General features: G+C 67.4%; 103 protein-coding genes, 4 tRNA genes and 1 pseudogene (2 of these 108 running past the window's edge). 69 read left to right on the top strand and 39 right to left on the bottom strand.

Features of this window, described 5'->3' with window-relative positions; all coding sequences use genetic code 11:
• From VMT65_RS22430 to VMT65_RS22365, 14 genes are all read left to right on the top strand, one after another.
• Positions 1 to 291: the final stretch of a hypothetical protein gene (locus tag VMT65_RS22430; protein ID WP_326310261.1), read on the top strand. Its footprint begins 1,440 nt before the window's first position; only the last 291 of its 1,731 coding nucleotides appear in the window; its start codon lies beyond the left edge, outside the window; it ends in the stop codon at positions 289 to 291.
• A 28-nt stretch (positions 292 to 319) separates the two neighbouring features.
• The gene (locus VMT65_RS22425) at positions 320 to 709 is read left to right on the top strand and encodes a hypothetical protein (RefSeq protein ID WP_326310260.1); all 390 of its coding nucleotides are present in this window, start codon (positions 320 to 322) and stop codon (positions 707 to 709) included.
• Between the two features lie 56 nt (positions 710 to 765).
• Positions 766 to 1,662, top strand: coding sequence for a phage tail protein (locus VMT65_RS22420; protein ID WP_326310259.1), 897 nt, complete (start codon positions 766 to 768; stop codon positions 1,660 to 1,662).
• Positions 1,659 to 3,347, top strand: a complete 1,689-nt coding sequence (locus tag VMT65_RS22415; RefSeq protein WP_326310258.1) for a Gp37-like protein — start codon at positions 1,659 to 1,661, stop codon at positions 3,345 to 3,347. The genes VMT65_RS22420 and VMT65_RS22415 overlap by 4 nt, the downstream gene beginning before the upstream one ends.
• Before the next feature lie 21 nt (positions 3,348 to 3,368).
• Positions 3,369 to 3,812: a phage gene 29 protein family protein gene (locus tag VMT65_RS22410; RefSeq protein WP_326310257.1), complete on the top strand. Its 444-nt coding sequence runs from the start codon at positions 3,369 to 3,371 to the stop codon at positions 3,810 to 3,812.
• Positions 3,813 to 3,946: 134 nt separating this feature from the next.
• Positions 3,947 to 5,068, top strand: a complete 1,122-nt coding sequence (locus VMT65_RS22405; RefSeq protein ID WP_326310256.1) for a hypothetical protein — start codon at positions 3,947 to 3,949, stop codon at positions 5,066 to 5,068.
• On the top strand, positions 5,068 to 5,664 hold the full coding sequence (locus tag VMT65_RS22400; protein ID WP_326310255.1) for a hypothetical protein: 597 nt from the start codon (positions 5,068 to 5,070) through the stop codon (positions 5,662 to 5,664). Before VMT65_RS22405 ends, VMT65_RS22400 begins: the two co-directional genes overlap by 1 nt.
• Before the next feature lie 14 nt (positions 5,665 to 5,678).
• Positions 5,679 to 5,951, top strand: a complete 273-nt coding sequence (locus tag VMT65_RS22395) for a hypothetical protein (RefSeq protein ID WP_326310254.1) — start codon at positions 5,679 to 5,681, stop codon at positions 5,949 to 5,951.
• Positions 5,948 to 6,781, top strand: coding sequence for a glycoside hydrolase family 25 protein (locus tag VMT65_RS22390; RefSeq protein WP_326310253.1), 834 nt, complete (start codon positions 5,948 to 5,950; stop codon positions 6,779 to 6,781). Before VMT65_RS22395 ends, VMT65_RS22390 begins: the two co-directional genes overlap by 4 nt.
• Entirely contained in the window at positions 6,778 to 7,056 is a 279-nt protein-coding gene (locus VMT65_RS22385; protein WP_326310252.1) for a hypothetical protein, read from the top strand. The genes VMT65_RS22390 and VMT65_RS22385 overlap by 4 nt, the downstream gene beginning before the upstream one ends.
• Positions 7,056 to 7,445 carry a hypothetical protein gene (locus tag VMT65_RS22380; protein WP_326310251.1) on the top strand — a complete coding sequence of 130 codons (390 nt, stop codon included), beginning with the start codon at positions 7,056 to 7,058 and terminating at the stop codon, positions 7,443 to 7,445. Before VMT65_RS22385 ends, VMT65_RS22380 begins: the two co-directional genes overlap by 1 nt.
• A gap of 6 nt (positions 7,446 to 7,451) precedes the next feature.
• A complete protein-coding gene (locus VMT65_RS22375) occupies positions 7,452 to 7,787 on the top strand; it encodes an LtfC-like domain-containing protein (protein ID WP_326310250.1) in 336 nt (111 codons plus the stop codon).
• Positions 7,788 to 7,840: 53 nt separating this feature from the next.
• Complete coding sequence (locus VMT65_RS22370) at positions 7,841 to 8,203, top strand: phage tail fiber protein (protein WP_326310249.1); 363 nt, start codon at positions 7,841 to 7,843, stop codon at positions 8,201 to 8,203.
• A 49-nt stretch (positions 8,204 to 8,252) separates the two neighbouring features.
• On the top strand, positions 8,253 to 9,269 hold the full coding sequence (locus VMT65_RS22365) for a hypothetical protein (protein WP_326310248.1): 1,017 nt from the start codon (positions 8,253 to 8,255) through the stop codon (positions 9,267 to 9,269).
• Between the two features lie 53 nt (positions 9,270 to 9,322).
• Here the strand turns inward: VMT65_RS22365 and VMT65_RS22360 are convergent, their stop codons facing one another.
• Positions 9,323 to 10,048: a helix-turn-helix domain-containing protein gene (locus VMT65_RS22360; RefSeq protein ID WP_326310247.1), complete on the bottom strand. Its 726-nt coding sequence runs from the start codon at positions 10,046 to 10,048 to the stop codon at positions 9,323 to 9,325.
• Positions 10,049 to 10,192: 144 nt separating this feature from the next.
• On the opposite strand from VMT65_RS22360, the gene VMT65_RS22355 reads away from it, so the two are divergent.
• On the top strand, positions 10,193 to 10,507 hold the full coding sequence (locus VMT65_RS22355) for a helix-turn-helix domain-containing protein (protein ID WP_326310246.1): 315 nt from the start codon (positions 10,193 to 10,195) through the stop codon (positions 10,505 to 10,507).
• Positions 10,508 to 10,575: 68 nt separating this feature from the next.
• Here the strand turns inward: VMT65_RS22355 and VMT65_RS22350 are convergent, their stop codons facing one another.
• Complete coding sequence (locus VMT65_RS22350; protein WP_326310245.1) at positions 10,576 to 11,076, bottom strand: MarR family winged helix-turn-helix transcriptional regulator; 501 nt, start codon at positions 11,074 to 11,076, stop codon at positions 10,576 to 10,578.
• Positions 11,077 to 11,179: 103 nt separating this feature from the next.
• On the opposite strand from VMT65_RS22350, the gene VMT65_RS22345 reads away from it, so the two are divergent.
• Positions 11,180 to 12,112: an EamA family transporter gene (locus tag VMT65_RS22345; protein WP_326310244.1), complete on the top strand. Its 933-nt coding sequence runs from the start codon at positions 11,180 to 11,182 to the stop codon at positions 12,110 to 12,112.
• 29 nt (positions 12,113 to 12,141) lie between these two features.
• Positions 12,142 to 12,780, top strand: coding sequence for an NAD(P)-dependent oxidoreductase (locus tag VMT65_RS22340; RefSeq protein WP_326310243.1), 639 nt, complete (start codon positions 12,142 to 12,144; stop codon positions 12,778 to 12,780).
• Between the two features lie 68 nt (positions 12,781 to 12,848).
• Here VMT65_RS22340 and VMT65_RS22335 read toward each other — a convergent pair whose 3' ends face one another.
• A complete protein-coding gene (locus VMT65_RS22335) occupies positions 12,849 to 13,580 on the bottom strand; it encodes a S1 family peptidase (protein ID WP_326310242.1) in 732 nt (243 codons plus the stop codon).
• Positions 13,581 to 13,907: 327 nt separating this feature from the next.
• Here VMT65_RS22335 and VMT65_RS22330 point away from each other — a divergent pair, with 327 nt between their 5' ends.
• On the top strand, positions 13,908 to 14,663 hold the full coding sequence (locus tag VMT65_RS22330; RefSeq protein WP_326310241.1) for a MerR family transcriptional regulator: 756 nt from the start codon (positions 13,908 to 13,910) through the stop codon (positions 14,661 to 14,663).
• 75 nt (positions 14,664 to 14,738) lie between these two features.
• Here the strand turns inward: VMT65_RS22330 and VMT65_RS22325 are convergent, their stop codons facing one another.
• Positions 14,739 to 15,965: a hypothetical protein gene (locus VMT65_RS22325; RefSeq protein ID WP_326310240.1), complete on the bottom strand. Its 1,227-nt coding sequence runs from the start codon at positions 15,963 to 15,965 to the stop codon at positions 14,739 to 14,741.
• A gap of 315 nt (positions 15,966 to 16,280) precedes the next feature.
• On the opposite strand from VMT65_RS22325, the gene glf reads away from it, so the two are divergent.
• The 20 genes and pseudogenes from glf (at position 16,281) to VMT65_RS22225 (ending at position 46,068) form a co-directional block, all read left to right on the top strand.
• Positions 16,281 to 17,477: a UDP-galactopyranose mutase gene (gene glf, locus VMT65_RS22320; protein WP_326310239.1), complete on the top strand. Its 1,197-nt coding sequence runs from the start codon at positions 16,281 to 16,283 to the stop codon at positions 17,475 to 17,477.
• A 23-nt stretch (positions 17,478 to 17,500) separates the two neighbouring features.
• Positions 17,501 to 19,420 (top strand): glycosyltransferase, encoded by a 1,920-nt coding sequence (locus tag VMT65_RS22315; RefSeq protein ID WP_442790282.1) that lies wholly within the window; start codon positions 17,501 to 17,503, stop codon positions 19,418 to 19,420.
• Positions 19,417 to 20,001, top strand: coding sequence for a phosphatase PAP2 family protein (locus tag VMT65_RS22310; protein ID WP_326310237.1), 585 nt, complete (start codon positions 19,417 to 19,419; stop codon positions 19,999 to 20,001). The genes VMT65_RS22315 and VMT65_RS22310 overlap by 4 nt, the downstream gene beginning before the upstream one ends.
• A 26-nt stretch (positions 20,002 to 20,027) precedes the next feature.
• Positions 20,028 to 20,975, top strand: coding sequence for a decaprenyl-phosphate phosphoribosyltransferase (locus VMT65_RS22305; protein WP_326310236.1), 948 nt, complete (start codon positions 20,028 to 20,030; stop codon positions 20,973 to 20,975).
• Between the two features lies 1 nt (position 20,976).
• Positions 20,977 to 22,965: a flagellar motor control protein ZomB gene (zomB, locus tag VMT65_RS22300; RefSeq protein WP_442790281.1), complete on the top strand. Its 1,989-nt coding sequence runs from the start codon at positions 20,977 to 20,979 to the stop codon at positions 22,963 to 22,965.
• A gap of 258 nt (positions 22,966 to 23,223) precedes the next feature.
• Positions 23,224 to 24,267, top strand: coding sequence for an alpha/beta hydrolase (locus VMT65_RS22295; protein WP_442790280.1), 1,044 nt, complete (start codon positions 23,224 to 23,226; stop codon positions 24,265 to 24,267).
• A 234-nt stretch (positions 24,268 to 24,501) separates the two neighbouring features.
• Positions 24,502 to 25,590, top strand: a complete 1,089-nt coding sequence (locus tag VMT65_RS22290) for an alpha/beta hydrolase (protein ID WP_326310235.1) — start codon at positions 24,502 to 24,504, stop codon at positions 25,588 to 25,590.
• 189 nt (positions 25,591 to 25,779) lie between these two features.
• Complete coding sequence (locus VMT65_RS22285; RefSeq protein WP_326310234.1) at positions 25,780 to 26,829, top strand: alpha/beta hydrolase; 1,050 nt, start codon at positions 25,780 to 25,782, stop codon at positions 26,827 to 26,829.
• Positions 26,830 to 27,103: 274 nt separating this feature from the next.
• Complete coding sequence (locus VMT65_RS22280; protein WP_326310233.1) at positions 27,104 to 28,084, top strand: alpha/beta hydrolase; 981 nt, start codon at positions 27,104 to 27,106, stop codon at positions 28,082 to 28,084.
• A 345-nt stretch (positions 28,085 to 28,429) separates the two neighbouring features.
• A complete protein-coding gene (locus VMT65_RS22275) occupies positions 28,430 to 29,470 on the top strand; it encodes an alpha/beta hydrolase (RefSeq protein WP_326310232.1) in 1,041 nt (346 codons plus the stop codon).
• A 117-nt stretch (positions 29,471 to 29,587) separates the two neighbouring features.
• Positions 29,588 to 30,922: pseudogene (locus VMT65_RS22270) on the top strand (alpha/beta hydrolase-fold protein); the annotation flags it as partial.
• A gap of 145 nt (positions 30,923 to 31,067) precedes the next feature.
• Positions 31,068 to 32,096 (top strand): alpha/beta hydrolase, encoded by a 1,029-nt coding sequence (locus tag VMT65_RS22265; RefSeq protein WP_326310231.1) that lies wholly within the window; start codon positions 31,068 to 31,070, stop codon positions 32,094 to 32,096.
• Between the two features lie 125 nt (positions 32,097 to 32,221).
• Positions 32,222 to 34,306: an alpha/beta hydrolase-fold protein gene (locus VMT65_RS22260; RefSeq protein WP_326310230.1), complete on the top strand. Its 2,085-nt coding sequence runs from the start codon at positions 32,222 to 32,224 to the stop codon at positions 34,304 to 34,306.
• A gap of 164 nt (positions 34,307 to 34,470) precedes the next feature.
• Complete coding sequence (locus VMT65_RS22255; RefSeq protein ID WP_326310229.1) at positions 34,471 to 34,983, top strand: DUF732 domain-containing protein; 513 nt, start codon at positions 34,471 to 34,473, stop codon at positions 34,981 to 34,983.
• On the top strand, positions 34,980 to 35,963 hold the full coding sequence (locus tag VMT65_RS22250) for a cutinase family protein (protein ID WP_442790279.1): 984 nt from the start codon (positions 34,980 to 34,982) through the stop codon (positions 35,961 to 35,963). Before VMT65_RS22255 ends, VMT65_RS22250 begins: the two co-directional genes overlap by 4 nt.
• 473 nt (positions 35,964 to 36,436) lie before the next feature.
• Positions 36,437 to 38,359 (top strand): long-chain-fatty-acid--AMP ligase FadD32, encoded by a 1,923-nt coding sequence (fadD32, locus tag VMT65_RS22245; RefSeq protein ID WP_326310228.1) that lies wholly within the window; start codon positions 36,437 to 36,439, stop codon positions 38,357 to 38,359.
• Between the two features lie 116 nt (positions 38,360 to 38,475).
• Positions 38,476 to 43,665, top strand: a complete 5,190-nt coding sequence (gene pks13, locus VMT65_RS22240; RefSeq protein ID WP_326310227.1) for a polyketide synthase Pks13 — start codon at positions 38,476 to 38,478, stop codon at positions 43,663 to 43,665.
• A gap of 52 nt (positions 43,666 to 43,717) precedes the next feature.
• The gene (locus VMT65_RS22235) at positions 43,718 to 45,262 is read left to right on the top strand and encodes an acyl-CoA carboxylase subunit beta (protein WP_326310226.1); all 1,545 of its coding nucleotides are present in this window, start codon (positions 43,718 to 43,720) and stop codon (positions 45,260 to 45,262) included.
• Positions 45,263 to 45,316: 54 nt separating this feature from the next.
• Positions 45,317 to 45,787, top strand: coding sequence for a hypothetical protein (locus VMT65_RS22230; protein ID WP_326310225.1), 471 nt, complete (start codon positions 45,317 to 45,319; stop codon positions 45,785 to 45,787).
• Between the two features lie 74 nt (positions 45,788 to 45,861).
• Positions 45,862 to 46,068 carry a DUF5988 family protein gene (locus VMT65_RS22225; protein ID WP_326310224.1) on the top strand — a complete coding sequence of 69 codons (207 nt, stop codon included), beginning with the start codon at positions 45,862 to 45,864 and terminating at the stop codon, positions 46,066 to 46,068.
• Positions 46,069 to 46,157: 89 nt separating this feature from the next.
• Here the strand turns inward: VMT65_RS22225 and VMT65_RS22220 are convergent, their stop codons facing one another.
• Together VMT65_RS22220 and VMT65_RS22215 are read right to left on the bottom strand one after the other, a co-directional pair.
• Entirely contained in the window at positions 46,158 to 49,511 is a 3,354-nt protein-coding gene (locus VMT65_RS22220) for an arabinosyltransferase domain-containing protein (RefSeq protein WP_442790278.1), read from the bottom strand.
• Positions 49,512 to 49,636: 125 nt separating this feature from the next.
• Positions 49,637 to 52,888, bottom strand: coding sequence for an arabinosyltransferase domain-containing protein (locus VMT65_RS22215; protein WP_326310223.1), 3,252 nt, complete (start codon positions 52,886 to 52,888; stop codon positions 49,637 to 49,639).
• Between the two features lie 130 nt (positions 52,889 to 53,018).
• Here VMT65_RS22215 and VMT65_RS22210 point away from each other — a divergent pair, with 130 nt between their 5' ends.
• Together VMT65_RS22210 and VMT65_RS22205 are read left to right on the top strand one after the other, a co-directional pair.
• Positions 53,019 to 54,899, top strand: coding sequence for a serine/threonine-protein kinase (locus tag VMT65_RS22210; protein WP_326310222.1), 1,881 nt, complete (start codon positions 53,019 to 53,021; stop codon positions 54,897 to 54,899).
• Between the two features lie 14 nt (positions 54,900 to 54,913).
• Positions 54,914 to 56,455 carry a serine/threonine-protein kinase gene (locus VMT65_RS22205; RefSeq protein WP_326310221.1) on the top strand — a complete coding sequence of 514 codons (1,542 nt, stop codon included), beginning with the start codon at positions 54,914 to 54,916 and terminating at the stop codon, positions 56,453 to 56,455.
• A 10-nt stretch (positions 56,456 to 56,465) separates the two neighbouring features.
• Here VMT65_RS22205 and VMT65_RS22200 read toward each other — a convergent pair whose 3' ends face one another.
• Complete coding sequence (locus VMT65_RS22200; RefSeq protein WP_442790291.1) at positions 56,466 to 58,238, bottom strand: glycosyl transferase; 1,773 nt, start codon at positions 58,236 to 58,238, stop codon at positions 56,466 to 56,468.
• A gap of 249 nt (positions 58,239 to 58,487) precedes the next feature.
• Complete coding sequence (locus VMT65_RS22195; RefSeq protein WP_326310219.1) at positions 58,488 to 60,413, bottom strand: galactan 5-O-arabinofuranosyltransferase; 1,926 nt, start codon at positions 60,411 to 60,413, stop codon at positions 58,488 to 58,490.
• A 247-nt stretch (positions 60,414 to 60,660) separates the two neighbouring features.
• Between VMT65_RS22195 and VMT65_RS22190 the strand changes: the two genes are divergently transcribed.
• Positions 60,661 to 61,557: an NAD-dependent epimerase/dehydratase family protein gene (locus VMT65_RS22190; RefSeq protein ID WP_326310218.1), complete on the top strand. Its 897-nt coding sequence runs from the start codon at positions 60,661 to 60,663 to the stop codon at positions 61,555 to 61,557.
• 95 nt (positions 61,558 to 61,652) lie between these two features.
• Here the strand turns inward: VMT65_RS22190 and VMT65_RS22185 are convergent, their stop codons facing one another.
• Positions 61,653 to 62,414: a decaprenylphospho-beta-D-erythro-pentofuranosid-2-ulose 2-reductase gene (locus VMT65_RS22185; protein WP_326310217.1), complete on the bottom strand. Its 762-nt coding sequence runs from the start codon at positions 62,412 to 62,414 to the stop codon at positions 61,653 to 61,655.
• A complete protein-coding gene (locus VMT65_RS22180) occupies positions 62,411 to 63,910 on the bottom strand; it encodes an FAD-binding protein (RefSeq protein ID WP_442790277.1) in 1,500 nt (499 codons plus the stop codon). Before VMT65_RS22180 ends, VMT65_RS22185 begins: the two co-directional genes overlap by 4 nt.
• Positions 63,911 to 63,981: 71 nt before the next feature.
• Here VMT65_RS22180 and VMT65_RS22175 point away from each other — a divergent pair, with 71 nt between their 5' ends.
• Entirely contained in the window at positions 63,982 to 64,437 is a 456-nt protein-coding gene (locus tag VMT65_RS22175) for a GtrA family protein (RefSeq protein ID WP_326310215.1), read from the top strand.
• Positions 64,438 to 64,459: 22 nt separating this feature from the next.
• Here the strand turns inward: VMT65_RS22175 and VMT65_RS22170 are convergent, their stop codons facing one another.
• From VMT65_RS22170 to VMT65_RS22160, 3 genes are all read right to left on the bottom strand, one after another.
• Positions 64,460 to 65,077, bottom strand: a complete 618-nt coding sequence (locus VMT65_RS22170) for a pyridoxamine 5'-phosphate oxidase family protein (protein WP_326310214.1) — start codon at positions 65,075 to 65,077, stop codon at positions 64,460 to 64,462.
• Positions 65,078 to 65,474: 397 nt separating this feature from the next.
• The gene (locus VMT65_RS22165) at positions 65,475 to 67,688 is read right to left on the bottom strand and encodes a molybdopterin-dependent oxidoreductase (RefSeq protein ID WP_326310213.1); all 2,214 of its coding nucleotides are present in this window, start codon (positions 67,686 to 67,688) and stop codon (positions 65,475 to 65,477) included.
• A gap of 180 nt (positions 67,689 to 67,868) precedes the next feature.
• Entirely contained in the window at positions 67,869 to 68,345 is a 477-nt protein-coding gene (locus tag VMT65_RS22160; RefSeq protein ID WP_442790276.1) for a hypothetical protein, read from the bottom strand.
• A gap of 337 nt (positions 68,346 to 68,682) precedes the next feature.
• Between VMT65_RS22160 and VMT65_RS22155 the strand changes: the two genes are divergently transcribed.
• Positions 68,683 to 69,267, top strand: a complete 585-nt coding sequence (locus tag VMT65_RS22155; protein WP_326310211.1) for a DUF4282 domain-containing protein — start codon at positions 68,683 to 68,685, stop codon at positions 69,265 to 69,267.
• Positions 69,268 to 69,373: 106 nt separating this feature from the next.
• Positions 69,374 to 70,246: a helix-turn-helix domain-containing protein gene (locus VMT65_RS22150; RefSeq protein WP_326310210.1), complete on the top strand. Its 873-nt coding sequence runs from the start codon at positions 69,374 to 69,376 to the stop codon at positions 70,244 to 70,246.
• Between the two features lie 22 nt (positions 70,247 to 70,268).
• Here VMT65_RS22150 and VMT65_RS22145 read toward each other — a convergent pair whose 3' ends face one another.
• Positions 70,269 to 70,694, bottom strand: a complete 426-nt coding sequence (locus VMT65_RS22145) for a MarR family transcriptional regulator (protein ID WP_326310209.1) — start codon at positions 70,692 to 70,694, stop codon at positions 70,269 to 70,271.
• A 162-nt stretch (positions 70,695 to 70,856) separates the two neighbouring features.
• Between VMT65_RS22145 and VMT65_RS22140 the strand changes: the two genes are divergently transcribed.
• Positions 70,857 to 72,248 carry an MFS transporter gene (locus VMT65_RS22140; protein WP_442790290.1) on the top strand — a complete coding sequence of 464 codons (1,392 nt, stop codon included), beginning with the start codon at positions 70,857 to 70,859 and terminating at the stop codon, positions 72,246 to 72,248.
• A gap of 97 nt (positions 72,249 to 72,345) precedes the next feature.
• Here VMT65_RS22140 and VMT65_RS22135 read toward each other — a convergent pair whose 3' ends face one another.
• Together VMT65_RS22135 and rfbA are read right to left on the bottom strand one after the other, a co-directional pair.
• Complete coding sequence (locus tag VMT65_RS22135) at positions 72,346 to 72,912, bottom strand: dTDP-4-dehydrorhamnose 3,5-epimerase family protein (RefSeq protein WP_326310207.1); 567 nt, start codon at positions 72,910 to 72,912, stop codon at positions 72,346 to 72,348.
• Positions 72,913 to 72,915: 3 nt separating this feature from the next.
• On the bottom strand, positions 72,916 to 73,791 hold the full coding sequence (gene rfbA, locus VMT65_RS22130) for a glucose-1-phosphate thymidylyltransferase RfbA (RefSeq protein WP_326310206.1): 876 nt from the start codon (positions 73,789 to 73,791) through the stop codon (positions 72,916 to 72,918).
• A 245-nt stretch (positions 73,792 to 74,036) separates the two neighbouring features.
• Between rfbA and VMT65_RS22125 the strand changes: the two genes are divergently transcribed.
• Complete coding sequence (locus VMT65_RS22125; protein WP_326310205.1) at positions 74,037 to 75,014, top strand: alpha/beta hydrolase; 978 nt, start codon at positions 74,037 to 74,039, stop codon at positions 75,012 to 75,014.
• A 156-nt stretch (positions 75,015 to 75,170) separates the two neighbouring features.
• Here VMT65_RS22125 and VMT65_RS22120 read toward each other — a convergent pair whose 3' ends face one another.
• A complete protein-coding gene (locus VMT65_RS22120; RefSeq protein WP_326310204.1) occupies positions 75,171 to 75,893 on the bottom strand; it encodes a hypothetical protein in 723 nt (240 codons plus the stop codon).
• A 435-nt stretch (positions 75,894 to 76,328) separates the two neighbouring features.
• On the opposite strand from VMT65_RS22120, the gene rfbB reads away from it, so the two are divergent.
• Positions 76,329 to 77,333, top strand: a complete 1,005-nt coding sequence (gene rfbB, locus VMT65_RS22115) for a dTDP-glucose 4,6-dehydratase (RefSeq protein WP_326310203.1) — start codon at positions 76,329 to 76,331, stop codon at positions 77,331 to 77,333.
• On the opposite strand, the gene VMT65_RS22110 is transcribed toward rfbB, so the two are convergent.
• Genes VMT65_RS22110 through VMT65_RS22100 form a run of 3 tightly spaced genes read right to left on the bottom strand, consistent with a single transcriptional unit; the run spans position 77,330 to position 80,970 of the window.
• On the bottom strand, positions 77,330 to 78,355 hold the full coding sequence (locus VMT65_RS22110; protein ID WP_326310202.1) for a hypothetical protein: 1,026 nt from the start codon (positions 78,353 to 78,355) through the stop codon (positions 77,330 to 77,332). The genes rfbB and VMT65_RS22110 overlap by 4 nt on opposite strands.
• A gap of 42 nt (positions 78,356 to 78,397) precedes the next feature.
• A complete protein-coding gene (locus VMT65_RS22105; protein ID WP_326310201.1) occupies positions 78,398 to 79,960 on the bottom strand; it encodes a DUF2142 domain-containing protein in 1,563 nt (520 codons plus the stop codon).
• A gap of 50 nt (positions 79,961 to 80,010) precedes the next feature.
• The gene (locus VMT65_RS22100; RefSeq protein ID WP_326310200.1) at positions 80,011 to 80,970 is read right to left on the bottom strand and encodes a glycosyltransferase; all 960 of its coding nucleotides are present in this window, start codon (positions 80,968 to 80,970) and stop codon (positions 80,011 to 80,013) included.
• Between the two features lie 97 nt (positions 80,971 to 81,067).
• Between VMT65_RS22100 and VMT65_RS22095 the strand changes: the two genes are divergently transcribed.
• Positions 81,068 to 81,565, top strand: a complete 498-nt coding sequence (locus VMT65_RS22095; protein ID WP_326310199.1) for a GtrA family protein — start codon at positions 81,068 to 81,070, stop codon at positions 81,563 to 81,565.
• A gap of 123 nt (positions 81,566 to 81,688) precedes the next feature.
• Positions 81,689 to 83,581 (top strand): glycosyltransferase, encoded by a 1,893-nt coding sequence (locus VMT65_RS22090; protein WP_326310198.1) that lies wholly within the window; start codon positions 81,689 to 81,691, stop codon positions 83,579 to 83,581.
• Positions 83,582 to 83,653: 72 nt separating this feature from the next.
• On the opposite strand, the gene VMT65_RS22085 is transcribed toward VMT65_RS22090, so the two are convergent.
• Positions 83,654 to 84,502 carry an SDR family oxidoreductase gene (locus tag VMT65_RS22085; RefSeq protein ID WP_326310197.1) on the bottom strand — a complete coding sequence of 283 codons (849 nt, stop codon included), beginning with the start codon at positions 84,500 to 84,502 and terminating at the stop codon, positions 83,654 to 83,656.
• 263 nt (positions 84,503 to 84,765) lie between these two features.
• Here VMT65_RS22085 and VMT65_RS22080 point away from each other — a divergent pair, with 263 nt between their 5' ends.
• Together VMT65_RS22080 and VMT65_RS22075 are read left to right on the top strand one after the other, a co-directional pair.
• Entirely contained in the window at positions 84,766 to 85,941 is a 1,176-nt protein-coding gene (locus VMT65_RS22080; RefSeq protein WP_326310196.1) for a serine hydrolase domain-containing protein, read from the top strand.
• Positions 85,938 to 87,479 carry an alpha/beta hydrolase gene (locus VMT65_RS22075; RefSeq protein WP_326310195.1) on the top strand — a complete coding sequence of 514 codons (1,542 nt, stop codon included), beginning with the start codon at positions 85,938 to 85,940 and terminating at the stop codon, positions 87,477 to 87,479. Before VMT65_RS22080 ends, VMT65_RS22075 begins: the two co-directional genes overlap by 4 nt.
• On the opposite strand, the gene VMT65_RS22070 is transcribed toward VMT65_RS22075, so the two are convergent.
• From VMT65_RS22070 to VMT65_RS22040, 7 genes are all read right to left on the bottom strand, one after another.
• Positions 87,480 to 88,127, bottom strand: a complete 648-nt coding sequence (locus tag VMT65_RS22070; protein ID WP_326310337.1) for a response regulator transcription factor — start codon at positions 88,125 to 88,127, stop codon at positions 87,480 to 87,482.
• Between the two features lie 16 nt (positions 88,128 to 88,143).
• Complete coding sequence (locus VMT65_RS22065) at positions 88,144 to 89,424, bottom strand: sensor histidine kinase (protein ID WP_326310194.1); 1,281 nt, start codon at positions 89,422 to 89,424, stop codon at positions 88,144 to 88,146.
• Positions 89,425 to 89,501: 77 nt separating this feature from the next.
• Positions 89,502 to 90,608, bottom strand: a complete 1,107-nt coding sequence (rsgA, locus tag VMT65_RS22060; RefSeq protein ID WP_326310193.1) for a ribosome small subunit-dependent GTPase A — start codon at positions 90,606 to 90,608, stop codon at positions 89,502 to 89,504.
• Positions 90,609 to 90,859: 251 nt separating this feature from the next.
• Positions 90,860 to 91,783: a galactofuranosyltransferase GlfT1 gene (gene glfT1, locus VMT65_RS22055; protein WP_326310192.1), complete on the bottom strand. Its 924-nt coding sequence runs from the start codon at positions 91,781 to 91,783 to the stop codon at positions 90,860 to 90,862.
• Positions 91,780 to 92,601: a galactan export ABC transporter ATP-binding subunit Wzt/RfbE gene (wzt, locus tag VMT65_RS22050; protein WP_326310191.1), complete on the bottom strand. Its 822-nt coding sequence runs from the start codon at positions 92,599 to 92,601 to the stop codon at positions 91,780 to 91,782. The genes glfT1 and wzt overlap by 4 nt, the downstream gene beginning before the upstream one ends.
• A gap of 7 nt (positions 92,602 to 92,608) precedes the next feature.
• Positions 92,609 to 93,442: a galactan export ABC transporter permease subunit Wzm/RfbD gene (wzm, locus tag VMT65_RS22045; RefSeq protein WP_326310190.1), complete on the bottom strand. Its 834-nt coding sequence runs from the start codon at positions 93,440 to 93,442 to the stop codon at positions 92,609 to 92,611.
• Positions 93,443 to 93,594: 152 nt separating this feature from the next.
• Positions 93,595 to 94,191 (bottom strand): bacterial proteasome activator family protein, encoded by a 597-nt coding sequence (locus tag VMT65_RS22040; protein ID WP_326310189.1) that lies wholly within the window; start codon positions 94,189 to 94,191, stop codon positions 93,595 to 93,597.
• A gap of 225 nt (positions 94,192 to 94,416) precedes the next feature.
• Between VMT65_RS22040 and VMT65_RS22035 the strand changes: the two genes are divergently transcribed.
• Positions 94,417 to 95,622: a cysteine desulfurase-like protein gene (locus VMT65_RS22035; protein ID WP_326310188.1), complete on the top strand. Its 1,206-nt coding sequence runs from the start codon at positions 94,417 to 94,419 to the stop codon at positions 95,620 to 95,622.
• A gap of 13 nt (positions 95,623 to 95,635) precedes the next feature.
• Here VMT65_RS22035 and VMT65_RS22030 read toward each other — a convergent pair whose 3' ends face one another.
• Positions 95,636 to 96,622, bottom strand: coding sequence for an NAD(P)H-quinone oxidoreductase (locus VMT65_RS22030; protein WP_326310187.1), 987 nt, complete (start codon positions 96,620 to 96,622; stop codon positions 95,636 to 95,638).
• 322 nt (positions 96,623 to 96,944) lie between these two features.
• Between VMT65_RS22030 and VMT65_RS22025 the strand changes: the two genes are divergently transcribed.
• The 5 genes from VMT65_RS22025 to VMT65_RS22005 all read left to right on the top strand — a co-directional run bounded on the left by VMT65_RS22025 (position 96,945) and on the right by VMT65_RS22005 (position 101,044).
• Positions 96,945 to 98,123 (top strand): lactate 2-monooxygenase, encoded by a 1,179-nt coding sequence (locus tag VMT65_RS22025; protein ID WP_326310186.1) that lies wholly within the window; start codon positions 96,945 to 96,947, stop codon positions 98,121 to 98,123.
• Positions 98,124 to 98,333: 210 nt separating this feature from the next.
• Positions 98,334 to 98,747: a MarR family winged helix-turn-helix transcriptional regulator gene (locus tag VMT65_RS22020; protein ID WP_326310336.1), complete on the top strand. Its 414-nt coding sequence runs from the start codon at positions 98,334 to 98,336 to the stop codon at positions 98,745 to 98,747.
• A gap of 34 nt (positions 98,748 to 98,781) precedes the next feature.
• Positions 98,782 to 98,869: transfer RNA gene (locus VMT65_RS22015), tRNA-Ser, on the top strand.
• A gap of 45 nt (positions 98,870 to 98,914) precedes the next feature.
• A complete protein-coding gene (locus VMT65_RS22010; RefSeq protein ID WP_326310335.1) occupies positions 98,915 to 99,946 on the top strand; it encodes a HoxN/HupN/NixA family nickel/cobalt transporter in 1,032 nt (343 codons plus the stop codon).
• A 51-nt stretch (positions 99,947 to 99,997) separates the two neighbouring features.
• A complete protein-coding gene (locus VMT65_RS22005; RefSeq protein ID WP_326310185.1) occupies positions 99,998 to 101,044 on the top strand; it encodes an alpha/beta hydrolase in 1,047 nt (348 codons plus the stop codon).
• Between the two features lie 28 nt (positions 101,045 to 101,072).
• On the opposite strand, the gene hisC is transcribed toward VMT65_RS22005, so the two are convergent.
• Complete coding sequence (hisC, locus tag VMT65_RS22000) at positions 101,073 to 102,152, bottom strand: histidinol-phosphate transaminase (RefSeq protein ID WP_326310184.1); 1,080 nt, start codon at positions 102,150 to 102,152, stop codon at positions 101,073 to 101,075.
• Between the two features lie 176 nt (positions 102,153 to 102,328).
• Here hisC and VMT65_RS21995 point away from each other — a divergent pair, with 176 nt between their 5' ends.
• From VMT65_RS21995 to VMT65_RS21985, 3 genes are all read left to right on the top strand, one after another.
• Positions 102,329 to 103,021, top strand: a complete 693-nt coding sequence (locus VMT65_RS21995; protein ID WP_326310183.1) for a dienelactone hydrolase family protein — start codon at positions 102,329 to 102,331, stop codon at positions 103,019 to 103,021.
• Between the two features lie 88 nt (positions 103,022 to 103,109).
• Positions 103,110 to 103,199 (top strand) — tRNA-Ser (locus VMT65_RS21990).
• A 36-nt stretch (positions 103,200 to 103,235) separates the two neighbouring features.
• A tRNA-Arg gene (locus VMT65_RS21985) sits at positions 103,236 to 103,308 on the top strand.
• Positions 103,309 to 103,590: 282 nt separating this feature from the next.
• Here the strand turns inward: VMT65_RS21985 and VMT65_RS21980 are convergent.
• The 3 genes from VMT65_RS21980 to VMT65_RS21970 all read right to left on the bottom strand — a co-directional run bounded on the left by VMT65_RS21980 (position 103,591) and on the right by VMT65_RS21970 (position 104,749).
• Positions 103,591 to 103,678: transfer RNA gene (locus VMT65_RS21980), tRNA-Ser, on the bottom strand.
• 55 nt (positions 103,679 to 103,733) lie between these two features.
• The gene (locus VMT65_RS21975; protein WP_326310334.1) at positions 103,734 to 104,171 is read right to left on the bottom strand and encodes a nucleoside deaminase; all 438 of its coding nucleotides are present in this window, start codon (positions 104,169 to 104,171) and stop codon (positions 103,734 to 103,736) included.
• Between the two features lie 38 nt (positions 104,172 to 104,209).
• Positions 104,210 to 104,749 (bottom strand): tRNA adenosine deaminase-associated protein, encoded by a 540-nt coding sequence (locus VMT65_RS21970; protein WP_326310182.1) that lies wholly within the window; start codon positions 104,747 to 104,749, stop codon positions 104,210 to 104,212.
• Between the two features lie 58 nt (positions 104,750 to 104,807).
• On the opposite strand from VMT65_RS21970, the gene VMT65_RS21965 reads away from it, so the two are divergent.
• Positions 104,808 to 105,758: a prephenate dehydrogenase gene (locus VMT65_RS21965; protein WP_326310181.1), complete on the top strand. Its 951-nt coding sequence runs from the start codon at positions 104,808 to 104,810 to the stop codon at positions 105,756 to 105,758.
• Here the strand turns inward: VMT65_RS21965 and VMT65_RS21960 are convergent.
• Positions 105,755 to 106,357 (bottom strand): putative glycolipid-binding domain-containing protein, encoded by a 603-nt coding sequence (locus VMT65_RS21960; protein WP_326310180.1) that lies wholly within the window; start codon positions 106,355 to 106,357, stop codon positions 105,755 to 105,757. The two genes, VMT65_RS21965 and VMT65_RS21960, sit on opposite strands and share 4 nt — an antisense overlap.
• Before the next feature lie 275 nt (positions 106,358 to 106,632).
• Here VMT65_RS21960 and VMT65_RS21955 point away from each other — a divergent pair, with 275 nt between their 5' ends.
• The 4 genes from VMT65_RS21955 to VMT65_RS21940 all read left to right on the top strand — a co-directional run bounded on the left by VMT65_RS21955 (position 106,633) and on the right by VMT65_RS21940 (position 109,860).
• The gene (locus VMT65_RS21955; protein ID WP_326310333.1) at positions 106,633 to 107,775 is read left to right on the top strand and encodes a DNA cytosine methyltransferase; all 1,143 of its coding nucleotides are present in this window, start codon (positions 106,633 to 106,635) and stop codon (positions 107,773 to 107,775) included.
• Between the two features lie 37 nt (positions 107,776 to 107,812).
• Positions 107,813 to 108,235 (top strand): very short patch repair endonuclease, encoded by a 423-nt coding sequence (locus VMT65_RS21950; RefSeq protein WP_326310179.1) that lies wholly within the window; start codon positions 107,813 to 107,815, stop codon positions 108,233 to 108,235.
• Positions 108,236 to 108,456: 221 nt separating this feature from the next.
• Positions 108,457 to 109,116, top strand: coding sequence for a DUF998 domain-containing protein (locus VMT65_RS21945; protein ID WP_326310178.1), 660 nt, complete (start codon positions 108,457 to 108,459; stop codon positions 109,114 to 109,116).
• A 27-nt stretch (positions 109,117 to 109,143) separates the two neighbouring features.
• Entirely contained in the window at positions 109,144 to 109,860 is a 717-nt protein-coding gene (locus tag VMT65_RS21940) for a maleylpyruvate isomerase family mycothiol-dependent enzyme (protein WP_326310177.1), read from the top strand.
• A 466-nt stretch (positions 109,861 to 110,326) separates the two neighbouring features.
• On the opposite strand, the gene VMT65_RS21935 is transcribed toward VMT65_RS21940, so the two are convergent.
• Positions 110,327 to 110,668 carry a hypothetical protein gene (locus VMT65_RS21935; RefSeq protein ID WP_326310176.1) on the bottom strand — a complete coding sequence of 114 codons (342 nt, stop codon included), beginning with the start codon at positions 110,666 to 110,668 and terminating at the stop codon, positions 110,327 to 110,329.
• 170 nt (positions 110,669 to 110,838) lie between these two features.
• Here VMT65_RS21935 and VMT65_RS21930 point away from each other — a divergent pair, with 170 nt between their 5' ends.
• Together VMT65_RS21930 and VMT65_RS21925 are read left to right on the top strand one after the other, a co-directional pair.
• The gene (locus VMT65_RS21930; protein WP_326310175.1) at positions 110,839 to 111,600 is read left to right on the top strand and encodes an XRE family transcriptional regulator; all 762 of its coding nucleotides are present in this window, start codon (positions 110,839 to 110,841) and stop codon (positions 111,598 to 111,600) included.
• Positions 111,584 to 112,057, top strand: a complete 474-nt coding sequence (locus VMT65_RS21925) for an NUDIX domain-containing protein (RefSeq protein WP_326310174.1) — start codon at positions 111,584 to 111,586, stop codon at positions 112,055 to 112,057. Before VMT65_RS21930 ends, VMT65_RS21925 begins: the two co-directional genes overlap by 17 nt.
• Before the next feature lie 41 nt (positions 112,058 to 112,098).
• Here the strand turns inward: VMT65_RS21925 and VMT65_RS21920 are convergent, their stop codons facing one another.
• Entirely contained in the window at positions 112,099 to 112,296 is a 198-nt protein-coding gene (locus VMT65_RS21920) for a hypothetical protein (RefSeq protein WP_326310173.1), read from the bottom strand.
• Between the two features lie 168 nt (positions 112,297 to 112,464).
• Here VMT65_RS21920 and VMT65_RS21915 point away from each other — a divergent pair, with 168 nt between their 5' ends.
• Positions 112,465 to 112,761 (top strand): hypothetical protein, encoded by a 297-nt coding sequence (locus VMT65_RS21915; RefSeq protein ID WP_326310172.1) that lies wholly within the window; start codon positions 112,465 to 112,467, stop codon positions 112,759 to 112,761.
• A 57-nt stretch (positions 112,762 to 112,818) separates the two neighbouring features.
• On the opposite strand, the gene VMT65_RS21910 is transcribed toward VMT65_RS21915, so the two are convergent.
• Positions 112,819 to 113,115: a hypothetical protein gene (locus VMT65_RS21910; RefSeq protein ID WP_326310171.1), complete on the bottom strand. Its 297-nt coding sequence runs from the start codon at positions 113,113 to 113,115 to the stop codon at positions 112,819 to 112,821.
• 47 nt (positions 113,116 to 113,162) lie between these two features.
• Entirely contained in the window at positions 113,163 to 113,720 is a 558-nt protein-coding gene (locus VMT65_RS21905) for a TetR/AcrR family transcriptional regulator (RefSeq protein WP_326310170.1), read from the bottom strand.
• Between the two features lie 95 nt (positions 113,721 to 113,815).
• On the opposite strand from VMT65_RS21905, the gene VMT65_RS21900 reads away from it, so the two are divergent.
• The gene (locus tag VMT65_RS21900) at positions 113,816 to 114,925 is read left to right on the top strand and encodes an FAD-dependent monooxygenase (RefSeq protein ID WP_326310169.1); all 1,110 of its coding nucleotides are present in this window, start codon (positions 113,816 to 113,818) and stop codon (positions 114,923 to 114,925) included.
• A gap of 59 nt (positions 114,926 to 114,984) precedes the next feature.
• Here the strand turns inward: VMT65_RS21900 and VMT65_RS21895 are convergent, their stop codons facing one another.
• On the bottom strand, positions 114,985 to 115,343 hold the end of the coding sequence (locus tag VMT65_RS21895) for an MMPL family transporter (RefSeq protein WP_326310168.1). Its footprint extends 1,975 nt past the window's final position; 359 of the gene's 2,334 nt are visible here — the last part of the coding sequence; its start codon lies off the right edge, out of view — the gene reads right to left on this strand; its stop codon occupies positions 114,985 to 114,987.

Here is a 115,343-nt window from a genome sequence, read left to right as displayed (position 1 = left end):
ATGGCGTCCAACGGCGAGTTCGTGGTGAATGCCGCGGCGACGGCGCGGCATTCGGCGCTGTTGGAGGCGATCAACAATGACACGCTCCAGATCAGCGGCCGCGACCTGCAGGTGATGGCGGTGCGCAGCGGCTCCTTCGCGGTGCCCTCGGCGGCCCTGCCCGTGGCCGCCAACAACCATCACTTCGATCATTCCACCACGATCAACCTCACCACCCATCACCTCGGTGACGCCCACGCTCGCGCGCAAACCCTTGCCGCACAGCGTGAAGTAGCGGCGTCCCTGCAATGAGGATTCACAACGAGAACGGCGTACTCGCATGATCTATTCGGCAACACTGCCCGCGCAGACCGCCGGCGGCGCCGCCGCGGTGGCCGTCGCGGGTGTATACAAACCCGCTTTCTACAGCGGTGACACCGTCACGGACGTGAGTGTCGTGGCCCCGGCGGGATTTTCGACGGTGACCGGTGCGGCCACCAACAATGTGACGCTCTCGGTTCGCCAGCTGCGCGGTGGCGTGGTGCAGCAGACCTTCGCGTCCCTCACCCTCGCGGCGGGCACGAACCTCGTCGCCGAAAGTCCACTGGACCTGCAGATTTCGGCGCAGCCGGTGCTGTTGGCCGGTGACGTGATCGATGTCCAGATGGTCCAGAACGGCACGGGCATCGCCGTCGGCGCGGGTCTGCTGGTGTCGGTGTACGTCAGCTGAATGAGCTGCCGACCAATACGTAATTGCTTGCAACACAACAGAATTGAGGTGAGACGGTGGCACCGAGTCCAGCGCTGATTACGATCTCCGGCGTCGACGGTTCGACGTGGACGATCAGCGGACAGGGTCGGGGGCGGGAAGGCGTCGAGCTCGGGACCGCTCCGAGCGGGCTCTACGACGCGCCGGTCACGACCATCTGGAACGCGACGGCGTTCCAGAACGGGTCGACCTACGGCGGATACAGCACCAACAAACGCGACGTCGTCTTCGGCGTCAATATCTTTCAGGTACCCGGACGCAGCTGGGAACAGGTGGACAGCGCCTGGCGCAAGGCTTGGGCGTACGACACCGATTCGGTCATGACGGTGACGACGGACTACGGCTCCCGGTCCCTCGCGCTCCGACTGACCGAGCAGCCGGACTTCAAGCCGGTGAAGGATCCGCATCTGAATGCTCTGGGGCAGGTCACCATGACCTGTTCGGCGGGTGTCCCGTGGTGGGTCGAGAACAATGTGACCAGCACCTGGACGTCGCCGACGGATACGACCAACGGCAGCTCCCAGTCCGGCACGGTGACGATCTCGAATCCGACCGACCAGCCGATGTATCTGCAGTGGGTGTGTTCCGCGCCGGGACAGTGGACACTGCCCGATTTCTCCTGGGGCAACAACTATTACGGTCGTGCGGTCGCGGATGCCAACCGGAAGATCACCATGCCGGTGACCCGGGCCGGACAGGATCTGGTGGTCGACACCGATCCGTCGCAGGAAATGGTGGTCGCGGCCGACGGCTCCCAGATATGGGCGCTGATGGGTGGGGTGAGCTTCGAATACGTTGTGCCGCCCTACACCCCGTCGACGGTTCTGCCGGTCAAGGTGACCGGTGCGCCGACCGGCGCTTCGGTCATGGTTGTCCAGCCTCGTAACTGGTCACGGCCCTGGGGGCTGCAGTGACGACGGTGAACGACCTGCCCGGCATTTACACGAACGCCCAGTCGACCAAGGCCGCGCGCAAGGCCAAGCGCGCGATGCCCCCGCTCATCCGCCTGTGGGACGGCAACTGGCAGCTGCGCGGCATCTGCGCCGCGGAGATCAGCGGCTCCTTCACCTGGCTGCTCAACGAGACCGGAACCGGTGTACTTGTCCTGCCGTTCGAGCACTACCTCGCGAAATGGGCGGTCTCGCAGTCCAGGACGACGCAGAACATCCACATCACCGTCGACAAGGACGGCGCGCGGTGGGACGGCCGGATGTCGCAGGCGGTCGTCAAGCAGGACGAGCACGGCGTCACCACGGTCGAGATGACCTTCCTGCACTCCTACGAGGAACTCAAGCACATCTGCATCTGGTCGAATCCGCTGCTGCCGGCGGCGATTCAGATCCCGCAGAACTTCGTGCTCGCGGGCCCGTCGATCTCGATGCTGAAGCTGGCGCTGTTCCTCAACGTGCTGCGCCTGGAGATGTCGCTGTGGGCGCTGCCGGATGATCCGCTCGACCTGGGCCAGTGGTTCAACCTGGATCAGTCGAACTGGTCGATTGTCGTTGCGCCGCAAGATGTCCTGTCGGATTCCTCGATCTGGACCGTGCTGGATTCCCGGTTCAAGATGTTCCACGACCTGGCCAAGGACACCCTCGCCACCGCACAGCTGATGGTCACTACCCGGCGCTGGCTGGTCGGCGACCCGCCACCGTGGCCGGGTGCGAATCTGCGCAATGGCGCGCTCGTGGTCGACATCGTCGACAAGAGCGGCTTCAGCACCGGCACCAGCCAGGGCGGCAGCGTCCTCGACGGTCTGATCTACACGGCCGAGGTCTACGCCAACGACATGCTCGAGCAGACCCCGAACCGGCTTCCGGACCCGAATGACCCTGCCGAGTACAAGAATCCGGGCTGGCTTGGCACCCTGCCCCATGCGCCCTGGGTGATCTATCGACCCGAACTGCACACCGGCGTGCAGACTTCGGCATTCACCATCACGCCCTTCACCGATGTACAGATCCTGACCGGTGGGCATTCCCCGGATGTGGTCAATCAGGGGGTCGAAGCCGCCTGCGAGGCGGTCGGCGCCTTCCTCGGCGGCGTCGCCGAAGCGATCGCCTTCGGTCTCGGAATCGCGCTGGTCGACCCCGTTGCCATGGGTTCTCAAATGGCCAGGGACTTCGTCTATCCGGGGTTCAAGGACACGCTGCTGGCGTGGGTGTCCTACAAGGACGCCTTCCGCGCCGCCGGGGCCGGGTGGTCGCATTACTACGAGCGTTTCCAGGACGGCGCCGACGAGGCATACAGCCTGAGTTCGCTCACCGCCCTGAGCGCGGCTCTGTGGGCGACGCGATCATTCACCACCCACGAGTTGACCGTCGCGGACGGCCAACCCTTCTACATCGGCGATCAGGGTCAGGGGCATTTCTTCCTCGGTGACCGGGTCGGCAGCACCGTCATGGGTATGCCGCCGGGCGAGATCTTCGTCGATCAGGTGACCCAGCTGGAACTCGCGTGGCAGCGCGGCACCACCCCGGCCTGGCAGATCACCATCGGAACCAACCAGGAAGTGGAAGAGCCGCTGGTCAAGGCCATGCGAAAGATCGACGACATCAAGTCGACGATCCACGACCTGAATACGAACATCACCTTCAGCTAAGTCGATCGGAGATGGAATCGGATGTCCATTCCACAACAGCACGAATGTGATCCCACCAAGCCGGACGAGGCGTTCACCTGGGCTCTGGTGGGATTGCCCGGCCCGAAACACGCACCGATGATCGTGCACCCAATGGTTTTGCGCCAGTGGTCACAGCACCTGTGGGACTTGGGCTTTCGGCACGACCCGGAACAACAGACCAAGGAATACCATCCGCCGGTCCGCGGCCATCACCACTGGCTGAACGGATCCGGCCAGTGGATGCCCAAGGGCACGCCGCGCCCGGCTCGGATCACCGCACCGGATGTGACGGTCCTGACCCCGCACGAGCGGGCCGAACTCGTCCAACAGCTGCACCACCACGGTGACCTCGATCATCTGGTACGCCGCAAGGAGATCGAGACGGCAGCGGAGGGGGCGTCGGTTGAACCGGAGCAGACGCCGGACGAGGCGTCGCCGCGATGACCTCACCCGATAAAGCCCATCCCAGTGGATCTTTCGGCACGGGTGGCCTATCGGGACTCACCGACGGCCGCGCCGCCGCTTTCAGTAATGACCCGAACACGGTTCAGAACTACACAAATCAGACGTTCCAGTCGATGACCACCGGCGTCCTCAACAACCTGGGGAAGCGATCCAGCTTCAATCTCTCCAACTATGTCGGCACGGCCATCGACGAAATGCTGGCCGGGCTATGTCGCGCACTGGCGGGCGTCGATGTACTCGGCGTCCATCCGCTGGAATTCATGAATCAGTGGGCGGACAACCTCGACGCTCAGGCACGGGCGGCGGTGGCGGGCGTCGGCGCGATCTCCTCGGGCATCACGGGACCCATCACCGGAACCGCGTCCTCGAATCCCTCCGATGTCCTCCCCGCAATGACCTCGTTGCAAACGCGGTTTCAGCAGATCCTGCTGCAGGGCAACGCGATCGCATTCACGAATTCCCAGAACTACACACCTTCCAAGGGTGTCCTCTCCATCGATGTCATTCTCATCGGTGGAGGTGCTGGTGGTGCCGGCGGCGTGTGGAACATTGTGGCGGGCAGTCGAAGTGCGGGTGGTGGCGGCGGTGGCGGCGGCGAGGTGCACACCACCATCCCCGCATCGCTGCTGCCTCAGGACGGCAACGGGAACTTCCAGCCGATCGCCATCACGATCGGTGCGGGCGGCGCGGCGGGTGGTGCCGGTGGGCAGTGGGGCTTCCCCGGCGGGGCGACATCCTTCGGTCCCTGGTTGGTCGCGGGTGGTGGCCAAGGCGGTCAAACCAGCCTGGGCACCTGTGGGCCGGGTGGTGCGGGCGGCGCCGGGATGATTCTCGGCGGCGCGGGCGGCCACGGCGGGCCCGCGGGTATCGGCGACGTCTACCCGACCGCGGCCAATGGCGGGAATTCGATCTCGTCCTACTCGCTCAACGGTGGTGGCGGCGGTGGCGGCGGTGGTGCCGGATTCACCGGCGGCAATGGCGGAAACGGTGGTCAGGGCGGCGTTTCGCCCGGTGGGGCGGCAGGCTCGCCATTTGGTCAGGCCGGCACTTCGCCCGCGTCCATCATCGCCACCGGCGGTGGCGGTGGCGGTGGCGCCCTGACCGGTTACGACGGCGGCGGCAATGGCGCGTTCCCGGCCGGTGGCGGTGGTGGCGGCGGTGCCAATGCCACCGCGGCCGCTCCCGGCGGATACGGCGCCGCCGGAATCGCTTACGTCATCGAACGGACCAGCTGATGTTCGCGACCAACCTCGTGGTGTTCACGACCTCGGGCATTTGGTCGCCGCCACCGAAGCTGTTCGCCATCGATCTGATTCTGCGGGGTGCCGGTGGCGCAGGCGGCACCGATGGCGGAGGCGGAGGCGGACAAGCCGTCGTATCCAGCCGGCGAATCCCCGCGGCGATGCTGACCGGACCTGTTCAGGTGACCGTCGGTCAGCCGGGTTCCGGCGGAAATGACGGTGGTGCAACGAGTTTCGGGAAGTTGCTGACCGCCGTGGGTGGTTCGGGCGCGAACAACGGCGGTTTCGGCGGCGGCGTCGCCTTTCAACGCGGCGGGCGGGGCGGAACGAAAGGCAATCCGGGGGAATCGGTGTCCGGTGATGTGATCGCCCTCCTGGCCGGCGGTGGTGGCGGCGGCGGGTCGGGCGCGAGCGGGGGGCTATCCGGCCTGGTTTCCGCAGACGCCGGCAATCCCTCCTTTTGGCAAGTCCTGCAATCCGGTGGCGGCGGGAGCTCGGGTAATCCGGGTGGCTTTCCCGCGGGCGGTGGCGGCGCGGGCGCGGCGGGTGCCGCGGGCGTCGCCACGGTTATCCACTATCTGTTCACGTAGAAGAGGCCAAACACATGAAAACCGCTACACAGACATCTCTTTCGGTCGGTGGCTTCGCCGGTCCGGCACAGCATTTCGCCTTGTCCGAACCGCTGTGCGGCAATAGCCACGTGATCGTGTGGACGCAGGACGCGTTCGGTCAGCAGGCGGCCGAGGCGGTCATCGTCGCGGCGCGGCCGGACGGGTCCGCCATCACCATGACCCGGTTGCCCGGCTCCTACGTGCATCCGGACCCCAGCGTGGACGCGGCGCTCGAATTGGCCGGCTATCAGGTGGTTCGAGAATGACGCTGTTCGGCATCGATATCTCGAACAACAACGGGCCGGATATCGATCTGACCGAGGTTGCGCGCGAAGGCTTCTCGTTCGTATTCGCGAAGGTGTCCGAGGGCGACTACTTCATCGATGCGACCTGGCCCGCCTATCGCGACGCCGCGCACGCGAACGGGCTGCTGGTCGCGGGCTACCACTACCTGCGCGGCGACTGCGATGCGGCCGCCCAGGCGGAGCTGTTCGTCGAGCACCTCGGCGACGCCGCCGCGATGATCGACTTCGAAGCCAATTCCGGTGGCATCACCACATTTTGGGCATTCGTGAGCGAGGTGAACAAGCGCGGCAAGCGTATCGACCTCTCCTACATCCCGCGCTGGTACTGGCAGCAGATCGGTTGCCCGGACGTATCGCAGGTGCCGGGATTGATCCAGTCCAGCTACGTCGGCGGCTCCGGGTTCGCCACCGATCTGTATCCGGGTGACGCCTCGCCGTACTGGAACGGTTTCGGCGGCAAAGCCGTCGATCTGCTCCAGTTCACCGATGCCGCCCAGGTCGCCGGACACACCGTCGACGCCAACGCGTTTCGCGGCAGCGTCGATGATCTGCGTCGCCTGCTCGGGCTGACGCCACCTACTACTCAGGGAGTTCTCATGGCGCTGACCGACGCGCAGCAAGCGGACCTGTATCAGAAGGTCCAGGACATCTGGGGGCAGTTGCTCGGCCCGGATGGACACGGTTGGCCCCAGCTGGGTCTGAACGCGGCGGGACAGAACCTGACGCTGGTCGACGCGGTAGCCAAGACCGGTGGCGAGATCCTCGCGGCGCTACCGAAAGCGGCTTCGTGAGTGCCGGCGACGTGGTCGCCCGCAATGCCAAGACGGTGGTGTCCGCCATCGGCGGCGTGATCACCGTGCTCACGGTCGCGGCCATGCTGTTCCAGTACGCACCGACCTCCGTGGCCGGGTACGGGGCGGCGGTGCTGGCGGCCATCGAGATCCTGCGCAGCGTCAATGTCTGGATCGTCAGGAACGAGCCCGTGCTCGCCGCGGCCGCGGATGCGGGCAGTGATCTGGTCACCGCCATCGAGCACCCCGGGTCGGCGGGAGCCGGAGCCGCCTGATGCCACTCGTCGAGACCACGGTGCTCAGCGCCGCGACCTTCCTCGGCGGCACCGGTGCGTCCGCGTTCTTCGCCTGGTTGCGGGCCCGCTTGCGAGCACCCGCGGAGAACCTGCGCACCGAAGTATCGGTGGCCAAGGACGTCAACGACATCGCGCTGGCCACGCTCGCCCGGGTGTCGGAAGAACTGCGGATCGTCACCCATCGCCTGGATGCGGTCGAATCCGCGCAAGAGGCCTCCATCCGCGAATTGGACAGGGTCACAGTGCTTTTCCGGGAGGCGCTGGTGGTGTTGCGCGGCGTGATAGAGGCCGCCCGCGCCGGACGCGTCCCCGCCCTGCACCTGTCACCGGAGCTGATGGACGAGGTCCAACACCATCAAGAAAGGTAAGCGGACATGACCGCACCCGTCGATCCCGGATTTCTGGGATATCAACCGACGATCGAACCCCTCAAACTGACCACCGGCGCGAGCTTCGTGCAGACGATCCAGCCCTCCGGCACGGCCACCTTCCCCGCGAACACCACGGTGAAGATCGTGCTCACCGCCCCCGGCGGCGCGGTTCTGGACACATGGAACGCCACCGTCACCAGCACCGCGGCCACCTGGTCCGTGTCGAACGTGGCGGCCGACGCCATTCCGGCGAACTCGCGTTACACCATGCTGGTCACCTATCCCACCACACCGGCAGTCACCTACGCCTGGTACGAGGGCACCGTACTGCGTACCTAGCGGTCCGCGAAAAACCCTCTGTCGCAACACATTCCCCTCGAAAAGGAGTCGTCATGACCATCTCCGTCAATGCCACCAAGAACGTTCTGGCCAACGCCTACGCCGGAATCGCCGGCAGCAATGTCGTCTACGTCTCGGTCCACGTCAACGATCCCGGCTCGACCGGCATCAACGAGGCCAGCGGCGGTTCGCCCGCCTACGCCCGTAAGCCCAGCACCTGGGGAGCCGTGGTCAACGGCCAGGTCACCGGCTCCCAGGTCGCGATCGACCTGCCCGCGAACACCTACAACTACGCCGGCCTGTGGAAGACGGCCACCGGCGGCCAGGCCGATTTCATCGACAAGGTCGCCATCGCACCCACCACCCTGGGCGCCCAGGGACAGCTGCTGATCACCCCGACCTTCACCGTCAGCTGACCGGCACACGCCCGGAATTCGCTCAACCGCAACAGAATCGGAGGGCGCCGTGACAGCACCAGGACAGGTGATCACCGCGACACCACCCGCCGCGCCGACAGTGGTATCCGCTGTCCCGGCGCCGCCGACCATGACGGTTCCGCCGCCGACGGCATCGCTCACGGTCATCGACGGAAGACTCGTACCGGTCATCCCGCCGTATCTGATCGCCGCCTTCAGCGGCACGACGGTGCTGACCGCGCCGTTCAATGCCACGTCGGTATTGCCCGGTAGCGGTACCGGCCTGGGCGCGCTGTCGGCCGTGGTCGGGGTCTGGCAGCCCGTTATCGGCAATTTCGGCGGCACCGGTTCGGCCGCCGCGTCCGTTGTTGTCGGCGGCGGCAGCAAGGCGGTCGTCTCGGCATCATTCGCCACCGAGGGCCTGCTCCGGGTCCGCGATGCGTCTTTCGGCGCGGTGGGAGGGCTCTCGGCCGCGATCGTGCCGAAGCTCACCGCCGCGGCGTCGTTCTACGGCGTCGGATCGGCCATCGGTGTCCAACCCGCCTTCGCCACAGCCACATTCGCCACCACCGGCGCTGCGGCGGCCGTTACCGGACAGCTCGCGCAATGGTCCGGTAGTGGGGCGCTGAGTTGTGCCGTCGTCATCGGAATGCGGCCCGCCGGAATGACGAAGAGCGGGGCGGCGTGGTCCACGACCATCAATGCGCAGTACGCGCAGATCACCGGATGGACCGCGGATACCACCAACTATCCCGGATCGTCGGTTTCCAGTGACGGCCTGGTCGCGTCGAGTTCCAAATCGAACGCGAATCTCGCGGCGTCGATCGTGTTCACCGGAGGCTCGTTCTCCGATATGAACGTGACCTTGAAGCTGGCGGTGAATGGCACCCCCGTGATCACCGGCGCCGCGAAGTCGGTGCCCGCGGGCTCCACCACTACCGTCACCGTCACCGGCAATGCCACGCTCAATGCGAACGACAAGGTGTCGGTCCTGGCGGTCACGGATTCGTCCCTGCAGGCCGTCACCGCGAATGCGAACTCCGCCTCCTGGGTACGGATCAGCTGACGTCGAATACGGGTGGCCACTGACCGGCCCGCGGCGGTGGTTACCGTCGTGGGTCAGTCGGCGCAGCCACGGGTGAGTCGGCACAGCCACCATGCCCGGCTCGGGTATTCCGGGGCATAGATCCGAACGCCCATGGTCTGGACGTGGTGGGTCGTCATATCGCGAATCGCTATGTGCCGCAGGCTCTCGCCGGTTGGTGGCCTGCTGTGCCAGAGCTCGTCCCATTCGGGGGCGTTCTGGCATTTCCGCACCAGCTCCGCGGTACCCGGGTCGGTCGCCGGGTTCGGGGAGAGCATGCGAAGACTGTGCACAAGGTTGCGGGCCGCGGTGCGCCATTCGACCATGACCTCGCGGGCGGCCGGGTGACGGAACATCCATTCGACGAAACTGATGCCGGGCGGCAGGCCGGGGAAGGTGCGTCGATGGGCCGCATTGGCCGCGAGGATCGTGAACGTCGGCAGGGCGTAGAGACTGGCTGGGCCGGTGAGGGTTTCGAGGTCGGCCAGGTCGTCCGGACCGGGTGCGGACGCACTCCGGCGCGGGTCCGTGCCGAACAGGTCGGGCAGGCTGACGGCCAGGATGTGACGTCGGTACATCGGAGCCACATCCAGGTGATCGAACAGGATCTGCAGGGAGTGCAGGGTCGGGGGTCGGGTGCCCAGTTCGATCTTTTCGATGAGCGAGACGGACAGGTTTGCCTTCTTGGCGAGTTCGGTGCGGGTCAGCCAGGCGTCTTCGCGACGTTGCCGGATGTAATCACCGAATAGGTTGTCAGCCAAGAGGGTTCGCCTTTCCCGCAGATATTTGTATTGCGCTCTGTATTGCGGGTTCTCCCACGGATTGTGCGGATGGAGTTCGTTGAACTCTCATCTCGTTACTCCGGATAATAGAACACATGTTCGAACGATAGCTCAAATGCTGCCATGAGCTGCGAAGGCGCAGCCGGTGGTGGCGTGGGCGAAGGGGTGGAAGGCGGTCTTGTGGACTGGATGGACAGGTGTGTCGGGAACCGGGTCGGGCGGGCGATCGCGAAGGCGGGGGTGAATGAGATGGAGCTGATGGGGCGCCTTGGTCTGTCGGACTCGGTGCTCGCCCTCCGGCTGGCCGCGCCCGGGTCGTTCCGGGTGGACGAGCTCATCCTCGTCGCTGCGGCGCTCGACCGGGGCATCCAGGATCTGCTCCCCGATGCCGCCTGCTTGCCCGGCGGTGGCTGTGCGGTCTGTTCGTCCGAAAAGTAAATGTGGGCAGACTGTTTCGATACGCGAAAGGCGGCGTTCCCTCATGGGAGCGCCGCCTTTTTCGCGTTTCAATCCAGGGAGAGGTCGCCGAGGGATTCGGAGAACTTGCGGAGGATGGGGATGAGGGTTTGGCGGTCGGTGGGGGTTAGGGCGGACAGGAGGCGTTCCTCGTTGGATACGTGGAGGGGGAGGAGGCGGTCTACGAGGGTGCGGCCGGAGTCGGTGAGGACGACCTTGATGGCTCGGCGGTCGTTGGGGTCGGGGACGCGGTCGACCCAGCCCTTGGCTGTCAGGCGGTCTATGCGGTTGGTGATGGCGCCGGAGGTGATCATGGCGGCCTTGTTGAGAGCGCCTGCGCTGAGGCCGGATTCGTTGCCGGAGCGGCGGAGGGTGGCCAGAACGTCGAACTCCCAGCGTTCGAGGCCGTGACCTCGGAAGAAGTCGGTGAGTTCGCGGTCGACGAGGCGGCCCAGGCGGGAGAGACGGCCGAAGATCTCCATGGGGGAGGTGTCGACGTCGGGGCGTTGCGCACGCCAGGCGGCGGTGATCTGGTCGACGGCGTCGGGCACGGGGCTCCTCCTGCTCGTAATAATCTCAACGTTGAGATACTTGACGGTGAGGTACTTAAGATGGTGTTATCTCAACGTTGAGATTATCAATGAGGAGCTACCGATGACCACCTCACGCGCTGGAGCCGCCGGACTCGCCGGGACGCTCGCCCTCACCGGGCTCGCGCCGCTGGTGTGGGGGTCGACCTACGCAGTAACCACTACTTTCCTGCCGCCCGAACGGCCCATGTTCACCGCGGTCATGCGCGTGCTGCCCGCCGGACTGCTGTTGCTGGCCCTGACGCGGAAACTGCCGTACGGCCAATGGATTTCGCGAGCGCTCGTCCTGGGCGTGCTGAACATCGGAATCTTCACGGCCCTGCTGTTCGTCGCCGCCTACCGGCTGCCGGGCGGGGTGGCGGCCGTACTCACCTCGGCCGCACCGCTTTTCGCGGTGGGGTTCGCGGCGCTCGCCGGAATCGAACGACTCACCGGCCGCAAGATCGTGGCGGGCCTGATCGGCATGGCCGGGGTCGCGCTCGTGGTCCTCAAGGCGACCGCGGCCCTGGACACCCTCGGGGTGCTCGCCGGAATCGTCGCGGCCGTCGCCATGGGCAGCGGCACCGTGCTCACCAAGCGCTGGGGACGCCCCGAGGGCGTCACGCCGCTGGCCATGACCGGCTGGCAGCTGACCGCGGGCGGACTCATGCTGCTGCCGATCGCCGCGCTCGTGGAGGGCGCGCCGCCCGCGCTGGACGCCCGCAATATCGGCGGCTACCTCTACCTCGGGCTCATCGGCACCGCCGTCGCCTACGCCCTGTGGTTCCGCGGCATCGCCAGGGCCAGCGCCACCTCGGTGCAGTTCCTCGGCCTGCTCAGCCCGCTCTCGGCCACCGTCATCGGCTGGGCCGCGCTCGGCCAGTCGCTGACCGTCCTGCAGATCCTGGGCATGGCCATCGTGCTGGGCGGCACCCTGCTCGGCCAAACCTCGGGCGCGCCCCGCGCGGTGGAATCCACGCCCGCGGCCGAAAACGCCAAGACCCGTCTCGCGGCCTGACCGCGATCTCTTCAAGGAGCTGAAAGACCATGCAGATCACCGTCTTCGGAGCCAGCGGCGATGCCGGGAGCCGAGTCGTCGCCGAGGCCCTGAGCCGGGGCCACCGGGTACGGGCCGTCGCCCGGCACGAGGACCGGCTGCGCCACCTGCCCGACCAGGTCGAGGTGTGGATCGGCGATGCCGCCGACCCCCGCGATGTCGAGAAGGCCGCCGCCGGAAGCGATGTCGTGGTCGGCGCGACCCGGCCGCGGCCGGGCTCCGAGCACGAACACCCCGAAGTCGCCGCGGCCCTGCTACAGGGCTTGGCGGACAGCGGAATTCGCCTCGTCGTCATCGGCGGAGCGGGCAGCCTCACCGTCGCCGGGACCGGCAAGCTCGTCACCGAGCAGCCCGACTTCCCCGCCGAACTGCTCCCCATCGCCGAGGGCGGCAACCGTCAGCTCGAGGTGTTCCGCAGCGCCGGACACACGGTGGACTGGACCTACATCAGTCCGGCCGCCCTGTTCGAACCCGGCGAGCGGACCGGCGTCTTCCGGATCGGCCGCGACGAGCTGCTCGTCGACGAGAACGGCGACTCCGCGATTTCCATGGAGGACATGGCGATCGCGGTGCTCGACGAGATCGAACAGCCCCGCCACCGCCGCACCCGCTTCACCGTCGGTTACTGAAAAGCGCTGCCGCACAAGCAAACGGGGCGTGACCGAATCCGGTCACGCCCCGTTCGTCGTCTCTCGCGTCAGGCGATGTGGAAGCCCGCGCCCGCCCCGCCGTGGCGGTCGATATCGGCCAGCACCGCGGTGATATTGGTCGACAGCTCCGGCTCGTGGATCAGATTCCCGCCACCCTCGCACAGCGGCAGCTCGACATCGATCGGCCCGGCCTTGAAGTCGGTGCCCGCCACGACCATTCCGACCAGCTGATCCCCGCGCAGCACCGGCGCACCCGAGTCACCGTGGTTGGCACACACCTGGCTACGGAAGGTCAGGGCCTTGGTCTCCCAGACCGGACCGCAGGTGAAGCCGGTGGTGCGGCCGTTCTTGCAGACGCTCTCCCCGATCTGCGGCGGCGTGCCGACCGAGTTGATCACCGACTGCGCGACCTGACGGGTCGCGGTCACCTTCTCCGGATTGAACACGATGACGGCCCAATCCATTTGGTCGCTCCGCTCGGCGATGACGCCGATGCCACCGCTGCGGGTGTACTCGGCGGCGACGCGCGCGCCGACCTCACCGCAGTGGCCCGCGGTCAGACCGACGAGCTGGTTCTTGTTGTCGTAGCCGACGGCCGTCAGCGTGCAGTCGCTGACCGTATCGGTGGAGGTGAAATCCTCCACGTAGACCCCGGATCCACCGCCGAGCACCACCGGTGCGGCCGCGTCCGCGGGCCCGGCGAACAGGAGGGTGGAGCTGACAGCGGTGGCGGCGATGGCCGCCCAACGCAGAACTCGGGCGCGGCCCGCAGAAGACATTGGGTTTTCCTCATCCCCCGAAAATCGAATCGTGCGCGCGCGGAAATCGGGAGTCCGGCAGCGCGCACGCGGAGCATGTCACGCCCTCCTCCCGGAAGCAAGTCACCGGGCGACCGACCGATACGACGACCTATTCCGAAGACATTGCCCGCCAGCCGGTTCCGCGTGACCGAAACGGGCTCGGCCCTGTCGGTGTCCCGCGATAGAACTCCGGGCCGCTGCCACCGAGTGCACCGACGGCGCGTAAATTAATCCTTGACCTTGACGCTGCGTCAACTTGCATCCTGAATTCGTCGAGGAGAACGCGAGGATAGGAAAGGCCGGAACGTGACTGCCGAATGGTCGATCCAGGAATTGGCGAAGGTGGCCCGCACCACCAGCCGCACGCTGCGGCATTACGGTGACCTCGGGTTACTGCCGCCCACCCGGATCGGATCCAATGGCTATCGCTATTACGACCAGGAATCCCTCGTGCGGTTGCAGCGCATCCTTTTGCTTCGAGAACTCGGCCTCGGCCTCCCGGCCATCGCCGAAGTCCTCGCCGGGCAAAAGGACACCGCCGCCGCCTTGCGCACGCATCTGGAATTGCTGAAAAACGAGCAGGACCGGATCGCGCGCCAAATCGCCTCGGTGCAAACCACATTGCGCAAGACGGAAGCAGGTGAACAACTGATGGCAGATGAAGTATTCGACGGATTCGACCACACGCGGTACCAGGACGAGGTCATCGAACGCTGGGGCAAGGACGCCTGGCAGAGCAGCAACGACTGGTGGAACTCCCAGTCGGACGCCGAGAAGCGGGCCTTCCAGCAGGCCCACCTCGACATCGCCGCCGACTACGGCCGCGCCCACGCGGCGGGTCTCCCGGTCGACGGTGACGAGGTGCAGGCCATCGTCCAACGCCACTACGACTGGCTCGGCGCCGCCCCCACCGGTGGCCCGATCAGCGCCCAGTACTTCAACAACCTGGGCGAGATGTACGTGGCCGACCCGCGTTTCGCGAAGAACTACGACGTCCACGGCGCAGGCACCGCCGAGTACGTCCGCGACGCGATCCGCGCGTACAGCGCGGCCAAGCTGTAGTCGAAAAGCGAACCACCGCAGCCCCTTCCGGTCATACCGGAAGGGGCTGCGGTCGTAAGGTCGGTCAGTGACCGATCAAGCGGCGCACATCGACTGCATGACACCGCGCAGGATCGGCGCGCCGTAGGTGGCGGGCGCGAACGCGATGGTTTGCGCGATGCCCAGGGGAGTGGTGATCGTGGAGGCCACGCCGGTGAAGCCCGCGATGGTGTTGCCGATGGTGAGCAGCAGGCTGGTGGTGTCCAGCGCGAAGGTGATGAGGGCGAAGATGTTCTCCACCTTCACATCCGCCAGCGCCACCGTATTGAGCGCCCGGCCCTCGTAAATGTCGAAGCCGAGGTTGGCCAGGAAGGTCAGCGGGCCGTAGTCGAGCGCGTCGACGATCGGGCCGAGCTGCTCGGTGCGCCGCAGCATCATGACATCGGCGACCCGGTTGTCACGCAGGAACGCCTGCAGCGCATCGGCATTGGCGTTGACCGCGTTCGGGTCGACCGGCAGCGACGCGGTGGTCAGGAAGTTGCGGGTGCGCTCGACCAGGTCGGCGGTCTTCAGCTCGGCGATCGGGGTGCACGCGCCGTCGGCCTTCATCACCTGGTTGGCCAGATCGATGAGCGGCTGCGGGATGTCGACGTGCTCGTCGGGCAGATCCAGCTGCAGCTTCTGGTAGACGCCGTTCGCGCCGCAGCCCACCGACAGCTGCGACTGCACCGCGCGCGCCAGCGATTTCACGCCATTGAACAGCGCGCCCACGATGGGCTTGAGCACGAACCCGACGGTCGGCACCAGGCTGGCGGCGAACTGCGCCGGGATCTTCACGATGCGGGTGGCCAGGATGAACACCTCGACCGCATCGCGCACCTTCAACTGCGAGACCGCGATGGTCCGATCGACCTGCCCGGTGCGAATGGCATCGAGGTTGTTGACGAGGTAGGTGACGATCGGATCGTCGAGGAACTCGGTGCGGTCGTTCACCTCGTCCGGGCTCAGCGGCAGGAAGCCCTGCCGGTGCACGTGGACCGAGGCGATGTTCTGCCGGAAGTCATTGACGGATTGGTCGTAGGCGGCCTGCTGCTCGACCGGGACGACCGTGCGAATGGCGCTGGCGGCCGCGGTGATGATGTCGTCGAAGGTGGCCTGCCCGGGCTTGCCGCAGACCTCGCCCGCGTCGGCGATCTCGGCGGCGGCCAGGGTGTCGCCCGCGTCGGCGCGGGCGGTCGCCGCGCCGGGCACCAGGGCGGCCGTGCCGAGCACGGCGGTGATCGAGAGCGCGCCCACCAAGGGGGCGAAGCGTGTGAAGCGCATTGGGTGAGGGTCTTCCGGGTCGAGCGGGTGGCACGGCCGCGGTTAACCCACGGCAAAAACTGGTCGTACGTTCAGTTCGAGTGGATATGTAATACAGCTCTCATGACGGAGCTGTCTGCGATTTCGTGAACTTTGCGCAAAAAACTTGCGACCAATCCCGTTCAGTGAGATGACGCGGGTCACTACGCGGCCTATCCTCGCGGAGTTGGGCAGGGCTCCGGGCAAAGTCGCCGCACCACCCCGCCGCGAACCCTGCCAACCCACCCCGACGGAGCCCACGCGCGCTCGACGGTGGTGCCGGTAGTCTGGGCTCCCGTGACCGTCGCATCCCCCTTCGATCTCATTGTTGTCGGCTCCGGATTCTTCGGGCTGACCGTCGCAGAACGCACCGCCAACCTGCTGGGCAAGCGGGTGTTGGTGGTCGAACGTCGCTATCACCTGGGCGGCAACGCCTACTCGGAGGCGGATCCGGAAACCGGCATCGAAATCCACAAGTACGGTGCCCACCTGTTCCACACCTCGAACAAGCGCGTGTGGGACTACGTCAACGAATTCACCGAGTTCACGAACTATCAGCATCGCGTCTTCGCCATGCACAAGGGCCAGGCCTACCAGTTCCCCATGGGCCTGGGTCTGCTGTCCCAGTTCTTCGGCCGCTACTTCACCCCGGACGAGGCGCGCAAGCTGATCGCCGAGCAGGCCTCGGAGATCGACAGCAAGGACGTGACCAACCTCGAGGAGAAGGGCATCTCGCTGATCGGCCGCCCGCTCTACGAGGCGTTCATCCGCGACTACACGGCCAAGCAGTGGCAGACCGATCCCAAGGAACTGCCGTCGAGCATCATCACCCGACTGCCGGTTCGCTACACCTTCGACAACCGCTACTTCAACGACACCTACGAGGGTCTGCCCAAGAACGGCTACACCGCGTGGCTGTCGAAGATGGCGGAGAGCCCCAATATCGAGGTGCGCCTGAACACCGACTGGTTCGAGGTGCGCGACGAGATCCGCGCCCAGAACCCGGACGCCCCGGTCGTCTACACCGGCCCGCTGGATCACTACTTCGACTACAGCGAGGGCGAACTCGGCTGGCGCACCATCGATTTCGAGACCGAGGTGCTCGAAACCGGTGACTTCCAGGGCACCTCGGTGATGAACTACAACGACGGCGACGTCCCGTTCACCCGCATCATCGAGCCGCGCCACTTCCACCCCGAGCGCGACTACCCGACCGACAAGACGGTCATCATGCGCGAGTTCTCGCGCTTCGCCCAGACCGGCGACGAACCGTACTACCCGATCAACACCCCGGACGACCGTGCCAAGCTGCTCGCCTACCGCGAGCGCGCCAAGGCCGAAACCGCTTCGGCCAAGGTGCTTTTCGGTGGCCGCCTGGGCACCTACCAGTACCTGGACATGCACATGGCCATCGGCGCGGCGCTCAGCATGTTCGACAACGTGCTGCGCCCGCACCTGGAATCCGGTGCGCCGCTGGTGGACACCGCCGAATGACCGCCCAACTCACTCGGGAAGACATGAGCACCGAGACTCGCGCCGTATCCCTGCTCCAGCGCATCATCCTGCCCCGGCCGGGTGAGCCGCTCGACGTCCGCAAGCTGTACCTCGAGGAATCCGAGACCAATGCCCGTCGCGCGCATGCCATCACGCGCACCGCGCTGGCCATCGGCGCGGAGTCCGAGGTCTCCTTCTGCACCTACTTCAACGCGGTCCCGGCCAGCTACTGGCGACGCTGGAGCGTGCTGAAGTCGGTGGTGCTGAAGCTGGAACTGTCCGGTCACGGCCGCGTGGACGTCTACCGCTCCAAGGCCGACGGCTCGCGAATCCACGTGCAGGGCGACGAGTTCAGCACCCCGGGCGACGGTGCGGCGGCCGCCGACTTCGTCGAGTTCGAGGTGGATCTGGGCCCGTTCGAGGACGGCGGCTGGATCTGGTTCGACATCACCACCGACAGCCACGTCGAAATGCGCAGCGGCGGTTGGTACGCGCCCATCGAGGCCCCGGGCGAGGGCAGCATCGCCGTCGGCATGCCGACCTTCAACCGCCCCACCGACGCGGTGAAGACGCTGACTGCCCTCGGCTCGGATCCGCTGGTGCTGGAGAAGATCAAGGCCGTCATCATTCCCGACCAGGGCACCCGCAAGGTCGTGGACGAGCCCGGCTTCACCGAGGCCGCCGCCCGTCTGGGCGGTCGCCTGGCGATCCACAACCAGCCGAATCTCGGCGGCTCCGGCGGGTACAGCCGGGTCATGTACGAGGCGCTCAAGACCACCGACGCCGAATACATCGTCTACATGGACGACGACATCGAGATCGAGCCGGACTGCATTCTGCGCGCGCTGGCGTTCTCGCGTTTCGCCAAGTCGCCCATCCTGACCGGCGGCCAGATGCTCAACCTGCAGGAGCGTTCGCACCTGCACACCATGGGCGAGATCGTGGACCGTTCCATCTTCATGTGGACCGCGCCCGCGACCGTCGAGTACGACCACGACTTCTCCAAGCACCCGCTGCGTGACCGCGACAATTCGAAGCTGTTGCACCGCCGCATCGATGTGGATTTCAACGGCTGGTGGACCTGCGTGATCCCGCGTCAGGTCGCCGAGGAGATCGGCCAGCCGCTGCCGCTGTTCCTGAAATGGGACGACGTCGAATACGGTTTGCGCGCAAGGGAACACGGCTACCCGACCGTCACCCTCCCGGGTGCGGCCGTGTGGCACATGGCCTGGTCCGACAAGGACGACGCCATCGACTGGCAGGCCTACTTCCACCTGCGCAACCGCCTGGTGGTCGCCTCCCTGCACCTGCCCAACGACGGCCGCCCCATGGTCGTCAACACCATCAAGGCCACGCTGAAACACCTGCTGTGCCTGGAGTATTCGACGGTCGCCATCCAGAACGAGGCGATCCGCGACTACCTGGCCGGTCCGGAGAAGCTGTTCGAGCTGCTCCCCACCGCGCTGGGCAAGGTGCACGCCATGCGCAAGGAATACCCGGACGCGGTGATCCTGCCGTCCTCCACCGAACTGCCGCTGGCCTCGCACGCCGAGGTGGGCGCGGTCGGCGAACCGGGCAATCCGCTCGCCAAGGTGGCGCGCCTGGGCAAGGGCGTGCTGCACAACTTCCGCAAGGCCAATCCGCGCCACCACGAGACCCCGCAGCTGAACGTGCCGACGCTGGACGCGCGCTGGTTCCTGCTCTCGCAGGTCGACGGCGTCACCGTTACCACCGCCGACGGCCGCGGCGTCGTCTACCGTAAGCGGGATCCGCGAAAGGCCATGGAGCTGTTCAAGGAAGCGATGCGCCTGCGCAAGGAGCTGGCCGAGCGCTTCCCGGAGGTGCGCGAGCAGTACCGTCGCGCGCACTCGCATCTCACCAGCAAGGCCGCGTGGGAGAACGTCTTCGGTATCGATACTGAATCAAGGAACGAGCCCAAATGACGGCTGCACAGCCCGTTTCCGGCCAGGACCGCGGATTGCACGTGGTCCCGGACACCCCGCCGGCCCCGGTCGCGTCCCCGGCCGAGGTCAAGATCATCAACCTGGTGCAGGGCACCATCGGCCAGGATCCGCGAGTCATCAAGGCCGCGCGCGGTATGTCGCACTTCGGTGAGCATTCGCTCGGCTGGCTCGGCATCGCCGCGGTCGGCGCGCTGGTGGACAAGCCGCGCCGCCGCGAGTGGGCGGGCGTGGCCGTCGGCGCGTTCGGCGCGCACGCCGCGAGTGTCGTGATCAAGCGCGTCGTGCGTCGCAAGCGCCCGCACGACCCGTCGGTGCAGGTCAACGTGTCGACGCCGTCGAAGCTGAGCTTCCCGTCCTCACACGCCACCTCGACCACGGCGGCGGCTGTGTTGCTCGGCCGGCTGACCGGGCTACCCTTGCCTGCGGTGCTCGTCCCGCCGATGCTGCTCTCCCGGGTCGTCCTCGGCGTGCACTACCCTTCCGACGTGCTCGCGGGTTCGGCGCTGGGCGCAGCATCCGCCGCCGCCGTGCTCGCAGCCGAAAAGAGATTCGCGAAGTGACCGCCCAGGAAAGAGCCATCGTTGACATGAGCGAAGAGCCCACCAGCACCGACCTAGCAGAGGCGGTCATCAAGGGACCGCCGAAGACGTTGGGCGGCGGCCTGATCAAGGCCATGCGCCCGCGCCAGTGGGTGAAGAACGTGCTGGTGCTGGCCGCGCCGCTGGCCGCGGGCAAGACGGCGGCCGGCGACCTGGTGGCTACCGACTGGTCGGTTCTCGGCCATGTCGCCATCGCCTTCGTGGTCTTCTGCATGGCCGCCTCCGGCATCTACCTGGTCAACGACGCACTCGATGTCGAGGCCGACCGCGCCCACCCGACCAAGCGCTTCCGCCCCATCGCCGCCGGCGTGGTGCCGGTGAACCTGGCCTACGGCCTGTCGGTGGTGCTGCTGCTGGGCTCGATCCTGCTGTCCTTCACCGCGAATTGGCATCTGGCCGTGGTGATGGCGGTCTACATCGGGATCCAGCTGGCGTACTGCTTCGGCGTCAAGCACCAGGCGGTGCTGGACATCTGCATCGTGTCCTCGGGCTTCCTGCTGCGCGCGGTCGCCGGTGGCGTCGCCTCGGATATCCGTCTGTCGCAGTGGTTCCTGCTGATCATGGCTTTCGGCTCGCTGTTCATGGTGACCGGAAAGCGCTACGCGGAGTTGAAGATCGCGCTCGACACCGGTGCCAAGATCCGCAAGTCGCTCGAGTACTACACGCCGACCTACCTGCGTTTCATCTGGACCCTGTCGGCCACCGCGGTGGTCGTGTTCTACGGTCTGTGGGCGTTCGAGCAGGATCGCGCCAAGGACACCATCTGGTTCGCCATTTCGATGATCCCCTTCGTCATCGCAATCATGCGGTACGCGGTGGACGTCGACCGCGGCGAAGCGGGTGAACCCGAAGAGATCGCCCTGGGGGACCGGGTCCTCCAGTTCCTCGCAATCGCCTTGATCGGAGCGGTAGGTGTCGCTGTCTATCTCACCTGACGTGGTAGAGGGAGAAGAGCGAGAAGAGGGCGCGCCGACGGCACAACTGCCGGTCGGTCGCGCCCGTCGGCGTGCCGACACGACCGTCGGCCGCTTCTCGCGACTATCCCGCGCCACGTTCATCGGTGGGATCGCGCTGACCGCGACGCTGTTCGCGGCCGGCGCGTGGCAGCGCCGCTGGATCGCCGACGACGGCCTGATCGTCCTGCGCACGGTGCGAAACCTGCTGGCGGGCAACGGGCCGGTCTTCAACGCGGGCGAACGGGTCGAAACCAATACCAGCGCCGCCTGGACCTATGTGGTCTGGTTCTTCAGCTGGCTGACCCAGGCCCGGCTGGAGTACGTGGTGCTCGGCATCGCGCTGAGCATGTCGGTGCTGGCCATCGTCTTCGCCATGTTGGGCGCGGCCCGACTGTGGGGCGGAACGTCGTCCGCGCTGCTGGTGCCCGCGGGCGCGCTGGTCTACATCGCGCTGCCGCCGGCCCGGGACTACGCCACCTCCGGACTGGAGAACTGCCTGGTCATCTTCTGGCTGGCGATCCTGTGGTGGTGGCTGATGCGCTGGTCGCAGGCCGAGAAGGTGCGTCCGGCAAGCTTTTTCGGCCTGGTGTTCTGGGCCGGGCTGGCGCCGCTGATCCGGCCGGAGATGTCCGTCGTGGGCGGGTTGACCCTGCTCATGCTGTTCTGCGCCCCGGTGCCCGCGACGCGCCTGCGCCCCTGGCTGTTCCGCACCCTGGTCGTGGTGATCGCCGGACTGGTGCCGGTCGGTTACCAGATCTGGCGGATGGGCTACTACGGCCTGCCCTATCCGAATACCGCGGTGGCCAAGGACGCGGGCGGGGCCAAGTGGTCGCACGGCTTCACCTACCTCTGGGATCTGGTGGGCCCGTACTGGCTGTGGCTGCCGCTGCTGCTCCTGCTGGCCGCCGGCCTCGTGCTGATGCGCCAGCACCGCGCCGAGGGTGGCCACGCGGTTGCCGAGGAATCCCGAAAGTCGGGATGGCGCGGCCGGATTCACCGCGTCAGCGAATGGCTGCGCAGCCCGGCCGCGGTGGTGACCCTCATGCTCGGCAGCGGTGTGCTGCTCGTCGTCTACGAGCTGCGCGTCGGCGGTGACTTCATGCACGGTCGCATGCTGCTGCCGCAGTTGTTCCTGCTGATGCTGCCGGTGTCGGTGCTGCCGATTCGACTGCCGCGCGCCGCCTCCGGTGCGCGCCGACTGGACTGGGCGTTCGTCTTCATTCTGGCGGCGTTCGTGGGCACGGCGGGTTGGGCCCTGTTCGCGGCCAACACCACCGCCATCAAGACCGGCACCACGATCCGCGCCAACGGCATTGTGGACGAGCGCATCTACTACGTCCTGCGCACCGGCCACGATCACCCGATCCTGGCCAGCGACTATCTGGACTATCCGTGGATGCGGGCCATGGTCCGCGATATCAACAACTCGCCCGACGGTGCGCTGCTGATCGTCTCGCCGTCGTTCATGAACTGGTATCTGGATCCGGCCCCGATTCCCGAGCCGGGCAGCGACAGCAAGCCCGAACATGTGGTGTTCTTCCTGAATCTCGGTATGACCAGCATGAACGTTCCGCTGGACGTGCGGGTGATCGATCAGATGGGCCTGGCGTATCCGCTTGCCGCACATACCGACCGGTTGACCGATGGCCGCATCGGGCACGACAAGGCGCTCTACCCCGACTGGGTCGTGGTGGACACCGGCATGGTCGACAAGCACCCGTGGATGCCGTCGTTTCTGGACGAGAAGTGGGTGACCCAGGCGCGAGTCGCCCTGTCCTGCCCGGACACCCAGGCCCTGCTGGCCTCCTCGCGCGCGCCGCTGACCTTCGACCGCTGGCGGCACAATCTGCAGCAGTCGTTGAGTTTCGCCAAGTACCGCATCGACCGGGTGCCCAAGTACGAGATCCAGCGGTGCGGCTTGGTCGATCCGACGCAGCCGCCGCCCGCGGCCCCCGCGCCGCCGAAGTAACCCGCGCGAGCAGACCCCGCATCCATACCGGATGCGGGGTTTTCTCTTGTCGGGAAGGGGATTTGACCGAATGGTCACGGTAGGGACGCGAGATATGAGAAGCTGTCTCGATTTGGTAACACCCCGGCGCGGATTTCGCGATAAGCTCCGCGAGTACTCCCGTTGCCAGCCGGAAACCACCTGCACCGCAACGGTTGTCGCAATACGAGCCCGGGCGGGTGGACAGGGAGGCCCGGGCGCACGGATGGAAGGCCGAATATGCGGGGCGTGACGGTTCAGGGTGGGGCACGAAGCTGGTTGCGAAAGACCGTGCTGGGCTTGGCATTGGCGACCATGGTTCCGCTGGGGGTGTCCGTCCTCGGGACCGCTCCCGCGCAGGCCGCCTTCAGCCCGGACGGCATGGACTTCTACGTCGACTCCGCCATGGGTCCGATCAAGAACCGCGTCTTCCGCGCCGCCGACGGCAATACCGCCCGCGTGGTCTACGCCCTCGACGGCGAGCGCGCCCGCGACGACCTCAACGGCTGGGAGATCAATACCGATGCCGCCCACGCCCTGACCGCCGCCAATATCAATGTCGTCATGCCGATCGGCGGCCAGTCCAGCTGGTACGCGGACTGGAATTCGCCGAGCACCTTCCTCGGCCTGCCCGCGGGCACCGCCTCGCAGCAGTCCGGATCCGGTGTCACGCAGGCGCTTTCCGGCGGCCCGGGCAAGTCCTACACCTACAAGTGGGAGACCTACCTCTCCTCGGACCTGCCCAACGCGCTGCGGGATCGCCTGGGCTTCAACGCGACTCGCAACGGGATCTTCGGCCTGTCCATGAGCGGCGGCTCGGCGCTCATGCTGGCGGCCTTCCATCCGAACCAATTCTCTTACGCCGGTTCGATGTCCGGTGCGCTGGACCTGTCGCTGCCGGGCATGCGCGATGCCATCCGGGTGGCCATGATCGACGCGGGCGGCTACAACGTCGACGCGCTGGCGGGGTCCAAGGACATGAAGTGGCAGCACCTGGATCCCTTCCAGTTCGCGCCCAAGCTGAAGGCCAACGGCACCCACCTGTTCATCTCGGCGGGCAGCGGCCTGCCCGCCTCGCTGTCGGATATCAACACCACCGTGGTGCAGGCCATGGGCATCGAGGCGGTGGCGCTGGTGGGCACCAAGGCGTTCCAGGCCCGCTGGTCGGCGCTCGGCGGTGGCAATCTCGTCACCGACTATCCGGCCATCGGCGTGCACAACTGGCCCAACTGGGAGGGCGAGTTGAACCGCATGCTCCCGGATCTGTCCAAGAACATCGGCTGACCGCCGAGGCGTCGAGTTATAGCGGATGGGAATGGGTCTACGGAGGCACAAATCGACTCTCGAGTCGCAATCAGGCACTGGTCTGCGCCACATTCCTGGCAAACCGTGGCGCTGGTCACTTTTGTCACGTTCCGATAACGCTCCGTTACCACTCACGCGATAGGGTCCCCGAGACCTCTGCCGTGGTCACGAGCACACGGTGAGACCGAACGACAGGAAAGGCCGGACACATCAATGCGAGGCGATAGACGTCAGAGATCCCGCGGTTGGCTCAAGAACTCCGTGGTCGGACTTGCTCTGGCGGTAGCACTGCCGTTCGGGGTGTCGGTGGTGGAAGCCGGGACGGCGCACGCGGCACTCGATCCCAGCGGTTTCGATTTCTACGTCGACTCGGCGTCGATGGGCCCGGTCAAGTCGCGCGTGTTCCGCGCGGCCGACGGCAACACCAGCCGCGTCGTGTACGTCCTCGACGGCATGCGCGCCCAGCAGGATCTGTCCGGCTGGGAGATCAACACCGACATCACCCACGCGCTGACCGCCGCGAACATCAATGTCGTCATGCCGATCGGCGGCCAGTCCAGCTTCTACGCCGACTGGAACGCGCCCAGCAGCATCCTCGGCGTCGGTGACGGCGGCTCGTCTTCCGGCTCGTCCTCGCTGTCCTCCTCGGGTTCGGCCTCGGGCTCCTCCTCGGGTTCGGGCGCCTTCCAGCTGCTCGGCGGGGGCCCCGGCAAGAGCTACCGCTACACCTGGGAGACCTTCCTGTCCCAGGACCTGCCCAGCGCCCTGCAGAGCCGACTCGGCTTCAGCCGCACCCGCAATGGCATCTTCGGTCTGTCCATGGGCGGTTCCGGCGCGCTGACCCTGGCCGCCTACCACCCGGACCAGTTCAGCTTCGCGGGCTCGTTCTCCGGCTACCTGAACATCTCCGCCCCCGGCATGCGCGAGGCCATCCGCCTGGCCATGATCGACGCCGGTGGCTACAACGTCGACTCGATGGCCCCGCCGTGGGGGCCGCAGTGGCTGCACATGGACCCGTTCGTGTTCGCGCCGCGCCTGCGCGACGCCAACACCCGCCTGTGGATCTCCGCCGCCAGCGCCATTCCGGGCGCCGGTGACGTCACCGGCATCATGCCGGTGATCCAGGGCGTGCCGCTGGAGGCCCTGGCGCTGGTCAACACCCGCGCGTTCCAGGCCCGCATGATGTCGCTGGGCGCGAACAACGTGACCTACGACTTCCCGGCCACCGGTGTCCACAACTGGAACAACTGGAACGCCGAGGTCTACCGGATGCTGCCCGATCTCTCCAACAACATCGGCTAACAGCGACTCCCGAACCAGCCCCCGCCCATCCGGGCGGGGGCTTTTTCGTGCCCGGGCGAAGATCGTTTCGCGACTCGCCGCGCGGAGAGCACCGGACACGCCCAGTTGGTCATCCGATACTTCTTCCGTAGCGAAGATCAGTTCTGCGTGGTGATCAATGTTCTGCTCAAACCGAGAAGGGCTGGGTCGATGCGGGTGCGAGGCTTCACACGAAAGGTCTTGGGCGTCGCCGCTGCCGCCCTCCTGATGCCAGTCGGGGTGGCGGTGATCGAAGCGCCACCGGCGGCCGCGGCCTTCGATCCCGCCATCTTCGACTTCTGGGCCGACTCCCCGGTCATGGGCCCGATCAAGACCCGCATTCTGCGTGCGCGCGACGGCAATACGCAGCGGGTGGCCTATGTGCTGGACGGCATGCGCGCGCAGGAGGACCTGTCCGGCTGGGAGATCAACACCAATGTGCCGCAGGTGCTGGCGGACTGGAACATCAATGTGGTGATGCCGATCGGCGGCCCGTCCAGCTTCTACGCCGACTGGGACGCGCCCAGTTCCTTCTTCGGCATGACGCCGGGCACGGGATCCGCCGCCTACGGCACCGGTTCGGGCGCGACCGAGGCGCTGGGGGCCGGGCCGGGCAAGAGCTACCGATACGCGTGGGAGGACTTCATCACCAACCACCTGCGCTGGGAACTGCAGAATCGGTTGGGCTTCAACCCGAATCGCAATGGCATCTTCGGTCTGTCCATGGGCGGCAGCGCCGCGCTCACCCTGGCCGCCTACCACCCCGACTTCTTCAGCTACGCCGGTTCCTATTCCGGCTATCTGAACATCTCGGCCCCGGGCATGCGCGAGGCCATCCGCCTGGCCATGCTCGACGCGGGCGGCTACAACGTGGACTGCATGGCCCTGCCCTGGGGCCCGACCTGGCTGCGCATGGACCCGTTCGTCTTCGCGCCCACCCTGATCGCCAACAACACCCGCGTCTGGGTCTCCGCGGGCAGCGGCGCGCCCATGCCCGACGATCTGAACATCCCGATCGGCATGGCGGCCGACCGCCTCATCCGCGGCGCGCCCCTGGAAGCCTTGGCCCTGGCCAACTCTCGCGCCTTCCAGGTCCGCATGCTCACCCTCGGCGCGCAGAACGTGGTCTGGGACTTCCCGGCCGACGGCCTGCACGCCTGGACCAACTGGGCCAACGACGCCTACCGCATGATCCCGGACATGTCCGGCAATATCGGCTGACGCCGCTGGAACACAATGGCCGCCGCCCCGAATCGGGGCGGCGGCCATTGCATTTGAACGGGGGGTTCGGGGGCGCAGCCCCCGAGAATCTCGAGGGGGTTCGGGGGCGAAGCCCCTGAGAGCCTCCCGAGAGTGGGGATCTATCACAGTTTGGTCGCGGTGGGTGTTTCCATAGCGGTTCGCTCCGAGTGGGGGCATATAGAAGAGCCAGCGTTCGCAGTTTCTGCATTTCGGCTGTGGTCAACGGTGACCACGCCTCGTGAAAGGCGAGTCGATGCGGTCTGTTCGGGTGCTTCGCGGGATGCTGTGGCGGTCGCTGGTGGGACTGGCCGCGGCGGTCACCGTTTCACTGTCCGGGATGGTCGGCGTCGCGCCCGCGCACGCCGCATTCGATCCGGCCGGCTCCGACTTCTGGGTCGATTCGAGCATGGGCCCGATCAAGTCGCGCGTCTTTCGCGCCGCGGACGGCAATACCCAGCGGGTGGTGTACGCGCTGGACGGATTGCGGGCCCGCAACGACCTTTCCGGCTGGGAGATCGACACCGATATCGAGCGCGTGCTGACCGCGTGGAACATCAATGTGGTGATGCCGGTCGGCGGTCAGTCCAGCTTCTATTCGGATTGGGTGGCGCCCTCCAATACGAATGGGCAGACCGTCCCGTACGCCTGGGAGACCTTCCTGACCCGCGATCTGCGCAATGCGCTGGCGGCCCGGCTGGGCTTCAATCCGCACGGGAACGGCGTGTTCGGCCTGTCCATGGGCGGCAGCGCCGCCCTGGTGCTGGCGGCCTATCATCCGGACCAGTTTCGTTATGCCGGATCATATTCCGGCTATCTGAACATTTCCGCGCCCGCTATGCGCGAGGGCCTGCGCGCCGCGCTGCTGGATGCGGGCGGCTACAACATCGACGCTATGTGGGGCCCGCCCTGGAGCGAATTGTGGCTGCGCAACGATCCTTTCGTTTTCGCGCCGCTGTTGCGCGACCACGGCACCCGGCTGTGGATCTCCAGCGGTAACGGCCTGCCCGGTCAGCGGGACGTCGTGCACAGCCCGCTGGACGCCTACAACGTCGGCAATGCCATGGGGCTGGAAGCGATAGCGCTCGCGAATACCCGCGCGTTCCAGACCCGGATGGATTCGCTGGGCGCGAACAATGCGGTCTTCCAGTTCACCTCGAACGGCGTGCACAACTGGCCGTACTGGGCCGACCAGGTCTACAACATGCTGCCGGATCTGAGCGCCAACCTCGGGTGAGCCATTCCGCGAAGCCGGGTGCGGCGTAAGCGATTTCCGCGTTGCCGCGACATCACGAGGGATTCGCGATATGGTCACCGCACCATTACGGTCATATGCGATGGTGGGATTCCGCCAATCATTAGGCATGACCTTGCCAACCGCTCGGGGGGTCGAATACCCTCCAGCGAGCGCAAGTGTGACCAACCCGTGGTAGCGCTTCGCTCACAGATGAAGTGTCGGGATTCGCTGTGAGTGCTGATCGCTCATGTCCAGGTGTGTCCTCGTCATGCCTGGGATACGCGGCGATTGACAACTTAAGACACCGCAGTAGCGCAGTGCTGCGGTAGAGAAGGAGCAGTATCCATGCGTTTCGGCAGGTCCGCCGTGCCGGGAGTGTCGTCGCGACGCCGTGCGCAGAGTGGTTGGCGCACACGGTTCGCCGCCGCCGCCGTCACCGCGGCGGCGCTCGCTGTCCCGACCGCTTCCTTGGCCGCCCCGTCCATCGCGAATGCCGCCCCGGCCTTCGGGATCGCGCATCGCGGTGCGCCCGGCAGCTTCGAAGAGCTGATGGTGCCCTCCAGCATGGGACCGATCAAGGTCCAGGTGCAGTGGGCGAAGAACGGCGGCAGTTCCGCGGTCTACATGCTCGACGGCATGCGCGCCCAGGACGATCACAGCGCGTGGGCCAATGCCAATGAGGGCGACGCCCCGGGCATCTTCGCCAACGACGACATCAACGTGATCATGCCGGTCGGCGGTCAGTCCAGCTTCTACGCCGACTGGGTGTCGCCGTCCAACACCAACGGTCAGAAGTTCACCTACAAGTGGGAGACCTTCCTGACCAAGGAACTCCCCGATTTCCTTGCCGGATACGGTGTTTCGCGCAACAACGTGGCCGTGGCGGGCCTGTCCATGGGTGGCTCGGCCGCCCTCATGCTGGCCGCCTACCACCGCGACATGTTCAAGCAGGCCACCTCGATGTCGGGCTACCTGAACCTGTCCGCGCCCGGCATGCGCGAGGCCATCCGCATCGCCATGCTCGACGCCGGTCGCTACAACGTGGACTCCATGGCCGCGCCGTGGAGCCCGGCCTGGCTGCGCATGGACCCGTTCGTCTTCGCGCCGCAGCTGAAGAACCTGCCCATGTTCATCTCCTCGGGCAATGGCATTCCGGGTCGCTACGACGGTGTCGGCTCCTTCGGTGACGCCTTCAACACCGGCAACGCGATCGCGCTCGAGGCGCTGTCGATGGTGAACACCCGTGCCTTCCAGGCGCGTCTGGGCCAGATCAACGTCCCGGCCCAGTTCGACTTCACCGGCACCGGCACCCACAAGTGGGGCTACTGGCACGACGAGCTGATCAAGGCCCGTCCGCAGATGCTCAGCGCCCTGGGCCTCGCCTAGCGAGTCGGCGGCTGGCTCACCCGAGCCATAGCGCGAACGAATGAACCGGTCATCCGAGAGGGTGGCCGGTTCTTTTATGCCTCCCCATGATTCGCCGCAACACGGTAGAAAACTACTGTGACAGCTGTGGCAATTGGTAGATGGGGGAGAGGCGGCCGCAGAACGCTGGTCGCACTCGCGGTGGCCACGACAGCCTTGCTGACGGGTGGGACCGCCTACGCCGAACCGGGGGCGGCGCCACCAACGGGCGAACCGGCCAAACCGACCAAGCCGGCGATTCGAAACGCGGTGTGGCTCACCGACAGACGGGTGGCCCTGTGGGTGGACTCACCCGCCATGGGCACCCAGATTCAGGTGCAACTGCTCCTGGCCCGGGATTGGAATACCAAGCCGGACGCCAAATTCCCGGTGCTCTATCTGCTCGACGGGTTCAGAGCCACCGACGATCAGAGCGGATGGACGAAAGACGCGGGGGCCGAGGCGTTCTACGCCGACAAGAACATCACCGTGGTGCTGCCGGTAGGGGGCGCGGCCAGCTTCTACTCCGATTGGAAGCAGCCCGACAACGGCAAGACCTACAGGTGGGAAACCTTCCTCACCAAGGAATTACCGCCGCTGCTGGACCGTGATTGGCGCACCACGAACGTGCGCGGCCTGGCCGGACTCTCCATGGGCGGCACCGCGGCCATGCAGCTGGCGGCCCGCAATCCCGGCTTCGCCCGCTACGCCGCCTCCTTCTCCGGCATGCTCACGCTCACGACTCTCGGTATGCCGCAGGCGATCGCGTACGCCATGCGCGACGCGGGCGGCTACCACGCCGACGCCATGTACGGTCCGCCCACCGACGCCGAATGGGAGGCGCACGATCCCTACGCCCTGGCCGAAAAACTGAAGGGCCTCAGCCTGTATGTGTCCAGCGGCAGCGGCTTGGCGGGTGTCTTCGACCTCCCGTCGGGGATTCCGGGCGTCAGTACCAACTGGCAGGGCATGGCGCTGGAAGTGCTGTCCCGCTTCTCGTCTCAGCAATTCGTGGCCAAGCTGAACAAGCTCAGCATTCCGGTGCAGGTGAACTACCGGCCCTCCGGCACGCACTCGTGGCCGTACTGGGATTTCGAGATGCGGCAGTCCTGGCCGCAGGCGGCCTCGGCGCTGGGTGTGGAGGCGGCCAAGCCGGACTGCGCCGCGGCGGGCGCGATTCTGCCTGTGGCACTGGGGAGTTCGTGGCTGGGTGACTGCTTGACCGCGGAGTATCAGGTGGCGGGCGGTGTGGCACAGGACTTTCGGGGCGGGCGGGTGCTGTGGACGGCCGCCACCGGCGCGCATCCGGTGGGCGGCATGATCGGCGGCGCGTACGAGGGCGCGTCGGGACCCGCTGGCACACTCGGCTTCCCCACGTCCGACGAAACGCCCATTCAGGGCGGCGTGCAGCAGGCTTTTCAACACGGCACCATCGTTTTCCGCGATGGGAAGGCCGAGATACACGCCAGCTGAACCGGATACCCGTCGATTGCCCGGAGGCCGACGGTAGAGTGCACCGTTGTCCGTGACTCCCGTCACGTCGGTGTGCTTCCCCCTGCGGTTCAGGAGATCGATCTCTATGGCAGTACAGGGCGCTTCGTCATGCCCGCAGAACGGTTCGGTTCGGAAATCCCGGCGCGCTCGGGTCGGACGCCTGTGGCGGCGCGCCCTGGTGGCCGCCGCGGCCGTGGTGGCGCTGCCCGGTCTGGCCGGGCCCGCGCTGGCCCTGCCCACGCATCCGCTGCATCGCACCCCCGAGGGCGGGTTCGAGGAGCTGATGGTGCCGTCGAGCATGGGCCCGATCAAGGTGCAGGTGCAGTGGGCCCGCCACGGCGGTGACGCGGCGCTGTATCTGCTCGACGGTCTGCGCGCCCGCGACGACTTCAATGCCTGGACCTTCGAGACCAATGCGCTGCAGCAGTTCGCCGAGGACAACATCACCCTGGTCATGCCGGTCGGCGGGCAGTCCAGCTTCTACACCGACTGGCGCGCGCCCTCGAGCACCAACGGCCAGAAGTTCACCTACAAATGGGAGACCTTCCTGACCGAGGAACTGCCCGCCTTCCTCGAGGGCTATGGCGTCTCCCGCACCAACAACGCGGTGGCCGGGCTGTCCATGGGCGGCTCGGCGGCGCTGGCGCTGGCCGCGTTCCACCGCGATCAGTTCAAGCACGCGTCCTCGTTCTCGGGCTACCTGAACATCTCCGCGCCCGGCATGCGCGAGGCCATTCGCATCGCCATGCTCGACGCGGGCCGCTTCAATGTGGACTCGATGGCCTGGCCGTGGAGCCCGGCATGGCTGCGCATGGACCCGTTCGTGTTCGCGCCGCAGCTGCGCAATCTGCCCATGTTCATCTCCGCCTCCTGGGGTGTGCTGGGCGCGCACGATCACCCGGATTCGCCGATCGGGATGTTCAACACCGTCAATGCCGTTGCCCTGGAGGCCCTGTCGATGGTCAACACCATCTCCTTCATGGCCCGGATGAACCAGCTCGGCATCGGCGCGCACTACAACCTGCCGACGAAGGGCACCCACTCGTGGGGCTACTGGCAGGACCAACTCGCCGCCGCGCGGCCCGACATCCTGGCCGCCCTCGGAGTGTCGTAGAGAGACACGCCGCCGCCCCGAACGGAAACTGGTCGTTTGCTGTAGACGGCCGGTTTCCGTGTGTCCTACCGGGAGTCGCGTCCTTCCGGAGGTACAACACATGTGTGGCTGGAGTTGTCCGTGGGATGAAACGAGGGCGTGTGCGCTGGCTGGCGTGCGCGGCGGCGGCGGTATTTCCGCTGGCCGCGGGCACTTTCGTGGGTATCGGATCGGCCCCGGCCGCCCCCGAGGCCCCGGCCGCCGCCCCCGCCAGCATTCAGAAACTGACCTGGATGACCGACCGCCGCGTGGCCATGTGGGTGAACTCGCCCGCCACCGGCGCACCGGTCGAGGTGCAGTTGCTACTGCCGCGCGACTGGAACTCCAAGCCGGAGGCCAGGTTCCCGGTGATGTTCATGCTCGACGGCCTGCGCGCCACCGACGACGAGAACGGCTGGACCAAGGACGCGGGCGCGGCCGGGTTCTACGCCGACAAGAACGCCCTCGTGGTGCTGCCCATCGGCGGGCAGTCCAGCTTCTACGCCGACTGGCTGGCCCCCGACAACGGCCGCACCTACATGTGGGAGACCTTCCTGACCAAGGAGCTCCCGCCGCTGCTCGAGTCCCAGTTCCGGGCCACCGATGTGCGTGCGGTGTCGGGACTTTCGATGGGCGGCACCGCGGCCATGATGCTGGCCGCGCGCAATCCCGGCTGGGTCCGCTCGGCCGCCTCCTACTCCGGGTTCCTCACCCTGACCTCGCTCGGCATGCCGCAGGCGGTCAATTTCGCCATGCACGACGCGGGCGGCTTCGATTCCAGCAAGATGTTCGGCCCGCCGACGAGCCCGGCGTGGAAGGAACACGACCCGTACGAGCTGGCCGACAAGCTCAAGGGCATCGCCCTCTACGTCTCCAGCGGCAATGGCATCGCGGGCACGACGGATCCGCTCTCCGACATTCCCGGCATCACCACCAATTACGCGGGCCTGGGCCTCGAGGTGCTCTCGCGGCTGTCCACGCAGAACTTCGTGGCCAAGCTCAACAAGCTGAACATCCCGGTCTCGGTGAACTACCGCCCCTCGGGCACCCACACCTGGCCGTACTGGGATTTCGAGATGCGCCAGTCCTGGCCGCAGACCGCGGCGGCGATCGGCGTGGACTCGACCGGGCTGGACTGCAAGGTGGGCGGCGCGATCGCCGGGGTGGTGCAGGGCAACAACTGGCTCGGCGACTGCCTGTCCGGTGAGTACCAGGTGCCCGGCGGCGTGGTTCAGGACTTCCGCGGCGGCAAGGTGCTCTACTCGCAGGCCACGGGTGCGCAGCCGGTGGCCGGGGCGATCGGCGGCAGTTACGCCGGACTGGGCGGTGCGGCAAGCGGTTTGGGCTTCCCGACCGCCGGTGAGGGCGGATTGCCCGACGGTCGCGGGCGGTTGCAGCCGTTCCAGCACGGTGCGGTCTACTGGACGCCGCAGACCGGCGCGCAGGCCGTGCGCGGGGCCATCTACGACGAATGGGCCAAGCAGGGCTACGAGCGCGGCCCGGCCGGGTACCCCAATGGGCAGGAGACCCGCACGCCCCAAAAGGACGGCGTGGTGCAGGGTTTCGAGAACGGGCCCATGTACTTCAGCGCCAAGACCGGGGCGCATCTGGTGCAGGGTCTGATCCTGGGCAAGTACGCCCAGCTCGGATTCGAGAACAGCCCTTACGGTTTCCCGACCGCGGGGGAGCAGCCGCTGCGCGACTTCGGACGCTACTCCGCCTTCGAGGGCGGCAGTATCTATTGGAGCCCGCTCTCGGGAGCATGGGGTGTGCGCAACGGCCCGATCATGGACGCCTGGCGCGCAACCGGATTCGAGAACGGCCCGCTGGGCTACCCGCTCTCGGACGAGGGTCAGATCCCCGGCGGCGCGCAGCAGACCTTCCAGGGCGGCACCATCACCATTCGCGACGGCCGGGCCAGCGCGGCCACCCTCGACGGGCGGCCCATCGTCATCCCGGGCAGCGAATCGCCCAAGCCGGACCCGGCGCAACCCGCCGCCCAGCAGCCCGCGAACCCGTTGCCGGGCCTGCCCGCCCCGCCGCAGCTCGCGCCGCAGGCACCCGCGCCGGCGGCACCCGCGCCGCAGCCCGCCGCCGCTCCGGCGCCCGCGCCCGCGCCGGAGCCCGCGCCCGCCGAGCCACCGGCCCCCGCGCCGATTCCCGCGCTGGGTCCGGAGGTTCGTCCCAACTGAGACTTTTCAGACCGCTCGGCCCTAATCGGCCCTAAGAACTGGGTGAGGATGCGTTGTGGCCCGGGACTATGACCCGGGTTACCGCTAGCCTGGGGGCGACCTTTTGCCCTTGGACAGATATAGGAAGCGAATAGATGCACGGGACCCGTGGAAAGGTAGTCGGCGTGGTAGCCGCCATCGCCGCCGCCGGACTGCTCGCCGCCTGCGGTAGCAACGACTCCACCGCCAAGAGCACGCCCACGCTGACCACCACGAAGGCCACCGCCGCCGCCCCGACGACCGCTGGGTCCAACCCGTCGCCGTCGTCCACCGATCAGCAGGCCCCGGCGCCCGCACCGGATTCCGCGACCGCGACCTCCTCGCCCGAGCGTCCGCAGCCGGTGCCGAGCCAGTTCATCACCACCCCGAGCGGCTCGCCCGCCCTGTCCGACAAGGAGAAGGGCTTCCTCGAGGATCTGAAGAAGGCGGGCATCACCCCCGGCTCCTCCGATATCGCGATCACCGCGGCCAATCTGGTCTGCCAGGGCATGGCCGAGAACGCGCCGCAGGATCAGATCGTCACCTACGTGACCGCCATCGCCGGTTCCGATCCGTCCTTCGATCCGTCCAAGATGTCGGTCGAGCAGGCCGGCAAGATCTACTACGACGTCGCCTCGAAGAGCTACTGCAAGAAGTGACGACGCGACGCCGAATCGGACGACGCCGGCCCCGCCCGGCGGGTTGCCTGCTGTGGGTCATCGCCGCGATCGTGATCGTGGTCGTGGTGGCGCTGCTGCTGTGGTACCTGCTGGCGGGCCGGTTGCGGCTGCCCGGCCCCAAACCGCCGGGGCCGCAGCGTCCGACGTCGCAGCCCGCCGACTGCCCGGACGTGTTCCTGCTGTCGGTGCCGGGCACCTGGGAGTCGAACAGCAATGACGACCCCTACAACCCGACCGCGAACCCGGCGTCGCTGATGTTGAACATCTCCAATCCGATTCGCGCCAAGTTCCCCAACGAGCGGCTCGAGGTCTACACCGTCCCGTACGTGGCGCAGTTCTCCAATCCGGTCGCCATTCCGCCGGACGGCCAATCCTCGTACAACAACAGCCGTTCCGAGGGCACCAAGCGCGCCACCGACCAGCTGGCCAAGACCTACGCGCACTGTCCGCTGACCACCTATGTGCTGACCGGCTTTTCGCAGGGCGGGGTGATCGTGGGCGATATCGCCGCGCAGATCGGCGCGGGCAAGGGGCCCATACCGGAAGATCTGGTGCTGGGCGTGACCACCATCGCCGACGGCCGCCGCGATGTCGGCGATCCGGGCGAGGCCACCGAAATCGGCCCGACCCCACCGGGTGTCGGCGCGGAGGTGGCGCTCAAGGGCCTCAACGTCCCGGGCATCACCATGACCGGCCCGCGCGGCGGCTTCGGAAAACTCGCCAATCGGACGTTCACCATTTGCGCCGCAGGCGATTTGATCTGCGACGCCCCCCGGCAGGCGCTCAACCCGGCCAATATCCTCGGCAGCCTGAACATCCTGGTGCGCGCGGCGGGCAATCCGGTGCACAGCCTCTACAACGGCTACCAGGTCGACGACAACGGCACGACCGCCACGCAGTGGACGGTCAACTGGGCCTCGGGCCTGATCGAAAAGGCTCCGCACCCGGCACATTCGTAAGCGTGCGCTCAGAGTTCTTTATGCGATCGGGCGCACCATGGACCATGGGCACCGGGCCGCGTATGTGACCCCCACCGACCGACCCCCCAGTTTCGGGGTCACCCGGTAAAGTGCTCCGGGTTGCGACACCGCCGAGACCCGGTACGTGCGGCAACTCACATCCTTGTCCTTGTTGTGTCCTATGTGGGGCGCTCCCCACCCATTTGGAGGCATTCGCGCCGGTCACCCCGTAGCCCAGAGGTGTGAGCTGGGAGATGTTCGGCCGCTCCGAAGCATGGCCGGGCAGCTGCTCTGTAACATGTCCCTGGTTTGAGAACATCTAGCCAATAGACGGTCACCGCGCAGACCGCAACACAATTCTGCAGGTTGGCTCTCGCATGGAGCTCCCGCGGGCGAAGAGAGTCGGGGCCTCACAGGTAACAGCGGCAATGCATGCCGTTCCATGCCGCGTGTGCCTCGGAGGAGAAGAAGGAATGGACGAGACTTTCGACGATTACCTCGACGAAACGGGGAACATCACGATTCCCGAGGGACGCACCCTCGTCGACTACGTCGAGAAGCACACCCACGGTAATGACGCCAATGACTTGGCCTACCGCTACATCGACTACTCACGCGAGCGCGACGGTGAGTACCAGGACCTCACTTGGAGTCAGTTCGGCACGCGGCTGCGCGCGGTGGCCGCCCGACTGCAGCAGGTGACCAAGCGGGGCGATCGGGTCGCGATCCTGGCTCCGCAGGGGCTGGATTACGTCATCTCCTTCTTCGCCGCCATCTACGCGGGCACCATCTCCGTGCCGCTGTTCGATCCGGACGAGCCGGGCCACACCGATCGCCTGCACGCCGTGCTCGGCGACTGCACGCCCTCGGCGATTCTGACGGCGAGCTCCTCCGCCGCCGGTGTGCGCCAGTTCTTCCGGTCGCTGCCCGCGGCCCAGCGCCCGCGCATCATCGCCGTCGACGCCATCCCCGACAGCGTCGGCGAGTCCTGGATTCGCCCGGACATCGCGGTCGACGACATCGCCTACCTGCAGTACACCTCCGGCTCCACCCGGACCCCGGCCGGTGTCGAGATCACCCACCGCGGTGTCGGCACCAATGTGCTGCAGATGGTGAACGCGCTTGACCTGAACGAGAATTCGCGCGGCGTCACCTGGCTGCCGCTGTACCACGACATGGGTCTGCTGACGGTGATCCTGCCCGCCGTGGGCGGCAAGTACATCACCATCATGTCCCCGGCCTCGTTCGTGCGCCGTCCCGCGCGCTGGATCAACGAGCTGGCCGCGGTCTCCGACGGCGCCGGAACCTTCGCCGCCGCACCGAACTTCGCCTTCGAGCACGCCGCCGTGCGCGGTCTGCCCAAGCCGGGCGAGTCGCTGGACCTGTCGAACGTCATCGGCCTGATCAACGGCTCCGAGCCGGTGACCACGAAGTCGATGAAGAAGTTCAACGAGGCGTTCGCCCCGTACGGTCTGCCCAAGACCGCCATCAAGCCGTGCTACGGCATGGCCGAGGCCACCCTGTTCGTGTCGGCCACCCGGCACGAGGACGAGGCCAAGGTCATCTACGTGGACCGCTACGAGCTCAATGCCGGTCGCGTGGTGAAGGTCGAGCCGGACAACGAGAACGCCATCGCGCAGGTGTCCTGCGGTTATGTGGCGCTGTCGCAGTGGGCCACCATCGTGGACGGCGATTCCATCGACTCCCCCGAGGGCGCGCGCGAGGTGCCGGACGGGCAGGTCGGCGAGATCTGGCTGCACGGCAACAACATCGGCATCGGCTACTGGGGTCGCGCCGAGGAAACCCAGAAGACCTTCCGGAACCAGCTCACCCATCGCCTGCCCGAGGGCAGCCACGCCGAAGGCGTTCCGGCCGACGGCATCTGGCTGCGCACCGGCGACTACGGCGTGTACGTGGACGGCGAGCTCTACATCACCGGCCGCGTCAAGGACCTGGTGATCGTGGACGGCCGCAACCACTACCCGCAGGATCTCGAGTACTCCGCGGAAGCGGCCTCGAACATGCTGCGTCCCGGCTTCATCGCGGCCTTCGCGGTGCCCGCCAACCAGTTGCCCGCCGAAGTCTTCGCCCAGGACAGCCATTCGGGTCTGAGCTACGACGCCGACGATGCCAGCGAACAGCTGGTAATCGTGGCCGAGCGCGGTCCGGGCGCGGGCAAGGCCGATCCGGGCCCCATCGCGGACGCGGTTCGCGCGGCCATCTCCTCCCGCCACGGTGTCACCGCGCGTGACATCCTGCTCGTTCCGGCCGGGTCGATTCCGCGCACCTCCAGCGGCAAGATCGCGCGTCGCGCCTGCAAGGCTGCTTATCTGGAAGGCACACTGCGTGGTGGTTACACGCAGCAGGCCTTCCCCGATGCACCAGACGAGGAGTGAGACGACCGTCTCACAGATGGATGGCGCGAGCCGGTTCGGCTCGCGCCATTCATGCATGGATCACCAACCCGGATTCACGCCGCGCACCGTACGCAGACAGGTAGCTTGAGGAACTGATGGCTGAGAACGAGGGCATCGACCCGAACCAGACGACCGACAACGCTCCGACGGACGGCGCGCCCGCGACCACCGACATGTCGGTCGCGGATATGCAGGAGTGGCTGCGCCGCTGGGTCTCCGGGGCGACCGGGCAGCCGATCGAGAACATCACCGTGGATCGGCCGATGGAGGAATTCGGTCTGGCCTCGCGCGATGCGCTCGCACTCGGCGGCGACATCGAGGAGCTGACCGGGGTCGTGCTGAACGCGACCATCGTGTTCCAGCACCCGACCATCGCCTCGCTGGCCGAGCGAATCATCAACGGGGAGCCCGAACTTCCGGCCGAGGCCGCCGACGACTCGTTCTACACCCAGGGCCTCGCGCCCGGTGAAGCGCACGACATCGCCATCGTCGGCCTGTCCACCCGGCTGCCGGGTGCGGGCGATACGCCCGAATCCACCTGGGAATTCCTGATCAATCGCGGCGACGCGATTCGCGACCTACCCGAGGGCCGCTGGTCGGAGTTCATGGACGATCCGCGCCTGGTGGAGCAGCTCACCAAGACCAACGTCAAGGGCGGGTACCTCGATCAGGACGTCCTCAAGAGCTTCGACGCCGAGTTCTTCGCGCACTCGCCGGTCGAGGTCGAGCGCATGGACCCGCAGCAGCGGTGGGCGCTCGAGCTGACCTGGGAAGCCTTGGAGCACGCCCGGATTCCCGCGAACACCCTCAAGGGTGAGCAGGTCGGCGTCTTCATCGGCTCGACAAGCACCGAGTTCATGATCATCGCGGGCATGGCGGTCGGCAACGGCGACGCGAACACCCCGCTGTCGGCCGACGGCTACGGCGTCATGGGCAGCGTCTCGGCGATCATCCCCAACCGCGTCTCCTATTTCTACGACTTCCGCGGTCCGTCGGTCGCCGTCGACACCGCGTGCTCGTCCTCGCTGGTGGCGGTGCATCAGGCGGTGCGGGCGCTGCGCAACGGTGAGGCCGATCTGGCGCTGGCCGGTGGCACCAACGTGCTGCTGTCGCCCGCCGCCACGATCGCCTTCGACGCGAACGGCGGTGTGTCCAAAGACGGTCACATCAAGGCGTTCTCGAACGACGCCGACGGTATGGTCCGCTCCGAGGGCGCGGCGCTGGTGGTGCTCAAGCGCCTGGCCGACGCCGAGCGTGACGGCGACACCATCTACGCGGTGATCAAGGGTTCCGCGGTCAACAGCGACGGCCGCTCCAACGGTCTGCTCGCCCCGAACCCGGACGCGCAGGCCGCCGTGCTGCGCCAGGCCTACCGGGACGCCGGAATCCCGCCGTCCCAGGTCGATTACATCGAGGCGCACGGCACGGGCACCCCCATCGGCGACCCGATCGAGGCGGACGCGCTGGGCCGCGTCATCGGCCGCGGCCGCGACGCCGACAAGCCCGCCCTGCTGGGTTCGGCCAAGACCAATTTCGGTCACCTGGAGGCCGCGGCCGGTGCCGCGGCGCTCGCCAAGGTGATCATGGCGTTGCAGCACAACATCATTCCGCCGCACATCAACTACGCCGGTCCGAGCCCGTTCATCGCGTTCGACCAGGCCCACCTGAAGGTCACCGACGAGCCGACCGAATTCCCGCGCTACAGCGGCAAGGCCACCATCGGCATCTCCGGCTTCGGCTTCGGCGGCACCAACGCGCACGTGGTCGTCCAGGAGTACGTGCCCACCCCGGCCACCCCCGAGCTGCCGGAGACCGCTGACCTCGACGACGAGACCACCGATGTGGTCGCCGAGGCGGAAGCCATCGCGGAAGCGGTTGCGCCGGAACCGGAGTGGAGCAACCGCGACGAGCCGTTGCCGATGATCATCCCGGTCTCTGGCTACCTGCCCTCGCGCCGCAAGCGCGCCGCCAAGGACCTGGCCGACTGGCTGGAATCCGAAGCGGGACAGGCGACTCCGCTCGAGGACGTGGCCCGCACGCTGGCCAAGCGCAACCACGGCCGCTCGCGCGGTGTGGTGGTCGCCAAGACGCACGAGGAAGCCGTCGCGGGTCTGCGGGCCATCGCGGAGGGCAAGCCAGGCACCGGCGTGTACACCGCCGATTCCCCCGCGCCCCTCGGCGCGCTGTGGGTGATGGCCGGTTTCGGTGCGCAGCACCGGAAGATGGGCAAGCAGCTCTACACCGAGAACTCGATCTTCCGTAAGGCCGTCGACCAGGTCGACGAGCTGGTCGTGGATGAAGCCGGGTACTCGGTCAAGGAGATGATCCTCGACGACTCCATGGACTGGGACATCGGCACCGGCCAGGTCGGCACCTTCACCATCCAGGTGGGTCTGGCGGCGGTGCTGCGCGCACACGGTGCGGAGCCCGAGGGCGTGGTCGGTCACTCGCAGGGTGAGGTTGCGGGAGCGTACATTTCGGGCGGTCTGACGCTCGAGGACGCGGTGCGCGTGATCTGCGCCCGCTCGCGGCTCATGGCCGAGGGCGAGGCCATGCTCACCGATGACCAGGTGCGCAATATGGCGCTGCTCGAGTACTCGGCCGAAGAGGTCGGCAAGCTCATCGAGACCGAGTTCCCCGATATCGAGGTCGCGGTGTACGCCGCGCCCAACAACACCGTCATCGGCGGCATGCCCGACCAGGTGCACGCGATCGTGGCGCGCGCCGAGGCCGAGGGCAAGTTCGCCCGCGTGCTGCAGACCCGCGGCGCGGGCCACACCTCGCAGATGGACATGCTGCTGGGCGAACTCGCCGCCGAACTGGCTGGCATCGAGCCCACCAAGCTCAAGCGCGACCTGTACTCGACCGTCCACAAGGACGGTGTCTACAAGGCGGGCCACGCGCCGGTCCACGATGTCGACTACTGGGTCATGAACATGCGCGGCTCGGTGTACTTCACCAATGCCATCCGCAAGGCCGTCGACACCGGCATCACCACGTACCTGGAGCTCGCGCCGAATTCGGTTGCGCTCATGCAGGTCCTGGGCACCACCTTCGCGGCGGGCGTGCACAACGCGGCGCTCATCCCGACGCTGAAGCGCAAGGAGGACGAGGCCGCGGGCGTCATCTCCGCGCTGGCGCAGCTGTATGTGCACGGCCACAAGGTGGACCTGCCCTCGCTGCTGCCCGCCGGTGACTACGCCGACGCGCCGCGTACCGCGTTCGTGCGGAAGCAGTACTGGCCCAGGGTTTCCGGTGGTTTCGGTGGCGGCGCGGGCAACGGCCGGGTCCCCGGCGCGCATGTCGCACTGCCGGACGGCCGCCACGTGTGGGAGGTCCAGGCGTCCGCCGTCACCGACCTGTCCGCACTGGTGAATGCCGCTGCCGCCCAGGTGCTTTCGGACGTCACCGTCGGCGCGTCGGTCGCGCACGGGCAGATTCCGGCCGCGGGCACCCTGACCACCACGCTCACCCCGCACCCGGGTGGCGCGTCGGTGACGGTGCACGCCAAGGAGGGCAACGCCTTCCGTCCGCTGTTCGACGCGGTCGTCACCTCCGGCGCGCCGCTGCCGGAATCCGTGGTGGCGGCACCGGTCGCGGTCGTCGAGGCGGCTCCGGCCGCCGCGGTGGAGGCGGCTCCCGGTGAGCGTTGGGACCCCAACGGCACCCAGACCATCGAGGAGCGCCTGGCCATCATCGTCGCGGAGTCCATGGGCTACGCCGTCGAGGATCTCCCCATGGAGATCCCGCTCATGGAGCTGGGCCTCGACTCGCTGATGGCCATGCGCATCAAGAACCGCGTCGAGTACGAGTTCGACATTCCCCAGCTGCAGATCCAGGCGGTGCGCGACGCCAGCCTGCTCGAGGTGGGCAAGGTGCTGCGCTACGCGGTCGAGCACCGCGACCAGCTCGACGAGATCGCCGCGCGCCAGGCCGCGGGCGAGGACATCAGCGTCGATGCCGACTTCATCTCCGCCGCCCGCGCCGCCATGGCCGAGGGCAAGGACCCGGCCGCCGTGCTCCCCAGGCCCGAGCTGTCGACCGGCACCACCGCGCCGACCAAGGCCGACGAGCTCGACGCGGTGACCCACGATGTCGTGGCCGAGGCCGCCGACATCACCGAAGCGGCCGGATCCGAACAGAGTTCGGTCACCGACGCCGATTTCGAGGCGGCCCCGCCGGTCGGCGCGACCGACGCGGACAATGTCCCGCCGCGCAATGGCGAGGAACGTCTCGCCTTCGCCACCTGGGCGCTGGTGACCGGCAAGACCGCGGGCGGCATCTTCAACCCGCTGCCCGAGATCGACGACGCCACCCTCGAAAAGCTGACCGCTCGCCTGTCCGAGCGGGTCAAGGCCGAGGTCGATCCGGCCGAGGTGAAGGCCTGCAAGACCATCGAGCAACTGTCCGAGGTGGTCGTGCGCTACCAGGGCAAGAGCTCTGATCTGGAGGGCTTCGTGCGTACGTTGCGCGCGAAGGAGGCCGGGTCGAATGCGGTGCCGGTCTTCGTGTTCCACGCCTCGGGCGGTAACACCCTGGTCTACGAACCGCTGCTCAACCGTCTCCCGGCCGGTACCCCGATGTACGGTCTGGAGCGCGTCGAGGGCACCATCGAAGAGCGTGCGCGCCAGTACATTCCGGAGATCCGCAAGCGGCAGCCGGAGGGTCCGTACGTGTTCTACGGCTGGTCGCTGGGTGCGGTGTTCGCGCTCAAGGTCGCCGAGATCATGCGGGCCGAGGGCGCGGACGTCCGTCAGGTCGGCCTGATCGATCTGGCGATTCCGGTGGAGCCCTTCAGCGATGCCCCGGAGGAGCGCGTCGAGCGGATTCGCCGATACCAGGCCTTCGCCCAGAAGACCTACGGTTTCAATGGTGAACTCGATGACGAGCAGCTCGAGGAGCTGGCCGCGGCGTCCGACGCCGAGCAGATCGAGATCATCATGGAGCTGCTCAAGTTCGCCGGGGTCGATATTCCGGGCGGTGTGATCGAGCATCAGCGCACCTCGTGGATCGACAGCAAGGAACTGCAGAAGATCGAGCCGTCCAAGTACGACGGCCACGTGACGCTGTACCTCGCCGATCGCTACCACGATGGAATGATCGAGCTGGAACCGCGTTTCGCCGAGCGGCAGCCGAACGGCGGTTGGGCCGAGCACATTCCGAATCTGGATGTCATCCACATTCCGGGTGACCACATCCAGATCATCGATGAGCCGCGGATCGCGACCATCGGTGCCGATCTCACCAAGATCCTCACGGAGATCGACACCACAGCAGTGAAATAGCACCACCGCTACACGGGTTCTGCGAAAGTAGGTTTTTGCCGAAAGGAGACCAGTGAGCACGACCGCCGAAAAACTCGCCGACCTTCGACACAAGCTCGACATCGCGAGGGAACCGGCGGGTGATGCGGGAATCGCCAAGCGGGCCAGAAAGGGTATTCCCTCGGCCCGCGACCGCATCAATATGCTGTTGGATCCCGGCACCTTCGTGGAAATCGGTGCGCTGGTGCGCAATCCGGGCGACAAGAACGCCCTCTACGGCGATGGCGTGGTCACCGGCCACGGTCTCGTGGAGGGCCGCCCGGTGGCCGTCTTCTCGCACGACCAGACCGTCTACGGCGGTTCGGTCGGCGAGATGTTCGGCCGCAAGGTGGCGGGCATCATGGAATTCGCGGCCAAGGTGGGCTGCCCGGTGGTCGGCATCAACGACTCCGGCGGCGCGCGGGTGCAGGAGGCGGTCACCTCGCTGGCCTGGTACGCCGAACTCGGCCGTCGCCAGGAACCGTTGTCCGGCCTGGTCCCGCAGATCTCCATGATCCTGGGCAGCTGCGCGGGCGGCGCGGTCTACGCGCCGATCAATACCGACGTGGTGGTGGCCACCGAAGCGGCCTACATGTTCGTGACCGGGCCCAAGGTGATTCGCGAGGTCACCGGCGAGGACGTCAGTCTCGAGGAGCTCGGCGGCGCGAATTCCCAAGCCCAGTACGGCAATATCCACCACGTGGCCAAGAACGAGGCCGCCGCGTTCCAATGGGTGCGCGACTACCTGAGCTATCTGCCCTCGAGCTGCCAGGAACTGCCGCCGATCGTGAATCCGGGTCTGGAGCCCGAGCTCACCGAATCGGATCTGGAACTCAACGCCATCGTCCCCGACGCCGACAATGCCGGATACGACATGCACGAGATCCTCATTCGGATCTTCGACGACGGCGCGTTCCACGAGTTCGGGGAATCCGCGGGCAAGAACGTCATCTGCGGTTTCGCCCGGGTGGACGGCCGCACGGTCGGCGTGGTGGCCAATCAGCCCATGGTCTACGCGGGCGCGCTGGATGCCCGCGCCTCGGACAAGGCCGCGCATTTCGTCCGGCTCTGCGACGCCTTCGAGATTCCGCTGGTCTTCGTGGTCGACACCCCGGGCTTCCTACCCGGGGTGGAGCAGGAGAAGATCGGCGTCATCAAGCGCGGCGGCCGGTTCATCTTCTCCTTCGTGGAGGCGACCGTGCCCAAGGTGACCGTGGTGATCCGCAAGTCCTACGGCGGCGGCTACGCGGTCATGGGTTCCAAACAGCTCGGCGCGGATGTGAATCTGGCCTGGCCCACGGCCCGCATCGCGGTCATGGGCGCGGAGAGCGCGGTCTCGCTGATCGGGGCCAAGACCCTCGAGGCCGCGCCGGAGGAGCAGCGCGCGGCCATGCGCCAGCAGATGATCGACTTCTACAACGCCACCATGGCGACCCCGTGGGTGGCGGCCGAGCGCGGCTATATCGACGCGGTCATCGAACCGGCCACCACCCGCCTCGAGATTCGCCGGGCCCTGCACGTGCTGCGGGACAAGCGGATTCCCCGCAATCCCCGCAAACACCACCTGCTCCCGCTCTAGTTGTGAAAACATCGCATTTCAATCCTTGAAATGCGAGCTTGGGAGCGAAGCAGTATGGCTACCCGTCGAATTCGGAACTCGATCCTCGGCGGCGCGGTGACCGCCGCCACCGCGCTGGCGGTCCTGTCCACCGCGCCCGCGGCGTCCGCGCAGGTCACCAGCGTGTCCGCGGGAACCGCGCTGGCCCACGTCAACTCGACCTACACGCTGACCGCCTACGTCGGCGGCTCGAACGTGGGCACCCAGGTGAGCTTCTGGATCGCCGACACCTCCGGCAACGCCACCTACCTCGGGGCCTCCCCGGTGGCCTCGGGCACGGCGACCCTGGCGTGGACCCCGACCGCCGCGGGCAGCTACAACATCATCGCCAGCGACGACGGGAACCGGACGAGCAACAATGCCGGTTCCATCGGCGTCAGCGTCACCTCGGTGCCCGCGGGCCAGATGGGCAGCGGCAGCGCGAGCAAGATTCCGATCATCGGCGGCGTGCTCAGCGCCCTGCTCAACCAGTTCGGCCTCGCCTGACGGGTTTGTTCAGGCGGCTCGCCGATTGCGCCGAATCCGTCGGGTGGCCGGGACAGATGTGAGAGCCTTCAGCTATGAGTACCTCACCGAAGGCGCTACTCGAAGGCGGGCCGGATGGCCTCGAACAGCGGATCGTTCCGATCACCCCACCGGGCATCGAGTTGCGGGTGGCGTTCGGGGGAGGGTACGAGCGATTCAAAGTGACGCCACGGTGGCAGGAGACTCCGGAAGGAAGCCTGCCCGTCTACGAATGGGTGGCGCACGTAGACGCCAAGCGTTAGCCAGCTGGCCATTTCATATCGGTAAGTCCCACAACGACAGTGGCCGCCCGCAAGGTCGCGGGCGGCCACCGATTACACCGTGTCCGGGGTCAGAAGACCCGCATCTTGCCCGGTGACCACAGCCCGGAGCGAGTCACCACGTGGGTGTCGATCTGGGCGGGCTTGGGGAACTTCGACGGGTCCGAGGGGTCCGAGTAATACGGGTTGTACTGCTCGAGCGAACCCCAGTCGCGGGCGTAGTTGTCCTTCAGATACGTCGGGACCGTCTTGGAGCCCGACAGCATTTCCGCCCAGCCCAGCGGACCACCGAACTCCTCGGCCTGCCAGGTATTCGTGGAGCTGATGGCCAGCGGCCGGTCCGGCAGGATCCGGTACTTCGGGGCCGAGTCCACCACACCGTTGCGGTGATCGAACGGGTGCTGGCACGGGAACTGCAGGCCCACCGCCCAGTCCAGCAGGATCGGCTGCTCGGAACCCAGATAGCTGTTGAGCGACACCAGCTTCGGTACCCGCGGCGGGGTGAACGCCAGCCACTGATCGCCGATCAGGATCGGGTCGCGGGCGTAGATGCGGACCGCGTCGGCATCGTCGGGCAGCGCCGAGCGCGGAATGCGCAGATTCCGCCAGGACGGGGCCGGGCCGATATCGAGCGGGCGGTACTGGCCCAGCTCGGTGACGCTGCCGTCCGGGTTCCGGTGGCCGTACTTCAGGAAGATGTCCTGGCCGTAGGTCATGTTCCCGGTGTCGTCGAAGGACATGACGCGACCGGCCGCCGAGATCACGATCAGCGGGGTGTCGTCGGTCCGGGCGGGTAGCTCGTACCAGCTCGAGGTGAGCGAGGCGGGCTGCTGCACGCCGTCCTGGTAGCTGCCCATGACCGGCGTGGTGGCCGGGTCCAGGCCGAAGGGCAGCGCCACGGTCGAACCGTTCACGCCCTGCGCGCCCTTGCCGCCGCCGGTGCCCGCGTTCTGGCCCTTCTCGAAGGCCGGGCCCACGGTCTGGGTGGAGGTATTGCCGGTGCCCGGCTTCACCTCGACGCTGTCGGCGTCCAGCTTGTCGGCGACACCGTTGGGGGAGAAGCCGACCGGGTTCTCCCCGGCCAGCGGATCGCCGTCCTTGGGCGGGTGGGCCGGATCGATGATCGGGGTCAGGTTGCCGCCGTTGACATTCCCCTCGACCAGCACGTCATTGGCCAGCCCGCAGGTCTTGCCCGAGAGCGCGTCGAAGTTCGAGCGGGCCAGCGAGTACGCCGGGTACTGCGTCACCGCGCCCTTGACCAGCGAGAGCACCTCGAACGCCACCATGAGCGCGGCCACCACGGTGAGCGGGATCGCGGCGAATTTGCGGATGCGCCTGCCGCGCTTGGTCTTCCCGTTCGCCAGCGGCTTGGCGTAGCCCTCACGCAGCGACTGCCAGGCCACCACGGCCAGTGCCAGCCCGAAGAGCATGAGCATGAAGGTGTTGGACTGGAAGCCGTGCAGCGACACCCGCTTGTCGAACCACGGCACACCGTAGCTGGAGACGTACCAGTAGCCGTTGATGCCGGAGAACGCCACCGCCAGGGTGAACAGCAGCCCGGCCAGGAACACCGAGCGGTTCTTGCGGGAGCGAAGCGCGGTGGCCGACACCGCGACCGCCGTCACCGCCGCCAGCGAGCCCGCGATGCCCGCGTACGAACCGAAGTGGTGGGTCCACTTGGTCGGGTTGAACATCATGAAGAAGATGGTTCCGAACACCACGCCCATGAGCCGCCAGGTCGGAGCGCTCGCGATGCCCGGCACCTGGCGCCGCCGCAGCAGCACCAGCATGGTGGTGATCAGGCACAGGATCATGAGCAGGAACGCGAACCGGCGCGCCAGCGAGCCGTCCACGGTCTCGACGAACAGGTAGTAGTAGCGCAGATAGTCCTCGTACCAGGCCAGATTCGGCCCGGTCACCTGCCGCACCCGGTTGGCCTCCATGATGCCGGCGAAGGTCTGATCGGCGAAAACCGCCACCAGCACCAGGAATCCGGCCGCCGCGATGGGTGCGAGCAGGGCGAGATCGCCGAACTGCTGGCGCCGCCGCACCACGATCCGCACCAGCGGTCGGATGCCCGCGAGCAGCGCCGCCACACACATCAAACCGGTCGGCGCGGCCGCCAGCGTGAACGCCGCCACCAGCACCGCCACCGCGGCGGGCAGCAAACGCGAAGTGGCGATGGCCCGTTCGATGGAGACCCAGGTCAGCAGCGCGCCCAGGGCGACGATGGGCTCCGAGCGCAGGCCGTTGTCGTAGGGCAGCCAGAAGGCCAGGAACACCAGGCCGCCGGTCCACAGCGCGACGTTCGACTTGGCGACCGCGTTGCCCAGCCGCGGCACCACCTCGCGGCTGATCACCAGCCAGCACAGGATTCCGCACAGCAGGGCGGGGATGCGCACCCACGGGCTGGCGGTGGAGATCTCGGCGAAGGCCTGGATGACGTAGTAGTACCAGCCGAACGGCGCCTCCGGCACGCCGAACCAGCGGAAGTAGTTGGCCAGGTAGCCCGCGTGCGGCGCGGCCCGGACCATGGTCAGGATGTAGCCGTCGTCGGAGGTGTTGGCGCCCACGAAGTGCCACAGCAGCAGCGTGCCGATGATGCCGCCGTCGGCCCAGGTCGGCTTCAGCCAGTGCGCGGGCAGGACGCGCCGGTGCCCGCGCCCGTCGCTGGTGTCCAGCACCGCCAGCGCGCCCATGGCCAGCAGCGTGAGCAGCACGGCGGCGATGATGGCCACCAGCTTGAGCACGGTCGGGGTGGAGGAGAACCGCGAGTCCACCGTCATGTGGAACGAAAGGCCGTCGGGCACCGCGCCTTTCATATCGGTGAAGACGCCAACCACCTGCGGGCGCAGATCGCCCAGCAAGGTGCCGTCGGCGGGGACGGTGACCAGTTCCCGGCCGCCGTCGGCGGTCGGCTTCTCGACGGTGCGGGTGATGCCCTCGAAGACCGCGTAGGTCCGCTTGTCATCGGAGGTGATGACGATGCGGGAGCATTCGTTCAGCTCGGCCCGGGTCGCGGTGGCCACCACGGCATTCCGGTCCAGCACGTCCACGCTCTCGCCGGAGACGCGGACGAACATGGCCTCCAGGTCCGCGCCCTTGCCCTGCGGCGGCGCGGTTGCCAGCAGAATGCCGCCGCGCGGATCCAATTGCTGGACCGCCGAACACGGGATGGTGACGTTCACGTCGACCGGCACCTGCGACACCAGGGCCGCCTGCACCGGATCGAGTGAACCGCCCTGCGGCCAGCTCACCTCCGCCTGCGTCTGCTGCACCGGCAGGAAGGGTGTCGCCAGCGCGAACAGCGCGCCGAGCAGGCCCGCGACGATCGCGATGAGCTTCGCGATCCTGAAGTCGCGCTGTGAAGCGGGTGCGGGAGCCGGTGTATTCGGCTTCGTGAGGACTGCGGAGGCGTCGGGCACGGTTGCTGATCGTATCGGTAGTCGCTGAGAGTGGCGGTGTTCACTACGCCGGTGCGACACGCATAGTGCGAAACCACCAAAACGCCCGCGCGAAGCGATGCTTCGAGCGGGCGTTTCGTCGGTTTCTACTTGGCCTTGATGGGTGAATCCTTGGCCAGGCCGGAGCGGGTCTGGACCGTCACGTCCAGGGTGGCCTTCGGATTCGCATCCGGGACATACGGGGTGAACTGCTCGAGCGAGCCCCAATCCCGGCTCCAGTCGTGATTCAGATACGACGGCCGGGTCTCGGATTTCAGCAGCAAACCCGTCCAGCCCAGTGGACCGCCACCGATATCGTCCTGCCAGGCATTGGAGGCGTCCTGCCCGACCCGGTCGGGCAGAATGCGCCAGCGCGGCACCTCGGCCACGCCGTCGTGGTGGTCGAAGGGCCGCTGGCACGGGAAGGCGAGGCCGACGTGCCAGTCCTCCAACACCGGGGCCGTGTCTCCGACAAGGGAATTCAGCGTCTCCAGCTTGGGCAGGCGCGGCGGGGTGACGGCCAGCCACTGGCGCGGGGTGATGTCGGCGTCATTGAGCACCAGGCGAATGGCATTGGCACCGGCGGGAATCTGATCCAGCGGGACGCGCAGATTGCGCCAGGACGGGCTCGGGCCGATATCGATGGGCCGGATCTGTCCGGTGTTGGTGACATTTCCGGCGGCGTCGCGGGTGCCGTACTCGACGAGCAGGTCCTGACCGTAGGTCTCCACGCCGTCCTTGTTGAAGGACTTGATGCGGCCCGCGGCCGTCACCACCAGCACCTGGTAGGCCGGGTCGTTCCGGACGCTGTTCAGCCTCTCGGCGTTGTACCACTGCGTGGTCAGCTTCGAAACCTGTTGCTCGCCATCGGTGTAACTGCCCTCGATCGGCGTCTTGGCCGGATCCAGCCCGAACGGCAGGGCCACCGAGCTGCCATTGATGCCGACCTCCTCGCTCTTGCCGCCGCCGGTGCCCGCGCCGGTGGTCTTGGAGGTCTTGTTGCCGGACTTGTCGTTGACCGAGTTGGCCCCGCCGGTGACGGTCTCCTCGGCATCGGCGGTGAGGTCGGAGGCCACGCCATTGGGCGTGAATCCGACGTTCTCGGCGGACAATCCGTCGGCGTCCGAGCCGGTCCACGGGTGCAGCAGCGAGTCGGCGGTATCGGTCTCCACCAGCACTTCATTGGCCAGCGCGCATGAATCTCCCTGCAGCGCACGCAGATTCGACTGGGTGATGGAGTACGCCGGGTACTGGCCGACGGCCGCCTTGGCCAGCGACAGCACCTCGAACAGCACCAGCACGGCCGCGGCGACGGTGAGCGGCATGCTGGCGAACTTGTCGAAGCCGCGCACCGGCTTCGGCTCGCGGTACGGCTCCCGGAAGTGCTGGTAGGCCGCGATGAGCAGGCACAGCACCGCGAGTCCGAGGAACAGTGTGGAGAAGCCCTTGCCCGCGATCAGCGGGGCCTTGTCGAACCACGGCACGCCGTAGCTGGACACGTACCACCAGCCATTGGGCCCGGTGAAGGTGATGGCCAGCAGGAAGAACACCGCCGCGGTGAACAGCGTCCGATTGCGCGGCGAGCGAATCCCGTTGACGCCCACCGCGACCGCGGCCAGCGCCGCCACCGATCCGGCGAGCCCGGCGTACACGCCGAAGTGGTGGGTCCACTTGGTGGGCGTGAACATCATGAGGAACAGCGACATGAAGATGATGCCCAGAATGCGCGCCGACGGCCCACGCGAGGTGCCCGGAATCCGGCCGTTCTTGCGCAGCATCACCATGACGCACACGATCAGGCACAGCAGCATGGCCAGAATCCCGAAGCGGCGCGCCAGCGAGCCGTCGGGGGAGAGCATGAGCAGCGAATCCCAGCGCGTGCGCTCGTCGAACCAGGCCACATTCGGCCCGATCAGGGTGCGCACCCGGGTTGCCTCCATGACCGAGGCCAGGGTCTGATCGGCGAAAACCACCACCAGCACCAGGGTTCCGGCCGCCACGCCCGGCGCGAGCAGCGCGCCGTAGCGCAGCAGCCAGGAGCCCTCACCCTTGGCGCGCTCGAGGATCACCATGAGCACCGGCCGCGCGCCCGCGATGAGCGCCGCGATGCAGATCAAGCCGGTGGGACCGGCGGCCAGGGAGAACGCCGCGATCAGCACGCCCACCGCCGCGGGCAGCAGACGCCCGGTGGCAATGGCCCGCTCGACCGAACACCAGGTGAGCAGCGCGCCCGCCGCGATCAGCGGTTCCGGGCGCAGGCCGTTGTCGTAGGGCATCCAGGCGGCCAGGAATACCAGCCCGGCGGTCCAGATGGCGACATTGTCGCGCCGCACCCGCGAACCCAAGCGCGGCAGCACTTCCCGGCTGATGACCAGCCAGCAGGTGATACCGGCCAGCAGCGCGGGCAGTCGCATCCACGGGCTGGAATCGCTGATCCGGGTCATCCACGCCAGCACCTCGTACGGCCAGCCGAACGGGGCCTCGGCCACCCCGAACCAGCGGTAGTAGTTGGCCATGTAGCCCGAAACCTTCGAGGCCCGAGCCATATTGAGGATGTAGCCGTCATCGGAGGTGTTCGCGCCGATGATGTGCCACACCAGCAGCGTGCCGATCACCGCCACGTCCGCCAAGCGCACCCGCCACCAGTGCGCGGGCAGGAACCGTCGCGGCTTGCGCCCGTCGGAGGTGTCCAGCAGATGCAGCGCGATCAGGGCGATCAGCGTGAACACCACGGCCAGCACGGTCGCGACCCGCTTGATCCAGTTCGGGCTGGAGGTGAAGCGCGCGTCGATGTTCACCGTGGCCGAGGCGTTCGCGAGTTGATCCCGCTTCAGATCGGTGAACAGTCCCACCACCTGCGGCCGGGTGTCGCCGCCGACCCTGCCGACGAACGGCGTCCCGTCCTTGCGGTTCACCCCCGTGAACTCGACCCGGGTCTCCCCGGCATCCGAATGCACGGTAATGGCCTGGCAGCTCTCGATTTCCGACACCGGCGCGGACAGCAGCGGAATCAGCCGCACCAGCACCGACACCGTGCGCCCCTTGTCGGGCTCGTCGGTGACCTTGACGACCAGGCCCTTCGACTCGGCCTGTCCGGAGGCCTCGGGCACGGTCGAGAACAGCGTGCCGGTCGGCAGGTCCCGCAGCACCTGGCACGGCAGACTCACGTCCAGGTTCAACGGCACATACGAGACCAGGGGGGCATCGACATTCGCCGTATCCCCTTGGGGCCAATGCAGTGTCGGCCGATCCTGGTTGACCGGCAGGATCGGCGTGATCGCCGCCAACAGGAATCCGAGTAACCCGGAGACCAGGGCGACGACGCGGATGCGGTGGAACGCTCGGGAGTCTGCGCGCACGAGCACCGACTCTATCGACCCGGCCCACAGCTCTCCGCGAGGCTGCGCTGTAGCCGAATCGGCGGTTGTCCGTCAGGATGGTTGTTATCCGAACTGGGCGTGGGGCCGGGCCGGAAAGACAAGAGGAAGTATGACCGAGCTGCGACCTGGCGAAGTTATCGCCGGGTATGTGATCGCGCGGCGAATCGGGGCCGGGGGGTCGGGCGTCGTCTACGCGGCGCGGCACCCGCGGTTACCCAGGCTTACGGCCCTGAAGATCTTGAAACGTGACGAGGTCGTGGGGGACGCCGACGTGTGGCGGCGTTTCGAGCGCGAGGCCGATATCGCGGCCCACTTCGATCACCCCAATATCGTGCAGGTCTACGACCGCGGCGTGGCCGATGAGCTGTTCTGGATCTCCATGCAGTTCGTGGACGGCCTGGATGCCGCTGAGCTGCACCATGTTTCGCCCGACCGGGCGCTGCGCATCGGCACCGAGATCGCGGCCGCGCTGGACTACGCGCACGGCAAGAACGTCCTGCACCGGGATGTGAAGCCGTCCAATATCCTCGTCGCCGATCCCGACAGCGGCCGCCCGGAGCGGGCCCTGTTGACCGACTTCGGCATTGCCCGGCTGCGCGACGAGACCACCAAACTCACCCATACCGGAAATATCTCCGCCACCTTCGCTTTCGCATCACCCGAGCAGGTGAGCGGCAAACCGGTCGGCCCGAAATCTGATCAATACTCCCTGGCCTGCACGCTTTTCGTGCTGCTCACCGACCAGCGCCCGTTCCGCGCGGACAATCCGCTGGGCTGGGTGCACGCCCACACCCAGGAACCCCCGCTGCGCGTGAGCGAGGTGAATCCCGAACTCCCCGCGGCCATGGACGCGGTGTTCGACCGGGCCCTGGCCAAGGATCCCGCGGACCGCTTCGAGAACTGCGCGGATTTCGCCTACGCCGCCACCCAGGCCTACTACTCCGACCCGGCCCTGGCGCTCACCGCCCCGGCGCGCCTGCTCCCGCAGCCACTCACGCCCCGGCCGGTCGGGCGCGGTCGGAAACGACTGTGGCAGAGCCTCTTGCACCGCCGCACCCTCATCCCCGTGGCGGTGGCCGCGGTGACCGCCGCGGGCGTCGGCTTCGCCCTGAACCAGGGCAATTCGCCGCCCGTGCACCCCACCGGCGGACTCGTGCCGGACCGATTCGTCGGCACCTGGCTGGCGACCGAGGGCCAGACCAACTACCGACTCACCGTGCAGCAGGCCAAGATCGGCGATCCGGTGCTGTCCAATCGCGTGGACGGCGTGCTCCCCAACGGCAGTCCGTTCCACTGCGAGTTCTCCGCGCCCCTCGACGAGGTGCCCGGCGACGGCGATCGCCTCGTTGTCGGCACCTCCGAGATCGTGGTGCGCGAACCGGCGAACGCCTGCAAGGCCAACGGTCCCACCACCCTCACCCTGCTGCCCGACGGTCGGGTCAGCCGCAAAACCGATGTGAGCGGCCTGATCACGTACACCAATGCCGACGCGGTGGTGTCCTCCTGGGGCCGCGAGGATGCGGCCATCGCCCGCACCTTCCCCAGCCTGATCGGCCAGCTCGCCTCCAGCGGCACCGCGGTCGGCTGGCAGGGCGGCCTGTGCCAGCCCCGCGATCCCGGTCCGGGTGAGGCGGCCCAGGGCGCGCACCGCGTGCGCTGCAATGCCGACGACACCACCGGCCAGGTGCACTTCGACGTGCTCGACTTCGACACCCGCCCCGGGCAATCGGTGGCCCAGCTGTTCTTCGACAGCACCCCGGTCCACACCACAGCGGTCGACCACGAGGACGTGGCGGGCGCGTTGACCGTGACCACCGGCGCGACCGTCGACCCGGCCGCCACCACCGATACCGAATCCCATCGCGCCATCGCCGCGGTCAGCTTTCCCGACGGCGACCCGCGCTCCCGCTTCGTCATGGTGCTGCGCTGGCCCGGGCACACCGTGAACAGCCTCCTGACCGACTGGCTCGAGAGGGCTCCACTGAAGTAACTAGGTGCGCGATCATGACCGATCTGAAGCCGGGCGAAGAGATCGCCGGGTACGTCATCGAACGCTGGATCGGCGCCGGGGGCTCCGGCACCGTCTACGCCGCACGCCATCCCCGACTACCGCGCCTGGCCGCGCTCAAGGTCTTCAATCGCGACGAGGTGACCGCCGACGCCGAAGGGTGGCGGCGCTTCGAACGCGAAGCCGATATCACCGCCCGCTTCGACCACCCCAACATCGTCAGCGTCTACGACCGCGGGCTCGACGACGGGCGGCTGTGGATCGCCATGCAGTACGTGGACGGCCCGGCCGCGGACCGGCTTTCGGGCCTGTCCCCGGAACGAGCGCTGCGCATCGGCGACGGCATCGCCTCGGCCCTGGACTACGCGCACAGCAAGGGCGTGCTGCACCGGGACGTGAAACCGTCCAATATCCTGCTCTCCCCGGCGGAGGACGGCCGTCCGGAACGGGCCCTGCTGACCGACTTCGGCATTGCCCGGCTGCGTGACGAGACCACCCATGTCACCAAGACCGGGGACATCTCCGCCACCTTCGCCTTCGCGTCACCGGAGCAGGTGTCGGGCCGCTTTCTCGACCCGCGCACCGACCAATACTCCTTGGCCTGCACGCTTTTCGTGCTGTTGACGGGATCGCGGCCGTATCTGGCGAACGATCTGGCGGGTCTCATCTACGCGCACACGAGCACACCGCCGCTGCACGTGACCCAGGTCCGCCCCGATCTGCCTCGCGGTCTCGACGCGGTCTTCGACCGCGCCCTGGCCAAGCATCCCGACGAAAGATTCGCCAGCTGCGCCGATTTCACCGATGCGGCCCTGCGGGCGTGGCGCGCACCGGCCACCGCGACCGTCTTGCGTTCCTCCCGGACCGATCCGACGGTCCTGGGGCCGGGCCACTACTACACCGATCCGCAACCCGCGTACGGCGTTTCCTACGGCGCGTCCGCCGGACCCGTCGAAGACGATGCGCCGCACCGACATCGGGCTCCGGATCCCGTGCGCACGGCACCCGGTACCGGTCGAGCCGTGCTCACCGGCATGCTGGCGGTGCTGGCCGCCACGGTCCTCGGCGGCAGCGCTATCTGGGTGACGGTGAGTCTGGAAAGCCATGGGCGGAACAACAACACGCCGCTGTCCGCCGCGGTGCCCACGGTCGCGACGGTCATACCGACGACCGCGGCGGCCACGACGACCCCGGCCGCCAGCACGCCAGCCGGGCGCGTGCCGTCCGAATTCGTCGGCGACTGGACCGGATCCAGCGATTCCAATGCCAACGACTACCGCCTGACCATCCGACAGGGTGAGCTGAACCAACCGCTGGTGACCTCGACCATCTCCACCGGCGGCCGAGTGATCTGCGTCTTCGACTATCGCCTGTTGGGGGTGCCCAGCACCGGCGACATCACGCTCGGCGCGGGCACCCTCACCTCCGGCGGCAGTGGCTGCCAGGTGCAGGGCACGCACGAACTCGTGCTGAGCAATGGCGTCCTCACCCGGGCGCTGTCGGTGAGCGGCTTCGTGACCTACCGGAAGGTGAGCTGACCGCGCGCCCTCACACCAGCCCGCGCACGTCCCAGACCCACACGCCGTCAACGAGTTTCGCGGGGAAACCGAGCAGCTGGTCGACGGTCTGGCGCAGGGTGTCGGTGTTGTCGGTGGGTGGCAGCACCAAGACATCCGCGCGCCAGTAGCGCAGGTCCGCCAGCGCCTGGGCACGGGCGGCGTCGTCCACCGTCGGCACCGTATTGGTCCGCTGCGCCTTCATCAGCAGGCTCGCGGTGGGCCGATCGTCGGGACCGTAGCGGCCCTTCTTGGAGGCGCCGGTCGGCCCGACGAAATAGCCTCCGGCGAGCGGGAATTCGAAACCCGAATCGACCTGCCAGCGCAGCGCGCGGGCGTCCGGCGGGGTCGGCGGCGGGACCACCACCACCGAGCCGTGCGAAACGTATTGGCGCACGGTGCCGTCGGTGAAGAACTCCGGGGTGGCCGGGCGCTGCACCACCGGCAGGATGGTCGGGGTGAGCGGCAGCAGGGCGAAGGCCAGCGCGGCGAACAGGGCCAGCGGCCGCCAATCGGTCGCCGAGACCTTCCAGTAGTCCAGGGCGCGCTGGGTGGCCAGCGCCAGCACGAGGGCGATGGCCGGAATCGCGGCCATGGTGAATCGCGACTCCAGCACCGTGTCCAGCAGCGTCACGTTCTCGAAATGCTTCCACGGCATGCTGATTCCGGTGTCGTGCTTGCCGATCATGAGCGTCGAACCCAGTGACATCACCGAGAACACCACGATCACCACCGCCGCGGCGCGCACCACTCTTTCGCGCCACATGAGCACGGTCGCCACCGCGACCACGATCCACAGCGGCCAGCCGAAATACGAGTTCTCCTCGGTCGGATTGATGGCCACGTTCTGTCCGGGCGCGACCAGCCCGCCCAGCGATTCGGACGGGAACTGGAACAGCGCCTTGAGATCGTTCTGCATGGTCCCATGATCGATGGACCGGTAGGACTGCGGGCCGAAGAACTGCCACCACAGCGGAATCTCGGTGAGCGCCACCGTGATCAGCGCCCCCAGCAGCACGGTCGGGGTGAGCGCGCGCAGGGCGCGCAGACCGGTGCGCGGGGTGTGCAGGTGGTAGACGACGGCGAACAGGCCGAAGGAGAGCGCGAAGATCAGCAGCGGCTCCTCGCCGAGCGCGATCTGCAGCGCCACCAGTAGGCCCAGCACCACCGCGTCGCGATTGCGCCGCGCCCTGCGGACGTGCTTGGCGGCCTCCGCGCGCCGGGCCATGCGGATGAGCTGCAGCGCGATCAGCGGAAGCAGCGCCAACACAACGAAATTCGGGTGCGCGTTGGCGTGCGAGATCATGGCGGGCGCGAACCCGCAGAACAGCCCGCCCACGGCCGCGGCGAGCCGGGACGTCACCACCTCGCGCGAGAACAGCCAGTACCAGGCGAAGGCGGTGCCGAACAGGCCCAGGGTGAGCACCAGGACGAAGGTGACCGTCGGACCGAACAGCAGCGTGACGGGAGTCAGCGGCACGCCGACGCCGAACATGGCGGTATTGGCCATCATGTTCACGCCGTCGGGATAGTTCTGCAGCAGCGAGCCCAGCGGGTTCTCGAGATGCGCCACATTGTGCGCGGTGACGGCGAAGAACCACTCCCACATGGTCTGGTCCTGGCCGCTCTTGATCAGATAGCCGCGATCGGTGTGCAGCCACTGCCCCGACAGCACCAGCACCGCCAGCGCCAGGTATCCGGTGGCGGCGAGAAGATCGGTGCGGGCCAGGCGAATGCGCCGGGCGACCCGCTGCGCTCGACTTATCTTGGGAGGAGCCGTTTCCGGGACGGGGCGGTCGAGAACCGCTACCGCCGCACCGTCTTCAACCCCCCGGTCGGAAACCCGCCCCTGTGCCACGCGTCAACTCCTTGATGCCTTGCAATCAGCGGCCCACGCTACCGGGTTCGCCTGAGATTGCACTGGCAAGTCGCGAAGTTATCCACAGGAACGAGGCTCTATCCACAGAATCGGACCGGTTTTTGGGGATAAGTGATGCTTGTCTCGTTCCTTGGTTTAGACACGCACCACGAGAGTAAACGGGCCGATATCGGTGATCCGGTAGTGCGCGTCATCGAACAGAGCCTTGGGGAAGGTCACTGTGAACCGCTTCACATTCGGGTCATTGGGATACACGTCCTGCGACAGGCGCAGGCTGTAGTCGTCCCCGGAACGCCGGAACAGGAACGCGTCCGGAGCCCGCCAGCGGCAGTGGTGCAACGCGTCGGTCAGCTCCTGCGGCGTCTTCAGCGTGCTCCAGCGCTGGATCTCGGCCGTGCGCGCCGCGAAATCGGCCAGCGGGTTGGCGTAATGCGAAGTGAGCGCCTGGAATCCGTAGTACGGGTAGATGGCCAGGAAGCTGGTGTCCGTGGTCAGCACCACGCTCGCATCGCGCGGCCGCCCGGTCTGCTCCAGCAGTTTCGCGTCGACCTCGCGGTAGTACGACACCGCCGAGGGGGCCCGCTTGTCGGCGCGCTCGCCATTGCCGTCGGTATCGGTGTAGGCGGTATTGATCTCGGCCGCCAGCACGTTCGGAATCCCCTGACCGAACCCGATCGCCCCCGCGAGCGCGACCGCCGCCGCGGCGGTCCGGAACCGCCCCGGCTCGTTCAACGCCTGGTAGACCGCCCGCGCGCCCTCCGCGAAACCGAACACGCCCGCCGCGGCGAGCAGCGCGATCAGCGGGGACTCGAGCCGAAACGCCAGCAGCGTCGTGCCCGCGGCCGTCGCCAGCATCGACAGCAGACACCACAGATAGATCGCGACCACTCCGATACCCAATGCCTGCGCGCGCCGCGAACTCCCGGCCCGCAGCACCAGCCAGATCGTTCCGGCCAGGCAGAAGACACCGAGCAGGTTGAACTCGGTCATCGGCAGCGGCAGCCGCGAACCCGATTCCGGCAGATAGTGGAAGGCCGAACCCGAGCCCAGGGACGCCTTGCCGGACATGAATTTCAGCAGGAACGGCGTCCACACGGTCAGCGCCAGCAAGCCCGCGATCGCGCCGATTCCAATGAGCCGCACCAGAATCGGCAGGATCGATCGCCAGGTCCGCCGGGCGCGCACCGCGAGCCCGGCCGCGATCACGGCCATCAGGCACACCGCGAACACCGCGACGCCGAAATACAGGCTGTAGAAGGTGGCCGCCAACCCGAGGAACAGGCCCGCTCCTAGCGTCGCGCCCCAACCCCCGGCCGTGGGTTCGGTCTTGTCCTCCGCGGGCCGGTGCAACGCGCCCCAGGCCAACAGCAGTGCGGGGCCCAGCAGCAGGGTCAGCACCGCGCTGTACGCCTCCGGCGAACCGTAGGCCAGTGTCACCGCGGTGGTCGCGGCGGCCACCGCCACCGCCCAATCGGCGCGAATCAGGTTGGACCACAACACGAGTGCGACCACGGCCGCGACCGCCAGCCCGATGATCGCGTACGGCTTGAACGCCTCCCACCCGGCCATCCCGGTCAGGCTCGCGAATCGGCCGCCGATCCAGAACCAGCCCGCCGGATAGAACGGCGGCAGGTCGATGTAGTTCATATCGTGCAGCCGCGCACTGTCGGTCAGCCGCGTCAGATACTGCGTCCGGAACTCCTGATCCACCGACATCCCGAACAGGTACAGCTTGGTGGCCGCCAGCGGCATCCCCAACGTCACCGTCACGAACGCCGAAATCCCGCCCCACGACAGCAGTTTCGCCAGCCACCCCCACTTGTGCAGGCGCAGCAGCACGATCGCCGCCACCAGCATGGCCAGCGCCACCACCTGCCCCACGGTGGTCAGCGAGCGGGTCACATTGGACGAGTTGAACGCGGGCCAGTGCACGGTCGCGAACGCCTTCAGCCCGACCGCGCCCACGACCGCCGCGACCACGGCCGCGAGCACCGCTTCGCCGATCGCCCCGCCGGCCTGCCGCGCCAGCGGCCTGATCCGCCCACTCGCCCGCTCGCTCATCCGCACCCTGCCTTCGCATTCGTGTCCAGGACCGCGCGTCAGCCTAGCCAGTACCCCGCCCCCGAACACCTCGCCGGGCTCATCCGCGCCGGTCGAGCGGCCCGAACCGCCGCTGACACCGCCGCGAATGCGATCGGTAGCCTCGCGGCATGCCCGAACCGTCGACACAACACACGCCCGGTCCGCGCGGGAAGCCGGTCCGGGGCGGCTCGGGACCGGGGCGCACCGGTCGGTGCTGGGCGGGCCGATGAGCGCGCGCGTACTGGTCACCGGGGCGGGTGGTTACCTCGGCGGGGCGGTGGTGCGGGCGTTGGCCGGGGCGGGCCACGAGCCGGTCGCCCTAGTCCGGCCGGGTGCACCGGATGTTCCCGGTGCCCGGGAGACGCGCGCCGCCGATCTGCTCGACACCGATGCGCTGCGCCGCGCCGTCTCCGGTGTGGAGGCGGTGTGTCATCTGGCCGGGTTGGCCCGGGCCCGCGAATCCTTCGATGAGCCACTTCGGTATTTCCGGGTGAACACCGGCGGGACCATCGGATTGCTCGAGGCGATGGCCGACGCGGGGGTGCGAGGGCTGGTGTTCTCCTCCACGTGCGCGGTCTACGGTTCACCGGATCGGCAGCCCATGACCGAGGACCTACCCGTCGCGCCGCCACACCCCTATGCGAGCAGCAAGGTGGCGGCCGAGGCCGTGGTCGAAGCTCAGGCGAGCAGCGGTGCGCTCGGCGCGATCGTCCTGCGCCTGCCGAATCTGGCCGGGGGAGAGGACCGGGACCCGACCCGGCTGATTCCCCGGGTGCTCGACGCGGCGAGGAGCCGGACGCCGCTGGGCGTGAACGGCGACGGCTCCGCGGTCCGCGACTACCTTCACGTCGATGATGCCGCGGCCGGTTTCGTCGCTGCCGTGGAGCAGCTGCCCGCGCCGGGCGGGTTCGCCCGCTACAACCTCGGAAGCGGGCGGGGGACAAGCATTCTGGATGTGGTGGCGGCAGTGGAGCGGGCCACCGGGCGGCGAGTCCCGTTGGTGCACAATCCACCCGCGCACGAGCCGCAGGTCCTGATCGCCGACGCCGCCCGCGCGATCGCCGAACTAGGCTGGCGCCCAACACGCTCCGAGATCGACACGATCATCGCGTCCCTTGGATAGCCGACAGCGCCGCCCCTCCGAAAGGGGCGGCGCTGACAGTGGCCTATGGGGTTTCAGGGGTTTACCCCTGAGAGTTCCCGAGAGTTGGGCTGTTCTCAGATCGGCAGCTTGCGGAAGATCGGGCGCGGGATGTGGCGCAGGATCATCATGACGTACCGGAAAGTGCCCGGGGCCCAGACGATTTCCTTGCCCTTCTCCGAAGCCGCGACCGCGAGGACGGCCACGTCTTCCTTGTTGACCGTGAGCCCGTTCTCCTTGGCGTGCGCGGAGAGCTTGGTGCGCACCATGCCCGGGCGAATGACGGTGACACGCGGGCCGAACTTGGCCAGCGCCTCGCCCAGTCCCAGGTAGAAGCCGTCCAGCCCGGCCTTGGTGGAGCCGTAGACGAAGTTGAAGCGCCGCACGCGCTCACCGGCGACCGAGGACATGGCCAGAATCCGGCCGAAGCCCTGCGCCTTCATCTTCTCGCCGAGCAGCACGCCCACCGACACCGCGGCGGTGTAGTTGATCTCGGCCATCATGACGGCCTTGCGCTGGTCCTGCCAGAAGATCTCGCCGTCGCCGTCGATGCCGAACGCGACGATCGCCACGTCCACGTCACCGGCGGCCCAGGCGGCGTCGATCACGGCCGGGTGGCTTTCGGTGTCGAGCGCGTCGAAGTCGATGACCTGCACCTCGGAGGCGCCGGCCGCCTTCATCTGCGACACGGCGTCCTCGCGCAGCGGGTCGCCCGGCAGGGCGGCCAGGACAATGCGCGCGGGACCCTTCTTCAGGTACTCGGCGCAGATGGCCAAGCCGATCTCCGAGGTGCCGCCCAGCAGCAGAATGGATTGCGGGTTCCCTACCGCATTGATCACTGAAGCTCCAGCCTTCTCGCCATATCGGACATGAAAACGCCTGTGGGATCGACACTTCGGCGGATCTTGATCCACTCGTCGATCCGGGGGTACATCTTGTGGAAGGTCTCCGCGTCGGTGCGCGAGTCCTTGGCAGTGTAGAGGCGACCGCCGAATTCCAGGACGCGCCGGTCCAGTTCGCGTACGAACTCGTTGAGACCCGGGCGGACCGGGAAGTCCACGCAGATGTTCCAGCCCTCCATGGGGAAGCTCAGCGGGGCCGGGTTGCCCGGGCCGAAGAACTTCAGCACATTGAGCGCGGTGTAGTGACCCGACCGCTGGATATCCACGATGATCTTGGTGAATTCATCGAGGGCTTCGGGCGGCAGCACGAACTGGTACTGGATGAAACCGGCGGAGCCATAGGCCCGATTCCACTCCGAGACCACATCGAGCATGTGGTAGAACGCCGTCAAGTTCATGATCTTGCCGGTGTAGTTGCCGCCGAGCGCGTAGTACGCCTCGCCGACCATGCCCAGCGTGAACTTGTTGACCGCGAAGCTCGGGAAGATGTCCGGCACCGTCAGCAGATTCGGCGCATCGAACTTCAGCGGGTTTTTGCGCAGCTTCTTGGGCAGCTCATCGAGTTTCGCCAGCCGACCGCGAGAAACGTTGGCGCGCCCCAGCTTCGGCGGCGCGCTGATGGCGTCGAACCAAGTGGAGGAGTAGGTGTAGTTCGCCTCGGACCCGTCCTTGTGGACCGCGATGGTCTCGTCCAGACCGGTGGTCTTGATGCCGTCGGCGATGAAGTACGCCGTCTCGGTCGGCGTCATCTCGATGGTCGCCCGCAGGATGATGCCGGTCAGGCCGTTGCCGCCGACCGTGGCCCAGAACAGCTTGGCGTTCTTCTTCGGCCCGATGGTCTGCACCTTGCCGTCGGCGGTGAGCAGATCCAGCGACCGCACGTGATTGCCGAAGCTGCCCGCGCTGTGGTGGTTCTTGCCGTGGATGTCGGAGCCGATGGCCCCGCCCACGGTCACCTGCCGGGTGCCGGGCAGCACCGGAACCCACAGGCCGAACGGCAGCGCCGCCTTCATCAGCTGGTCCAGGGACACGCCCGCGTCCACGTCCACCAGCCGGGAGTCCCGGTCGATGCGGTGAATACGGTCGAGGGCGGTCATGTCGACGACCAGGCCGCCCGCGTTCTGCGCGTGATCGCCGTAGGAGCGGCCCAGGCCGCGGGCGATGACACCGCGCCGCAGGTGAGCGGGCTTGGCGTCGTTGTCCTCCGCGACCATGGCGACCGCCTTGGCGATCAGCTCGGGGTCATTGGTGGAGAGCACTTCCGACGTGGTGGCCGCGGTGCGACCCCAACCGTGCAGGCGCCGGGTCTGCGTCGGCAGGTCGAACGCCCCCTGCGCCGCTGTGCCCTCTTTTTCTTTGCCGACGACCGGGCTCTCGCCTGCGGAGCTGGGCTCCGGGGCGGCCGCGGTGGTGGTCTGAGCTTTCGTGGACATCGGCATAGAGGCTACAGGGATAACCGTCTCGAGGCTTGTGTCCTTTGTCCCGGGCATTACTCTTCTGCACTGTGACCGCGGAACCCCATCTGCCCCTCCCGCCCGAACTGCCCCTGGTCGATGAACCGGGCGGTACGGACGTTGAGCTGAAAACGCAGATCATTCGATTCGCGGTCACCGGCGGCCTGTCGGCCATTGTGGACTTCGGCCTGTACACCCTGCTTTTCAAGCTGGTCGGCTTTCCATTGCCGGTGGCCAAGTCCATCAGCTTCATCGCCGGTACGACCACGGCCTATCTGATCAATCGGCGCTGGACCTTCAAGGCCGAACCGAGCCGCAAGCGCTTCATCGCGGTGATCGCGCTGTACGCGCTGACCTTCGCTTTGCAGGTGGGGATCAACCAGCTCTGCTACTACGCGCTGCCGGAGGCGTGGTGGCGGATCTTCTTCGCGTTCTGTGTCGCGCAGGGCACCGCCACCGTGATCAACTTCATCGTGCAGCGGGCCGTGATCTTCAAGATCAAGTAATCGGGCTCACGCCGCGCCTGTTTCAAGACTCCACCAAGGCGTTGTTCTCCTCCTTGGCCCGGAAGTAATCGCCGCCCTTGGCGCGCACATTGTCGGTACCCCATTCCCGCGCCTCGCGCCGCGCCGGGACCAGGTGCGGAATGTGCTTGCGGCAGTGGATATAGGCCTCCTCCACATCGACCACCACCCAGCGCTCGGGAATCCGCCCGCGCTGTTCGACGGGCAGGTCGGGCACGCAGCGGCGCATGAGGGCGTCGTCGACGATGCGGGCGGTGCCATTGACGTGCAGGCCGATCAGGTCGTGCACGAAATCGATCATGAGAATGCCGACGTGCGGGTTCTCGAGAATATTGCCGAGGCTGGCCATCACGCCATTGCCGCGATACTCCGGATAGGCCACGGTGTGATCGTCGATCACGTGCAGGAAGCCCGGCTTGCCCGCGCGAAAGCTGGAATCGCATTCCCCGTGCTTGTCGGAGGTCGCTATGAAGGCCATATCCATCCGGCGAATGAAATCGATCATGTGGGTATTGAGTCGATCTCGCACTTGGTCGCTATAGAAGCGGTCGGCCCGTTCCTCGGTTCCGTAGCGCTCCTGGAGTTCCCGCTCGCCGTCGCTGCCGTTTCTGATACCGGGCATCGTGCGCCCCCTTTGGTAGCTGAATACCGGATGGAAGAGGCTCGGCCACGAACTTCGGCCATCCGAAATCCTATACGGTTGAACTATTTTCGTGTGGCGAATGCGTGAACCGGCGGATCCGCCCTGGTGGGGCGACCTCGACTGCAGCCGGACAAACCTTCCCGGGGGAGGATCCTCCCGGATGAAAGGGTCCGCAAGGGACCTTTGTCCCTTAACTGCGGGGATGCTATGGGGGGTTTCGGGTCGCGGGTGCGCGAGATCCCCAGGGGCCCCGGGGATTTCGCATTCCTGCTTTGTCCTTTTTGCGGAGTTTTGGACCGCACTCTCCGCCTGTCATCCCCCTAGTTGTGACCGATCTTCGGTACGCGAAACATTAATACCGAAAGGTCTTTAATATTCAACCGCGCGTAAGAGTCACCGGCACCCCATTGAAGATCGCATTGCCGGACGGCGCGTCCACCAGCGAATCATCGGTCAGCGCATTGGCATTGACGCCCGCGTGCGCCCGCGCCACCGACTGGGTGCTGTCCTCGTGTCCCCACCCGTGCGGCAGGCTCACCACCCCGGGCATGATGTCGTCGGTCGGCTCGACCTCCACGGTCAGCGTGCCCGCCGCCGATTTCACGATGGCGGTGCCGTTCAACCCGAGCCGGGCCGCGTCCTGGGGATGAATGTGCAAGGTGCACTTGTTCGATCCGCCCACCAGCGGTGGGACATTGTGCAACCAGCTGTTGTTGGATCGCAGCTGTCGCCGACCGACCAGCACCATCTCGGGCTGCTCGGCCCGCAGCCGGGCCCGCAGACGTTCCAGATCGGCCAGCATTTCGGCGGGCGCGAGTTCGACCTTGCGGGAGGCGGTCCGCAGCACGCCGGGCAGCCGGGATTCCAGCGGACCCAGGTCGATGCCGTGCGGATTGTCCAGCAGCACCTGGAGATTCAGCTTGCCGCGCCACTCGTTGGTGTCATCGGGAGTCGACGCCCACTCGCCGAAGGGTCCGAGCCGCAGCATCATGTCGATGCGCTGCTCGGTGGTGTTCTCGCCCAGCAGTTCCTTGCGCCGATCGGCCATGCCCGCCTTGTGCAGGGTCCCCGCGATGACGATCTCGTCGACCACGGTCAGCGGATCCAGACCCGGTTGCGGCTCCTGACCGGAGACCGCGAGCGCCAGCCGCGCCAGCACCTCCGCCTCGGACATCTCGCCGTCGGCCAGCGGCACCAGCGGCCGCGAGTACCGCGCGTAGTTGTGCACCGCGAAGTTGAGCAGCGCGAAATCGTAGTGCGGCGACTGCAGAATGCGCGGGGGCGGCAGGATGACGTCGGCGTGCCGGGTGGTCTCGTTGAGGTAGCGGTCCACGCTCACCATGAAGTCGAGCCCGGCGAAGGCGGCGTCCAGCCGCGCGCCGCTGGGCGCGGACAACACCGGATTGCCCGCGACGGTCACCATGGCCCGAATCTGCCCGTCACCCGGGGTGAGAATCTCGTCGGCCAGTGTCGCCACCGGCAATTCGCCCATGGCCTCGGGCAATCCGCGCACCCGGCTGCCCCAGCGCGCGGTCCGGAACGGCCGCGTGCGCACGATGCCCAGGGCGGCCCCGGTGGCGAACATGGCCCCGCCGGGCGCGTCGAGATTGCCGGTGAGCGCGTTGATCACATCCACCAGCCACTGCGTGAGCGTCCCGAATTCGGCCGTGCAGGTGCCGATTCGGGCGTAGACGGCCGCGGTCGGCGCGGCGGCCAGCTCGCGGGCGAGGCGCACGATGGTCTCGGCCGGAACCCCGGTCCGCTCGGCGACCAGCTCCGGCGTGAAATCGACCGCGGCGGCGCGCACTTCGTCCAGCCCGTTCACCTCGACCCGCACCTCGACGAGCTGCTCGGCGAACAGCGTGTGCACGATCCCGAACAGCAGGTAGGCGTCGCTGCCCGGCCGCACGAACACATGCTCATCGGCCAGTTTGGCGGTGCGGGTGCGTCGCGGGTCCACCACCACGAAGCGCCCGCCGCGCTGCCGCAGCGCCTTCAGCCGGCCAGGGAAATCCGGTGCGGTGCACAGTGATCCGTTGGATTCCAGGGGATTCGCGCCCAGCATGAGCAGATAGTCGGTGCGATCCAGATCCGGCACCGCCACGGTGAGCGGATCGCCGAACATGAGTCCGCTCGCCACCTGCTTGGGCATCTGGTCGGCGGTGCTGGCCGAGAACAGGCTCCGGGTGGCCAACGCCCGGATCAGCAGCGGCACGTACAGCGCCCCGGCCACCGTGTGGGCATTGGGATTGCCCAGGTACAGCCCGACCGCCTGATTGCCGTGCGCGGCCGAGACCCGCGGCAGCCGTTCCCGGATCACCCCGAACGCCTCGTCCCAGCTCACCGTGCGCCAAGTGTCGGTGGCGCGATCGCGAATCATGGGCGCGGTCAGTCGATCCGGATCGGCGTCGAGATGGCCCAGGGTCGCGCCCTTGGGGCAGAGGAAGCCCTTGCTGAAGGGATCGGCGTGATCGCCGCGTACCGAGGTGACGCGATCGGCGCTGTCGAGGGTGATTTCGAGGCCGCACACGGCCTCGCAGAGCGGGCAGGTGCGTAGCAGTGTCCGGGGGCTGTCCGTGACGTGGGTCATACCCCATGATCGCCCGGAGGCGGCTCGGGCGAAACACCCGCGGTGCCACTCGCGTTTCCGATGCCGGGGCCTCGGGCCATGTCCGTTATCTCTGAATTCGCAACGTTTCGAGCCGGATACAGCGAAACCCGCGAGCGCCGGGGTGCACTCGCGGGTTTCGCGTCGTTCTTAAAGCCGGTATCAGGAGGCGATACGCGCGGCCTTGGTAGCGCCCTTGGCGGCGGCGCGGACCGCGGCGGCGATGGCCACCACCGGCGGGACCCAGCGGGCCTCGTGCGGGGCGACGCCCCAGCAGGCCGCACCGGCGGACAGCTTGCTCGGCGGCAGCGGGATGCCCGCGCCGTCGGTGTGGACGGTGACACCGGCCTCGCGCAGCGCCTCGATGGCGCGCTCGGCCTTGCGCAGCCCGGTCACCAGGTGGATCTCGCGGCGCTCGGCGCCCGGGATCTCGATGACCGGACCGGTCAGATCATTGGCACGCAGGTAGCGGCGCACGAACGCGGCGGTCTCGCCGGTGACCTCGATGCCCGAGATCTCGTCGTCGGTGACCAGGCAGATGCCATTGGCGGTTTCGGCGACCGTCCAGCCGCGCCGGATGTAGTCCTGCGCAGATTCCGCAACGGAAGACGAAAACGTCGTACGCACTGGATTCTCCATTCCCCGGTAGATCTAGTTCCTGCTCTGTGCGACGTATCGGCGGGAGGCGTCCGGGTCGTTACACACCCTTTTTCACCAAAGGTCCGGTTGTGTGCCGAATCGGCGGTTGCCCGGTCTGTTTTGACCCATTAGTGAAGTTGTCGCAGAAGAGACGCCACCCCTCTACAACGGATCTGCCTGCGGCAACGGTGTCAAGGGCGCTGGAGCCCCCTCGTGGCCCGACACGGGCGCAGGGGCGGGACGTGTTCTACAACACACTGTCTCGGACTGCCCCCGCCCCGTGACACCGGAGACACTGGATCCGCCGAAAAGGTCTGCGGGAGAGGAGATCGTCGGCATGGCCGACCAATCGGGTGGGAACACCGCCGACGCCGAATTCGAGGAGTTCGACGAGATCATCACCGAGGGCCGCTGGGCGGCCTTCAAGGAGTCCGCGACGCGGCGCATGTCCCGGCGCATCGCCGCCGAGGAGACCGCCGAGGAACCGGTCGAACCCTTCGCCAGCCCAAGCGCTTTCGGCTCCTGGAGCGTGGACGCCGCGCGCGCCCTGCTGGACGTGCAATTCCACCGCGCCGCGACCCGCACCCTGCTGCCGCTGGCGTATCTGCTGGGCCTGGCGGGCGCCATCGCCATTCCGATCGTGGGAACCGTAGGGCTGTGGCGGATTTCGGCCTGGCTGGGCATCGTCTTCGCGGTGGTGTTCGCGATTCCGCTGGGCCTGGTGATCGCCGCGACGGTGCGCCTGCTGCTGGAGTTCGTGCTCAACGCCTCCCGGCTGGCCGCCCGCGTCTCGCACATCTCCGATATGGCCGACGATCTGTTCCAGGCGCTCTCGGATGTGGCGGAACCGGTCAATCAGCTCTCGAAAGATGTTCAGGCCGTGCAGTTCTGGCGCTTCCGCAGGCGGTCGTCGAGGAAGTAGCCTTGATAAAGGTCGCCATCCTAACCACCCGGCCGCGTCCCGCGTCCATGGATCGCTGAGTTTTCCTGTGCAACAATGCGATCGCAACACTGGTATAGGGGGACGAATGGCTCTACCGCAGGGGATTACCGGATCGACCGTGCCGCGTCGGCAGCTCGGCCGACACCTGCGCGACCTGCGTAATCGCGCACGGATGACGACCCGGGTGGCCGCGCAGCGCCTGGAATGGTCCGAGGCCAAGATCTGGCGCATCGAAACCGGGCAGACCTCTTTACGCAGCCTGGACGTCGAGGCCATGTGCCGGATTTACGGTGCCCCCGAGGACGCCATCGAACCGCTCACCACGCTGGCCCGCGAGACCAAGGCCCGCGGCTGGTGGACGGAATTCAGCGATGTGATCGACGAGGGCTACGAGGTCTACATCGGCCTCGAGGAGGCCGCCGGGCGGCTCACCACCTACGAGAACGAGCTGGTGCCAGGGCTTTTGCAGACCGAGCAGTACATGCGCGCGGTGCTCGCCGGGGCCTACCCGGGCATCTCGACCGAACAGATGGACCGGCGGGTGCGGGTGCGCCTGGCGCGCCAGTCCCTGATCACGCGCACCGAATCGCCGCTGCAGCTGGATGTGGTGATCTCCGAGGCGGTGCTGTGGCATCGCATCGGCGGCGACGAAGTGACCCGCGGTCAGCTGGACCGGTTGCGCGCGTTCGGTGAACTGCCCAATGTCCGGCTGCGGGTGCAGCCCGCCGATTGCGGCTACCACCACGGCATGGATGCCGGTCGGTTCGTCTTGCTCGAATTCCCCACTGCCGCAGGCGAACCCACCGAGCCCCCGGTGGTCTACGTGGAATCCCTCACCGGCTCCTCGTATCTGGACAAGGAGCACGAGGTGGAGCGCTACCGCGAGGCCTTCACGGGCGTGAGTTCCCTTGCGGTGGCGGCGCTTCCGGTGATCGACACCCTACGCGCCGCCGTCTAGCAAAAACTCGCCGCCATCCGGCTCAGGCCTGCGGGGACCCCAGGGTCTCCGCGAGCACTTCCCGGTGGGTGGGCGCGGCTTGCCTGTGCAGTTCGCGCCCCTTGTCGGTGAGGCACACGAAGATCGCCCGGCGATCCTCGGTACACAGGGTGCGATCGACGAGACCGTCGCGCTCGAGCCGAGCCACGGTGCGCGAGAGCGCACTCTGGCTCAGATAGATGTCATTGGCGAGATCGCTCATCTTGCAGCTGTCGCTGCCGGCTTCGACGAGGCGGTCGAGGGTTTCGAATTCGCTGAGCCCGATGTGGTGGCGGCCTTGCAGTTCCTTTTCCAGGGCGCACGAGGTCGTCGCGTGCCGGGCGAGCAGATCGCGCCATTCGCCCACCAGCCCGGACGTCTCGAAAGACGTTGCCACGGGCCGGTCGACAGGCGCTGTCGGCTTCGGCATGCGGCCCATCCTAGTGGTTCCGGCCAAACCATGCAACCGCATTAAATGCTTGTGCATTTGATGCGCGTGCATGTACTGTCGCTTCTCGTGACTTCCACCGAGATTCGCCCCGCAGTGAGCACCGCGGCCGACACCACGCAATGGACCGGTCGGCTCTGGGGCATGCTCATCACCCTGTGCATCGTGCTGTTCCTCGACGGCCTCGACGTGTCGATGATCGGCGTCGCGCTGCCGTCCATCGGCACCGAACTCCACATTCAGACCTCCACCCTGCAGTGGCTGGTCAGCGGTTACGTGCTCGGCTACGGCGGCCTGCTGCTGCTGGGCGGCCGCACCGCCGATCTGCTGGGTCGCCGCAAGGTCTTCCTCATCGCCCTGGCCGTGTTCGGATTGGCCTCGCTGGCGGGAGCTTTGGTGAGCTCCCCGGCCCTGCTGATCCTGACCCGCTTCGTGAAGGGCCTGGCCGCCGCGTTCACCGCGCCGACCGGTCTGTCCATCATCACCACCAACTTCGCCGAGGGACCCGCCCGCAACAAGGCGCTGTCCATCTACACCGTCTTCGGCGCCGGCGGCTACTCCATGGGCCTGCTGTTCGGCGGCCTGATGACCGGCCTCGGCTGGCGCTGGACCTTCCTGCTCCCGGTCCCGGTTGCCGCGGCCGCGCTGATCTCCGCGTATTTCGTTGTCCCCAAGGACAAGCCCGCCGAGGAGGGCGGCCACGATCTGCTCGGCGCGCTGCTGTCCACCGCCACCATGCTGCTGCTGGTCTACACCGTGGTCTCCGCGCCGCAGGCGGGCTGGGGCTCGGCCCGCACCATCGGATCGTTCATCGCCGTGGCCGTGCTGGGCGCCGCGTTCGTCTACACCGAGAACAAGGTGCGCTACCCGCTGGTGCGGCTGGGCATCCTGCGCAAGGGCACCCTGGTCCGGGCCAGCCTGGCCATCATCGCGGTCGGCGGCTCGTACTTCAGCTGGCAGTTCATCACCACGCTGTACCTGCAGGACACCCTGGGCTGGTCGCCGCTGAAGCTGTCGATGGCGCTGCTGCCGGTCGGCCTGCTGGTGGTCGCCTCGGCCTTCGTCTCCGACAAGCTCGTGGACCGCTTCGGCACCGGCCCGATCATCGCCATCACCATGGTGGTCATGGCCGTGGGCTACCTGATGTACCTGCGCATCGACACCGCCCCGTCCTACCTGACCGTGCTGCTGCCCGCGGTGCTGCTGGTCGGCATCGGCTGGGTCGGCTTCCCGGCCATCAACATTCAGGCCACCAGCGGCATCGAGGATGACGAGCAGGGTCTGGCGGCCGGTGTGCTGCAGACCGCCATGCAGGTCGGCGCGGCCATCGTGCTCGCGGTGACCACCGCCATCGTCACCTCGAGCGTGCCGAGCAACCCGACCCCCGCGGCCATGCTCGACACCTACCGTCCCGGCCTGGAATTCGCCGCCGGCGTGTCGATTGTCGGAGCCCTGGTGGCCCTGACGGTCTTCCTGCCCAAGCTGCGGGCCCGCCGCCAGGAGGCCCGTGAGCTGGAGGTCGAACTGGTCGGCTAGTACCCATCGGCCGGGCCCGCCGCTCACACGGGCCCGGCCGTCACCTGGAAAAAAGAAGGGGCGCACCGCGATCGCGGTGCGCCCCTTCGTCGTTTCGTCAGTGCGGCTGCTTCAGGTCCGCCAGGCGCGGGGCCGCCGCGTCCTTGGCGGACCGGATGAACTCGAGGGGTTCGCCATTGCGGCCGACGGTCGGCCACTCGATCCCCAGGTCCGGATCGAAAGCGTCCAGGTCCCGGTCGAATTCGGGGGAGTACTCGAGCGAGCACAGGTAGTTGACGGTCGAACCGTCCTCGAGCGAGAGCAGCGCATGACCCAGGCCCTCGGCCAGATACACCGCCTTGCGCTCCACATCGTCGATGACGACCGCGTCCCAGGTGCCGAAGGTCGGCGAGTCGCGGCGCAGATCCACCACCACGTCCAGGAACGCCCCGCGCACGCAGGTCACGTATTTGGCCTGGCCGGGCGGGTTCTCGGTGTAGTGGATGCCGCGCAGCACGCCCGCCGCCGAGGTCGAGATATTGACCTGCAGCAGATCGAAGGGGCGGCCCACCGCCTTCTCGAATTCCGAGGCCTTGAACGACTCGTAGAAGACCCCGCGATCGTCGCCGCGCAGCCGGGGCGTGAACTCCCACGAGCCGGGTATCGACAGTTCCCGAATGCGCATGCCCTACTCCCAGGTTCGCCCGTGGTCCAGCAGGCCCAGCAGGTATTTGCCGTATCCCGAGCGCACCAGCGGTTCGGCCAGTCGGGTCAGGTGATCGTCGTCGATGAAGCCGAGCCGCCAGGCCACCTCTTCGGGCACACCGATCTTGAGGCCCTGGCGCTCCTCGATGGTGCGCACGTAATTGGCGGCGTCCAGCAGGGAGTCGAAGGTGCCGGTGTCGAGCCAGGCGCTGCCGCGGGTCAAGACCTGAACCTGCAGGCGGCCCTGCTCCAGGTAGGCGCGGTTGATATCGGTGATCTCGTATTCGCCGCGGTCCGAGGGCTTCAGGTCGCGGGCGATGGCGAGCACATCGTTGTCGTAGAAGTACAGGCCGGGAATCGCGTAGTTGGAGCGCGGCTGTTTGGGCTTCTCCTCAATGGAAATGGCCCGGCCGTCGGCGAATTCGACCACGCCGTAGGCGGTCGGATCCGAGACCCGGTAGGCGAAGACCGCGCCGCCGTCGAGATCGTGGAAGGTCTGCAGCTGGGTGCCCAGGCCCGGGCCGTGGAAGATATTGTCGCCCAGCACCAGTGCGGCGGTATCGGTGCCGACGTGGTCGGCCCCCAGCACGAAGGCGCGGGCCAGGCCGTCCGGCTCGGGCTGCACCACATAGGTGATGGAGACGCCGAACTGGCTGCCATCGCCCAGCAACCGGGTGAAGGCCTCGTTGTCCTCCGGGGTGGTGATCACCAGAATGTCCCGGATCCCCGCCAGCATGAGGGTGGACAGGGGGTAGTACACCATCGGCTTGTCGTACACCGGGACCAGCTGTTTGCTCACCCCGCGCGTGATCGGGTGCAACCGTGATCCGGTGCCCCCGGCCAGGATGATTCCGCGCATGTCACGACAGTCTGCCAGTTCGATCGCGGAGCGCGGCGGTCAGGTTCCGAGTCGACTTCGAATCGATCACGCCCGTTTACCGGCGGCCCGATCTGGCGATTTCTGTTGCGTAGGTCACGTTCTCATGGTGTTCTGAAATGACGCTATGTGAGATGTCAGCGCCGACTCTCGCGCGCCGGGTTTGCCGAGCCCTCGGTCTCTTCCGGACGAACGGCTCGGCGCGCCAACAACGAGGTAGGTGCGCGATGACTCACGACACGCCCGTCCAGAACCCCGACCGGACCAGCGCCGCCGCGCGCAGCCTGACAGTCTTCTCCCGCACCGTGATCCGGCCCGCCGGTGACCGCGCGACGGTCACGGTGGGCTCGATGCCGGTGGTCAACGCCGTCATCAACAGCCTGGCCAAACTCCGCCCGAACCCACGCGGGGTGGAACGGGAGGAAGTGCGGCTCAAGGGTTTCCGCATCGAGATCGTCCGGCCCGCCGGTGCCAGTAGGTCATTGCGCGACGGCGCGGTGCTCTACATGCACGGCGGCGGCTTCTTCCTGTGCGGGCTCGACACCCACCGCCCGGTCGTGGCGGCGCTGGCCCGGCGCACCGGACTGCCGGTGGTGAGCGTGGAATACCGGCAGCTGCCGAAGACCGACATCAACGGCTCCGTCGAGGACTGCCTGACCGCCTACAAATGGCTACTGGTGCACGGTGTTCCGGCCGCGCGCGTGGTGTTCGCCGGTGACTCCGCGGGCGGCTACATGACCTTCGCCACCGCCCTGCGCGCCCGCGACACCGGACTCCCCGTCCCCGCCGGGCTGGTCGGGCTGAGCCCCGCGCTCGATCTGGACTGCACCGAGAAGCGCGCTCACCCCAACTACCGCCGCGATGCCCTGATTCCGTTGTCCGCCTTGGAATCCGTCGTCAAGATCGGCGCGGAGGTCGACGGCCGACTGGATCCGCGCATGTCACCGGTCAACAATGTGCTCGCGGGGCTGCCGCCCGCGCTGCTCATCATCGCCGAGGACGAGGTGCTGCGGCACGACAGCGAGATCATGGCCCAGCGCCTGGCCCAGTCGGGCGTGCCCGCCACCCTCGAAATCTGGCGCGGGCAGGTGCACGCCTTCCCGGCGATCTTCCCGAACATGCCCGAGAGTCGGGCCGCCCTGGCGCATGTGGCGCGCTTCGTGCGCGAGCGGCTCGCCGCCGAGCAGATCGCGCGCACCGCGTAGGCGGACCATCCGCGCGCGTAATCGGTTCGATCAGAGCCTGATTGATGATGTGGGGCTCGGGGCGGTCCGGCCTCGGGCCCCACATCTGCTCCCGGACGAGCGAAACCCCCACCCGGATGATCCGGGCGGGGGTTTCGTAGAGCTGCGGTCCGCGTATTACTTGGACTGGATGTGCGGCCCGTTGATGGTCGAGAAGTACTGGATCGCGGCGGCGATCGCGACCGGGGCGGTCACGAACAGCTGACCGGCGATGGTGCCCAGGAAGCCGACGGCGGCCATGCCACCGAGGCAGCCGATGGCGGCGGCCGGGATGAACGGACCGAAGAGGCCGACGATGGTGGCCGAGGCAGCGCCCGCGCCCATGATGCCACCGAGGACGCAGCCCAGGGCCGCGCCACCGAGGCCACCGACCAGGGTGCCGATGGTGGCACCGGTGGAGATGGTGTCCTTCATGCGGTTCCAGGCGGCCTGCTCACGGTCGTAGTCCGACTTCCACGGAGCCTGGTCCTCGTACGGCAGAGCGACGTCCTTGACGTTCTCCGGGGTGTACTGGGCGTGGTCCATGTCGACCTGCGGGGTCAGGGTCGCGGTGTTGCCCGAGATGTCGGCGGCGATCGGGAAGGTGAAGTCGTCCACCTTCAGCTGCAGCGGCATACCGGCGACAACGTTGCCGTTGGCGGCCTTGATCTCGAAGTTGCCGTTCTCCACGACCAGCGAACCGGCATCCGTGCGGATGACCGTGTTGGTCTCGGTGTTGGTGGCGGTGTAGTTGATCGGCGCGTTCGCGTCGGCCGCGGGGGCGGCGTTCACGGTGCCAGCGGTAACGGCCACAGCGGCGGTCACCAGCGCCGCAGTGGCGGCAAACTTCCTCATCAGCATTGTCTAGAAACCTCATCGAAGAGCTCGGGGGGACAACACGAATCGAAATGGAGGACAGCTAACGAGCGGTGAACCCATCGTGACCGTTCGTTCAAATTTTGTTCACCATCAGGATCGTGCGGTCTGCAAGGTAGTGGAAAACCACTGCATGCGAAAGGTTTTCGCGCGTATATCTGATCAGGCTGATCGTTACCTGAGAACCGGTATGTGACGAAGGTCACAGCTGTCGCTTGCAAAGTCGTGACCGCTTCGCCGTGTTTGTCACGGTGAGGACACCAAATGTCGTCATTTCAGCCTGGGGTCGGCCTTTCAATTAAGTACATATGTTTCACCCGGATGACCGATTCCGCGCACGTCGAGAGTCGGTTTGGTGTAAAGAAGGCAACTTCCTCGACCCGACGTCGGCGTCGGCCCCGGCCGACGTAGTGTTTCGGTGTGCGACTGCTCGTAACCGGAGGCGCCGGGTTCATCGGCGCGAACTTCGTCCATCAGACCGTGACCATGCGTTCGGGTGTGCACGTCACCGTGCTGGACAAACTCACCTATGCGGGTAACCGGGCCTCGCTCGACCCGGTCGCGGACCGAATCGAGTTCGTGCACGGCGACATCGCCGACACCGCGCTGGTGGATCGCCTGGTCGGCGGTGTGGACGCGGTCGTGCATTTCGCCGCCGAATCACACAATGACAATTCGCTGGCCGACCCGTGGCCGTTTGTCCAGACCAATATCATCGGCACCTATTCGCTACTCCAGGCGGTGCGCCGACACCAGGTGCGCTATCACCACATCTCCACCGACGAGGTGTACGGCGATCTGGAACTCGACGACCCCAAGGCATTCGACGAGAGCACGCCCTACAACCCGTCGAGCCCCTACTCGGCCAGCAAGGCCTCGAGCGACATGCTGGTCCGCGCGTGGGTGCGCTCGTTCGGGGTGCGGGCCACAATCTCCAACTGCTCCAACAACTATGGGCCCTACCAGCACGTGGAGAAGTTCATCCCGCGCCAGATCACCAATCTCATCGACGGGGTGCGGCCGCGGCTCTACGGCAGCGGCCACCAGGTGCGCGACTGGATTCACGTGGACGACCACAACAGCGCGGTATGGGAGATCCTGGAACGCGGGCGCATCGGGCAGACCTACCTGATCGGCGCGGATGGCGAGCGCGACAACAAGTCCGTGGTCGAGATGATCCTGCAGGCCTTCGGCCGCGCGCCCGACGATTTCGACCACGTCACCGACCGTCCGGGGCACGATCTGCGCTACGCCATCGACTCCTCGCTGCTGCGCACCGAACTTGGCTGGGAGCCGCGCTATCGCGATTTCCGCGAGGGCCTGGCCGCCACCGTCGCCTGGTATCGCGACAACGAATCCTGGTGGCGCCCACAGAAAGCCGTCACCGAATCGGCCTACGCCGCTGCGGGCGAACGGGTCCTCTAGGCCCAGTCCCGCCGGTAGTCGGCCCAATCCTGTTCGGTGGCAGCGAAATCCACATACAACGCGACACCGAAGGCGCGGCGGCCGCGGTCGGTGCGCGCCAAACCCACACGGACACCACGGATTCCGGCCGCCACGGTCTCGGCCGCCGCATGGTGGCCGAGACCGTCGGTCCGGAAGGCGGGCAGGCCCATCAGCAGGTCCACCGTGGGCGGTGTCACCTGGAGGGCGAGAGTGGTTTGTTGGGCGATATATCCGCCATAGAGCGAACGGGTCGGCATGGCGGTGTCGTAGGACATGACGGCGATTTGGTCGACGCGCCGTGCCACCCGCGCGAAATAGTCTTGCGACCACCATTTCCCATGGTCGAACAGCGCCAACCCGACCGAATGCAACCCGGGTAGCGGATCGATAACCGGAGCCGATACGGACAGCAGTGCGTGGTGGGCCGACGTGACCGCGCGCACTTGCTCGAGCAGGGTGATATAGCCGGTCGAACCGGACCGCACCGGTTCGAAATCGAAGTGAATACCGTCGAATCCGAGATCGAGGACCTGGGTCGATGTCATGACAACACGATCGCGAGTCGCCGGATCACCGGTATTCAGCCCATCGAATTCGGGGGCGAGCAAATCTCCGAGCCAGGCTTGGACGCGAATTCCCGGCAGCCTTCGATGCACGGCGTCGATGAACCATCGGGCCTGTGGATACAGCTCCGCGCGCAGTGTGCCGTCATTGTCGAGCGGCCCGGTGTGGACGTACAGATCCTCGATTCCGGTTCCGGCCAGCCGAATTCCCAGCTCGGCGAGATCGGCGTCGGATTTGCGCCCGTCGATCCAGGCGTGACCCAGCCAGAGTGCGTCCCGTCCCCGGGTCCGAGCATCGTCCCGCAGTGTCCCGGCGTCCGCGAGCCGCAGATAGATTGCGGCCGCGCCGACCGGTGTCAGCACCACGCAGACAATGACCAGCAACCCCAAGGCTATTCGCCGGGGGCGGCACCCGCGCCGCCACCACCTCACCCCCACCAGCGCATGCTAGCGGCGAATTCGGTGCCCGGCGAGCCGGTTTCAGCCCCAGACGATGGTGGAGTACTTGACCACCGCCGCGATGAGCGCCACCGAGGTCGCGGCCACCACGGTGATCGCCGCGCCCCGCGTCGGGAAGCGGCCGGCGGCGTCGGTGAGCCGCACGGGCATCCAGCGCAAGAGCACGGCGAGGGCCAGCAGCGCCAGCGGCACGAAGTAGCGGCCCTGCACACCGTCGATGATGAAGTAGCCGACCGGGGTGAAGGACATGTACAGCGTCACGTAGATCATGGCCACGCTGGCGACCACCGTCAGCAGCACCAGCCAGGTGCTCAGGCGGCTCGCGCCCCGGGGCGAGAACCGCTCGGCCGCACCGACGCTCACGGTGAAGGCCAGCAGGCTCGCCAGGATGGTCAGCGCGGGCACCTCCACGTAGGAGAAGCCGAGCTCACCGAAGAACTGGACGAACCAGTGCTGGTCGCGGCGCGCGATGCTGTCGCCGAACACCCGCACGAAATGGCCGGGATCGGTGAGGATGCCGTGCAGCTGATCTCCCGGACGGACGCTGCCCCAATCCTTCTTGGGGCGCATCAGGCTCATGCCGTCACCGGTCGGCGCGGCGATCTTCATCCACACCGCGAACGCGACGGCACCGATCCCCGCGGCCGCCCACGGCAGCACCCGCTGCCACGGCGCGACCCGCTCGCCGGCCCCGAAACCGAAGCGCCGCGCCGGAATCAGCACGGTCAGCATGGCGATCAGCACGTAGGTCGGCTTGCACACCGGCAGCAGCACGGTGGCGGCCAGCGCGGCCACCGTCTCCGGCTTGGACAGCCGCTCGCCCAGGAACAACCCCTTGACCACCAGCGCCGACACCAGCAGCGCCAGCGCGTTGGTGACGGTGTCCGCGGTGACGGTCCCGGCCTGGAACAGCGCGATGGGCAGCACGGCGATGGTGAACGCCAGCCACTGCACCCGGTGCCCGCGCAGCACGCGCAGCGCGAAGCCGACGATCAGCAGGTACGCGATGAGCCCCGCCCACCGGGTGGCCAGCACCATCCCGCCCGCGTTCAGGTCGAGGGCTTCCGCGATCCGAATACCCAGCGCCGGAGGCACATACGGGATGGGGGAGTAGGCGGCGGTATTGGTGAACCAGACCTGCTTGGTGTCGGAGGTGGACACTGCCGCCGCGCCGAGCCGGTCGTAGACGTGCGGATCCGCGACCATGGGATCCTGCTCGTCGTCGCGATCGCGCTGGTAGTCGTTGAAGGCGTAGCTCATCAGCGCGTCGATGCTGACGGGCACGTCACCGCCCCACGCGGGCCCGCGGTCGTCGTGGATCTTCTCCGGCAGGAATCCGCCGTGCGCGACCTGGTAGGCCCGGCCGAACTGGGTGATCTCGTCGTGTCCCCAGAACGGCGGCGTGAGCACCGACCACACCGCCCCGAAAATGCCCGCGACCAGCAGGAAAACCAGTGCCGCCGAGCCGAACCGGCGCTCCACGCCGATCACCGCGCGCCGCAGGGCGGGCCGGTGCTCGGGTGCGGCGGCCGGAATCTTCTCCGGTGCCGCGAGGGCCGGATTCTCGTTCGCTTCGGTAACCACGGTGTCCGATTCTGCTGTGCCGTTCGAGTTCTGTCCGGCAAGCTCCACGGTCATCGCGTAGAACCGGCCGCGTTGTCCTCGCCGACCGCGGAATAACGCAGGTACATCAGGCGAGCTGCCTCGTGCCGGGAGCGGCGGATGCCGTCCAGGATGAGACCGGCGGTCCAGGCCAGGCTGCCCAGCAGCAGCAGTGTGAAGCCGAGGAACAACGTCGGGAACCGCGGAACGGTGTGGGTCTGATAGAACTCGATCACTATGGGCGTGATCAGGATGACCGAGACCAGCCAGGCCAGGGTGCCGAACAGGCCGTAGAAGGCGACCGGTCGCTCGTGTCTGGCCAGGCCGATGATCAGGCGCAGGATCTTGAAGCCGTCGCTGTAGGTGCGCAGCTTGGATTCGCTGCCCGCGGGCCGATCACGAAAACCGACCGGCACGGCTGTCTGGGGGACCCGCAGGTGCTGCGAGTGCACGGTCAGCTCGGTCTCGATCTCGAATTCACGCGACACGGCCGGGAAGGACTTCACGAACCGCCGGGAGAAGACCCGGTAGCCGCTGAGCATGTCCTCGACGTTCTCGCCGAAGACCTTGCCCACCACGCCATTGAGCACCTTGTTGCCGGTCTCGTGGCCCGCGCGGTAGGCCGATCCGGCCTCGACCTCGCGGCGCACGCCCAGCACGTGGTCGTAGGGACCCTCGAGCAGGGTCCTGATCATCTCGGGGGCCGCGGCCGCGTCATAGGTGTCGTCGCCGTCGACCATGAGGTACACGTCGGCCTCGATATCGGCGAAGGCGCGGCGGACCACATTGCCCTTGCCCTTGCGATTCTCGGTGCGCACGATCGCACCGGCCGCGCGCGCCTTCTCGGCGGTGGCATCGGTGCTCAGATTGTCGTAGACGTAGACGACAATGCCCGGGACGGCGGCCTTCAGGTCGGTGACGACCTTCGCGACGGCGGCCTCTTCGTTGTGGCACGGCACAATGGCGGCAATACGAAGCTCGGTGGAGTCCACCCGGTCAATCCTCTGATCGGAGGCGAATATGAACACCGGGAGGGTACCCGACCTTGACAGGAATATGGATGCGGCGGGGTTGGGGTACCGTCGGCCGGTGTCTGCGAACGAGTCCACCACGGTGAGCGAGCCCTCGGTGAATCCCTCCCTGACCGGCAAGATCAGGGGGCTGCTGCAGCGGGGCGGGGCGTTCCTGGTGGTCGGGGCGATCGGATTCGTCGTCGACGCGGGCACCTACAACCTGCTGGTCTTTCTCGGCGGCGAGGGCCCGCTGTTCCACGCCCCGCTGGTCGCCAAGATCATTTCCATCGGTGTGGCGACGGTGGTCACCTATTTCGGCAACAAGTGGTGGACCTACTCCGACCACCAGGGCGATACCGGGGCCCGGCACATCCTCATCTACGCGGTGCTGAATGTGTTGGCCATCGGGCTGCAACTCGGGTGCCTCGGCTTTTCGCGTTATGTTCTCGGACTGGCCAGTCCGTTGGCGGACAACGTTTCCGGAACGCTGATCGGTCAGGCCGTGGCCATGGGGTTCCGATTCTGGGCGTACGGGAAATTCGTCTTCACGCGAACACCCGAAAACGATCGTTAGCGCGGGTTCGCGCTGCCGCGACCAATAGCGATTGATATTCTCGCCACCGCCGAGCAAGACAGTGGCGGTGCGACCACGTCGGATGAGCCGGTGTCTCAGTATTCAAAGGATGTCGAGGGATTCATGGATGCGTCGGCTGGCCAGGCCGTGACCGAAACCGAGGACCGCAAGGGCGAGGCAGCTCCGGCGACCCTGCGCGCGGAGCACGCCGCGCCGGAGCGCCTGGTGCTGGCGCGGGGCATCTTCACCGGGCCCGCGCCGAAGATCAGCGATGAGCTCTACGCGGTGGCCAAGGGCAAGGTGAGCCGGGAGCGGCAGACGCTACGCCTGGAGAAGGGCGCGTCGGTTCACACCAACACCTACTTCGGTCGCTTCGCCGCCGCCTATTGGCAGCGCTGGACCTCGGTCACCGAGGTCGAGGTGGGCATGACCCTCGAGGTGAGCGGCAAGGTGCGGATTCGCTTGGCCGCCTCCGATATCGCGGGGCATCGCCGGGTGGTCGACACCGCCGTGGTCACCGAGACCGGCCGGGTGGCGCTGCGCGCGCCGCTGGACATGTACATCGACGGCGGCGCGATCTGGCTCGAGATCGAGGCCCTCGGCGGCGAGGCCGTGGTCACCGATCTGGCGTGGACCGCCGCCGCGCCCGAGCACGTGCGCCCGGTGGCCATCGCCATCTGCACGTTCAACCGGGCCCAGGATTGCGCCAATACCGTTGCGGCCCTGGCCTCCGACCCGACCGTGCTCTCGCTCATCGACGCGGTGTACGTGGTGGATCAGGGCACCGACCTGGTCCAGGATCAGGCGCTGTTCACCGAGACCCAGCCGCGCTTCGGCGACAAGCTGCGCTACATCCGGCAGCCGAATCTCGGTGGCGCGGGCGGTTTCACGCGCGGTCTCTACGAGGTGTCCGCGGCCAATGAGCACGCCGACGTCATCCTCATGGACGACGACATCCTGTGCGAGCCCGAAACCGTGTTGCGGCTCAACGCCTTCGCGAATCTGACCGTGGAACCCACCCTGGTGGGCGCGCAGATGCTGTTCCTGTTCAACCCTGACTACCTGAATGTCGGTGCGGAGGAAACGAATCTGGGCAAGCTGCGCCACGGCCAGAAGGTGGCCAAGGCGCTGCGCAACACCTCCATGCTCAAGAAGCATCAGGAACGCCGCGTGGACGCGGGCTACCAGGCCTGGTGGACCTGCCTGATCCCGGCCGAGGTGGTCGAGCGGATCGGGCTGCCGGTGCCGATCTTCTTCCAGTGGGACGACGTGGAATACGGCCTGCGCGCCCGGGAGAACGGTTTCGTGACCGTCACCCTCCCGAACGCCGCGGTGTGGCACGCCGACTTCTACTGGAAGGACTTCGACGACTGGGCGCGCTACTTCTCCTCGCGCAACTCGCTCATCGTGTCCTCGCTGCACCACGACCTGGACGCGAAAGCCGTTACCCGCCAGCTGTTCCGGGAGATCAGCGAATATCTGGTCGGCATGCAGTACGGCCTGGCGCACACCACCCTGCAGGGCATCGAGGACTACCTGAAGGGTCCGGAGATCCTGCGCGACGGCGGTATCGAGGCCCTCGCCAAGGCCCGCGGCTCGCGTTCCGACTACCCGGAGACCATCAAGCATCCGGCCGCCACCTCCCCGGTCCCCAATGCGCACCTGCACGTGCGCCGCGCGGGCGGCGAGCCCAGCCACCCCCTGCTGGTCCTCTACAAGCGCGCCCTCAACCAGTGGCTCGGCCGCACCATCCCCGGCCCGGTCGCGGTCACCCGCGAGGACGCCCACTGGTGGCACGTCGGCCTGTTCGACCACGTGGTCGTCACCGACGCCTCCCAGTCCGGCGTCCGAGTCCGCAAGCGGGACAAGGAAACCGCCCGCAAGTTGCTGCTGCGTGCCTACCGCGTCCTGAAGCAGCTGCGCAAGGAGCTCCCGAGCCTGCAGCAGCGCTGGCGCGCCGCCATGCCGGAACTCACCAGCCGCGAGAACTGGGAACGCCTCTACGGAATCGACTAGAGGGCGGGATATTCGCCTGAACATGGCCCGGGACCCTTTGTCCCGGGCCATGTTCCGTTCCGAGCCGACGCGTCAGAGGAACAGGTCGGTGGTGAGGGGCCCGTCGCCGGGGACCACGCGGTACTTGTCCAGGTCGGTGATGCCGTGTGCGGCAAGGACTTCGTCGTCGATGAAGAAATTGCCGGTGGTGTCCTTGGCGGGGGAGGTGAGGACCAGGTAGGCGGCGTCGGCGTAGATGTCGGGGGTGCGGGAGGTGGCGATCATCTCCTCGCCGCCGAGCAGGTTCTTGACCGCGGCGGTGGCGATGGTGGTGCGCGGCCACAGGGAGTTCACGCCGATGCCGTACTTGCGCAGCTCCTCGCTCAAACCCAGTGTGGTGAGCGACATTCCGTACTTGGCGATGGTGTAGCCCAGCGCCATGCCCGCCCACTTGGGGTCCAGGTTGAGCGGTGGGGACAGGGTCAGGATGTGCGGGTTGCGCCCGGCCTCGGCGGATTCGCGCAGGGCCGGAATGCTCAGCTTGGACAGCAGGAAGCTGCCGCGGCAGTTGATGTCCTGCATGAGGTCGTACTTCTTCATGGACAGCAGTTCGGTGGGGGAGAGGTCGATGGCCGAGGCATTGTTCACCACCATGTCGATGCCGCCGAACCGCTCCCGCGTCTGCCGCACCGCATCCGCGACCGCCTCGTCGTCGCGCACATCGCCCAGATACTTGAGCACCGTCCCGCCCGCCGCCTCCAACTCGGCCGCCGCGGTGTGAATGGTGCCGGGCAATTTCGGATGCGGCGCATCGGTTTTGGCGATGAGGGTGACGTTCGCCCCGTCGGCGGCCGCCCGCTTGGCGATCTCCAGCCCGATCCCGCGGCTGCCGCCCGACATGATCATGGTCCGGCCCGCCAGCTGCTTCGATGCTTCGGTCATGGCTCCGCTCCCGTTCCGTTGTGGTCGCCCCGAATCCGATCATCCGCGCCCGGATTGCCCGGCGGGGCGGAAACTCTCGCATCTCGGACAGTAGGCCAGAAATGATCTATATGCAACAAGGTGCATAGGGTAGCGCTGGCACTACCACCGCCCCGGTCGCGCGCGCGACTCCGATTCGGGTGCCCGGGGCATGGGCCGCGGCTACCCGCGCCCCTAGCCTCGAAAGGGCCGGAAAACCGGCCTGAACAGGAGGAATGTCTTCGATGAGCGCAATGCGTCGGCCGCGCGGCCGAGTCCTGCTGACGGGTGTCGCGGTGCTGACGGCGCTGCTGGCCCAGGCCTGCGGCACCGACTCCGGCACGGCCGAATCCTCGCGCAAGGAGACGTACCGGGCGGTCACCCAGGCCCTCGACACCGTGGTCCGCAGCGGCTTTCCGGGTGCCCAGGCGGTCTTCGACGGTCCGGACGGTCATCACGTGCTCACCGCCGGCGCGGGCGACCTGAGCACCGGCGCACCCATCCCCGCGGACGCCCGGGTGCGGATCGGCAGCAATACCAAGACCTTCATCGCCACCGTGGTGCTGCAACTCGTCGGCGAGGGCCGGGTGGAGCTCGACGCTCCGATCGAGCGGTACCTGCCGGGCGTGGTGCGGGGAAATGGCAACGACGGCAACCGCGTCACGGTCCGCCAGCTGTTGCAGCACACCAGCGGCCTGCCCGATTATCTGGCGGGCCGGGACCCCGCCGCACCCGGCTCCGAGCAGTTGACCGCGGATTCGGGCCGGCTCCGCAGCGCCCATTACGAACCCGCGGACCTGGTACGAATCGCCATGGCCATGCCGCCGCAGTTCGAGCCGGGCGCGCGTTCGGTCTACACCAACACCAACTACATCCTGCTCGGCATGCTGATCCAGCAGGTGACCGGCCGCCCGGCCGCCGCCGAGGTCGGCACCCGCATTCTGGAACCGCTGGGTCTGCACGACACCTACTTCCCGGACTCGCGCGAAACCGGTATCCGTGGACCGCATCCGCGCGGCTACCACGAAGTCGACGGCCACCGCGAGGATTACACCGAGCTGGACCCGTCCTGGGCCGATACCGCGGGCGCGATGATCGCCACGCCGACCGACCTGAACCGCTTCTTCACCGCCCTGCTCGCCGGAAAGCTGTTGCCGCCCGCCCAGTTGACGGAGATGAAGAAGACGGTCCCCTGGGACCGCGGCGAACCCGGGTCCGGCTACGGGCTCGGGCTGATTCGCCAGGCCAGCTCGTGCGGCAAGGAGGTGTGGGGCCACGGCGGCAGCATCCCGGGGTTCGGCACCCACACCGGGGTGGCCGCCGACGGCACGGCCGTGGTGGTGACCGTCAATCAGCTCCTGGCCGACCGGACCGCCTCCGACGTGGTGACCAAGGCCTTCGACACCGCCTTCTGCTCATGAGGAAGGTCCCGTTCCCGCTGCTGTGCGCGATGACCTGGACCCGGCGCGTACTGACCGCGTTCGCCGTCACCGGTCTGGTCGCGGCGGTGGCCGTCACCACGACCGCCGTCACCGAACACGCCGCCGCCGAACCTTTGAATCGCTACTACGGCCAGCACGTCGACTGGAAGTCCTGTGACGAACCGGGCCTGGACGGCTTGGGCGCGCGGTGCGCCGATGTCACCGTGCCGCTGAATTACGCCGAGCCGCAAGGCCGCACGATCACCGTCGCCATCTCCCGCATCCCGGCCACCGATCCGGCGCGGCGGCGCGGGGTCGTGCTCTCCAATCCGGGCGGCCCCGGCGGCGCGGGCCTGGACTACTTCGTCGAGACCAGCAAGGCCATGACTCCCGAGGTGCGCGCCCGCTACGACCTGATCGGCATGGATCCGCGCGGCGTCGGGCGCTCGTCGGCGGTGAACTGCCACTGGCCGCACGGATTCGGCCTGCAGTTCGCCGGACCCGATGCGAAGAGCTTCGCCGAATCCGTCGCCGATCAAGCCGATCTGGCGGCGCGCTGCGTCGCGGCGGAGGGGGATCGCCTGCCGCACTTCACGACTCGCAATACCGCCCGGGACATGGATGTCATCCGGGCGGTGCTGGGCCAGGACAAGATCAGCTACCTGGGCACGTCGTACGGCACCTACCTGGGCGCGGTCTACATGCAGATGTTCCCGGAGCGCTCGGACCGCATGGTGCTCGACGGCACCGTGGATCCCCATCGCTACGGTGCGGCCGGCATGGTGCAGGACATGGGCGCGCCCAATGAGGCCGCGCTCGATGCCTGGGCGGCCTGGACCGCGGAGCGTGACGGCGAATACCACCTCGGCGCGACCGGTGCCGAGGTGCGCGGCTCGGTGCAGCGGTTGATCGAACGTGCTGCCGCCCAGCCGATTCGAATCGGCGACTTCGGGGTGAACGCCCATGCCTTGCCGCTGGTGCTATACATCGCCTTCGACTCCCCGCACGGCTACGGCCTTGCCGCCCAGCAGATCCGGGAACTGACCGATGCCGCCGACGGCAAGCCGGTGCCACCGGATGAGGATCTGGCGGGCAAGCTGGCCACGATTCTGCGCGCCCAACCCCGCGACCTGTCACCGCAGATGGCGATCCTGTGCGGCGATGTCGGCGTGCCGCGCGATCCCGCCTGGTACTGGCGCAATCTCGAGGCGTCCCGGGCCACCCAGCCGGTCTTCGGCGCGCTGGCCGACAACATCACGCCCTGCGCGTTCTGGGCCCCGCCGATCGAAACACCCACGGCCCTGGCGAATTCGGTGCCGAACCTGATCATCCAGGCCACCGGCGACACCCGCACCAACTACGGCGGCGCACTCGCCATGCACCGGGTGCTCACCGGCTCCCGCATGGTGACGCTGCAGGACGTCGCCATCCACTCGATCCTGGGCCGGTACCCGAACGCCTGCGTCTACGACGCTTTCAACACCTATCTGGCCGACGGCACCCTGCCCGCCGCGGATGTCACCTGCCGCGACGACTGATCATCCGGCGTTCAGATAGGCGAGCACGGCCAGCACCCGGCGGTGCCCCACCTCGTCGGCGGCCAGTCCCAGCTTGGCGAAGATGCTCCGAATGTGTTTGAGCACAGCGCCTTCGGAGACGACGAGGCGCTCGGCAATGGTCGCGTTGTCGAGCCCCTCGGCCATGAGCGCCAGTACCTCCCGCTCGCGCGGGGTCAGTGCCGCCAGCGGATCGTCGCGCTTGCGGCGCACCAGCAGTTGCGAGATCACCTCCGGATCCATGGCGGTGCCGCCCGCCGCGACCCGTCGCAGCGAATCCAGGAACCGATCCACCTTCCCGACTCGCTCCTTGAGCAGATACCCGATCCCGCCCACCCCGTCCCCGAGCAGTTCGGCGGCATAGCTGTCCTCGACCCACGCCGACAGCACCAGTACCGGCAGCCCGGGATGAATCTGCCTGGCGCGCACCGCCGCCCGCAGCCCGTCATCGGTGAACGTGGGCGGCATCCGCACATCCACCACCACCGCGTCGGGCCGGTCCGCCGTGACCACCCGCAGGAAGTCGTCGGCATTGTCGACCGCCGCGACCACCTCGATACCGGCGGTCTTCAGCAAGAGCGCCAGTCCTTCGCGCAGCAGTGCGTCGTCCTCGGCGATCACCACCCGCATGACACCACCGGCTCTCTCACGATCCACACGGCAACTCCACCCGCACCACGGTAGGCCCGCCCGCCGGACTGCTCAGCACCATCCGTCCGTCCAGCGCCTCGGCCCGCCGCCGCATCCCGGCCAGCCCGCCGTCCTCGATCTCCCGCGCTCCACCGACCCCGTCATCCCGAATCTCCACCGCCAGCCGGTCGCCATCACCACCGATCGCGACTCGGAGGTGCTGTGCTCCAGAATGTTTCGTCGCATTCGCGATTGCCTCCGTGACAACGAAGTACGCCGCCGCTTCCACCGCCGCGGGTCTCCTCGCCGTATGCGGCGGTGTGGATTGCGCTGTCGCCACCGGGGTGTCGAAGGCGAGTTCGACCGGAATCGGCGAGCGGGCCGCGAGCGCCGAAATCGCGCTGTTCAGACCGCGATCGGCCAAAACCGGCGGATAGACGCTGCGCACCACTTCGCGCAGTTCCGACAATGCGGCCTCCGCGGTGTCCTGTGCCTTGCGCACCAGCTCCGCCGCCGCATCCGGATCTCGTTCTCGCAGTTGGTCGGCCAGGCCCAGCTGCATGATGACGGCCGCGATCCGGGCCTGCGCGCCGTCGTGCAGATCGCGTTCGATGCGTCGCAGTTCCGCCCCGTGCGCATCCAGCGCCGCCGCGCGCGTGGCGGTCAGCTCCGCCACCCGCACCGACAAACGCGTACCGCGCGCCGGACCGAGCAGTGCCCGGGCCAGCAGGGCTTGCCCGTGCGCGACGACCGGAATCTGGAGGGCGAGTGCCGCCACCGGAATCGCGATGGCGGCACTCCATCCCGCGAGCGGCCACGACGTCACGGCGAACCCGAAGCTGTCGACGGGCGAGTCGGGTGGAACCAGCCGCCAATACGCCGGAATCGCAGCCTGATTGAGCACACTGAGGGGCAGGCCCACCGCGAAGAGCGCGATCACCAACCCGGTGAGGGCCTGCACGATCAGCCACTCGATATCGCGCCGATTGGCCGGATCCCGGAACACCGTCGACAGCCGCCGGGTGAGATTCCCGGTGACGGGTCGGTACTCGACAGCGATGGGTGCACCCAGTCGCCGCCCGGCCCGCCGCCGCTCGAAATTGGCCAGCGGCCGGACCAGTCGCACGGCCTCGGGAATCGTCGGAATTCCCACGCCGAGCAGGCTGGTCCCCGCCACCAGCAAAAGCCCGGTCACCGCGAACAGCGCGGCCACCCCCGTCAACCCTCCGACCAGCAGGTACGCCACCGCTCCCGGCAGCTTGCGCGCCCGGTCCAGGATCCACCGTGCCGTCTTCACGGCCTCGGCCTGGGCTGGTCGGCCATCAGCGGCGGCCGGGCATTGGGATACACACGTCCAACCTAACCGGCCCGGGCTCAGCGCTGTTTGCCGCCGCGTTCCTTGTACATGCGGCGCTGTTCCTTGTTGATCTGCTTCCAGACCTTCGTGCGTTCGGCGCGGGCGCGGGCGTCGCTGCGGGACGCCAGCCATGCGTTCTCCCGGCTCAGCTTGCGGTAGCTGGTCAGGCGGCGGCGGGGCAGCGCCCCGGATTCGATGGCCGCGAGTACGGCGCACCCCGGTTCGGTCTCGTGCGCGCAGTCGGCGAAACGGCATTGCGCGGCGAGGGATTCGATATCGCTGAAGGTGCGGCCGATGCCCTCGGCGGCATCCCACAGGCCGATCGACCGCAGGCCGGGGGTGTCGATGAGGGTGCCGCCGCCGGGCAGTGGCCGCAGTTCGCGGTGCACCGTGGTGTGGCGGCCGCGCTTGTCGGCCTCGCGGACCTCGCTGGTGGCGAAGACCTCCGCGCCCAGCAGGGCGTTGGCGAGCGTGGATTTGCCCGCGCCGGAGGGGCCGATCAGCGCGACGGTGCCGGAGAGCAGCGAGCCGAGCACATCCATGCCGACACCCGAGGTGGCGCTGACCGCGAGCACGGTCACGCCGGGCGCGGCGGCCCGCACGTGGTCGAGCGGAATATCCCGCGCCAGATCGGCCTTGGTGAGCACCACGACCGGTTGCGCACCGGATTCCCAGGCCAGGGCGAGCAGCCGTTCGATGCGACCCAGATCGACGTCGCCGTCACCGGCGGTGCAGACCAGCACGGTGTCGACATTCGCGGCCAACACCTGCTGCGCGGAGCGGGCCCGGGCATCGGGCTGTCCGGAGACCGCGGCGCGCACGATCGCGGTCCGGCGCGGCAGCAGGGCGCGCACGATGCGACCGCGATCGATGGCCACCCAGTCGCCGGTGCACAGCCCGCTGATCTCGGAATCGGATCGGGGGAGCTGAGCGCGGACGACCGTCGCCGTCGATCGACTCTGATAGTCGGGCGTGGGAAGCGGTGCGGCGATATCGCATTCGCTGCGATCCATGCGGATCACGCGCGCGGGAACCAGATCCTCGCCGAGCAAGGGTGCGTAGTCGGCCGCGAGGGCGGAGTTCCAGCCGTAAGGAAGGAGCAGGTCGAAATCGACCGAAGGCATGAGGAGTCCTTTGACGGGCCGAGCCCGGAAGACGGACTCAGCGTGGGGAATTCGAGGTGGATACGCGTGGGGCGAAAGTTCGCCCGGGCACGGCAATCCGCACGGTCTCTGTCACGTGGTCCACCTCCCTCACTCACTCGATGCCGAACAAGAACGGGGACAACCTTCTCAGGTCGTCCCCGCGCGTGCAACGTATTTTTCTCTTGGGGTTTCAGGGGGAACCCCTGAGAGTTTCGAGAGTTGAATCCACCCTATGACGTGGGCTTGTCGAACTGCTCGCGGCGTCCCATCCGCTGCAGGCGTAGCCACTCCATGAGCCCCGCCGGATCCTTCTGCTGCACCAGGAAGAACCACCCGAATCGGGCGACCTCCTGCGGCAACAGCTTTCGCATGCCCGGCTGCGCCATCAGGTAGCCGCGATTGCGATAGGTGAAGTGCCGCTTGACCGGATCGTCCGGGTACTGGGTGTGCATGCGCCCGCCCAGAATCGGCTTGAACTCCGCGGACCCGTTCGGGTGCAGGTAGGCGGTCTGCAGACAGGTGCCGAACGGCAGCCCCGACCGCACCAGCCGCCGGTGCACCTCCACCTCGTCGCCGCGCACGAACAGCCGCAGATCCGGCACGCCGATCTTGTCCACGGCCTCCGCGGACACCAGCGCGCCATTGAACAGCGAGGCGATGCCGGGCAGGAAGTCCTCGTCGCCGAGCTCGGAGCGCAGCCGTCGCCACACCACGCCCCGCCGCAGCGGGAACGCCAACCGGTCGGGATCGTCGATATCGGCCACCACCGGCGACACCTCGACCAGCTGATGCCGCTTGGCGCAATCGAACAGGGTGGCAAGCACTTCCGGGCCTTCGGGCCGCCCGTCGTCATCGGCCAGCCACACCCAGTCCGCGCCCATGGTGAGCGCGTGCAGCATGCCGAGCGCGAAACCGCCCGCGCCGCCCAGATTGTGCTCCGAACCCAGATACGTCGTTTCGATCGGCTGCTGCTTGACCAGCTCCCCGACCTCGGCCTCGTTGCCGTTGTCCACCACGATCAGATGGTCGACCGGCCGGGTCTGGCTACAGAGCACCTTCAGTGACTCGGCCAGCAGGTCCCGGCGTTTGTGCGTGACCACGATGGCGACAATGCGCGCATCGTCGCCATAGACGGGGGTGGACTTCTCACTCATGCGGGATTCCGTTCCGGTTCACGTTCACGTTCCAGATCCCGCAGCACCTGCGCCACGTGATCACCCGCCTCCGGGCCCTCGTAGGCTCGCACGACTTCCTCGATTCCACCGTGCATGCGCACGTTGCCGTGGTCGATCCAGAGAGCCGAATCACACAGCTGCGCCAGGAATTCATTGGAATGCGAGGCGAAGACCAGAATTCCGGAGCGGGACACCAGTTCCTGCAGGCGGGTTCGCGCCTTCTTCATGAACTCCGCGTCCACCGCGCCGATGCCCTCGTCGAGCAGCAGGATCTCCGGATCGATGGAGGTCACCACGCCCATGGCCAGGCGCACCCGCATACCGGTGGAGTAGGTGCGCAGCGGCATCTCCAAATAGTCGCCGAGCTCGGTGAATTCGGCGATCTCATCGATTTTCGCGAGCATCTGCTTGCGCGTCTGCCCGAGGAACAGTCCGCGAATGATGATGTTGTCGTACCCGGAAATCTCCGGATCCATGCCGACACCGAGATCGAAGACCGGCGCCACGCGGCCGCGAATGCGCGCGCTGCCGCGGGTCGGTTCGTAAATCCCCGAAAGCAGGCGCAGCAGCGTGGATTTGCCCGCGCCATTGTGGCCGACCAATCCGACCCGGTCGCCCTCCTTCAGCGACAGGTTGATGTCGCGCAGCGCCTCGACCACCACCACGTCGGACTGATTGCGTCCGATCGCGCCACCGGCCTTGCCCATGAACGCCTTCTTCAGCGAACGGGACTTGGCGTCGAAGATCGGGAACTCCACCCACGCGTTCTGGGTTTCGATACTCACATGGTCGGTCATTGAGCCTTCACACCCAGTAGGGGACGCGGGAACGGAACTGCTTCATGGCCAGCACGGCGACGGTCCAGCCGACCACCGTGATGGCCAGCACCACGATCCAGGAGGTCAGCGGCTGCGGCTCGCCCAGCAGGGGCGCGCGCACGATCTCCAGATAATGGTAGGTCGGAACCAGCTCGACCAGCCGGGCCCGCTCGCTGACCGTGCCGCCCTGATCGTGCAGCGACTTGGTGCTCCACATGACCGGCGTCAGCACGAACAGCATGAGCGTCATGCTGCCCAGGATCGGCGCGATATCGCGGTAGCGGGTGCTGAAGATGCCGAAGGCGATCGACACCCACATGGCATTGAGGAACAGCAGCAGGATGCCCGGAATCGCCAGGATGGCCGTCCAGTGCAGATCCCGCCAGACGCCGAAGCCCACCAGCATGACCGCGTAGATCACCAGGTTGTGCGCGAAGAACAGGAACTGCCGCCACACCAGGCGATACACGTGCACGCTCAGGGCCGACGGCAGCTGTTTGATCAGGCCCTCGTTGGCGATGAAGACATCGGAGCCCTCGAGAATGCTGGCGTTGATCACATTCCAGACGATCAGACCGACCGTCACATAGGGCAGATAGGTGTGCAGCGGCTGATGGAACAGGGTGGCGTAGAGGAAACCCATGGCCGCGGCCTGCACGCCGGTGGCGATGGTGATCCAGAACGGACCCAGCACCGAGCGGCGATACCGCTGCTTGATGTCCTGCCAGCCGAGCGATAGCCACAGCTCACGCTGGCCGAATCCGTCACGGAAGTCCTTGAACGCGCGACGGAACGTCTGGGAGTCCGACACTAGCGGCACGGGAGCATTGTCCGGTGTCGCCTCGGTGGCAACCGAGTCGGGGGGAGCAGCAGCAGGCACAGCTCCCGACCCTATCTAATTGCTACCGCGTTGCGGCGGGAACCTGCCGCCGACCCCGACAAATCAACGGCAGGCGTGTTCTCCGACACGGCTTACAGGTACTGCCCGCCGCCGGAGCTCTGCTGTCCGCGCGCATCGCCGCCGTGGCTCGCACCCGGGGGCAGCGCCTGGCGCATTTGCTCGAGCTGCGCGCGGGCCGCCATCTGCTGGGCGAACAGCGCGGTCTGAATGCCGTGGAACAGACCCTCGAGCCAACCCACCAACTGGGCCTGGGCAATCCGCAGTTCCGCGTCGGAGGGGACGGTGTCGTCGGTGAAGGGCAGGGCCAGCCGCTCGAGCTCCTCGCGCAGTTCGGGCGCGAGGCCCGTCTCCAGTTCGCGAATGGAGGTGCGGTGGATTTCGCGCAGGCGGGTGCGGGAGGCGTCGTCCAGCGGCGCGTGGCGGACCTCTTCGAGCAGCTGCTTGATCATGGTGCCGATGCGCATGACCTTCGCGGGCTGCTCGACCATGTCGGCGAGCGATTCGGTCTCGCGGGAATCGTCCGAATGGCCCGAATCACGGTCGCCGACAAGCTGTCCGGTGATCTCCACCGGCTCGCCGCCGATCTGTGCGGCCGCCGGAATGAACAGCGGCTTACCCTCGGGCCCGACTACGACAATGGATTCCGGAAGCCCATCCGATTGCGTCATGACCCCATCCTGCCGAATCCGCGCCGCGGGCGCTAAGCGCCACCCCATTCGAAAGCATTCGGGAGCCAACGTGTAACTCGGGCGGCGCCCGGAACGAAGCCGTGGGTAGGTCGGACAGAGACGTCCGTCCGGTTTGTGCGGTAGGCCCAGGTCGTCCTGGATCCTCGGAGGTGCTTACCTCCCTACCGTTACCCAGTTGTGCCCTCTCCCTTTAGAGTGGCCAGCATGACTTACGACGTCGCAAGGGTGCGGGGCCTTATACCGTCCCTGGGCGACGGCTGGATCCACCTCGACCCGCAAGCGGGCATGTTGGTCCCGGATTCGGTATCCCGGGCCGTCTCAACGGGTTTCCGGACCTCCGCCTTCTCGCATACCAACCGGCACGGCGCGGCCAAGCGCAGCGCCGCGATCCTGGAGGCCGCGCGCGAGGCCGTCGCCGATCTGGTCGGCGGCGACCCGGCGGGCGTGGTGCTCGGACCGGATCGCGCGGTCCTGCTGGCCTGGCTGGCCGAATCGCTGAGCTCCCGGCTGGGTCTGGGCACCGGGATCGTGCTGTCGCGCCTGGATGACGAGGCCAATGTCGCGCCGTGGCTGCGCATCGCGAATCGCTATGGCGCGCACGTGCGCTGGGCCGAGGTCGAGATCGAGACCTGCGAAATGCCCGCCTGGCAGTTCGAGGAACTGATCGGACCCACCGCCCGCCTGGTGGCGCTGACCGCCGCCTCACCCATCGTGGGCTCCGCGCCCGCGGTGCGCGTGGCCGCGGACCGGGTGCACGAGGTCGGCGGTTTACTGGTCGCGGACTGCTTCGGGGCCGCGCCCTACGCGCTCATCGACATCGACGAGCTCAATGCCGACGTGATCGCGCTCAGCGCACCGGCCTGGGGCGGCCCGCAGATCGGCGCGCTGGTCTTCCGCGATCCCGCGTTCCTGGACCGGATTCCGTCCATGTCGCTGAATCCCTATGCCAAGGGCGCGGAACGGCTCGAGGTCGGCGGTCACCAGTACGCGCTGCTGGCCGGTCTCACCACCTCGATCGACTATCTGGCCTCGCTCGACGAGCGCGCCAAGGGCACCCGCCGCGAACGCCTGGAGATGTCGATCACGTCCCTGCAGGACCATCACGATCAGCTCTTCGAGGATCTGATGGCCGTGCTGGACACCATCCCCAACCTGACCGTCATCGGCCGTGCCTCCACCCGCATCCCGACGGTGAGCTTCACCATCGCGGGCATGCAGGCGGAGAAGGTGTCCGCCAAGCTCGCCGACGCCCGCATCGGCACGCTCAGCGGATCCCACGGCGGCAGCCGCCTGCTCGACGCCCTGGGCGTCAATGACGAGGGCGGCGCGGTCACCATCGGACTCGCGCCCTACACAACGAGATTCGAGATCGAACAGCTGGGCAGGGCGCTCGCCGCGTTGGAGACCTGACGGCCCGGTCGACCTAACCGATCCGCAGGATCACCTTGCCGACGGTCTCGTCGGAATCGAGCAGGCGATGCGCCGCGGCGGCGTCGGTCACCGGAACCTCGGCCGACACCACCGGCACCACGGTGCCGTCGGAGATCAACGGCCACAGGTGGCGGCGCAGCTCGGTGATGATCTCCGCCTTCGACCCGCGCCCGTGTTCGGGTCGCCGCCGCAGATTCGTCGCGTGAATCGAACCCCGTTTGCCCAGCAGCACACCGAGATTCAATTCCGCCTTCGTACCGCCCTGCATCCCGATCACCACCAGGTGCCCGTCCTCGGCCAGCGCCTCGACATTGCGTTCCAGATACGCCGCGCCCATCACGTCGAGAATGATGTCCGCGCCGGGGTATTCGCTGTGCAGGGTGGTCACGAAATCGTGCTCGCGGTAATTGATCAGCACGGTCGCGCCCAATTCCCGGCAGCGATCCAGCTTGAACTGCGAACCCGCGGTGACCGCGACCCGCGCGCCCAGCGCCCGCGCCACCTGAATGGCGTGCGTGCCGATTCCGCTGCCGCCCCCGTGAATCAGCAGCAATTGCCCGCTGTGCAGGCCCGCGGTCATCACCAGATTGGACCAGACCGTGGCCGCCACCTCCGGCAGCGCGGCCGCCGCGGCCACATCCAGTCCCTCGGGCACGGGCAGCAGCTGCGTCGCGGGCGCGCTGGCGCGCTCGGCGTAGCCGCCGCCGGACAGCAGCGCGCACACCGGATCACCCGGCCGCCAATCCCGCACGCCCGGACCGACTTCCGCGATCACCCCGGATACCTCCAGGCCCAGGATCTCGCTGGCGCCGGGCGGCGGCGGGTAGAAACCCTGCCGCTGCAGCAGGTCCGCCCGATTCACCCCCGCGGCCACCACATCGATCGTCACTTCGCCCGGTCCGGGCGCGGGCAGATCATCCACCTGCGCCCACTTCATGACCTCGGGCCCACCGAAACCGTCGAGCGTCACCGCATACATGAAAACGAGCGTACGACCGGACCCCACCGATTACTGTCAGGCCACCCTCGGTGTGGGCACAGCATCCCCTCAGCATCGGCCGTCACCGTGGGTGGAGGGATTCGAGAGGAGATTCCATGATCACCACCCTGGCCGTGTTGGGCGGCATGCTCATCCTGACCGCCATGGCCCTGTCCGGATTCGTCGCGGACGACGCGCCCCGCGCCCTCGTCCGGGTGCGTAAGCGCTGATCATTTCCCATTCGTAGGCGCGAAAGTTACGTCCGGGGAAAGTAACTTCGACCCCCTCCGCGCACGGGTCGCAGGTATTACGGTTCCGGGGCATGGGCAGTTTCGTCGATTTCCAGAACGAGATCTATCTCTCCGGCCTGGCGGGCAGCGTCCCGTCGCTACCGATGACGGCGGCGGGCCTGGAAGAGCGGGCTCGGGAAGTGCTGGATCCGGCGGCCTTCGCCTACGTGGCGGGCAGCGCCTCGTCCGAACGCACCGCGCACGCCAATCTCGCGGCCTTCGAGAGATACCGGCTGCTGCCGCGCGTCCTGCGTGGCGCGAGTGGGCCGGGGGCGCGGGATCTTTCGGTCGAAGTGCTCGGAACGCATTTGGCCGCACCGATTCTCACGGCCCCGGTGGGCGTGCTCGGCCTGGTGCGCGAGCACGGCGAGGCGATCGTCGCCGAGGTGACCCGGGAACTGGGCATCGGCATGTGCCTGTCCACCGCCGCGTCCACCACCATCGAGGAGGTGGGCGAGCGCGCGGGCGACTGGTGGTTCCAGCTCTACTGGCCCGCCGACGCGGAATTGGCGCGCTCCTTCGTCGAACGCGCCGAAAAGTCCGGTGCCAAGGCCATTGTCGTCACCGCCGACACCCCCAGCCTGGGTTGGCGGCCGCGCGATCTGCAGCTCGGGCATCTGCCGTTCCTGCACGGCAAGGGCATCGCCAACTATCTGTCCGATCCGGTCTTCCGCGCCAAACTCACCGCACCGCCCGAGGAGAGCCCGGAGGCGATGCGGGCGGCCATCCTCACCTGGATCGGACTCTTCGGCAATCACGGTCTGCGCCCGGCCGATATCGCCCGCCTGCGCGACTGGACCGAGTTACCCATCGCGGTGAAGGGCGTCCTGCATCCCGACGACGCCCGCCAGGTGGTCGATGCGGGCGCGGACGCGGTGGTGGTGAGCAATCACGGCGGCCGCCAGGTGGACGGCGCGATCGGCGCTCTGGACGCGCTGCCCACCATTGTCGCCACCGTCGGGGATCGCGCGGATGTGCTGTTCGACTCCGGGATTCGCACCGGCTCCGATGTCATGATCGCGCTGTCCCTGGGCGCCAAGGCCGTGCTCTACGGCCGCCCCTGGGTCTACGGTCTGGGCTTGGCCGGGGCCGACGGCGTGCGGCACGCGCTGCGCAGCCTGCTCGCGGATTTCGATGCGGCCATGGGACTTTCGGGCTGTACCAGCCCGCACGACCTGAGTCGCACCATGATCTCGTCGTATCGCGTTTAGTTTCGGCCACGCGGAGGAAAACTTGTGGGGGAATCGGCGCGCCGTTCGATCGCGCGGATGCAGCGGAGCTGTTCGTCCGGGCTCCCGAACCGAGGAGGGGCGATCAAGTACCGTCACCACAGTGAGCCGGGGACCATCGACACCGACGGTCGGGCCGCGCCCGAACCACGGTGGCTCACCCCCGAACAGCAGCGCGCCTGGCGGGCCTACATGGACGGCAGCCAGCGCCTCATGGCCGATCTCAACCGGCAGCTGCAGCGCGACAGCGACCTGTCCTTCGCCGACTACCGCATCCTGGTGAAACTGTCCGAGGCCCCGGGCCGCGCGCTGCGCATGAGCGATCTCGCCGACGGCGTGCTGTCCTCCCGCAGCCGCCTCACCCACCAGATCCGCCGCATGGAGCTGCAGGGCATGGTCCGCCGCATCGCCGCCGAGGACGACGGGCGCGGCGTGCTGGCCCAGCTCACCGACGAGGGCATGCGCCGACTACGCGCCGCGGCGCCCGGCCACGTGGCCGCCGTCCGCCGATTCTTCGTGGACCTGCTCACACCCGGGCAACTCGCCGCCGTCGCCACCGCCCTGGACCTGGTGAACCAGGCCGCCGACCACCGGGCGGCCGACTGAAACCCACGGTGGACACTGCTACCATCAAGCGCCTGGAAGCGTGGCAGAGCGGCCGAATGCACTCGCCTTGAAAGCGAGCGTCGCGAGAGCGACCGGGGGTTCAAATCCCTCCGCTTCCGCCAGTTCTTTATCGACGATGGGGTGTTGGCTTGCGCGGTTGGATCGGAATGGGTCTGGCCGTGCTGGTCCTGCACCTGCTCGGGTGGGGCGTGCTGCTGCTGTTCGTGGTGCCCGGCGCACACGTGGTGCAGGGCTCGGTCTTCGGGGTCGGGCTGGGGCTCACCGCCTACACCCTCGGCATGCGGCACGCCTTCGACGCCGACCATATCGCCGCCATCGACAACACCACGCGAAAACTGGTGTCCGAGAACGGTCGTGCGAAGTCGCAGACCGTCGGATTCTGGTTCGCGCTCGGGCATTCCAGCATCGTGTTCGTCATGGTCGCGCTGCTGGCGTTCGGGGTGCGGGCGCTGGCGGGGTCGATCGAGGACGAGGGTTCCGGCCTGCACCGGTGGACCGGGCTGTGGGGGACCAGCGTCTCCGGCGGGTTCCTGATCGCCATCGGTCTGCTGAATCTGGTGTCGCTGCTGGGCATTTGGCGGGTGTACCGGCGCATGCGCGGCGGCGACTTCGACGAGGCGTCGCTGGAGCGGGCGCTCGCGGATCGCGGCCTGCTCAACCGAATGCTCGGGCCCGTCATGAAACTCGTGCGCAAGCCGTGGCAGATGTATCCGGTCGGGCTGCTGTTCGGCCTCGGCTTCGACACCGTCACCGAGGTGGGTCTGCTGGTCATCGCGGGCGGCGCGGCCGCCACCGGACTGCCCTGGTACGCGATTCTGGTGCTGCCCCTGCTGTTTTCGGCGGGCATGGCGCTGTTCGACGCGCTCGACGGGGCGTTCATGAGCTACGCCTACGACTGGGCCTTCGCGCGGCCGGTTCGCAAGATCTACTACAACTTGATCATCACGGGCCTGTCTGTGGCCGTGGCGCTGCTCATCGGCGTGCAAGAGATCGTCTCGATCTTCGTCGAAAAGCTGTCCATCACCACGGGTTTCGTGGCCTGGATCGGGAATCTGGATCTGGGCCGCCTGGGCTACCTGATCGTCGGACTGTTCGTGCTCACGTGGGCGGTGGCGCTGGCGGTGTGGCGCTTCACCGATATCGAGAGTCGTTGGGAGCGCGACCTCCTCGCCGAGTGACGGCTGATCGCGCCCGCCGCCGGGTGGCGATTTTCTGGTAAATGTGGGTGAGTGGCCAGCCGCAGTGCACGACGCCTCCTCGGTGCCCTCGCCGGTGCCGCGATAGTGCTCGGCGCGACCGTCGCCGAAGCCCCACTCGCCCCGGCGGATCCGCCCGTCGAGACCGGCTCCAACGAGCAGTCCGCGCCCGGCGTGGACCCCGTGCACCCCGCCCAGGCCCGCATCGAACGCGTGGAACCCCTGTCCGGCAACCTCTTCGGCGTCGCCGTGGCCTCCCCGGCCATGGGCCGCACCGTCGAGGTGCAGGTGCTGCTCCCGAGCCACCGTGACGCACCCCGGCCCACCGTCTACATGCTCGACGGCCGCAGCGCCGCGGCCGAGGTCAACAATTGGACCGCTCGCGGCGACGCGCTGCGCTTCTTCGCCGACAAGAACGTGAACGTGGTCTTCACCCTCGGCGGCCCCGCCAGCTACTACACCGATTGGCGGCACGGCGATCCCAAGCTCGGCACCAATCGCTGGGAGACCTTCCTGACCCGGGAACTGCCGCCGCTCCTCGACGCCCGCTTCGGCGGTGACGGCCGCAACGGCCTCGAGGGCGTCTCCATGGGCGCGGAGGCCGCCATGATGCTGGCCACCCGCAATCCGGACGTCTATCGCGCGGTGGCGGCCCACAGCGGCTGCTACGCAATGAGTTCCGACTTCGGCCAGGCGCAGGCTCGCGCGGTGATCGGCACCTTCGGTGGCGATCCCGACAATATGTTCGGGCCCGCCGACGACCCGGAGTGGGCCGACCACGATGTGCTGGCCCACGCGGAAGCCTTGCGCGGCAAGGCCGTCTATCTGTCCTCCGGCAGCGGTCTGCCCGGCGAGCACGACACCCCGGGCAACCCGGACCTGCGCAACGCGGTCCTGTTCGGCGGGCCCATCGAGGCGGGATCCGATATGTGCACCCGCCAATTGGCCGACCGGCTCACGCAATTGGGCATCCCGGCAACCGTGCACCGCCGACCCACCGGAACGCACTCCTGGCCCTACTGGGCCGACGAACTGCCCCGCTCCTGGCCGACCGTGGCCGCCGGACTCGGCCTCGAGTGACGGCTCGCGAGCGATATCGCCGGGCGCGTCAGCCCAGGAAGCGTGCGAGGATCTCCGGATCGGTGGCGAAGCGCAGGAACGCGTCGTTCTCGTGCGGGTCGCCCGCGGTGACGCGGACGCCATCGGTGCCGTAGGGCCGCAGGATCACCCCGGCCTCGGTGCTGGCGGCACCGTATTCGGCGCTGCGCTCACCCAGCGGCAGCCACACGAAATTGGAGTGGCTCACCGGCACCCGGTAACCCGCCGCGAGCAGCGCCTCCCGCATGCGGTCGCGTTCGGCCACCACCGCGTCGGTGCGCTCGAGCAGTTCGTGCCGCGCCTCCAGCGAGGCGATGGCCGCCGCCTGCGCCACCCGGCTCACGCTGAACGGGATGTGCACCTTCATGAGCGCGGTGATCACCTCGGGCGCGCCCACCGCGTACCCGACGCGCAGCCCCGCCAGCCCGTACGCCTTCGAAAACGTGCGCAGCACCAGCACATTCGGCCGGGTGCGGCCCAGCTCGACGCCATTGGGGAAGTCCTCGGCGGGAATGCGCAGGTACTCGAAGTACGCCTCGTCGAGCACCACCAGGACATCGCCGGGCACCTGGTCCAGGAACTCGACGATCTCGGCCCGCCCGCGCGCGGTACCGGTCGGATTGTTCGGGTTGCACACGAACACCACCCGGGTGCGCGGCGTGATGGCCGCCGCCAAAGCGTCCAGATCATGGGCGAATTCGTCGTCCAGCGGCACCTGCACGGCCTTCGCGCCCGCCACCCGCGTGACGATCGGGTACGCCTCGAACGAGCGCCACGCGAACAGCACCTCGTCCTCGGGATGGCGGCAGGTGATCTGCACCAGCTCCTGGCACAGCGCGACACTGCCGCACCCGGCCGCCACGTTCTCGATCTCGACACCGACGAAATCCGCGATGGCGCCGCGCAATTCGACGGCGTGGTTGTCCGGGTACCGGTTCGACAGCTCGACCGCCTCGGCAATGGCCTTGGCCACCGACGGCAGCGGCGGGAAGGTGGTCTCGTTGCTGGCCAACTTCACCGCGCCGGGGTGGGTTTTCCCGGCGACGTACGCCGGGATGGCATCGAGGTCCGGGCGAATGTGCGCACTCACCCCTCTACCCTAAGTCCCGGCCGGGCCGGGTCGCCGCGGGGTGGCTCCGGTCGGCCGCCCGGTGCGCGCGAACGGTGCTCGGCTTGCTCGAATGGTGCTCGGCCGGAATATCTCCGGAATACCGGACCGCCCGAAAGATTTATCGCGTTTTTACCTAGCGCAACTACAGTGGCCCTATGTCGGGCATCTATCGAGAACACGCCCCTGTGCACGACACGACCACGGTCCCGCTCACCGTGCTCGAACCCGAGGGACACGCCCGCGGCGGCATCGTGGTGTTGCACGAATCCCGTGAATTCACCGAGCCATTGCTGGAACTCATGCACGCGCTCGCCGCGGATGGCTGGACCGTCCTGGCCCCCGATCTCTTCCACCGACCCACCAACGGCAACGCGCCCGACCGAGTCTTCGGCGACGATCTCTTCGAGGACTTCGACGCCTGCTTCGACTGGCTCACCGCGCACGGCGTCTTCCGCGACTGCATCGGCGTCCTCGGCTTCGACTCCGCCGGCACCGCCGCCGCCCTGGTCGCCACCAACCGCCGCATCGGCGCGGCCGTCAGCGTCGCCGCCCCCGGCATCGACAAACCCCTGACCCCGCAAGCCGTCGCCCTGCTCACCGCGGCCCCCGCCTTCCAGGCCCCCTGGCTCGGCCTCTTCGGCGAGGACGACCCCCTCACCCCGCCCGATCAGGTCGACCGCCTGCGCGAGGCCGCCGCCCAGGCCGACGTCGCCACCCTCGTCGTCACCTATCCGGGCCTGCACCACCGCCCCGACCACCCCGGCTTCGACCCCGCGGCCCTCGATGACATCTCCGTCCTCGACGCCCAGACCAGAATCTATGAATGGTTCGACTCCCACCTACGCTGACCAGCCGATTTGGCCTATTGGTCACCCGCTGTGTAATCTTCTGTCCCGGCGGTTCGAAAGGAACCGGCGCCCTCGAAGAGGGGCACCAGGAGGCGTGCCAGAGCGGCCGAATGGGACTCACTGCTAATGAGTTGTCCCTTCACGGGGACCGGAGGTTCAAATCCTCTCGCCTCCGCCACCACCCGGCACGCCGGGTGAACATATGAATAAGCTTGCGCCCGTAGCTCAACGGATAGAGCATCTGACTACGGATCAGAAGGTTGGGAGTTCGAGTCTCTCCGGGCGCGCTTTCGAGCTGAGGGCCCCACACCAATCGGTGTGGGGCCCTCAGCTTTTGGCGTTCGACTGTCACGAAGCACAGCAATGGGCAGCGTGGCCGCTGACCCGAATCGGCACCGAATCGAGGCTAGGAACCCTCCGCCCCGGGCCATAGGCCGCCAGATGTCCACAGAGGGCTCCGCGGACACCAACCCAATCACCGCGACAGAGTCCTCCACCGCGAAATCACTTGAGCGGCAGGGAAATAGAAAGAACCCCTCACCCGTGTGAACAGGTGAGGGGTTCCTCAGCGGTGGCGGAGGGATTTGAACCCTCGGAGGGGGGTTACCCCTCACACGCTTTCGAGGCGTGCTCCTTAGGCCGCTCGGACACGCCACCGGTGGTGACTTTACCTGAGCACCCCGAGGAATCAGAAATCGCCTGGAGAGGGCGGCTAGGGGCGGTGGGAATCGAAGAAATCGGCCAGGAGAGCGGCGCATTCGGGTTCGAGGACGCCCGCGCGGACCTGAGGGCGGTGATTGAGACGTCGGTCACGGACCACGTCCCAGAGGGAGCCGACCGCGCCGGTCTTCGGTTCCCAGGCGCCGAAGACGAGGCGGGAGACGCGGGAGAGGACCAGGGCGCCCGCGCACATGGTGCACGGCTCGAGGGTGACGGCGAGGGTCGCACCCTCCAGGCGCCAGCCGTCGCCCATACGCTGTGCCGCCGCGCGCAGGGCCAGGACCTCCGCGTGGGCGGTCGGATCACCCAGGGCCTCACGGGCATTGGCGGCACGCGCCAGCTCGCGGCCCTCGGCGTCGAAGACGACCGCGCCGACGGGGACGTCGCGCGGGTCGGCGGCGCGCGCGGCTTCGATCGCGGCCCGCATCATGGCCTCGTCGGCAGCGAGCGAACCGGCGAGCGCGCCGGTCAACGCGGGAGCTTGTCCAGGACCGCGGAGAGCTCGTTGGCGAAGCCGAGGCGCTGGGCGATCATGCCGAGCTGCTCGTCCGGATAGAGGTCGGTCTCGGCGAGGATGACCGCCAGCACCGGTTCGGGCAGGCCGAGATCGGCGAGCACGCCGAGGTCGCCCTCCTCCCAGGGTTCGATGTCGTCGAGCTCGTCCGGATCGATGTCCGGGATCTCGATATTGAGTTCCTCGAGGACATCGGCGGCGATGTCGTAGTCGATGGCGGCCGTGGCGTCCGACAGCAGGATGCGGCTGCCGGTCGGGCCCGGGCGCAGAATGATGAAGAATTCGTCGTCGACGTCGAGCAGGCCGAATGTCGCGCCGGAACTTCGCAGCGCGCGCAACTCGTGCTCGGCCGCGGACAGACTGGACAGTGCCGCCTCGCTCAGGGGCGTCACTTTCCAGTTGGCTTCCTCGCGGACAACCGCCACTGCGAACCCTTCCACGTCGTCGAAGTCGTCCGACGCCGCCCTGTTCGTGCTCGAGCGCTGTGCTGCCATGGCCGCAACGGTAGTCCGCTTCGGGGGAAATGTTGAAGTCGTATGCCAATCTGATCGCATGACGGGCTCTCCGAAACCAGCTGTGTGCGTCCTGGGTACCGGTTTGATCGGCGGATCGGTGCTGCGCGCCGCCGCCGCGGCCGGGTACGAGGCGTTCGGCTACAACCGCTCCGAGGTCGGCGCGAAGGCCGCTCGCATGGACGGATACGACGTGATCAGCGATGTGGAGGCGGTGCTGTCCCGGGCCGCCGAACGCGACGCGCTGATCGTGGTCGGCGTGCCGATGCCCGCCATCGACGCGGTGCTCTCCGACGTGAAGACCTTCGCACCCGACTGTGTGCTCACCGACGTGGTGAGCGTGAAAGCCCCGGTCGCCGCGGCCGTGCAGCGCCACGGCCTCGGCCAGCACTACGTGGGCGGGCACCCGATGGCCGGGACCAGCGAATCCGGTTGGGCGGCATCGGCTCCCGATCTGTTCAAGAACGCGGCCTGGGCGGTCAGCGTGGACCCGGGTGTGCGCGCCGACCCCTTCCGGCGTGTCGCGCAGCTGGCATTGGACTGCGGCGCGGTGGTGGTGCCGGTGCTGGCCGTGGAACACGACCGCGCGGTGGCGCGCATCTCGCATCTGCCCCATGTCTTGGCGGAAGCCCTGGCCATCGAGGGCTCCAATGGCGGCGCGCTGGCCCTCGGACTGGCGGCGGGTTCCTTCCGGGACGGCACCCGGGTCGCGGCGACCGCCCCCGACCTGGTCCGCGCCATCTGCGAACCGAATGCCGCGGCCCTGCTGGACGTCCTCGACGACACCCTCGAGGTCCTCACCCAGGCCCGCGACAGCCTGCGCGCCAACGGCACCATCACCGAACTGGTGGAAGCGGGCCACGACGCCCGCACCGACTACGACGACAACGAGCGCTGGTTCATCACCGACGTCACCCCCGGCGAGCACAACTGGCTCACCAAACTCATCGACGCCGGACGCTCCGGCGGCGTCCTCAACTCCCTGGACTAGATCCGTTCGGCCAGGCCGGGGTAATCGAGCAGGAAGCCGTCCTCATCGACGGTGACGGTGGCGCTGGAGACGGGCGAGAGAACGTGGATGCCGTCGGGGCCGCTGCTGTAGGTGAGGCTGGCTTCCTGGACCAGCAGGTCGGGCAGGCGGACGTAGACGACCGGGACCTGCACGTCCTCACTGGCGTGCGCCAGGCCGTAGCGGCGGATCGGGAGGGTATTGAAGAACGGGCTCAACACCACGTCCACGTCCAGCGCGCCGCCGAAGGTGGAGCGCACGTGGGTGTTTCCGGCGTCGATGAGCCAGTAGTCCTCCTCGTCGCGGGCGATGGAGGCGTGGCGCTCGCCGGTGGCCAGGGTGCTGCGCAGCGACAGCCGCTTGGTGACCCCGGACTCGTCGGTGACCAGGTCGTAGGAGGCGCTGAAGGCCGGGTGATCGTCGCAATCCCCGGCGATGATGCGGCCCGCTGCGCGAATCCGATTGCCGCTCAGCACCACCCGCACCGATTCCATCCGCGACGCGTTGTGCGACCGCCAGGTGAGAATGGCAGGCCACCGCGGTGCGCCCGGCTTGGCGTCCTCACTCCCGTTATCCGTCACGCCTATAACCGTAGTTGCCGGTGTGCTCGCGTCCGCGCTACCCGGCCGGTATCACTGTGCGTGCGTGACATCGTGATCAACATGCAATGGTGCGGGCCTGTTCTCGGCGTTTCCCCACGCCATCGCGCGGTGATCACCCGTCCGAGTGATAGCCGTCGGCTCTGGCGCGGACCTGTGGAACGGTGTTGATCACGATGGCGGTGCGGGGACTCGAGTAACGTGCTCTGCGGCACGGGGACTCCGGGGTGAAAGGGACTGTTGTGACGGGCGCGCGGATGGTCGGCCTGTTCGCCGGGATCGGCGGGCTGGAGCTCGGGCTCGCGGCGCACGGGTGGCGCAGTGAACTGCTGTGCGAGATCGACTCCGGGGCGCAGGCGGTGCTGGCGGCGCACTTCCCGGACGTGCCTTTGCATTCCGACGTGACCAAACTGCGTGCGCTGCCGTCCGGAACCGAGCTGGTCGCGGCGGGCTTCCCCTGCCAGGACCTGTCGCAGGCCGGGCGCACGGCCGGAATCACCGGTGCCCGTTCGGGTTTGGTGGACGAGGTGTTCCGGCTGGTCAAACGCAAGAAGGGGCCGCGCTGGCTGCTCATCGAGAATGTGCCGTTCATGCTGCAGCTCGGGGGCGGCGCGGCCATGCGGCACATCACCGACGCGCTCACCGAACTCGGCTACACCTGGGCCTATCGGGTGGTGGACGCGCGCGCCTTCGGGCTGCCGCAGCGCCGGGAGCGAGTGCTCATGTTGGCCTCGCGCACCGAGGATCCGCGGCCGGTGCTGTTCGGGACCGATGCCGGGCCGCGCGAGGTGGGCGATCCCGCGCACGATCCGTGCGGCTTCTACTGGACCGAGGGCACCCGCGGTCTGGGCTGGGCGGTGAACGCGGTGCCGACGCTGAAAGGCGGTTCGGCCCTTGGCATTGCGAGCCCGCCCGCGGTGCGGCTGCCCTCGGGTGAGCTGGTCACGCCGGGCATCACCGATGCCGAGCGGCTGCAGGGCTTCGATCGGGATTGGACCACACCGGCTTTGGCGGTGCCGGGGGTGCGCAAGGGGCATCGGTGGAAGCTGGTCGGCAATGCGGTGAGCGTGCGCATGGCGTCCTGGATCGCCGAGCGGATCACCCATCCGTCCGATGATCCGGTTCCGGACGGCGCACCCCTGACCCGCCGCAGCTGGCCGACGGCCGCGTGGGGGCACCGCGGGGAGGTGCATCGGGTTCCGGTGTCCACCTGGCCCGTTCACGCGCCCTACGAGGACCTGCGCTGGTTCCTCGACGATTCCCGGCTGCTGTCGGCGCGGGCGACCGCCGGATTCCTGCGCCGCACCGGCATGGGGTCGCTGCGCTTCCCGGAGGGCTTCCTCGACGATGTCGCCAACCATCTCGAGCGGATGGGCGGAGCGCCGCGCGAGGCGGCCTGACCTTGCCCGGGCTTCGGGGCATGGCCAGGATGGCCTGATGGCGGATGCGCGGCGACCGGGGACCGATGCCGCGACCAGTGCGCGCCTGGCCCGGCAGCGTCGGGTCGGGACGAAGCCGGAACTGGCCTTGCGGCGGGAATTGCATCGACGTGGAAAACGGTTCTTCGTGGACAGGGCACCGCTGCCGGGTTTGCGTCGGCGGGCCGACCTGGTGTTTCCCCGGTTGAAGGTGGCGGTGTACGTGGATGGATGCTTCTGGCACAGCTGTCCCGAGCACGCGACCCACCCGAAGAACAATGCCGAGTGGTGGGCCGCGAAGTTGGCGGGAAATGTGGCGCGGGATCGGGATACCGATGCCCGGCTGACGGCGGCCGGCTGGACCGTGGTGCGGGTGTGGGAGCACCAGGACGCGGAATCGGCGGCCGACCTGGTGCTGCGGGCGTTGACGCGCGGCGTGTGACAACCATGTTTCGTAATGCGCGACAATGGTCCTACGACCGGACCAGCCGACCAGTCCGGACAGGTCAACTGCGGGCAGGGCAGTACGAGTAAGCGAGGCCAGCGAAAGCGAGCGCGGTAATGCCAACCGAGCAGAAACTAGCCGAGGCGGCTCCGAGCGCACCACCGCTCCAGCCGCGATGGCGACGGGCCCTGCGATGGCTTATCGCGATCTTGATCGCGGTGGCCGGATTCGGTTACTCCTCCTGGGTTCTGGAATTCATCCTCCCCATTCACAGCGACCCCACCAATACCTTCCTCAGCCAGCTGGCCGAGAAGGGCGCGCCGTTCCGGTGGGTGTTCACCACCGGCGACACCGTGTCCGGTTCGCTGCTGGTGGTGGCGGGACTGGGTGGGCTGCTGCTGTTCTCGCGGCGGCTCTACTCGACCATCGGCTGGGTGGCGCTGGTCTGCTTCGGGGCCGCCACCATCGCGGACGCGCAATGGCCCATCGTGCCGGAGGATCCGGACGGGCCCAAGCGCTATGTGGATACCGGGCTGTTCCCGCAGCTGCATCAGATTCACGCGCTGACCAGCACCCTGGCGGTGTTCTCCATCTACATCGCCATGATCGCGTTCACCGTGGCGGCGTTCAAATACCGGCGCTGGCCGATCCTGCGGCACACCGGTCTGTGGATTCTCATCATCGGTTCCGCGGTGACGGCCTGGATGTTGATCGCCGACAACCTGCCGGGCAACTACGGTCTCGGCATCGCGCAACGCATCCAGGTCGGGGCCATGTCGCTGTGGCTGGTGGCGCTGGCGGTGCAAATCGTTGTCGCCGAACGCGATTCCGGGCTCCCGGCCAAGCATCGGCACACCACCTCGTCGTCCGGCCACTGACCGCCCGAAACGGTTAGGGTCGAATTCGTGACCAGCGACGCCCCGCAACTCGCCGACACCGCCGCCCTGCTCGACTCCGTCGCCGCCGCGACCGACCGCCTGATTCCCGCGGTCGCCGCCCTGACGGACGCCGACCTGGTCGAGCCCTCCCTGCTCCCCGGCTGGACCCGCGGCCACGTGCTGGCCCACCTGTCCCGCAATGCCGACAGCCTCGTGAACCTGCTGCTGTGGGCCCGCACCGGCATCGAAACCCCGCAGTACGCAAGCCAATACCTGCGCGAGGCCGATATCGAATCCGGCGCACCGCGCCCCCTGCGCGAGCAACTCGAGGACCTCACCGCCTCCCACGAACGCTGGCTCGCCCTCGCCCGCGTCATGCCCGACGACCGCTGGCCCGCCCTCGTCCGCAACCGCCAGGGCGGCGAAATCCCCGCCACCCGCGTCCCCTGGATGCGCCTGCTCGAGGTCGAAATCCACCACGTCGACCTCGCCCTCGACTACACCCCCGCCGACTGGTCCCCCGACTTCACCGCCCGCCTCCTGGCCCAATCGGTCACCGAGGTCAAACCCGAAGACGGCGCGGGCTTCACGGTCGTGGCCACCGACACCGACTACACCGGCACGGTAGGCACCCCCACCACCACAATCTCCGGCCCCGCCACCTCCCTGGCCGCCTGGCTCATCGGCCGCTCCCCCGGCACCGACCTCACCGGCACCCTCCCCAACCTCGCCGCCTGGAAGTAGCGAAGAACCCATGCAACTCGAGCAGCTAGTGGCCGAAGGACGCATCCAGGCGGCCCGCATGAAGAAGCAACCGGCACCAATGCCCATCCATCCGACAACTCCCAATCGCGGGAAGGGTGTCGTCAGCGAACTCATTGACGAACAGCGCCGGTGATTCGGATACCTGGACCCTTCGGCTCGAAATCACTGAGTCCGGCACGCTGATTCGGATCGACGCGGCTGGCGAAACGCTCTATCAGATCGCCGACGCCGCATAGCTACACGTACGGGGTTGCCTAGGCTCCGTTCGCTTCAGCGGGCGGGAGGTCTCGGAGTGGAGGCGTTGCCCTGCGCGCGTAGGTCTCCTCTGGATGGCAGGTGATGACGTCCAACTGCTTGACCAGTGCGTCGGGAACCTGGCCGCCTTCAAAGTGCTGAGGGCCGGGAACAATGACGGCCTCAGCGTCCAGGCGGGTGGCTTGCGCCTTCAAACGGGCAAGCGGCGGACGTTTGGTTGCGGGTCATAGATAACAAGCGCAGCAAAGTCATACCCGAGTCGTGTCGCCATTTTCCGCACCTGGCTCTCGTCCCATAGCTGAGCAATCCCAGACACATCGGTTCTGAGATAGCCCAAGGCCGTTGGCTTGTAACGCATTACAGCCTCTCTGTCCTCATGTCCGTCGAGTGCGATGTGGCCGTGAATCTCTAGGTAGAACCCGGAGCAGTCCTCGGAGCCGTCTCCGGCGCTCTGGAGTTCCAGTACGCCACCGGGAAACTGGAACAGCCGCGTACGTGGTGTGGCCTGCGCTTCTTCTGGTTCGTCGGTCACGACTGCCCCTTGCTTCAGTGGTGTGGCAGCTCGGGGGAGTTGACTGCGTCGGCCCCGAGCGCCACATCCGAAGTTAGGGACCGCGTGGGGACGCCAGAACTGTGTCAAGGACGCTTCCGAAGACACTTCAAACGTCCTGCGTGTCCCCGAAATGCACGTAGGGTTCTGGCATGACTCAGCGTCTGGAGTCCGCGATGCTCCGAGCAGGGTTCGACTCAGCCCGGCTGGCTACTGCGGTCAAGGTGGACGTGAAGACCGTCAACCGTTGGCTCGCGGGACGGGTGCCGCATCGACGCACCCGCTTGGAGGTTGCCTTGGCACTCGGCGAGACCGAGGAGTCATTGTGGCCGTCTGCTCGGCCGGACATTCAAGCAGGAGCACCAGCGACCGCGGAAGTCTTGGGTGCATACGCGCACCGGGCAGACATACCGAACGATCTCTGGGTGTCGTTGATTCACAAGGCGACTGAACGAATCGACATCATCGGGTACGCGTACCCGTTTGTATTCGAGTTGCTGCCGAACGCTTCCGAATTGATCGCAGCCAAGTGCGAGGCGGGCGCTGTGGTAAGGCTCGGGTTCGCCGACCCTGACTGCCCCCACGTCATGGAAAGGGATGCGCTGGAGCAGATGGGCGGAACCCTGCCCGGCCGGATACGCAACGCGTTGTCGATGCTGGGACCGCTTGCAGAAACCCCGGGCTGCACTGTCGGGCTTCACGCCACGCATTTGTACAACTCGGTGTTTCGGTTCGACTCCGAGATGATTGTTACCCCGTACCTGTTCCGGGCCCGGGGCTACCAGCACACCGCTCTGCACCTGCGGAAGTTGTCTCCACACGGGATTTTCGAGTCGTTTTCAGACCAGTTCGAGCAAATATGGGGAACCGTAACCCCGTACGGCACAGAGGAACACCATGGGCTCACGGCGTGACTACTACAAAGATCCAGATGCACCCAAGCCCAACTCGCTGAAGCCCGGCGGGTCGGCCTTGGTTGTCGACGAAGCTGGCCGCGTGCTCATGCAACGGCGTGGTGACTCCGGCAACTGGTCATTGCCGGGCGGGATCATGGAGGTGGGGGAGACTCTCGAAGACTGTGTGATTCGCGAAACCCGAGAGGAAACTGGGTTGGACATCGAGATCACAGGGCTTCTCGGCATCTACACCGATCCAGACCACGTGATCGAATACTCCGACGGCGAGGTCCGGCAGGAGTTCGCGATCGTCTACAACGGCCGGGTGGTCGGTGGCGAAATCCAGGTGTCACACGAGTCCACCGAGGTCCGCTTCGTCTCCCTCGAGGAGCTGGAGGATCTGCCGGTGCATCCAACCGTCCGCCTGCGGCTCCAGCATTATCAAGATGGCTCGAACCTCCCGTGGCTGGGCTAAACGGTCGCCACGCGGCTTCGGTTCGTCACAGGACTGTCCGGTCAGCTGATCGGGTCCTCGGCCAGCTCGTCGGTGACAGGCGTATCCAGATCGCGCCGCAATTCCTCGTAGTCCAGCGTGGGTGCGGTAGCGAACATCGCCTGGGCTTGACCGGTGTGAACAAACCGGTGCTGCGCACCGGAGTCGTTGACGAATTGACGCACACTGACCTCGGTGGGCGACATCTCCGGGGCAGGCATAGATACACCCTGCCACGCTCTGGCACGCCATGGAACCGGGATCTCATCAACCGCGTCGGGCGACGAGTTGGTTTTGGCCCACGTCGTCGGCAAAGCGTAGGCGTCGTGCCCGCCTGAGCCCAACCCGCAAATCCATGTCATATCATCGGATTCCGTTAGATTCAGTCTGTGGACACCACAGCGCCACGCAACAAGTGGGTGATTTGGCGATACCGTCACGCGGAACGGTGGGTGCGGTTCGCCGACGGGCAGTGGTACGCCGACGAGGAGACCGCTGAGTTGTTCAACTCGCCCAACTTCGCGTACCGACTGATCGAACTCGGGCCGATACTCTACGGCCGCGTCATGACCGAATCCGAAGCCTTCACCGCCGCTCGGGACTTGTTTGGCAGCTTCCGATATGTCGGCACTCCGCCACCACCGCCGAGGTTCGTTCCGCCAGTGAAGCCCGGCTGGCGCTATTGATCCGGTCGCTCGAACTCCCAACCTTCTGATCCGTAGTCAGATGGAGATCGCTGGCGCTCAGGTGATTTCGTAGTGGAGGACCTTTTCGGGGCGGTCGAGGAGGTAGTGGTCGTCTTCGGGGTAGTAGACGGCTTTTTCGAGGTCGGGGCCGGCGAAGCCTTCGATGGAGGCGTAGGAATCCCAGAAGCTGAGGGTGATGATTTCGGCTTTGTCGCCGTCGAGGCGGGTGAGCATCCAGGCGCCCTGGTTTCCCGGAGTCTGTTTGTATTCCTTGATTCCGGTGTTCTGGATGTAGGTGACGTAGGGGTCGAGGTCGGTTGCGCGGATCACTCCGCGCCAGATGCGAGCGATCATTTCGGGAGCTTAGCGGTTTATTCGGATCGCAAGGGTTGGTTGAGGGGTTAGGGGCGGAGGCCTTTCAGCAGGAGGTCGAGGACTCGGTTGATGGCTTGGGGGTGGGATTCGTCTGGGGCGGTGTAGATCTGGAGAGTCATCAGGCGGGCGATGTCTTCGGGGGTGACGTCTGGGCGGAGGGTGCCGTCGGTGTGGGCCTGGGTGGTCAGGCGGGCTATGCGGGTGGTGATGGTGGCGCGGACTTCGGTGAGGGCGGGGTCGGCCTTGATGTCGGCGTGGAGGGCGGGCTCCACGGCGGATGCAATTGCGCCCAAACGGAGTTCGGCGCATTCGCGTAGGAGGCGGGAGAGGGCGTGCCAGGCGTCGGGGGATTCGCGTTCGGCGGTGGCGGCCAGGTCGGAGAGGGCCGAGAGGTAGGAGTGGGCGGTGGCGGAGATGAGGGCGCCGCGGTCGGGGAAGCGGCGGTAGAGGGTGCCGACGCCGACACCGGCGGCGTCGGCGATGTCCTTCATGGAGACATTGACGCCCTGTTCGCGGAAGACCAGTTGGGCGGCGGCCAGGATCTGGTCGCGGTTGCCGCGGGCATCGGCCCTGAGCTCGGCCATGGGCCCCTCCTCGGAATAAGTGGACGAAAATCTTCCGCTTAGCGTAGCATCCGAGAAGTGGACGAAAATCGTCCACTTGAATCGAGGTAATGGCAATGAGCGGGAAAGTACTGATATCTGGAGCCGGTATCGCGGGATCGACACTCGGATACTGGTTGGGGCGCAACGGATTCGAGGTGACCATCGTCGAGCGGGCGCGGGCCCAACGGTCCAGTGGGAATCCGATCGATGTGAAAGGCCCCGCCGTCGAGGTCGTCGAGGCCATGGGGGTGATGCCGGCACTGCGTGCGGCAGCCTCGCGGGTGGATCGCATGAGCTTCGTCGACACGGCCGGTCGACGGCGATCCGGGTTGCGGCTCAGCGCCTTTCAAGGCGGGGCGGGTGCGCGGGAGGTGGAGGTCGCCCGCGCGGATCTGGCCGCCATCCTGCTCGATTCGGCACGGGATCGGGTCGAAATCCGCTGGGGTGACTCGATTTCCGGACTCACCCAGGGTGCGGATGGGGTGGACGCCGATTTCGAGAGCGGTGCCACCGAGCGCTACGACTACGTCATCGGGGCTGATGGCCTGCACTCGAATGTCCGTCGGCTGGCCTTCGGTGCGGAATCGGAGTTCATCCACCACATGGGCATGTACGCGGCGACGCTCCCGGTCGACCGGGCCCTCGGCGACGAGACCGAGGTGGTCATGCTGAACCAGCCCGGCCGCGCGATCTCCGTGCATCCCGCCAAGGGAAAGGCGGTGGCGGCCTTTCTGTTCCGCCGCGACGCGGTACCCGGCTTCGACCATCGCGACCTGGCACAACACAAGCGGCTCGTCGCCGAGGCCTACTCCGAACCGCTCGGCATCTTCGCCGATCTCCTCGACCAGCTGAAGGCCGCCGACGACATCTACTTCGACTCGGTGAGCCGAATCAGCCTGCCGCACTGGTCCTCCGGCCGCATCGCCCTGCTCGGCGACGCCGGATCCTCGCTGTCCCTCTTCGGCGACGGCTCCACCCTCGCCATCGCGGGCGCGCACACCCTGGCCGCGGAGTTGACCCGCACCCCCGACCACCCCCACACCGCCTTCGCCGCCTACGAACAGCGCCACCGCACCCTCGTCGAGCCCAAGCAGCGGGGCTTCCGCGCCGCCACCGCCCTCATGGTCCCCGCGACTTCAGCGGGCATCGCGATCCGCAATACCGTCACCCGCTTCCTGCGGTGACCGCGAAACGCGCTCGGCCCCCACCCGAAATCGGGTGGGGGCCGAGAGTTACGAGAGGGTCAGACCGTGACGGGCTGCCTGTCCTCGACGGGTGTCGAGGCCTGCTTCAGCGCGGTGAGCTTGGAGCCCTCCACGTCGATGTCGGGCAGGATGCGGTCCAGCCACTTCGGCATCCACCAGGCCCACTTGCCCAGCAGCGCCAGCAGCGACGGGATCAACACCATACGGACGATGAAGGCGTCGAAGAACACGCCCGCTGCCATGGCGAAGCCCATGGACTTGGCCACCACATTGTCGTCCAGCATGAAGGCGCTGAAGACCGAGATCATGATGACGGCGGCGGAAGTCACGACGCGCGCGCCGTGGTGGTAGCCGCTGATCATGGCGTCCTTGGCCGACTTGCCGTGCACGTACTCCT

Origin of the sequence: Nocardia sp. CDC153, from assembly GCF_035818515.1 — a bacterium.
Lineage (GTDB): Bacteria > Actinomycetota > Actinomycetes > Mycobacteriales > Mycobacteriaceae > Nocardia.
This window is presented reverse-complemented; position numbering and strand designations above follow the sequence as displayed.

Excerpts from the sequence above, each read along its gene's own strand:
- VMT65_RS22370 (WP_326310249.1), top strand. The coding sequence starts at position 7,841 with ATGACCATCTCCGTCAATGCCACCAAGAACGTTCTGGCCAACGCCTAC.
- pks13 (WP_326310227.1), top strand. The coding sequence starts at position 38,476 with ATGGCTGAGAACGAGGGCATCGACCCGAACCAGACGACCGACAACGCT.
- VMT65_RS22375 (WP_326310250.1), top strand. The coding sequence starts at position 7,452 with ATGACCGCACCCGTCGATCCCGGATTTCTGGGATATCAACCGACGATC.
- VMT65_RS22345 (WP_326310244.1), top strand. The coding sequence starts at position 11,180 with ATGACCACCTCACGCGCTGGAGCCGCCGGACTCGCCGGGACGCTCGCC.
- rfbA (WP_326310206.1), bottom strand. The coding sequence starts at position 73,791 with ATGCGCGGAATCATCCTGGCCGGGGGCACCGGATCACGGTTGCACCCG.
- VMT65_RS22040 (WP_326310189.1), bottom strand. The coding sequence starts at position 94,191 with ATGACGCAATCGGATGGGCTTCCGGAATCCATTGTCGTAGTCGGGCCC.
- VMT65_RS22010 (WP_326310335.1), top strand. The coding sequence starts at position 98,915 with ATGGGTCTGGCCGTGCTGGTCCTGCACCTGCTCGGGTGGGGCGTGCTG.
- VMT65_RS22280 (WP_326310233.1), top strand. The coding sequence starts at position 27,104 with ATGCGGTCTGTTCGGGTGCTTCGCGGGATGCTGTGGCGGTCGCTGGTG.
- VMT65_RS22150 (WP_326310210.1), top strand. The coding sequence starts at position 69,374 with ATGGCTCTACCGCAGGGGATTACCGGATCGACCGTGCCGCGTCGGCAG.
- VMT65_RS22025 (WP_326310186.1), top strand. The coding sequence starts at position 96,945 with ATGGGCAGTTTCGTCGATTTCCAGAACGAGATCTATCTCTCCGGCCTG.
- VMT65_RS22275 (WP_326310232.1), top strand. The coding sequence starts at position 28,430 with ATGCGTTTCGGCAGGTCCGCCGTGCCGGGAGTGTCGTCGCGACGCCGT.
- VMT65_RS22260 (WP_326310230.1), top strand. The coding sequence starts at position 32,222 with ATGAAACGAGGGCGTGTGCGCTGGCTGGCGTGCGCGGCGGCGGCGGTA.
- VMT65_RS22410 (WP_326310257.1), top strand. The coding sequence starts at position 3,369 with ATGTCCATTCCACAACAGCACGAATGTGATCCCACCAAGCCGGACGAG.
- VMT65_RS22425 (WP_326310260.1), top strand. The coding sequence starts at position 320 with ATGATCTATTCGGCAACACTGCCCGCGCAGACCGCCGGCGGCGCCGCC.
- fadD32 (WP_326310228.1), top strand. The coding sequence starts at position 36,437 with ATGGACGAGACTTTCGACGATTACCTCGACGAAACGGGGAACATCACG.
- VMT65_RS22285 (WP_326310234.1), top strand. The coding sequence starts at position 25,780 with ATGCGGGTGCGAGGCTTCACACGAAAGGTCTTGGGCGTCGCCGCTGCC.
- VMT65_RS22195 (WP_326310219.1), bottom strand. The coding sequence starts at position 60,413 with ATGAGCGAGCGGGCGAGTGGGCGGATCAGGCCGCTGGCGCGGCAGGCC.
- VMT65_RS22310 (WP_326310237.1), top strand. The coding sequence starts at position 19,417 with ATGACGGCTGCACAGCCCGTTTCCGGCCAGGACCGCGGATTGCACGTG.
- VMT65_RS22390 (WP_326310253.1), top strand. The coding sequence starts at position 5,948 with ATGACGCTGTTCGGCATCGATATCTCGAACAACAACGGGCCGGATATC.
- VMT65_RS22325 (WP_326310240.1), bottom strand. The coding sequence starts at position 15,965 with ATGCGCTTCACACGCTTCGCCCCCTTGGTGGGCGCGCTCTCGATCACC.
- VMT65_RS21905 (WP_326310170.1), bottom strand. The coding sequence starts at position 113,720 with ATGGCCGAGCTCAGGGCCGATGCCCGCGGCAACCGCGACCAGATCCTG.
- VMT65_RS22295 (WP_442790280.1), top strand. The coding sequence starts at position 23,224 with ATGCGGGGCGTGACGGTTCAGGGTGGGGCACGAAGCTGGTTGCGAAAG.
- VMT65_RS22155 (WP_326310211.1), top strand. The coding sequence starts at position 68,683 with ATGGCCGACCAATCGGGTGGGAACACCGCCGACGCCGAATTCGAGGAG.
- VMT65_RS21930 (WP_326310175.1), top strand. The coding sequence starts at position 110,839 with ATGACTCAGCGTCTGGAGTCCGCGATGCTCCGAGCAGGGTTCGACTCA.
- VMT65_RS21925 (WP_326310174.1), top strand. The coding sequence starts at position 111,584 with ATGGGCTCACGGCGTGACTACTACAAAGATCCAGATGCACCCAAGCCC.
- VMT65_RS22400 (WP_326310255.1), top strand. The coding sequence starts at position 5,068 with ATGTTCGCGACCAACCTCGTGGTGTTCACGACCTCGGGCATTTGGTCG.
- VMT65_RS22380 (WP_326310251.1), top strand. The coding sequence starts at position 7,056 with ATGCCACTCGTCGAGACCACGGTGCTCAGCGCCGCGACCTTCCTCGGC.
- VMT65_RS22120 (WP_326310204.1), bottom strand. The coding sequence starts at position 75,893 with ATGCTGATGAGGAAGTTTGCCGCCACTGCGGCGCTGGTGACCGCCGCT.
- VMT65_RS22210 (WP_326310222.1), top strand. The coding sequence starts at position 53,019 with ATGACCGAGCTGCGACCTGGCGAAGTTATCGCCGGGTATGTGATCGCG.
- VMT65_RS22030 (WP_326310187.1), bottom strand. The coding sequence starts at position 96,622 with ATGTATGCGGTGACGCTCGACGGTTTCGGTGGGCCCGAGGTCATGAAG.
- VMT65_RS21970 (WP_326310182.1), bottom strand. The coding sequence starts at position 104,749 with ATGGCAGCACAGCGCTCGAGCACGAACAGGGCGGCGTCGGACGACTTC.
- VMT65_RS22395 (WP_326310254.1), top strand. The coding sequence starts at position 5,679 with ATGAAAACCGCTACACAGACATCTCTTTCGGTCGGTGGCTTCGCCGGT.
- VMT65_RS22225 (WP_326310224.1), top strand. The coding sequence starts at position 45,862 with ATGAGTACCTCACCGAAGGCGCTACTCGAAGGCGGGCCGGATGGCCTC.
- VMT65_RS22020 (WP_326310336.1), top strand. The coding sequence starts at position 98,334 with ATGGACGGCAGCCAGCGCCTCATGGCCGATCTCAACCGGCAGCTGCAG.
- VMT65_RS22080 (WP_326310196.1), top strand. The coding sequence starts at position 84,766 with ATGAGCGCAATGCGTCGGCCGCGCGGCCGAGTCCTGCTGACGGGTGTC.
- VMT65_RS22315 (WP_442790282.1), top strand. The coding sequence starts at position 17,501 with ATGAGCACCGAGACTCGCGCCGTATCCCTGCTCCAGCGCATCATCCTG.
- VMT65_RS22090 (WP_326310198.1), top strand. The coding sequence starts at position 81,689 with ATGGATGCGTCGGCTGGCCAGGCCGTGACCGAAACCGAGGACCGCAAG.
- VMT65_RS22135 (WP_326310207.1), bottom strand. The coding sequence starts at position 72,912 with ATGCGCATTCGGGAACTGTCGATACCCGGCTCGTGGGAGTTCACGCCC.
- rsgA (WP_326310193.1), bottom strand. The coding sequence starts at position 90,608 with ATGCCTTCGGTCGATTTCGACCTGCTCCTTCCTTACGGCTGGAACTCC.
- VMT65_RS21955 (WP_326310333.1), top strand. The coding sequence starts at position 106,633 with ATGGTCGGCCTGTTCGCCGGGATCGGCGGGCTGGAGCTCGGGCTCGCG.
- VMT65_RS22340 (WP_326310243.1), top strand. The coding sequence starts at position 12,142 with ATGCAGATCACCGTCTTCGGAGCCAGCGGCGATGCCGGGAGCCGAGTC.
- VMT65_RS22230 (WP_326310225.1), top strand. The coding sequence starts at position 45,317 with ATGGCTACCCGTCGAATTCGGAACTCGATCCTCGGCGGCGCGGTGACC.
- VMT65_RS22405 (WP_326310256.1), top strand. The coding sequence starts at position 3,947 with ATGACCACCGGCGTCCTCAACAACCTGGGGAAGCGATCCAGCTTCAAT.
- VMT65_RS22125 (WP_326310205.1), top strand. The coding sequence starts at position 74,037 with ATGACTCACGACACGCCCGTCCAGAACCCCGACCGGACCAGCGCCGCC.
- VMT65_RS22070 (WP_326310337.1), bottom strand. The coding sequence starts at position 88,127 with ATGCGGGTGGTGATCGCCGAGGACGACGCACTGCTGCGCGAAGGACTG.
- VMT65_RS21910 (WP_326310171.1), bottom strand. The coding sequence starts at position 113,115 with ATGATCGCTCGCATCTGGCGCGGAGTGATCCGCGCAACCGACCTCGAC.
- VMT65_RS21995 (WP_326310183.1), top strand. The coding sequence starts at position 102,329 with ATGTCGGGCATCTATCGAGAACACGCCCCTGTGCACGACACGACCACG.
- VMT65_RS22140 (WP_442790290.1), top strand. The coding sequence starts at position 70,857 with ATGCTCATCACCCTGTGCATCGTGCTGTTCCTCGACGGCCTCGACGTG.
- VMT65_RS21975 (WP_326310334.1), bottom strand. The coding sequence starts at position 104,171 with ATGATGCGGGCCGCGATCGAAGCCGCGCGCGCCGCCGACCCGCGCGAC.
- VMT65_RS22205 (WP_326310221.1), top strand. The coding sequence starts at position 54,914 with ATGACCGATCTGAAGCCGGGCGAAGAGATCGCCGGGTACGTCATCGAA.
- VMT65_RS22180 (WP_442790277.1), bottom strand. The coding sequence starts at position 63,910 with ATGTCCACGAAAGCTCAGACCACCACCGCGGCCGCCCCGGAGCCCAGC.
- VMT65_RS21965 (WP_326310181.1), top strand. The coding sequence starts at position 104,808 with ATGACGGGCTCTCCGAAACCAGCTGTGTGCGTCCTGGGTACCGGTTTG.
- wzt (WP_326310191.1), bottom strand. The coding sequence starts at position 92,601 with ATGACCGACCATGTGAGTATCGAAACCCAGAACGCGTGGGTGGAGTTC.
- VMT65_RS22145 (WP_326310209.1), bottom strand. The coding sequence starts at position 70,694 with ATGCCGAAGCCGACAGCGCCTGTCGACCGGCCCGTGGCAACGTCTTTC.
- VMT65_RS22160 (WP_442790276.1), bottom strand. The coding sequence starts at position 68,345 with ATGGAGAATCCAGTGCGTACGACGTTTTCGTCTTCCGTTGCGGAATCT.
- VMT65_RS22170 (WP_326310214.1), bottom strand. The coding sequence starts at position 65,077 with ATGCCCGGTATCAGAAACGGCAGCGACGGCGAGCGGGAACTCCAGGAG.
- VMT65_RS22075 (WP_326310195.1), top strand. The coding sequence starts at position 85,938 with ATGAGGAAGGTCCCGTTCCCGCTGCTGTGCGCGATGACCTGGACCCGG.
- VMT65_RS21920 (WP_326310173.1), bottom strand. The coding sequence starts at position 112,296 with ATGCCTGCCCCGGAGATGTCGCCCACCGAGGTCAGTGTGCGTCAATTC.
- VMT65_RS22035 (WP_326310188.1), top strand. The coding sequence starts at position 94,417 with ATGACTTACGACGTCGCAAGGGTGCGGGGCCTTATACCGTCCCTGGGC.
- VMT65_RS22335 (WP_326310242.1), bottom strand. The coding sequence starts at position 13,580 with ATGTCTTCTGCGGGCCGCGCCCGAGTTCTGCGTTGGGCGGCCATCGCC.
- VMT65_RS22085 (WP_326310197.1), bottom strand. The coding sequence starts at position 84,502 with ATGACCGAAGCATCGAAGCAGCTGGCGGGCCGGACCATGATCATGTCG.
- VMT65_RS21900 (WP_326310169.1), top strand. The coding sequence starts at position 113,816 with ATGAGCGGGAAAGTACTGATATCTGGAGCCGGTATCGCGGGATCGACA.
- VMT65_RS22165 (WP_326310213.1), bottom strand. The coding sequence starts at position 67,688 with ATGACCCACGTCACGGACAGCCCCCGGACACTGCTACGCACCTGCCCG.
- VMT65_RS22305 (WP_326310236.1), top strand. The coding sequence starts at position 20,028 with ATGAGCGAAGAGCCCACCAGCACCGACCTAGCAGAGGCGGTCATCAAG.
- VMT65_RS22290 (WP_326310235.1), top strand. The coding sequence starts at position 24,502 with ATGCGAGGCGATAGACGTCAGAGATCCCGCGGTTGGCTCAAGAACTCC.
- VMT65_RS21950 (WP_326310179.1), top strand. The coding sequence starts at position 107,813 with ATGGCGGATGCGCGGCGACCGGGGACCGATGCCGCGACCAGTGCGCGC.
- glfT1 (WP_326310192.1), bottom strand. The coding sequence starts at position 91,783 with ATGAGTGAGAAGTCCACCCCCGTCTATGGCGACGATGCGCGCATTGTC.
- VMT65_RS22265 (WP_326310231.1), top strand. The coding sequence starts at position 31,068 with ATGGCAGTACAGGGCGCTTCGTCATGCCCGCAGAACGGTTCGGTTCGG.
- VMT65_RS22355 (WP_326310246.1), top strand. The coding sequence starts at position 10,193 with ATGAGCTGCGAAGGCGCAGCCGGTGGTGGCGTGGGCGAAGGGGTGGAA.
- VMT65_RS22190 (WP_326310218.1), top strand. The coding sequence starts at position 60,661 with ATGAGCGCGCGCGTACTGGTCACCGGGGCGGGTGGTTACCTCGGCGGG.